Raw genomic sequence first — 115,343 nt, 5'->3', positions numbered from 1 at the left:
TTTCAACTACTGCCTCTTTATTCATAAACTCGGTTTGAAACTTGACCACTAAATACTCACCATTTGGCAGGCCGGGTAATGAGTTATATTCTGCTGTGCCAAAATAGGTGCGAGACATAACTCGGCCTAAAGGAACGCGTATTTGATCTAAGGCTGTTTGCCAGCGAGCTTTTGGCGTGGTGTTTTGAAAGACCTGATCAGTTTGCTGCCAGCTCTCGTGGTACTCTCCTGAATCGACCAAGGTTAACCATGCTCTCGCTGTTGAAATAGGGCTTGTTTCTTCAGCTGAGGTGAAAAAGCACACCAATAATGATGCCAGTAAAAACAGTTTTTGTAGCGTAAATCCATTTACAGAAAGTAATAAAATTTGACGCATAAGACGCCCTCACTTCGTTCATAGGGTGAATTCATAATACGAATGAGTTGGTTAATTTCTATACTGAAAAAGTACTAGGGAAGGCTTTTTAGTGGGATTTAAGTGTTGTCTTTTATTTGAGCGATCTTTGCAACTGAGTTCTTAAAGTGGCGATGTAGATTAGATTATTAAGTTTATACTGTTGATTTATTGAGCAAATTAACTCGTTCCAACAGCTGCTTAATGTAACGACAATGACCCTAAATAACTCTTATTTTTACTACTCAGGAAGTTTCGTATTTGCGTGCTCGATATTTCAGAGCCCGCATAGTTACTGGGTTTTTGACCCTTTTTTGGGTTTTTGAGAGAAGTTAGCGAGGGTAAAGTTGCAAGAGTAAAGTGAGCATGAGAGGGAGTTAGCGAGGGTAAAGTTGCAAGAGTAAAGTGAGCATGAGAGGGAGTTAGCGAGATGAAAGCGACAAGAGTAAAACTTGAGACTTAAAGCTTCTATCACACCAGCACGCTCATTAGCACTCCAGGGTCGCTAATGCCTGCTTCTTTTAGCGCATCGCTAATTGATTGGCTAAGAGTCATTATTTGCGTTTGAATTTCCATAACCATCTTGGTCTGTGTTTCAACTTGCACTTTTACAGCTTCGTCTTCTTGGTTTTTGAACGCTTGTAGTTTGGCTAATTGCTCTTTGGCAAGTTCGAGTTGTTCTTTGAGCTTTTCTAGTTGCTCAACCATTTTGCGAATATGCGCGGGGAGTTCGCTAGTTACTTCTTCTTTTTGAGCAGGCTCTACTTCACGACCAGAGAGTTTGTTCATCTCTTGACTGCTTAGTTTGTAGCCTACTTTTGAGTTGGTATTACTAACTGCTGTATCTGCATTTGAGATAGTTAACGCACTTGCTAATGAGTTAATAGCCATAATGAGAGCGATGAAAGTGAATGATATGTATGTATCGGCAAGGGGTACTAAAGCTTTAGAAAAAAGCCGGGTTTTCACCCGGCCTTTCCAGACAACAAATAGTTGAGGTGAGGCAGCTCACCTCACTTTGTTACTCTTGTGCAGCAGCTGCATCAAAGAGTGCTTTTATTTCTTCAGCGCTAATCGCACCGTTGAAAATTTTCAGTTCATCGATAGCACCGTTATAAGGTGTATCCCAGTAGTTAACACCGAGTGCAAACTCATTTGTTTCACCAGGAACCGTGAATACACGCGGGAAGCCATCGGTTTCTAGCTGTAATTCACCGTTAACATACATCTTCAACACATCACCGTTCGTACCATCAACAGTGAATGCAACATGTGTCCATTCTTTTGCTGGAATACGGCTATCTAGTTCTGCATTATCGAAGAAGGCACCGTTATTTGCCCATAAACGAGTTAGGCCTGTACCTGCCATAGATGGCACATAACTTAACCAAGAGCCTGCACTTGCACCTGCGAAGAACGCTGTAGTGTAATCAGTGAAGGTTTCAGGTTTTAACCACATAGATACTGAGTAATCATTGGTCGTGATTAAGTTATCCGGTAGACGAACACCTGAACCTTCAAGGAATACTGCTTGACCCATGATACCGTCAACAAAAGTTACGTTACCACCAGTGTTGTTGATGAAGCCACCCGTTGGTTTACCCGCTGCATACGCACCGTTTAATGCACTTAGGTCACCTTCGAAGCTGTATTCAGCAGGTGCAAGTGATTTTAAGGTTACATCGAATGACTTAGTATCAGTAAAGTCTTTGTACTTAATAGTTGCAGTTAATGTCACTACTTGGTCGCCAGCAGAGGCGCTAGGTTGAGTAACAACAGCTGTGCCATTAACTGGTTTTAAGTACTCTTCGTTGTTTGACGTCCAGCTAATACCAGATACAAATGGACCTACACGCGGTAACTCAAAGCTTTCACGTACTGCCGATACATCACCTAAATCAAGCGCATCAGTAATGAAGCTCTCAAATTCAGTCGGATCTGTCAGGTTATTGATAGCCGCACCATTAATATCTAGGCCGTTTAGCGCGTAGTCATAAACGATGAATTCATCAATTTGACCTTGGAAAGGTAAGTCCCAACCGTAGTTCACACCCAGCGCAAAGTTACCTGTTTGTTCGCTAAAGAAGTCAGGGCGAGGCATCGAACCTGCACGTACACCATCACGATAAAGTGTTGCAGTGCCATTAGCATAAGTGATTGCAATATGATTCCAATCCATTACCGCTGGAGAGTCAGAAATGATTTGGTTCCACATATCAGTGCCATCATCAGCTAAATAACGGCTCCATAGCATTGGTGTTGACGTAAAGTGTGTACTACCTGGGATCAAGCTCATCCAACGTGCATCAGACGTTGATGCGAAGAATGTAGGCGTAAAGTTAGTTAGTACTGTTGGCTTAAACCAATACGAAATAGTGTACTCATCGCCTGTTACTAACTCATCAGGTAAACGTACGCCCGTTGCACCGTCAAAGTTAAATGCTTTACCTGTTTGACCTTCTGTGTATGCAGCTGTACCAACACCCACATTTAATAGGTTGTTATCTGTTACACCCGCATCATCTAGGTTACCTAAACCATCACTGAGTGAATCTTCAAATGCATAGTGTGCAATCGCATTTTTAAACTCTGGGCGCGCTTCTAGATTTACATTAAATGTCTTGGTTGTGCTCTCGCCGTTTAAAGAGATATTAGCCGTTAAAGTAACCGCTTTATCACCGCGATCTGGCGTTGGAATGAATACTGAGCCTTCACTGGTGATGTAGTACTCATCACTACTTTCCCAGTTAATTGCAGCACCGTCTTTACCTTTCGTTGGTAATGAGTAGCCTTCGTCAGCAATTGATAATTCAGTTTTGATATCAAGTGCTTCTTGAACAGTGCCTAGCACGTTAGCCGTATCTGTGATTTCATCACGTTTACTTGCCCAAATGGTAGCGCCTTCGCTTGATGTAGCTGATACAGTTACAGCCATTGCTTTAGTTGCATCATCCCATTGCCATTTAGCCACGCCAAAGTAAGTACCAGAATCTAACTCAAGTTTAATATTTGAGTCATCAATCATGTACCAGATACCTGGATCATCACCGGTTACTGAGTGATCTTCGTTTAAAGCAATGTGCATTGAGCGAATAGCATCTGTATTTACATCATTGCCATGGTTGATAAATTTGTAATAACCATAAAGTTCATCTGCCACAACCATGTTGTCGCCTTCAAGCGGTACATAGCGCTGCGGTGAAGCCATAGGCCAACCTAATGAGTTTATAAACATTTCATGTACGCGAACTTGGTGCGCTTCTGAAATGGTTGGGAACTCAGTAGACGTTTGTGGGAAACGTGTATGCGTTACTAAGATATGACGACCTGTCGCTTCATCGTAGTAAGCAGAGTTATGACCTGGTGATTGGTAGCCCCATGCTGGTGCAGTTTCGCCAAGTTCTTGCGTGTACTCAAAGCCGCCCATTAGTTTTTCGCCGACCTCCAGGCCGCCGATAGCTGCAATGTCATTACCTGCATTATCTAGATAAGGGCCATCCGGTGTTTTTGAGCGAGCAACACGAATGTTGTAGCCACCATTAAGATCAAAACCAGCAACAGAGAAGAATAGGTAGTAGTATTCACTTTCTGGGCTGTACATTACAAATGCACCTTCCATTGCACGGAAGTCGCCGCCTACTAGCTTTTTACCATAGCCTTGACCAGCTTCTGGCATACCTGTTTCTTCGTCCATTGCTAGCACGAAAATACCGCCTGAGTATGAACCGTAAACCATCCAAAGTTTGCCATCAGCATCATAGAAGGCTGCAGGGTCAATGGCGTTAGGATCAACGGCACCATTCCATGTTGTTTGGCCATTATCAAGTGGGTAAGCTGCAAATTCAGCTTCTGAGCGATAACCGCTGCGTAAGAAAATACCTTTGTTTGTATAAGGACCTTCGATATTGTCAGCTTCAGCTAAACCAAGATAAGAGCGGTTCCAGCATACTTCATCAACAACATCTGGTGTATCTGGGTTATCTTGTGCACAGTGGTTATAGTAGAACCAAAATTTACCATTTGGCGCTTTGATTACATCGGCAGCCCAGTTTCCTGTAAAACCGTCTGTCCATTCAATACCTTCGGCAATTTCACCTGTGTAGTTGTAATCAAATAATGGGCTTTCATTAACGGCTGCGTTAGCTGAAAGGCTAGAAATCATTTCCCAGTTCAAGAGATCAGTTGATTTAGCGGCAGCAAGGTGTGAACCAAAAATATAATAAGTGTCGTCAACTTTAACGACAGAAGGATCGTGCACGCTTACATTGGTAACCATTACGCTACCTGATTCAGTGTATTCAACACTGCTGCTTACTGTCGGTTTCGCACTTTGCGGGTCGGCAACCGCTGGTGCTGTGTCAAGCTTAGTACCATCTTCTTTGCCACAACCTGTAACAGCCAAAGAGCAGGCTATGACCATGGCTAATTTATTTAATTTCATTTTATGTGTCCTCTTGAAACTGGGATTCATTTTTTTATTCGATTGTTGTCAATAAAAATGCCGCGCGCCTATATCAAACTAATAAGAACGTAGTATTGTAATTTTATAGTACGATTTAAAATGTGCAAATACTTTTGCAAAGGTAATTGATATGTAAACACGAAGTATCAGTGTTTACAATATGTGCAGCGTGATTTTAATTTTTTCAAGTTGCCAGTTTTGGCGTTTTTTTCGCTGTTTTTGCTCTATTAGGGAAGTTTTTTGATGATCTGCAAGTGAGGATTTTCCGGTAAATTTGTTTATTTGTATTACATTTGAGCACTAAAAAGGGCTCTTAAAGAGCCCTTTTTAATATTACTTGTCTTGTTTACTTAGACCTTCAGTGGTCATGATAATACGTTTAAGTGTGCCATCTTCGTTGTAATAAAGCGGCTCAATCGCCACTGAACGGCGAAAACGCCCGCCACTTGGTTTGCCATCAATTGGTGGTACGGCACCAGTATGGTAAATAAAGTAGTCTTTACCTTTGTATTCGATAATTGATTGGTGGTTGGTTTCGCTGTTACCTGCGATCTCATTCAAGATACCTTTATATTCCCACGGGCCATGAATGCTTTTGCTCATGGCATAACAGATCTTCTCAGGGAACTCACATGCGTACGATACATAGTAGTTGTCGTTTTTCTTATGAACCCATAACGCTTCGGTAAAGTTAGGTAAGTCTAGCGTTTTAATTTCACCATCAAGAGACAGCAAGTCGTCGCTTAGCTTTACGTATTTTGGCATTAAGTTACCAAAGAACATGTAAGTATCGCCGTTTTCTTCTGTATAAATAGCAGGGTCGATGTCGTCCCAATCATTTGGCGTATGCTTGGTCATGTCATCGGTAACCAGTGCGTGACCAATCGCATCTTTGAATGGACCTGTTGGTGACTTAGAAGTTGCAACACCAATTGCAAAACCTGGTTTTGTGTCGTTGTGACGAACGGTTGTAAAGAAGTAGAAAGTGCCATCACGCTCAATCATGTGTGAAGCCCATGCTTCACCTTTAGCCCATTTAAAGTCTGTTGCTTTCATGATTGGGCCGTGTTTTTTCCAGTTCACCATATCTGTTGATGAAAAGGCTAACCAGTCATGCATTTCAAAAAACACGTCATTATTAGGTGCTTCATCATGGCCTGTATAAAGGTATACGGTGTCATTGTGAACAAGTGCAGCAGGGTCTGCAGTAAATACATCGGTAAATAATGGGTTTTGTGCAACAGCTAAGCTGCTCGAAAAAAGTAATGGTAGCGCTAACGCTTTCAATTTCTTCATGAGTGTCCTTAGTAACTAATAATTGTTGTTTGAACTGCAGCTTTTTCGACCCAGAGCTCTCTCTAAGTGACCAGATAATACACAGTGTACGCCTGATTATACTGAGTAACTGATTGTTTACATCGAAACAAACCAGTAAAAGTGCAGCAAAAAATAACTCTATATTGTATTATTGTATTTTAATCATAGTAGCATCAAAATACGCTGGGTAAATAACTTGTTAGCCCTTTTTTGTTGCTCTGGATGAGTGAAAGACAAATTAAATAAGCAAACGAACAATCGCTAAGTGGCTGATAATAATGGGTCTTAATAAATTCCCAAATCAAAAACGCAGCATGCTTTGAGTTTGTAACATGCTATAATTGCAACGTTTTTTGTAAACATAATGGCAGTTATTTTAATTTGGCTTTTTGAGTTGACTGTTAAATAATCATACAATATGATTAAAGTTCAGGCAGCAATGTATTAACATAAAAATATAGACACACTCGCGCACCGTTTTGACAACACACGATGCACAATGCAGTGGTCACTCTTCGGTAACTGAATGGGGAAAGTTCAGCGGACCGATATAACTATAATTTGGAGAACACCGCTTATGTTTAAAAGAACACACATAGCCAGTGCTGTAGTTATGGCATTTACCTGTCAATTTGCTTTTGCACAGGAGGAAGCACCAAACACTCCTGAGAATAACGTCGATGAGATGGAAGTTATTCAAGTATCAGGTATTCGCGGCAGTTTAAACAAAGCGTTAGATGAAAAACGTGCAAGCGTTCAAATCGTGGATGCAATTGTTGCTGAAGATATTGGTAAATTCCCTGATAATAACGTAGTTGAAGCATTACAACGTGTAACGGGTGTACAAACAACTGGCCGTGGTGCTGGTGAAGTAAGCGCGGTTTCAATCCGTGGTCTTACTGATGTTAATACCACAGTTAATGGTCGCGCTATCTTTACAGGTGCGGGTCGTGATGTGGCGCTGCAAGACATTCCTGCAAGTTTACTTTCAGGCGTAACAGTTTATAAAACCCGTTCGGCGGACCAAATCGAACGCGGTATCGCAGGTGCGATTGATATTAAAACTCACCGCCCTTTCAACTTCGAAGGTGAAAAAGTTGTTTTAGCAGCACGTGCGATTTACTCAGATCAACCAGATGAAATTGATCCAAATATCAGTGCATTACTCTCTAACCGCTGGGAAATCGACGGCGCAGGTGAGTTTGGTGCATTAGTTAATCTTTCATACGCTGAAACACATTACCGCGATGACACCATCACAGCGGGTGCTGCATTCCCATTCTTTACTGATAAGCCACAATACAACTACTCACCGTATTCACGTGTTCCAAATGAATTCTGGACTCAAGGTACTGAGTTAGGTCTACCTACTGCGGCTGGTTCTACTTTAGACGTAAATGGCGAGCCAACAGAATACCTACTTGCACGTGATGCTATTTTTGGTACTTCATATACTGGTCTTCGTAAGCGCCCGGCTGCGTCTGTATCTTTACAGTGGGCACCAGATGAAACCCTAGAAATCACAGCTGAAGGTTTCTACACAGGTTACGAAAACGAATCGCAAAACGCGATGTGGTTCTCAAATACGTTTGAAAATGGTAACGGCTTTATTGAAACACCAACTGTGTTTGATGGCACTAATGTAATTAAAGAAAAGCAAGCGATTGGCGCTGGCGGTTTCCAAAGTGGTGACTTTTCATATGGTAAAACAGATAGCTACTTATATGCGCTAGGTGCAGAGTGGCTAGCAAGCGATTACCTAACTATCAACACTGAAGTTGTTTACCAAGACAGTGAGTACGAAACAGATTTCTTCGCAATGCGTTTTGATCGTGTAGCGACGGGTCTTGACGTTGATTTTAATGATAAAGACGGCGTACCAGGCATCGCGTTTTGGGATGATCCAAACACAGCGGTAAACGAAGCTGATATGGCTGCTATCGAAAACTGGAATGCTGGCACTATTTATGACAATGGCGGCGGTAACGCGGGTGATGCATTAACTTTCACATTTGATGCTGAATACCTAATTGGTGGTACTTATTTTGATAAAGTGAAATTCGGTGGCCGTTACGAAAAACGAACTGCGCAAGAGTACACTCGTGGTCAAGATACTGGCATTGCAAACACATCTGTAGCTAGCTTAATTGAGCAATTAGCTGCAGCTGGGGCATCTGGTGATGGTTCTGGTATTGTGTTCCAAGTTGATGATTATTTCGATGGCCGTGCTGACGTCTTCGACAGCTTTGTAACTGCTGACGGTGGTTACATGCTAGATAACGGTGATGCTGTTCGTAGCGTATACGGCCTTGAAGCTGAAGACGTATACAAAACATTTGATATCGAAGAAAACTCATACGCGCTGTATGCAACAACTAACTTCTTCTTAACGGAAGATATTAGCGGTGAGTTTGGTTTACGTTATGTAAGCTACGAGCAAGACATGGACTTTGTTGCTGAGTCTGGCGGCATGAACTCAAATGTATTTGAAGAAAGCTCAGCAAGTGCAGATAGCAGCGCATTACTACCAAGCTTAGTACTTAACTGGAACATCACTGATGATGTAGTGGGTCGTGTTGCGTACACAGAAACATTACGTATGCCTAACTTTGCTGACTTGAACGCGCTGCAATACTGGTACGATCCATTAACAGAAGGTGCTACATACGGTACAGGTAATGGTGGTAACCCAGAGCTTAAACCAACAGAGTCAAAGAACTACGACGTATCACTTGAATGGTACTTCGCAGATACAAGCTCACTTTACGCGGCTTACTTTTACCGTGAAATCGAAGGCTTAGTTGTTGCAGGTCGTAAGCAAGTTGTGCGCGAAGGCGATGATGGCGTAACACGTCCATACGTATTGAGTGCACCAGTGAATGCTTCAAACGGTGAACTGTCTGGTTTAGAAGTTGGTTTAGTTTACTTCCCAGAAAACTTACCAGAGTACTTAAACGGCTTTGGTGTGCAAGCAAGCTACACGATGCTTGATTCAGAACAAGATACACCAGAATTCAATGAGCTAGGTGAAATTTCTGGTTATGTAGATTCGCAAATGACAGGTGTTTCTGATGAATCTTACAGCATCGTAGGTATCTACGAGCGTGACTCATTCGATATGCGCTTATCTTATGTATGGCGTTCTGAGTTCTACACAGGTAATGAAGCGGCAATCTTTGCTAACCCGATTCAGTTTTGGAATCGTCCTGAGCAAAGCTTAGACTTCCAATTTAGCTACAATGTGAATGATGACTTTGTTGTAACCTTTGATGCAACGAACATCCTAGATGACGTATATCAGAGCTACTACGGTGAAGGTAACGACAACCTATTTAACTTTGGTAACGGTATCTACTCACGTACATTCGCACTAGGCGCACGTTATTCTTTCTAAATTTCTTTTATAGACCTAAAAACCCCGGCTTTGCTGGGGTTTTTTATTGGTTTTTATAAACCAAACCATCGGTCGAAAAGAGTTGCGATTTAATAAGTATGATAATACTATTAATTAGATTAGCATTAAATTTACAAAAATAACGAACGCAATGGCCAAGCTGTGTAATATCTAGGGCTATAAATTTATTTGATACGCAATGTTGAAAGCTTTTTAGCATTGCTTGAAATAGTGAGCGGCGGCTCATTATTGACCAATTAGGGTGTTGTTGTATGGAATCTCAAAAGTTATCCGTTGTAGAAAAGGTCGGCTTTGGCGCCGGCGACATGGCAGTAAATGTCATGGTTGCAGCGTTATTCTATTTTATGTCTTTCTTTTACACCGATATCTACGGACTTGATCCGGTTGATATGGGTGTGTTGTTCTTAGTGGCGCGTTTTGTTGATGCCTTTACCGATCCATTAATGGGGGTGATCACCGACAAAGTGAAAACCCGTTGGGGTCAGTTCCGTCACTGGTTCTTATTTTTATCTGTGCCTTATGGTTTATCGGTCGTACTGTTATTTACCACGCCTGATTTCGACTACAACATGAAGTTAGCGTGGGCTTATGCCACTTACTTGTTTGCGACCTTGATGTTTACCGGTGTTGCTATTCCTTATATCTCTTACATTGGTGTATTAACTGCCGATCCAAAAGAGCGTTTGTCGGCCAATGGCTACCGTATGTTCTTCGCTAAGATTGCTAATGTAGTGATCGTATTTTCAGTGCCGCTACTTGCCTCATATTGGGGAGATGGCAGCTTGTCGTATGGTTATAAACTGGCAATGGCATTGGTATCGGCATGTGCCGTAGCACTATTTTTGTTTTGCTTCTTTACTACTCGCGAACGTATTACCCATGAGCCACAAACCGAAGGTGTACTTACGCAATTAAAAGTACTTATTAAAAACGACCAATGGTTACTACTGTGTGCAGCATGTGTGCTTGGTACGCTTGGTTATGCGATTCGTGGCAGTGTTGCTATGTATTACGCAACCTATTACTTAGGTGTACCAGATTTAGCAGGTGCCTTTACCAGTGCGGGTATTGCAGCATCTATTGTCTCAATGGTGGCAAGTACGTGGATCACCCAGCGTTACTGTAAAATGAAGCTATTCCGTCAATCACAAATCGCCGTGCTATTCATCTCATTGCTAATGTATTTTGTAGTGCAACCGGGCGATGTAATGACGGCGTTTGTGCTTTATATCATCTTGTCATTTGTGGTTGATTTACATGCGCCAGTGTTCTGGTCTGCCATTGCTGAAGCCGTTGATTACGGTGAAATTAAAGACGGCGTTCGTGCATCGGGTCTATCGTTTGGTGGCATTTCATTCTGCCAAAAAGCCGGGGGCGGTTTAGCGGGCTTAGCAGGTGGTTTATTACTGGCATTTTTTGAGTACAAGCCTAACGTTGAGCAAACCGAATTTACCCTAATGGGCTTAGCACTGATGCTAACCATCATTCCTGGTGTATTCCACGCCTTGCTAGGTCTGATCTTGAAAAAATATAAAATTACCGATGAGTACTATACGGATATGGTTATTCATAAGCGCCTACCAAAATAACCACTCTTTAAACGCACACACTAAATAAGTGTGTGCGCTTTGCTCTTTAAAATAACAACTCGCTGGGAGACAACAGTATGAACACATTCAAGTTTAGCTATTTAGCAAGCGTTTGCGCTGCAATTTTAACTGTGACCGGTTGCAGTGAGCAGCCAACAGACAGTAAACAAACTGCTGCTGTGGAGCATGCTGAACATACCAGCGAACAACATTTATTTGCCCTAAACCAAGTAAGTTTAAGCGCCAGCCCGTTTTTGCATGCACAGCAAACGAATGTGCGTTATTTATTAGCACTTCATCCTGATCAGTTACTTGCTCCTTACCTGCGTGAAGCCGGCCTTGAGCCAAAAGCGCCTAACTATGGCAACTGGGAAAGCACTGGCCTTGATGGCCATATTGGCGGTCATTATCTTTCAGCTTTAAGCCTTGCGTGGGCAGCCACAGGTGACGAAGAATTAAAGCAGCGTTTAGATTATATGCTAAGCGAGCTGGATCGCGCTCAACAAGCCACTGGTGGTTACTTAGGCGGTATCCCAAATGGCGATGAAATGTGGCAGCAGATTGAAAAGGGTGAAATCAAAGCTGATTTATTCAGCTTGAATGACCGCTGGGTGCCGCTTTATAACATAGATAAAATTTTCCATGGTTTGCGTGATGCATACGACGTAGCAGGCAGTGATAAAGCCAAACAAATGCTATTTAAGTTAGGCGAATGGTTCTTAGCGACCACAGCTAAGCTAACTGATGAACAAATTCAACAAATGCTTTATTCAGAGCATGGTGGCTTAAATGATGTGTTTGCTGATATGTACTTTATCAGTGATGATGAGCGCTACTTAAAGCTAGCGCGTCAGTTCTCTCATAACATCATTATTGAACCCTTATTACACAAAGAAGATAAGTTAACTGGCCTGCATGCCAATACGCAAATTCCAAAAATTATTGGTATGTTGAAGGTCGCAAATGCCAGCGATGATAAAGCATGGCAGCAAGGTGCTGACTTTTTCTGGAAAACAGTCAGCCAAGAGCGCTCAGTATCAATTGGCGGTAACTCGGTACGTGAGCACTTTCATGATAAAAGTGACTTCACACCAATGGTTGAAGATGTTGAAGGTCCAGAAACCTGCAACACTTACAACATGATGAAACTGAGTAAGTTATTGTTCTTAAAAACCGGCGATACGCGCTATTTAGACTATTATGAGCGCGCCACATATAACCATATTTTATCGTCACAACACCCAGAGCATGGCGGTCTTGTTTACTTTACCTCAATGCGCCCTGGGCATTACCGCATGTATTCGTCAGTGCAAGATTCAATGTGGTGCTGCGTAGGCTCAGGTATTGAGAATCACAGCAAATATGGTGAGCTGATTTATAGCAATACCGGTAAAGAGCTATGGGTGAACTTGTTTATTCCAAGCACGTTAAATTGGCAACAGCAGGGTTTGCAGATCACGCAAGACAGCCAATTTCCAGATGATAACAAGGTTTCACTGACCGTGAATCGTTTGTCTGAGGGGCAAAGTGCTGAGTCGGTAATTCATATTCGTAAACCGTCTTGGCAGCAAGGTGAGCTGAGCTTTACTTTAAATGGAAAAGCTGTAAGCGCAACCGAAAAAGACGGTTATTACAGTATCAGCCATGCATGGCAAAGCGGTGATAAGCTTGCCTTTGAGCTTAGTCCTAAGCTTTATACTGAGCAGCTACCTGATGGCCAGCATTATTACTCTGTGATGTATGGGCCTGTTGTAATGGCTACCAAAGTACAAGCATTTGCAAATGAGCAGCTTAACTTTGTTGCCGATAATAGCCGCATGGGCCATATCGCCGCGGGGCCGACTTGTCCGCCAGAGGCTCTACCAATCATGCTGAGTGAGCCAGAAAAATTTATTGCCGATCTTACTCGTAAACCGGGCCAAGAGCTCGCATTTATCGCCGATAAAAATGTGGCGATTGCCAAGCAAGGTATCGATAACACTAAGAGCACAGAGCTAATTCCGTTCTTCCGCTTACACGATAGTCGCTATCAAGTGTATTGGCCGCAGCAAAGTGAAGCTGAGTTCACACAATTTGTTGCCGATGCAAAAGCGGCTGAGCAAGCGAAAGAGCAGCTTCGTTTATTAACCGTTGATCAAATTACGCCGGGTGAGCAACAACCTGAAGTCGAACACGACTTTAAAGGTGAAGGAACTCGTGCGGGTGTTAATAATGGTCATCATTGGCGCGATGCGACAGGTTGGTTTGAGTATCAGCTTAGCAACCCAGAACAAAAAGCGGTTGCTTTGCGTGTTCGCTATTTTATTGGCGATGTAGATCGTCATTTCTCAATTAATTTAAATGGTGAGCAATTAGCTGCGGTTAGTTTGCCTGTAGGCAAGCCGACTGATGAGTTCTACACCATTGATTACCCATTAACAGAGGCAATGAAAAAGTCGAAAACGCTTACCTTACGTTTTGCTGCCGACAAAGACTCTGTTGCCGGTGGTATCTATGGTATTCGTTTAATCAACGCACAATAAAGAGTTGGCTATGTTAAGCAACGATGTATTTGCGACGGCTAAAGAGCATGTTTTACCGTCGCTTTTAGATAACAGCGCTGAGCAACACAGTTTTTACCAAACGCCGACAGGGCTTGGTTATAGAGTGATTGAGCAAGGTCAGGGGGATAAACCTAGTTGGGATGCCACTGTGACTGTGCATCAACGCGTTACCCTTACAAATGGTCGGGTGTTGTTTGATACTCGAAAGCAAGGTGCTGCTGTAGAGTACGAAATTGCAGAGGCGATAGTGGGCTTGCAAGAAGCATTGCAACTAATGAATAAAGGCAGCCGCTTTGAGGTGCTAATACCTGCGCATTTGGCGCGTGATGTGTACAGCGCATTTATTGAAGAAAAGCATCAGCAAGACTGCCAAAGCCCCATGCTCGTTGATATTACTTTGATTGATTTTAGTTGATAACACCTACTTTCAACCTCAAACGAGGTCATTAAAGCAAATAAAAAACCTGCAATTTTGCAGGTTTTTTGTGTGTTGAATAATTACTTTTTAAGCTTGGTTTTAAGCTTATTTAGGTCGGCTGGGTTAACAACCGGCCAATCGTTTTTCCAGCTCATAGGTAAAATACGTAGCTTTTGCACGCCGTTATCGGCTGTTTCGTAGGCGTGTAATACTAAATAGTCTTTACCATCAAAGGTGTACGCAGCATTATGACCAAGAGCAGCCCAGTCTTTATTACCTTCAATAACTAAACTGCCACCGCCATCAACCATAGAGCGACCTTGTTGATCTAAATATGGGCCTTCGATGTTTTTGCTTCGACCTACGCGTACGTTGTAAGTACTCTCTACGCCACGGCAGCATTTATCAAACGAAACAAATAGGTAGTAATAGCCGTTCTTTTTAAAGATATAAGGTGCTTCAATCGGGCCATGTTCCGTGTTTGGACGACTCGCAATGTGATGCCATTTTTCAGGTTTTGCTAAGCGCACCATGTCATCATCAAGTTTTACTAGTTTAAGGCCGCCCCAGAACGAACCAAAGCTCATCCACGGTGTACCATTCTTATCTTCGATTATTGCAGGGTCGATAGCGTTCCAATCGTCACGCTCAGGTACTGATTCAACCACTATGCCGTAGTCAATCCACTTGTAATCAGGTGATGATGGGTCAAGGGTTTCGTTAACCGTTACACCAATTGCCGAAGTGTTTTTGCCAAATGCAGAGACTGAGTAATAAAGGTAAAACTTACCATTTTTCTCATACACATCGGGTGCCCATAAGTGGCCATCAAAGCTTGGTGAAATACGCTTTGCCCAACTTGGCTCGTCTTTAAAAACGCGGCCTGTGAGTTTCCAGTTGGTTAAATCTTTCGATTCATAATAGGTAATACCAGGGCCTGTGCTAAATACATAGTACGTGTCGCCTTCTTTGGTCATCACCGGATCGTGTACTTCAACTTGCTTTGCAGAAACGGCTGCGGCAGAAAAAAGTAGCCCTGTTGAAAGCCACTTCATTGCGTGTGTCACCTTACTTACGGGTCTCATGCTTGAATACCTTTTGTTGTTTTAACTCTTGTGTTCATTCAGCTACTATATAATATGTAATACAATATTAACAATAAAATCGAGACGAAATACAGGACACATTATGCTCAAAAAATTATCTCGGCTAACGCTTCTTAGTGCGTTAAGTGCCTCGCCATTGTCAGCCCTTGCTGATGCTAATAGTAGCAAGACTTTAGCGCCAATTGATAACCCCATTGTACTCAAACGTGCTGATCCTTGGTTAGTTCGTGATGATAAAAGTGGCTGTTACACGTTTATAGGTAGTTCGCCGAAATTTGATGAAATTGAGCTACGCCAAGCTTGTCGTTTAAACGATTTAAAATTAGCTGAGCCGAAGGTTATTTGGCAAAAGCGCGATAAAGGCCCAATGAGTGTCAATATTTGGGCCCCTGAGCTACATAAGATTGATGGCAGTTGGTATATCTACTTCGCCGCAGGTGATATCGAAAAACCGTTCAGTATTCGCATGTATGCACTTAAAAACGACAGTGCTAATCCGATGCAAGGTGAGTGGCAAGAAATGGGGCAAGTAACTAGCCACCTTGATAGTTTTTCGCTTGATGCCACAAGTTTTACGCACAAGGGTAAGCGCTACATGATTTGGGCGCAGCAGAACCAGCCTGCAACTTACAACTCAGCTTTATGGTTAGCTGAAATGGACTCACCAACATCAATTAAAGAACCCATTATCGCGATTACTGAGCCAACCCTTGATTGGGAAGTGCAAGGCTATAAGGTGAACGAAGGTGCTGCTGTTATCACTCATGGCGATAAAATATTTGTCACTTATTCAGCCAGTGCCACCGATCATCGATATGCGATGGGCTTGCTATGGGCAGATGTGAATGCTGACTTACTTGACCCTGCTAGCTGGCATAAAAAGGCTGAGCCGTTGTTCACCACCAATGCTGAGCTAGGTCGTTTTGGCCCTGGGCATAACAGTTTTGTAAAAGCTGAAGATGGTGTAACCGATTTAATGATTTATCACAGCCGTGACTATAAAGAGCTGAAAGGCTCACCGCTTACAGACCCAAATCGCCATGCGCGAGCACGCATTATTACGTGGGATAAAAACGGTTTTCCAGTGTTTTCACCAGAACTCGCTGATTAAAAAAGGGCGCCAATTGGCGCCCTACAACTTTGGGAACGAACGATTACCAGAAGCGGTAGTAAATAAAGGCAGTAATACCAATAATACCCGCGGTATGAATGTAATCCCACTTATCTAAGCCGGCAGCTACTTCTTTCATAGTTGCTTTATCTAGGCTTGAGAAAGTAAGACCCTTCAATTGTTCTTCGTCTGCTTGTTTGGTGAAAATACTTACCACAATCATAATCGCAACGACCACGACAAATAGCAGAATACAATAATATAACCAGTTCATTGTGGTGATCCACGCAAATGATGAACCTGTTAAATCATCTTTAAATGGCAGCAAGACTAAGCGGATCATACCAAGCACAAAACCTGATACTAAGCCCACAAAACCCGCTGTTGGAGTGATGCGTTTACTACATAAACCTAGTAAAAATACCGCAGCAATACCTGGTGCAATAAGAGACTGCACACTTTGCAGATATTCATAAAGCACATCGGCAATTAAGCTCATGACGGGTATCCACAGAAGACCTAATACAACAATCACGATAGTGGCAATACGGCCTACTTTCAGAAGGTGCTTCTCAGATGATTCTGGTTTAAATTTCTTATAGAAATCAATGGTAAATAAGGTTGCAGATGAATTAAATAATGATGCTAAAGAGCTCATAAGAGCCGCTACTAAACCACCGATTACAATCCCCTTTACGCCGGCTGGTAATAGCTCAGCAACTAAAGTTGGGAAAGCTTGGTCAGCACTTTCATAGCTAATAATACCTTTAACATTCAATGCGTATGCAATCATGCCTGGTACTAAGAAGATAAATACAGGAAGTAATTTTAGGTAACCAGCAAACATGGTGCCGCGACGCGCTTCTTTAATGCCTTTTGCAGATAAAACACGTTGTACGATGTATTGGTCGGTACACCAATACCAAAAACCAATAATGAATGAACCAAATACAATGCCAGGCCATGGGAACTCAGCATCTGAAGCACTGCGAATAAGGTGCATATTAGCATCGTTGATACGCTCAACTTCTGCCCAGCCACCTACTTTATCTAGACCAACAACTAATATGACTAAGGAGCCAATAATGAGTACAGGGGTCTGCAACACCGAGGTCCACATAATGGCTTTCATACCGCCAAGTACCGTATAAATACCGGTGATAACCACTAGGCCAATAGCTGAAATCCAGAAGAAGTCGATGCCCCAAATGCTCTCAATACCTAATATTGTTTTAAATGCGATACCGCCGGCATAAACCGTTACCGCAACCTTGGTTAGTACATAACTAATCAATGAGATAACAGATAAGAAGGTACGTGATTTAGAGTTAAAGCGGCGCTCTAAGAATTCAGGCATGGTGTAGACTTTACTACTCCAATAGAAAGGTACGAAAATCCAACCGAGCAGTAGAATGATCCACGATTGCATCTCCCAGTGAGCCAGTGCCATACCCGATTGTGCACCTGAACCTGAAAGGCCCACTAAATGTTCCGAGCCAATGTTCGATGCGAAAATAGAGGCACCAATCACTAACCAACTTGCATTACGACCCGCTAAAAAGTAATCAGCGGTGTCTTCTTCTTTTTGTCGCATAGACATCACGACAACGCCTAGTAACAGGACGAAGAATCCTGCTAGCACTGCCCAGTCTAAGGTACTTAGTTCGACCATCGTGTGTTCCACCTAATTTTGAAAGAGAATTTTGCTTTTTTAGTTGTTGAATAAAAATATTATATTATAAATAAGCTGAGTGAAAGAGATTTGTTAAAATAAGGTGACAGTCTGTAGGTGAAATGGTGACTATGCTGTTCGAAATATAGACACTTGTATTAGGTTGTTTTTTGCTTGTTATTGATTTTAATCAATTATTTCCAGGATGACGGAATAGCTTTATAGATGTATCATATTACTCAGATCTTTTGAGGAACACACATGGCGCGTTTAGAAAATTTAAACCTATCACAACAAGTTACCAATGAGCTTGGTAAAGCAATTATTGTTGGTGATTATAACACTGAAACGGGGCTACCAACCGAAGCACAACTTTGTGAAGTGTATGGTATTAGCCGCACAGCTGTTCGTGAAGCAGTGAAAATGCTTGCTGCAAAAGGACTGATTTCTTCTCGTCCACGACAAGGTATTCGTGTTGAGTCGGCGGAGAACTGGAACTTATACGACACAAGCGTATTAAAATGGTTGTTGGAAAGCAGCCCATCACTTTACGTACTTAAAGAATTTCTACAAGTGCGCTTGGCGATTGAGCCACAAGCAGCAGCACTTGCAGCAAGAAAAGGCGACCAAGCAGCCATTGCAGAAATTAAAATGGCACTAGATAAAATGCAAGCGGCAGCAGAAGAGCCAGAAGGCGTAATGCATGAGCCAGACCTTGCTTTCCATACAGCTATTTTGCATGCCAGTGGTAACCGTTTTTTCTATCAATTACGTGATTTTATTAGCACGGCTCTGCATGTAAGTATTCAGCATACTACACCTGCTAAGGGCAATAAAAAGGCAATCGCTGAAGAGCACTTTAAAGTGTATAACGCGATTGCGAGCGGCGACCCTGAGCGTGCTAAAAACATGATGACGTACATGATTGATGAAGCAATGGCGTTTATTGAAAAAGAAATCGCCGAAAAAGAAGCGGCTCAATAAGTATCACTTTTTGACGTTGTAATTACTTTAAAACAAAAGGTTATCATGCCAAATTCGAACGAGCTAAAAACAGTTTACCCAAGCCTTGCTGGTAAGAGTGTGTTTATTACTGGTGGTGCATCGGGAATTGGTGAAGTAATGGTAACGCGGTTCTGCGAGCAGGGCGCGAAAGTCACCTTTGTTGATATTGCAACTGAGCAAAGCGATGCGTTATGCGCAAAATTAGCTGGCAAATATGAGTTTGACCCGCAGTTTATCCATTGCGATATTCGTGATGTTGAAGCCTTAAAAGCGGCCATTGAGCAAACTCGTCAGCAACAGGGTGACATAGGTGTGTTAATTAATAACGCAGCCGATGACACCCGTCATGCCGCTGAAAATATGGATGTGAAATATTGGGAAGATAAGTTTGCCGTTAACTTGCGCCCGTGTTTCTTTTCATCGCAAGCTGTGGTTGAACACATGCAGCGTCTAGGCGGCGGTAGCATTATCAATATGGGGTCGGTAAGCTGGCGTATTAAGCAAACAGGTATGCCAGCCTATACAACTGCTAAAGCAGGAATTGAAGGTTTAACCCGTTCATTGGCTGCTTCATATGGTAAAGACAATATTCGTGTGAATTCACTGGTTCCGGGGTGGGTGATGACAGAGCGCCAAATTACTCATTGGCTAACCCCAGAAATGATTGAAGATGTTCGTTTAAGTCAGTGTATTAACGAAACAATTCAACCAGACCATGTGGTAAATGCGGCATTGTTTTTGGCCGCTGATGACAGCCGAATGATGACAGCACAATCATTGATAGTGGATGCAGGTTGGACATAATTTTGCGAAACAATCGCAAAACAACTAGCTTGCAATAAAAATTTTTACATAATTCAAATGATACTATAATAATAAAATATGGGTTATAGAATCAAAAGAGCTCATACTTAGGAAGGTGGTAAGAAAGTTTGACCGACTTTGTACTTGTTTATTTAATTCTGATTATTGGCGCTTGCCTGCAAAGTGTTATTGGCTTTGGTTTAGGCATGCTATGTGTGCCTGTACTTTACTGGTTGATGCCAGAGCTGGTGCCTGGGCCAATGATTCTGAATGCGCTGTTTTTAACGTCGGTGTTAATGATTAAACACCGCGGCGCGATAGACATGAAACAAACAGGCATTTCCATTATTGGTGGTGCAGTGGGAGTTATCCTTGCTGCTGTGGTGATGTGGTATGTCAATGCGAAGCAGTATCAACTCTTGCTAGGAGTGAGTATTTTGGTAGTGGTGGCATTGTCTATCATAGGTATGAAACCGAAAATTTCCACCATTACAAGCTTACTTGCGTCAATGTCGTCGGGCTTTTTAGGTACCACAACGTCAGCCGGTGGCGCGCCGATGGGGCTACTCTATCAAGCTGAAGATAAAGACAAAATTAAAGCAAACCTGAGTGCCTTTTTTGTATTTATAAACTTGTTTGGCATTATTGTATTGATGCTGACAGGCTCTGCCGATATGGCTGATGTGAAGCTGTTCTTTTTCTGCTTACCCGCTATTTTAATTGGCTGGGGCTTGTCGTTTGTGATCAACAATAACCTCAATGAAAAGGCCATTCGCGGCATAATCTTGCTGGTTGCTGGCTTATCTGGTCTAGCACTTATTTTCATACACAGATAGAATGAGAATAGTTCAGCAGTTTGTGTAATGAAGCCTATGCTCGATGACACCATTAAAGTAATCATTTCTAGCCAATGCCAATTGGGCGAAGGTGCCTATTTTGCTAAGGCACATAACTGTTTATTTTGGGTCGATATTTTAGGGCAGCGTTTGTTTCGTTTGCAGTGTCAATCGATGCGCGTTAGCCAGTTTACTATGCCAGAACCGATTTGTTGGGTGATGGAAACCGAGCAAGCTGAATTAATCGCAGGCTTTGCCAAAGGCGTTTATAAGCTAAATAGTGAAGACTTTAGCCGCGAACTTCTTTACTCAATCGATCACGAACCCTCACAAAACCGCTTAAACGATGGTAAAACGTCTCGCCAAGGCTTTGGTTTTTTTGGCTCAATGGACTCTCAAGAGCAAACCAATAGTGGCAAGTTATACCGTTTTGGTCATGGTCAGGCTCCGACAGCGGTTGATCATGACTACACCATTAGCAATGGGCCTGCGGTAAGTAAAAATGGTCAGTTTCTATATTCTACAGACTCAGATAAACAAACAATCTACCGCTTCACTCTGAATGAGCATGGCGAGCTTACAGATAAACAAGAGTTTATTCGCTTTACTGACAATATGGGTTTTCCTGATGGCATGACAGTTGATAGCGAAGATCATCTTTGGGTTGCTGCATGGAATGGTTATGGCGTGTATCGTTTTGCCCCAAACGGTGAGCAAGTACAGTTTATTCGCTTACCCGCACCGCGTGTTACGAGTGTCGCATTTGTCGGTGAAGAGCTCACGCACCTGGCGGTGACAACTGCGGCAGTAGGGCTAGAAGACTCAGTGCTCGCTGATTACCCTCACAGTGGTGGCGTGTTTATTCTCGAGCCGGGCGTTAAAGGTATTGCTGAAACGCCCTTGAAGCTATAGATTTTCCATTACTTGATAACGCAACTCGCCAATAAACGAGCGTGCTGCAGGACCCAGTTTGTCACCGTCTTTAAAGAGTAAATGTAACTTAGCGCTGCGACTGCTGTTATGGGTTAAATTAAGTGCTTTCATTTGCCCTGCCGCAAGTTGTTTTTCTATCGCGACTTTTGGTAACCACGCAAAGCCCAGTCCATTACTGATCATATCAATTGAAGTGCGTAAATGAGTAACAGTCCAGCGTTGATCGGCACCTAACCAGCCACCATCTTGTTTGTGCTTATTCGCTGAATCGCGAACTACAATTTGGCGGTGTGATTTTAAATCTTCGAGGGTGATTTCACGCTCTATCTCATGCAAGGGGTGATCTGGGTGTGCTACAGCAATAAACTCGATATCACATAACTCTTCGTGAAAGTTTGCTGCAATTGGAAAGCCGGTAATGGCAATATCAACCTGATCGTTTTCGAGCAGCTCATTGCCCCCCATTAGCACAGATTCATGCAGCTCAATACGCAGTTGCGGGTATTGCGATGACGTGTCGTTAAGTACTTTATAAAGCAGCTGCTGTGGGAAAATAGCATCAACAGCAATGCGTAACTTACTTTCGATACCTTCACCCAAGGTTTGCCCAATGGCCTCAACTTTAGCTGCCTCATCAAGTAAGTAATTAGCACGGCGCAGCATCATTTCGCCGGCTTCAGTGAGCACGGTTTTACGGCCTTGAATGCTGAATAACTTTACATCGAGTGCAGATTCAATTTTGCCAACTGCATTATGAATACTCGACTGGCTTTTATGAATACCTTGTGAGGCTTGGTTAAAGCCTCCAAATTCAACAACAGCACGAAACATGCGCCACTGTTCTAGCGTAATTCTTAGCATGATGTTCCTTTGCTTACTTAACTACCTAATAGTACCTGTAAATGCTGAAAAAGTTTACTTTTTAGGTGAGGGCAACTCAATATACTCAAGCTCATCACCGGGGATTTTAGCAAAGCGCTGTGCTTGCCAATCTTGTTTTGCTTGCTCGATGCGCTCTTTGCTGTAAGCGACAAAATTCCAATGTAAATACGGGACTTTATTAAATTTACTGCCACCAAGTAAAATAAAGCGGCTGTGCACCAGTGTCGTTATTTCGTGTTCGCTGTCATCAAGTAGCACAAAGTCGCCTTGGGTATAGCGAGTATCACCCACACTAATTTCACCATAAATAACATACACGGCGGTTTCATGATGAGGGTGCGGTTTAGTAATATGGCTACCTTGCTCTGCTACTGTATCGACATAAAACATCGGTGAGTAGTTTTTCACCGGTGAGCTTAAGCCATAGGCATCACCGACAATGAGTCGCATCAGCACGCCTTTTTCGACTCTCTCAGGCAGCTGCTGTTTTTTGATATGCTCAAAGCGTGGTGCTATTTCGGTCATGCTCTCAGGTAAAGCAACCCAGCATTGCAGACCATTAATGTCGTGCTCGCTCGCCCGCACTTCAAGGCTTTCTCTTTCTGAGTGCACTATACCGCGACCTGCGGTCATCCAGTTAACATCGCCGGGTTCTATTTGCAGGCTATTACCTAGCGAATCGCGATGGTAAATACTGCCAGTAAATAAATAAGTGAGCGTTGATAGGCCAATATGAGGGTGAGGCCTCACATTTATGCCTTCACCGCGAGGAAAGTGATTTGGCCCCATGTGGTCAAAAAAGATAAATGGGCCAACCATTTTTTTGTCAAAATGAGGCAAGATGCGTTTTACATCGAGCCCACCAATATCATGGCTGGTTGCTGTTAATAACGTTGCCATATTCGCGCCCTCTTAAAAACAAATTCAGCCAATAACCTAGGTTATTGGCTGGGATAAATATTATGCCTGACTACGTTTTAACACTAGTTGATCTAGGCTGATTTTGCCTGCACCAACACTGGCTAATGCTAAAAAGCCGCCTGCCATTGCAATGTTTTTGTAGAACATTAAAAATTGCATTTGATCATCAAGCTGAAAGTGGAATAACAAAGCACTAACTAGGCTGAAACCAGCAAAAGCGACAGCGGTTAGTTGTGTTAAAAAGCCCAGTAAAATAAATAATCCGCCAACAATTTCAAAGGCAATTACAAACGGCAGTAAGAACTCTGGTAAACCTACTGATGCCATGTACTGTGCTGTTGCATCAAAGAATTCTATTTTGCTAAAGCCGGTTAGTAAAAAGATGGCCGATAAACCAATACGAGCCAATAAAGTGCTAATATTTTGTAAGTGTGGTTGAGCTGAGATTAAAGTAAAAAGTTTCATAGTAGGTATCCTGTTTAGTTAAGCAGTGTGTCTGCGATGGAGTAACTATAAGTTCACTTTAAAAGAATTAAAAATTGTAAAATTAGCGTTTATCATTCTTTAAAAAAGAATTTAAAAGGAGGTTGAATATGAAGTTGTTGTTATTAATAGGGTTTTGTTTTTCGGTGGCTACAAGTAGCTTAGTGTTTGCCGAACAAAATTTACCAAATAGTCGTCATTATGAGTTGCTAGCTTCAGATATTGCGGTGCAGCAAAGCTGGCAAGTTAAAGACACAATTAAAGGTTATGAGATGCTGGAATATCAAATTAACCTTAATAAAGGCACTACTTTAAAGGTTGATTTTTCTCCATCAAATTTAAGCAACTACTTTAATATTTTACCAAAAGGCAACCCAACTGCTTTGTTTGTTGGCCCGGCAAAAGGTGATCATGCCGAGGTTAAAATTCCTAATAATGGCGATTATGTGATTCGAGTGTTTCTAATGCGCAATGCTGCGCGCCGTGATGAGCAAAGTGAATTTACAGCCGATATCACGGTATTAAAAAATACATTAAAAGGCATGCACCCAAGCTGGGATGTCGATGGTGATGGGGTAAATGATTGCGAGAAAGACGGTAGCTGCGATCACACGGTTGACTACAGCCTTCCTCGAAAGTCGAATTAGGCCTTTGCTAAGGCCTAATCAGCATATTATTCAGGCGCTACTTCAAGCGTTGTGAATAATGAGTAACGAACGTTATCGATATCTGCTTCTGCTGGTTTTTGATCAACAGATGCTTCAATCAAATACATATCGGCGTGAGCGAATGTCACAGTAAAGAAACCTTTTTTATCGGTTGTTACTTTAACTTCGTCACGCTCATTACGGTAGCGAGCACTACCACGAACAATAGCAAGCTCAACGTCAGCAGCTGGTTTGCCATCCATTAGTAATTGGAACTTAGCTTCTTCACCAGCAAATAGATCGTTCGGGTGAGTAGGGCCTGAAATTTCTAAGCCCTGACCAAGCAATGTTGGCTTAGAAGTACCATTACGGCTAACAAAAGTATCAACAGTTGCGATTGATTTTACAGTGCGCACGTCGGTTGCGCCTGCTGGTAGGTCTGCTTCTTTTTTACCTGCGAAAACACGGCCGCGATTGCCGTCTTTATCTTTATAGAAAGTCATTAGCATTGGCTTTTGCTGCATAGCAATATGGTAAGTACCGTCTTGCGTTAAGCTCACTGCCGCTGAGTTTTTGCGTTTTAAATAGTATGCACGAATCGTTTCTTCAACCGGCTTGCCATTTGGAGCAAGGGCAATTAATAAGTTGTCGTCATACTCTGCGCCTTTTTGTTTTGGACGGTATGCTTTATCTGGGCTAAATAACTCATTAGAAATACTGGCATCGATCATCACATAGTGAGTTTTCTCACCAGATAAAGAAGTGTGAGATGGCATTAACCAACGGGCATGTGCTTGTGCATAGCCAGATGCAATTGCTGTGAAGGTCACGGCGCCGATCAGCGCCGTTTTTAATAATTTTAATTTCATTGTTTGTCCTTAATTACTGGTAATGGTAACAAAGCTAGTCGCGAACTCTTTTTCGCCTTTAATTGTGACTTTGCCGTCTTTCGTTAAGTCGATTTCAACGCGGGTGTAATCTCGGCCACCTTCTTCACGTACAACTTCAACATTTAGTAGGTAGCTACCAGGTTTAACTGGGTTGCCCTTTAAATCTTTACCTTGCCACTCAATGGTGTAAGTGCCTGGGCGTTTTGTTGCACCTGTTACACCATCAAAGCTGTCGTTGCTACGACCTGCTTTTCGCCACCACTGACGTAAGTCTTTAAACCATTCAGCTTTTTCGACCCAAAGTGCAATAGTGGTAACGTGTTTACGTTCAGGTGTTTCTAGCCATAACGCCACGTAAGGGCGATGATATGGAGAAACATCTAGCTCAGGTAAGGTAAATTCAACGGTTAGGTTGGGATCTTTTGCAAAGCTCAGTGGGCTGAATAAACAGCCAATTAGTAGAGCAACGAGTAAGTGGGCTTTTTTCATTAAGATACTCCTTTAAGTTGAGGCACCCAAACTAGATAAATAACCAAAGGCGTGGCAACACCAAGCAGCGTTAACCAAAGGCCTGCGGCACGTTTTTTACGGTTTTGAAAGAGAATAAATAATCCGGTAATAGCAAACAGAATCATCAAAACAGCTGAGATATCAATCACCCAGCTCCATGCTTCGCCTGTATGGCGGCCCTTGTGTAAGTCACCAATCAGACTCATAAAGCCACCAGTTTGATAATCAATATTAAGTTCACCGGTTTGAAAATCGATTTCGGCATAGGCAAAGCCAGCCGGAAGCGGGTAGTCGAGCATTACCAAGGCATCTTCTTTTTCCCACTCAATACTCTTTACATTGCTGAGTGAAAACTGCTGTTGCATGTATTGCTCTATTTCAGGGTAAAGGCTTGGTAATGTGTCGAGGTTTGCTTGTGCTTTTTCGAATAGCTCTGCAGAAACAAGTAGTTGGTTCTGACCATTATGTTTATCATTTTCGAGCCAACTAACGTGGTTAAGAATGATGCCACTGACACAAAATAAAATAAGCAAAAAGAATAAGGCCGTTGAAAGGTATATGTGTAAGGCGCGGCTAACGCTATAAAAGCTGCGTTTGTTAAATGAGAACATAATGCGGTTTATTCGTTAAAGATACAAATATGATAATGATTTGTATTACTGATAACAAGCAGGTTTACGTTCTTTACATTTCTTTGTGCTAGAAATGAATAGCGAGGTAAGCCATAACTGCTAGTTGCGAACTGAGAAAACAAGCAAGCAACATCAAGCGCATCTGTGTGGTTATATTAACTTGAATTAGGGTTGGTTTATTTGGCTCAGATGGGCGGTTAATTAAATAGGCTAATACGCTCAATTCAATCACTGCTACTAAATACATCACCCAAATTGGCGCGGCACTTAGTAGTAAAAAAGCATATCCGATAGCCATACCAAAACCTGCTAATAACTTAGCACGGGTAGGGACAACCTTATGCTCTTGCCAAAACCTTAACGGTTGGCCGTATCTGGGGTGGTTTAGCAGCCAGGCAGAAAGCTTGGGTGATGAGCGGGTAAAGCACGCCAATGCTAGTATAAAAAAGATAGTCGTCGGCATCACAGGTAATGCAATACCTATGATACCTAAACCCACCATCAATAATCCGAGTAACTGATAGCAGCCATTTTTATAGGCGGTAAACGCCGCTCTCACATTCATCAATAAAGTTGGGCCTGATAAAACTTAAATCGTTGCAGTGCTTGCTCGGCACCCTCTATCAAGGTGGCTTGTTGCTGTTCACAGAGCTCAAGGTTATCAATAAGATGATTTAGTTGACAGTCTTTAGAGTATTCACTTGCTTTAGCAAGGTAGCGTGCACCACGTTGATTATTTAACTTTAGCTCAGCTTCTACCTGTTTGCCTAATGTAGCTGCAGAAAATTGCGCTCCTTCAATTACATACAGCCAACCAAGTACATAGGCAAAGTCGGCATTTTGAAAGCGGCAGGGGTACTGTTGATGATTTGGTAATGGGTGTTTTAAATCGTCTAAGTCCTGCTTGATTAAAGATAATCGCGTACGATCATGTAAGTTATCTATATATTGATGTAAACCAGCATGCTCGTAGAGGCCTTTTAATTCTAACTGGTAAGCATACTGTAAGGTTAAAAACTTTTTATAGTTATCTAAATCAGCACTAGGCGCTAGCGCTAATAAATGATGATCAATATCATCGGTTATGATGCTTATCGCTTGTTTTAGCTTTTCAGCTCGAGAAAGTAGCTCGAGTATTGGCATGAATATGTTCCTCAGCAACGTCTTTAGAGTAAATGCACGGGGTAGTTGATGTTGTCATAGGGTTATACCCATAATTTCTAAGTGATAATCAAGCAAAGCTGCTATACAGCTTTTAACAATAAATCGGGCTTAGAATGGTGCTATATAATAATGATTTTCATTTGTATAGCCAGAAAATGTTTTTACTAAAGGTACAGATCGGACCTTAGCCTTAAGCATAGTGGACTACTTGGGAGTGAAGTAAGAAGTTTGCTAGTAATGAATGAACGTTAAGGGTATCGTGAGGTTGTTGTGTGGTTTCGAGTAAATAAAAAAGCAAGGAGGCCAGCTCCTTGCTTTCACTTAATTAAGCGTATCTTAGAAGTAATAACCTATATTGATATTGAAGCGGGTTTCAGTCTCGTCGCTGTCGCCAGCAATTGAACCACCAACAAATGGTTGGTTTTTCGCTTGTACAAAATCAAAGTAAGTGAATAAGCCACCTGCGGCAACAGATACACCGGTTACATTCATCCATGTATCTTCGCTGTTATCTGACTTGTCATAAATGATGCCGTAGTCATTATAAAACTGCAGGTTAGTGACCGGGCCCCACTCTACAGGCAGGCTGTAAGCTATATTAGCATTAGTCATGGTCGCTTCTGCGGCAATACTATCGTAAAACGCATAAGCACCCACGGCCATACGGTCGACGTTGTCGATATCGTAGTTATATTCACCGTGCTGGAGCTGGAAATTCCATGGACCAATAGTACTGTTTAAGTGCACAGCCCAAGCGTAGTAATCGCCGGCTTTATCTTCACCGTCATGCAAGCCACCCGATAACGCAGAAACACCGAGCTCGGTGGTGCCGCCGTCATGCTCAAAGTGATAACCATAACGACCAGAGAAGGTGTTGTACTCACCAATCGCATTGGTTGGTTCGGCATAAACACCTTCATCAGCAGAGCGGAAACCAACAACATCATATGAGTAGCGGTCGCTTCTGTCGCTTACGTAACCATCAACACCACCTAGCTCATCATTTTTGAAAAAGCCCAGATCAATTTGCCAGTTGTCAGCAATTTTGCGCTTGAATAGCACACCCAGATCGTGGTCATCTTCAAGACCAATATAGTAAGTGGTGCCAAAGAAGTAGTTGTGTGAATTATAAGGCCAGTTACCAAAAGGCACTTTGGTAATACCTGCCTGCACTTGCCAGTCTTCGGCAAAGTCATAAGCTGCGTAGGCATACTTAACAGCAGTCATGTAATCGAAAAAACGGATCTCAGCGTTAAGCTGTACATCACCGACATCGCCTGCAAAATTTAGCCTGAAGATGTCAAAATCGAAGTCGCCACCGCGGTTTTTATTACCATCGTTATAAGATGTATGGCTGAAGTTGGTACGTACTGCACCCCCGACCTTAATGCCAGATTCTTTTTTAGGAGCTTCAACAGCTGCTGTTTGTTGCTCAAGTTGCTTTTGCTGTTTTGCTACTTGTGCATCAATTTGCGCTTGTTTTTCGGCTTGTTGCTGCGATTTTTCTTCGGCAGCATCAAGTTTGCTTTGCAGTTGCTGCATTTGCTGTTTCAGCAATTGCAGCTGCTTTTGAAGGTCATCAATTTCAGATGCCTGACTAAGACTTGAAGTTGTGCCCAAGGCTATTGCGAGGGCTAACTTTGATAGTTTAAGCATGAATTTTCGCTAGTGTTGGAATGGGTACTACCAAGCATAGTTGATAATCATGCTGAACCCAAGACTAGACACAGAAAATTAATATTAATCAATCAGTTTTAATTTTTACTGTGGTTCTAATGTCTTGGTGATTGCGCCAACTTCAAGCAGAGGTGAAGCATCAAGCTGATCTGCATCCATCATTGCGGCAATACGTTGCATTGATGAAAGTAGTAAGCTTTGCTCCCATTCATCGAGTGCTGAGAACTTTTCAATGAAGTGTTCTTGCAGAGGCTGAGGTGCTTGATCTAGTAGCTGTTTACCCGCTTCTGTGAGATGCAAACTAACTCGGCGTTTATCTAATTGGCTACGTACACGGGTGATCAGGTTACGGTTTTCTATACGGTCTAAGATATTGGTAACCGTCGCCGGGCTTAGGTTTACATTTTGTGCAATACGACTAGCGGTGATGCCATCGGTTTGTGCAACCTCGTTCATAATCAGTAATTGTGGGCCTGTTAAGCCAGAGGTTTTGTTGAGCTGTTTTGAATGAAGGTCGATGGCTCTGATCACTTTGCGCAGCGACACTAGTAGCTCGTCATACTTTTGCATGTTTCTGTCTCTTAAATAAGGCGGCGTGGAACAACCGCAATCGCAAAATATTACACATCTAATAAATTGAGTTCAAATAAATAATAACTATTTAGCTTATAAATTGCGGCCATAATGGTTGATATCGTGCTTGTTGATTAATTAGAGCAGAAATTAAAAAGCAAAAGTTAAAATTTAGATGGAGTAATTGTTGTTAACACTTAAAATGCAACTACGAGGTGACACCATCACTTTGTAGTAAAACAATTTATACAAATAACTAAATATTATTTACTAAAAGCCACTGCATTGGGTAAGGTGGATTTTTCTTTCATTAAATGGGACGAATTATGAAGTTATCGCCATCAGTTACGATTGAGCAAAGTGAAACCGGGCTTGAATTTATTAAAGTTGCTAGTGAGTTTTGTAGCGCAACTATTTTTCTGCAAGGTGCGCAGATCACTGAGTTCACGCCAACCGATAAAAAGCCACTATTATGGGTCTCAGAATTAGAAGATTACCGAGAAGGCAAAGGTGTGCGAGGCGGTATTCCGATTTGTTGGCCATGGTTCGGAGTAAGCCAACATGAAGGCTGGCCAGCTCATGGTGTTGCTCGCACAAGTTTATGGCGCGCAGAAGAAGTGAAAGAACAAGACGATTCTATTTATATCAGCTTGTCTTTGCCGATGACGCAAGTTGATGAAAAGTATTGGCCTTATAAAACTAAGTTATTGGCTGAGTTTATTTTAACCTCTAGCTTAGAGATGCGTTTAACAACCACGAACTTAGATAACCAAACTGTACAGTTTACTCAAGCACTGCACACGTACTTCCCAACACCAGCAATTGAAGAAACAAAAGTAGATGGTCTACAAGGCGCCAAATACATTGAATTTGCTGAAGGTCCATTTGAGCAAAAAGAGTTAGTGTCGTTTGCACGTGAAACAGACATGGTTTACACCGAAGCAAAAGACACTCAACGTATCATTACACCTGATGGCATTATTGAAGTAGGTCGCGAAAACTCAACATCCTGTGTACTTTGGAACCCATGGATTGATAAATCAAAACGTCTTTCTAATTTTGCTGATGACGAATACCACGTCATGCTGTGCTTAGAAGCGGCTAATGTCCTTGATGATAGTGTTGAACTTGCACCAGGAGCAAGCCACACACTTGCAACAAAACTACGCTGGGTATAATTTATAACATATAAAAACTCAGTGTTAGCACGTAAGGCCGGCACCGCTGGCCTTTACAAGGAATTACCGTGTTTAGTAATCAACAAATAGAAACCCTTCCAAAGCATCAAACGATTCAATTCCAACCACTTGCTGATAATGCGATATGGCATGTACAACTAAATTGGTTGTTATTTTACGTGCCTTTAATGGCCGTGATCATTGCAGTACGGCACTTTAATCCAGCCATTAGCGAAGCCATTACTACACCTTGGCTTTTGGTTTTGCCATTGTTGGTAATACTGTCGATGGTTTTCAACCTTTACAGCGTTCGCGCTAAAGGGGTGGCAGTAAGAGAGCATGATATTGCCTTTAAGCGAGGTTTAATTTGGCAACAAATCACTTTATTGCCTATTTCTCGCGTGCAACACACCGAAATTCATCGCGGCCCAATTGAGCGAAAGTTAGGACTCGCAACACTCAGGCTTTACAGTGCGGGTGGCATGAGTGCTGATTTACATATCAGTGGGTTAACTGACGAACAATGCAATGATGTTCGCCAGTTCGTGCAAAGTTATGGTGATAATGCAGCAACTCAAGAAAATGAGCTTGCCGATGAGTGATCAACAATGGCAACGCGTGTCGCCATGGGCGCTACTGTATTTTATTGTTCACTTTGCACTGCGTTTCATAAAAGATGGGCTACTTAATTTACTGCCAATTTTGGTGTTATTTGTTACGCAAGTTGAGCAAAAGCTGTTTTGGGGGCAAATAGCTGTTGCCGTAGCCTCTTTAGTTTTAGTGCTGTATGCCTTTGCTTATTATCGTAATTTTAAATACCGCATAACAGATGGTCACGAAATACTGCTCAATAAAGGGGTATTCAAAAAAGAGCGGCTAACCCTAAAATTTGCTCGAGTACAGAACGTAAACATTGCCGAGCCTTTTTATTTTCAGCCGGTTAATTTGGTTAATTGTATTTTCGATGCTGCCGGTAGTAGTGCTCAAGAAGCTGTTATCCCGGGAGTAAAGCTTAGCTATGCTGAGCAAGTTCGTGAACAAGTTATGGAATTTAAGGCTCAGTTACAACAGCAAGAGCAGCTACCTGTTGAGCAGAGCGAAGCAGCAGATACGCCGAAAACCTTAACGATCAGCAATGCTGAAATTGCTAAGTTTGGTTTGATGTCGAACATGGCAATATTGGCATTGGCCGCACTTGCTCCATTTATGAATGTGATTTTTGAGTACCTCGAAAAAACTATCATAAACCGCCTAGAGGCCATACTGAATGAGCAAGCTGCTTTTGTTGGCAGCGCAGCTGCAATCGCTGCGTTAATTATGGTTGTTGCCATTGTTTTATGTGCCATTTTACTTTCTGTTGTCATGGCCTTAGTGCGCTTTTTTAACTTTCAGCTGTATTTTCAGGACGATAAGTTTAAGCGTGTGGCAGGTTTATTTGAGCGCCAGCAACTCTCGATCAGCGTGTCGAAAATTCAAAGTGTGCAAATCAAACAAAATATTATTGCTAGGCTCCTTAATCGCTATACCTTAATTTGCCCACAAGTGAGTAGTGGTGGTATGGCTGCTGGGGTTGCGGCACATAAAAATAAACAAACGTTAGTGATGCCAGTAATCACTAAAGAGCAAGTGCAAGCCGTGTGTGGCTGGTTATTTCCATGGTTTGTTGATTTAACAGAGCTTAACTTTATTAAGCCTGAGCGAGCTTTACTTTATAAAAATACGTTTTTCTATGTGATCCTACCTACTGTATTCTCTGCTTTAATTTTCAACGCCTTATTTGATACTGCTACGATGCTGTGGAGCATTGTCGTGGGCTTAGTTTTGATGATCGGTGTGTTTTTGAATTATCAAAAAACGGGTTTGGCTATGTATCAACATGACGGCCGTTTTTTTGCCGTATTTAAAACCGGCATGCTAGGTGTGCAGTATCGTGTTTTTGAAATCTATAAAGCACAAAGCGTCACCACAATAAGCACTTATTTAATGCGCCGATCACAGCTTAAAAGCTTGTATATACAACTAGCTTCTGGTTATGTATCAATGCCTTACTTAAAAGCGGAACTGGCTGAGCAGTTTGCTGATTTCGCCCTACATGAAATAGAAGGCGTTGAGCGGAACTGGTTTTAAATGAAAATAATTCTCAATACCATTGATTCGTTTTAATATTGAGGTATACTAGCGCAACGTCAATAATCACGGGTGCGCAATGATTTATTTACTACCTATTTTAGCTATTTCAGGTGTTGTTGCCTTACTTTGTTATGCACGTTCGCAGCAGGAGTGTAAGGGCTTATGTGTGAGTGTTGCCGTTACAGCAATTGCTTTACTCGTAACCGCAGCTTTAGTCATTGCGGGACTCGGTGCATTAAGAAGTAGCCTGATGTTTGCCGTGACTATTTTTATTATTTATCAATTACTAGGTCTAGGGCGTGCTGACCCTTTATGATTAATTATGCAGCAGTGTGTTTGGTATTTAGGCAAGGCAGAGCCTATGTAGTGTGGTTGTTCCATTGTTCCACATAAATAGGCGATAACGCAGCATTAATGCCAAACACGCGCTGCCCTCCGGGTTCTTCCTAGGGGCGATTAACTCTTTGTTGCTCGATTTTTACTTAGCCCACTAGGTTACAAATCTCGCGCCGCGATTAAATCGCCCCTAGAGTGAACAAATTTCAATCAACAAGGGTCAACACGCCCTACAACCGCTAAAAATCGAGTAATTTCTTACACTTTTTAACTTCAGCCTTTTAAAAAAGCATCGCATACTAATTCTTAAATTAAGCAACTTGCTAATCAAGGATTGTGATGAAAAAAGCCCTGTTAACTGTGGCATTACTTGCTGCTAGCCACGCTTCAAGCCAAGAGACTTGGCAAACTATTCATACCGAGCACTTTAATGTGCATTTTAGTACTGAGAATCAGCAATGGGCCCGTTCAGCGGCAACAGAGCTTGAAATTGTTCGCGATAAGGTACTAAAACAGCAAAACCGTGCTCTTGATGAAGTGGTCGATGTTCTGGTTTTTGACCCATTTAACGCCTCCAATGGCTTTGCTTTGCCGGTGACTAACAAACCTCTAATGGCTTTGTTTACCACGCCTCCACAATCCGACACGGTGATTTCTAACACCGATGGTTGGCAGCAGTTATTAATTTTGCACGAATATATTCATTTGGTGCACCTTGCTCAGCCTACTCGAAGTGACGTGCGCCAAGCTATTCGTAATAGTTGGGATATTTACGACTTAGTTGAAGGCGAAATGCCGTGCTGGGCTGCTGAAGGGTATGCAACGCTGCTGGAGTCGAAAATGACAGGGCGGGGTCGTTTATACGATAACCTTTCAGAGGCAATACTGGTTGAATTTGCCCAGCAAGGTGCATTGCCACAATATAGCCAATTAAGTAGTACCGAAGGGGGCTATTTAGCTGGCTCAATGGCGTATTTAATGGGATCTCGCTTTCTTGCTTGGCTGGAAGAGAACTATTCAGCGCAAAACCTTGATGCAGTTTGGACGCGCATGCAAGCGGTTAAAGCGCGTGATTTTAATGAGGCCTTTAGCGGAGTATTTGGCCATTCACCTGAACGCCTCTACCGCCGCTTTATTGCAGAATATACTTATGAAGCAATGGCTAAAGAGGTAAGTGAGCAAACACTTACAAGTAAGCTTTGGTTGGATCTTGATCTATACGCCTCGAACCCTGTTTTAAGTTTAGATAACAGTAAGCTTGCCATTGTTGAGCGCAACAAAGATGACGAAACCCGCTTAGTCATTTATAGCACTGATGACAATCAACAGGCTGCTGATGATTTTGCGAAGCAGCAACAAGCGTTACTCGATGATGACCCTGCTGATATTGCAGATAAAGCCCCCGGTGTTTTTAAGCGTAAGCAAAAACATGTGCTTCACCAAATTAATAGGCAGGGTATAAAAAACCCGCAATGGTTAGACGAAAATACATTGTTTTTCACCGCCACAACAACTGTTGCTAAAGGCTCAATTCAAGGTATTTCTGATCTATACCGCTATGATATTGATACAGGTAAAGTAACTGCATTAAGCCATCATGCAGGGCTGCGCCGCTTTAGTATCAGTGATAACGGGCAAACGGTTTATGCTGAGCAAACGAAGCATGGTTTCTCGGAGCTAGTGCGTTTTGATCTCAATACGGGTGTCGCTACGCCTTTATTTGAGAAAAGCCTAGAAACGGTTTATGACTATCCATCACTAAGCCCTAATAAAACGCAACTTGCCTATTTAAAAGCGACATTGAATGCTAATTGGCAGTTGTATATACAAGATTTAAGATCCCAAAAATCACTTACTGTACCAATGCCAGAGGGCTATCAGTATGTGTCACAACCTAATTGGCAAGCCAATGGCAAAGGGCTTTATTTTGTTGCCGGTAAAAATGCCGCTCTCGATTTATATCATTATGATCTACAAAGCAATTCACTACGCCAATTAACGCAAGGTCAAGAAGCTGTTGCACATCCAATGGCAATGAATAATGGTGAACTTTTGTATTTATCGATCACTGCAGAAGGGCCGAATATCAAGCATTTTATTGAGCAACCACAAGGATTAGAGGTTGTTGAATTTGCTAAAAGTGCGGCGCCACCACGAGGTCAGGTAACGAGCGAAGTATTACCTGAGGCGAAAATCTACCCGCAAAGCCCAACTGAGCCAGCCGATTATGATATTTGGCAGCAAAAGCCGACTTTTTCGCTGGCATCTCAGTATTATTCGGCATCATCTTCACTGCTAACCCTAGGGGTCAAAAGTAACGACTTTTTAAAGCAGCTTGATTTACAAGCAGGCTACAGTGCTGATTTACATGACAAAGCATTAGAAGGGGTGTTCGCGGCCGCTAAGTACTCAGCGTTTGATTTAAAATTTAAAGCGCTGTTATTTGATTACGACCTTGAATCGGCAAAACAGTACCATTCACAAATACCGGTGAAGATAAGTAACACTGGGGCGCATTTAGCCATGAGTTACCCGTTGCAGTTTCAGCAGCTTAGAATTACACCGAGTTTGAGCTATAACTACAGTGATTTTAGTAAGGGGGATGATCAATGGTTAACCTTTGGACTTGAACAAAAATGGCAACATGATAGACAGCGATACGGTTTTGCTCAGTCTGTGAGTGCTCAGTGGTTATCCGGTGATGCTAACTCGAATAATTGGCAAGGCTATAACTTTGCCACCGAATTGAGCGGTTATGCTTTTGATATTCCTGTTTATGTTAATTTTGCACAGCAATATCGCGATGACAGTATTCTTGCACTTGGCGGTTATGAGTCAAACTTAATTAATAATGACACGCAAAGCGGCTTTGTTGTTGCCCCAGAGTTGCCGTTTATTAGTCAATCAGGTAACCGCTATAAAGGTTATGGCGGGGGCATTAGTTACAAAGATTCATTACCTTGGCTTTATTACCAACAGCATCAAGTTGATAACCGAGTTTATGCGCAAAGTTATGGTCTCAAGTGGCAAGGTGACTTTAGCTTTGGTATGGGGCCCGCTGGTTTGAACGATGTAAACCTTGATTTTGGCGTCGCCCGGGTAGAAGGCGACGACTTTGAAAATGATTTACGGGCTTGGCTAAGCTTCTATTACTCGTTATAGCCTAGTGTTGGTCTTTTAAGGCGAAAAGCTTGGCGTGATATAGCGCCAGTTTTTCGTCTTTATTTTCTATCTCAATGGCTTTTTCTAGCCATTCCTTACTGCTTTGTTCATTACCTTGCTGAAAACTAATAATCGCTAATTCGATATAGGGTTCAGATAAATAAGGGGCTAATGCAATAGCATCTTCAAGTTGTTGCTTTGCCTTGAGAAGCTTGCCATTGTTACGGGCGTTAATTGCCGTTGCCAGTAACTCGAATGGATCCTGCTCTAGCATCGCCAACTGTGAATTGAGCTGCTCTGCCAAAACTTGATCATTCAGTTGCTCGGCCAGCACTGCGTAATTATGTAGTAAATTTGTATCGCTAAAGCCATGCTGCATTGCTGTTTGATAAATATGTTTTGCTCCAGCTAAATCACCCGCTTGGCGATGTAAAACGGCAGCTAGATTATAAAGTGCTGCTGCATTTGGGGTGTATTCATTGGCTTTTAATATATAACTATAGCTTAAGTCGAATTGTTTCAAGGCCAGTGCTTTTGCAGCCAAATTACTGTAATAACGGCTAATTAAGTCTTTTAATTCAGCGCGACCAGAGTAAAAACTACCACGAGCAGGAAAGTAATCGATTACTGTGCCTGGCGGCACCAAGTAATTATCGTCCTCATTTAAAGGGGCGTAGACTTTGGTGCGAAAATGGCCCGATACATACACGATGTTATTTTGTTTGCTATAAACAGGCTCACTGGAGACCGCTTGAAAGCCTGTTTGAAGTCCTGCTAGTTGAGCATAAGCATGGGTTAAAATTGCTAAGCTAATACAGTTACCTTGATGACCTTGAAGAGTCTGCTGGGCATTGAGTGTGGCGCTAAAGTAATTAAAATTGGTGAGCTTATTTTCTAAATAGCGATATAGGATTTGGTCATCTCTTAAATCGCCACCTTGACGTTTGGTAAAATAATTAAGAAAACGTTTCTGCTCATCTGCAGGGAGCGTAAAGAGTTCAGGGTCGCTAAGTTCAACGTGTTTAAAATGTGCTGCATTGAGTAAGCTGGCCACACTCGGTGGGGGCGTTGCTTGTTGTTTTGTACTCTTGCATCCAACTAAAAAATTAATTAAAACAAGCGCATATAATATTGACTTCATGGCCTAACCCTCCTGAGCACTATTTAATCAATGTACCCAGATCACATTAATTATTCAAGTTAGTCGTTAGTGTCATCAGCTGTAAACAGCTTGTACGGATATCTTGCCAATAGACTGTTGTTTATTTTTTATTCTTTATTGCATTCTAAAGCGCTCTCATTACAATGCCGCGCTCTTTTAAATTGCTTTAAAAACAGGTGTTTACTGTAATTTTATGGGTGATTTATAAACTGCTAACTTATTAACTAAATTGTAACGAGAGAGGTCTGTTTTGGCGCACTTTTTGCCGATTATTTCATGCTTTATTTTAGCGTTTAGCTTTTATCCGCTTTTAAATAAGATCCGTAAAAATCACAGTGTGTCGGGCGTTTCGCTGTTAATGATGAGCTTTGGTGTCGCGCAAAGTTTATATTTCATCACCTTTAACCTGTTTTTTCAGCGTTTTTACATGGTTTTGCCGTTTGTTGTTACCGGCATGCTAAGTGGTGTGATTCTTTACTACTTTGTTCGTTACAACGCTGCGCGAAAGCAACGCATGCAGCTAGCTGGGTTATTAGCCATGTCGGTCGTGCCTTTTGGTTTGTTGCTTAACCCTCATTATGAAACAGCAACGGTGCTTAACTGGCTAACCTATGTAGGTTTAGTCATGAGCTCTATTCGTGTTATGCCGCAGACTTATAAAACCATTAAAAGTGGTGATATTAGTAATTTAAGTGCGCGCTACTTTAGCCTACAGTTTGTTGCTGGAAGCTGCGGCCTCGCTGCCGAACTTGCTATGGCGACACCGAGTGTGTCTCACATTCTGACCTTTGTAATGATTCTACTGACTAATGCAGCGCAACTAGGATGTATTCAGTATTATAAATCGCGCCCTGCAATGGCTTGATTGGGTAATAAACAAACTATTTATTAACTTTTTGCTTTATGGCACATTATCTTATCGCTATCGAAAGGATAAGATATGAATTGGAATCAATTAGGCTATTTATGTCGGTTATTATCGCCAATAAGTGGCCTAAGTAAAGCACAGCAAGAAGCGCTTAGTGCCCCGCTACACTTAGAAATTTATTATGATGGACAAAAGAATAGTCCATTAGCCACTAAGCTTGCAAAAGACCTTAAAGAAGCTGAAGGTGAGCAGCAGCAAAGGTTAGCGTTAAGTTATGCAGCGTTATCATCAACACTAAAAGAGCACTCTTTCGACTATAAAACCAAGTTGCTTTATCTGGGTGTACTTTTCTCCGTTTTCATCCTTGTTAACTTTATTTACCAGCAATTTGTTATTCCTTCGTTCTCAAATGTGTTTAGCCAATTTGATGTGCAAGTTACAGAGCACATGGCTAGTTTAGCTAGGTTCTGGCTGGTAGCAAGTATTGCGCTCGGCTTGTTCTTGATGGTTATTATATTGACTGTAAATGCGCTTCGACAGTTTGCAAATCTGACTTTACTGAGTGCTTCATCAGCCCAGTTAGGGCTAATAATCCCCAAACAAATTAGGCAAAATTATGATGCTTTAGTCGCGTTAATTGAGTTTCCATTGTATGGAAGAGTACAGAACAATAATCGTGAGTTATCTCATTTAAAAACATGTCAAAGTAATGGCTTGGATATTGCCGAAGAGCTAGAGCTCCTCGTCGCCAATAAACTTGAAAGCCTACGCGATGAAATCACAGCGTATATCAACAGACTCATTACTGTATTTAGTATTTTATTGGTGATATTAATTGCCCATTTCTTAATGGGAGCATATGAGCCTCTATTCTTAATGGGAGAGATAGTATGAAAAATAAAGGATTTACGCTGATTGAGTTGATGGTTGTAGTCGCCATCATCGGCATTTTAGCTTCTGTTGCATTACCACAATACAGTCAATATATTCAGCGCAGTGAACTAGCGGATCCCTTAGCTATGGCGTCAACTATTCGAGAAGACGTTACAACCTTTTATTTGGAGCACGGCCGCTTTCCAAAAAACAATGAGCAAGCAGGTGTCCCTGCAAGTAAGTTTTTAATTGGTAATCGGGTTACGGGGATCACTGTCGAAGACGGAGCGATTCATATTAGTTTGGGTAATAAAGTATCGATGCCTTTGCAAAATACAGTGTTAAGTTTTCGCCCTGCCGTTGTTGTCGGAAGCCCAACAAGCCCTATCGCTTGGCTTTGCGGTTTTGATAAACCTGTAACGGGCATGCAAGCGGTTGGTGAGAATAAAACGACTGTGCCAAAAGACATATTACCTTCGTCGTGTATTGATAGACGTTAACTTTAAAAACAAAAGGCTGCCAAGTGGCAGCCTTTTTTGTGTTGTTTTACTTATGCTTCGAGGGCTTTACTAATTAAGCGATCGATATATTGCTTATGGGCTTTAGCTGCGGTGTCTGCACCCCATGGTACGCTCATATCAGCAATTTGATTTAACTGATAAAGTGCAGCTGCTTTGGCTAGGTTATCGTGCTTGCTGGCTTTACCTAAACCAGCAATCGCGATTAGCTGATTCACATATTCAACTTGTAGATTGTGACTTAGGCTATTTGCTTTTTTGCTGTCTACAAAAATGCTTGCTGTTAAGTCATTCATAAATTGGTTAAGTGAATACTCGTTGCCATACATCGCACTATCTGAAATACGCAGCATGACAGCCGGATGTAACAACTGAGCAAGTACCAGCTTTTGCATACCTAAAATCATGCCATGTGGTTTAGGGTCTTCGTTCTTACCATAATGATTAAAACCACGACGCTGCTGTAGCAGGTAGTTATACAGTGGCTGCATGCTAGCAAGCACATTTGGCGAGAATACTTTGTCGGCTAACACTTGCATTGCATGTTGCTGGCGCTCAAGTGGCACTGGCGTAAATGGTGCACCATTTTTGTCATCGCCCACCACATTACGTTCTACATAAACACCACCAATTTGACGAGATACCACGCCTGCTTGTGTTTTGTAGCTTCTAAATAAAATGTTCGCTGAGGTAACTAGCTGCTGGTATGACTCACCATTAACCGTGGCATTGTCTTTAAGTTCAGTAAACAGCTTATTGATAAGTTCCATACGATCATCAGCATATGCGGCAGGGTTAGATGACATATCACCAATCATTACACGTGGGTCGATATGGCGGCCTGGGGCACGCATATCATCAGCATCATTACCAAAAGCTAAAGCATGCTCAGATGAGCGAGCGAGAATTTTTTCAAGGCGCTGCTGCTCAGCTGCTTTATCAGCCAATGCTTGGCTGTAGCCGTACTCAATCGCCCAATCATCGTAAGGGCCAGGTTTTGTTTGGAAGATATCACCTTGTTGCATGCCAATAGGGGCAATGTTTGCTGGTGCATAGTCCATAACTGAGCCCGTTACGATACCTTGCGTTTTACTCTTATCGTGAACTTCTTTTTCATCCCACAGGATAGATGATTTCATATTGTGGTTAAGACCAAGGGTATGGCCCACTTCGTGTAACACCAGCTGAGTTAAGCCTTGGCGTAAGATCTCTTTGCCTTCAATGCTCGCACCTGTACCTAAGCCTTTAGCAAGTAGCATGTTTTCTTGAATGCTGTGACCCAATGAGCAATGTAAGTCTGTGCTGTTTTGGCTAGTTTCAAGCGTGGCTGCACCTTGAGTGTATAAGGTGTCGTACATCCAACGGTTTTTCATGAAAACGTACTCTAACATGATGTCAGAGCCTAATATTTCACCGGTTAATGGGTTCGCAAGGGCAGGACCATAACCGCCAAATGGAGGGCGTGGTGATGCAGTCCAACGTAATACGTTGTAGTTAATATCGCCCGCATCCCAATCAGCGTCATCAGGTTGTACTTTTACCTCGATGGCGTTTTTAAAGCCCGCTTTTTCAAATGAGCTATTCCACGCGAGCACGGCATCACGAATAGTGTCTCGCCACTCAACCGGTGTGGTATTTTCAATCCACCAAGTAATCGGTTTAACTGGCTCTGAAAGTGCAGCTGATGGGTCTTTCTTTTGTAAGTCCCAGCGCTTGATGACATCTTCATAAGGTGCCCAATCCGCTGATGTCATATTGTCGAATTCGTTAGTAAAATAACCAATACGCGCGTCATCTTGGCGAGCTTGATAATCATTTTTCGGTAACGCTACAAATGAATGTTGTACTTTAATTGAAACGTTACGAGGATCGCTTACGGCTTTTGAACCTCGTACTGTTGGGTTAGCATTAGAAAATACATAATCCACCACAACATCTAGGTTATTTGGGTAAGGACGCTGTTTAACAATACGCGATTTTTTGTCGTTTAACTTACCAAGTTTAAAGCGTTTGCTGGCATTTTTATCTTTAGGATTCGCCCATGGTGACACTTTATGCAGTGCTTCACTTAAAAAGAGCTTATCAACATTAAAGGCAATTTTGCCGTCTTCTTCTTTTTCGATTTTAATACTCGCAAGCACAGCTTCGCTGATGTTGGCATCGGCAGAGCGTGCTAGGGCTGAGTTTTCATCAAATTTATAGCGTGGTGTTCTGCTTATAATATCAATGCGGTCAAAATATTTACGAAACTCAATTAGTTTTGTCTCACGGTATGCCCCTCTGAAGTGACCTGCATCAGTAACACCATCAACAGTGTGAGCAAAATACACAAATGGTGTATCAAGTTGAGATTGGTCGATCACCATTAAGTTATCGCCGGTTTTCGCATCTTGGTAAATGCTGAAAACACCGGCAAACTCGCTTTTATCTTTGATCATTTCAGCCAGTGTTTTTGGCTTCTTTTCTTCTTTTTTCGCTTCAGCGGCATGGCCATTCATGGCAAACGCTAAGCTTAGTGCCAGCGCAATGTTTGTTATTTTCATTGTTAACTCGTTCCTTTAATTATTTCTCAATCAAGTTTAATGAATTAACCTCTTGATAAAAGGCTGTTTGTTAACAAGCGTGAAGGTGATTTTGTAAGTTTTTGATATTAGGTAACTTTTGTTTGTAACAAATTGTTCTTAGATAAGTTTTGGTTTTTGTGTTGCCAATTTATCTGTTTTTGTAACAGTTCCTTACAAATGTCACATTAATGTTTCTGTCAGCTTTGGTATGATAGAGCCAGTGAAAATTTTATAGGTGTAAGTTATGCGCACAAGTTTATTAAAATGGATATTACCGTTTGTTGCATTAATCGTTGGTGTTGCTGGTTTTAAGGCAATCAACGCGATTGCTCAAGAGCCTAAAGACAAGGATGTAGTTGATGTGCGTCCTTTAGTACAGGTTGAGCCGGTAGAAAGTGATGATCATCAAGTGATTATTAACAGTTACGGTGAAGTGAAACCTCTTGAAAGTACTTTACTTGCCTCGCAAGTGGCTGGTGAAGTTACAAGCTGGCACCCAAACTTTGTTGCGGGTGGCATCGTAGCTCGCGGTGAAGTGTTATTTACCATCGAAAAAGACAACTACGAAGCAGCTGTACTACAAGCTGAAGCGTCACTTGCTAGTGCTCAAGCGGCACTGATCGAAGAGCAAGCACAAGCTAAAGTGGCAGAGGATGAAGCAAGACGTTACCCAGAACGTGAGCGCACCGACTTATTCCTACGTAAACCTCAAGTTTTAAGCGCGCAAGCTGCTGTTAAATCAGCGCAAGCGGCATTAAAACGTGCCGAACGTGACCTTGCTCGCTGTGAGGTAAAAGCACCTTACGATGCGCTGGTGATCAGCCGTGAAATTGGTGTCGGCCAATACATTAATGTAGGCAGCCAAGTTGCTGAAATTAATAATATTGAAAGTGCGGAAATCATTGTACCAATTGCTGGTTTCGATAGTGTATTTTTGCCAAAACGCTTAAAAGGCGTAAAGGCGACCATTATCAATAAAGGCTTAAACAGCTTTACTCGTGAAGCCGAAATTGACCGTGACCTAGGCGTTGTTGACAACGCGACGCGTATGAGCAATTTAGTTGTTCGTGTTGATGACCCATACGGCTTAAAGCACGACGTACAACCTATTAAATTTGGTGCTTACGTACAAGTGAGCTTTGCCGGTGCAACACTACAAAACATCTACCGTTTACCACAGTCTTTAGTGAATAACCAAACGGTGTGGATTGTGAACGACGAGAATAAACTTGAACCACGTAAAGTAACCGTAGTGCGTGAAGAAGGTGAGTACTTCTACATTAGTGATGGCCTTGAAGTGAATGACCAGTTGGTTCTGACGCTGCCTGAGTACCCGCAAGAGGGTATGGAAGTGAAGGTTGCTGGAATGAAAGAAATGACAAGCGATGCAGAAACTGCAGCGGTTGAAAAGCTTTAAGGTAGCACTATGACTGATACAAACACAGAAAAACAGTCTGGCCTTATAGCTTATTTTGCCAATAACTCGGTCGCTGCTAACTTAATGATGGTGTTTATCATCATAATGGGGATCATTAGTTATTTCACTATTCAGCGCCAGATGTTCCCGAATGTTGAAATTAACTATATTGAAGTACAAGCCAATTATCCGGGGGCCTCACCACAGGAAATTGAAGAAAGTATTCTGATCAAAATTGAAGAGTCACTAAAAGATGTAACCGAGATTAAACGTGGTGTATATCGCTCATTTCGAAATAGTGGCCGTGCAAGTTTAGAGATCAACACTGATGCAGAACTTACTGATGTACTCGATAAAGTGAAGCTACGGGTAGACAGTATTGCGACTTTCCCTGCGGGCATGGAGCCTGTGACGATTAGTCAGGTTGAATTTCGCCAAGATGTAATCGGTATGACGCTAGTAGGTGATATTCCACTTACTGAGTTAAAGCCAGTTGCAAATAAAATTGAAGATGAATTACTGCAATTATCCAATGTGTCACTGGTGCAAAACGATGTACCACTTGATGAAATTGCAATTGAAATTGACCCTGATTCACTACGTCAATACAACCTTACTTTAAGTGAGGTGGCAAGTGCAGTACGTCGTTACTCTGCGAATATCTCGGCAGGTCAACTACGTACTGACGCAGGTATTATCTCGGTACGTGTTGAAAATCAATACTACAGCGGTGATGAGTTCCGCCAGATCCCAGTAAAAATTGGTGCTAATGGCGCGAAAGTGCTGCTAAACGACATCGCTGTGATTAAAGACCAATTCACAGAAGGTGAGCGCTACTTTAAATTTAATGGTGAAAATGCCGTTTATTTATCAGTAAAAGCAACCAAAGAACAAAACATGATCCCGGTTGCTGATTCAGTTAAAGCGTTTATTGAGCAAAAGAATAAAGAGCTACCGGCGGGCCTGCGTCTTGAGCCATTAATGGACATGACTTACTACCTAAATGCCCGTTTAGACATGATGAAAAGCAACCTTTTCCAAGGGGCTATCTTGGTTGCCATTATGTTGTCTATCTTCTTGCGCTTTAAGTTGGCACTTTGGGTAATGATTGGTTTACCTGTGTGTTTCTTAGGTGCAATGATGATGATGCCATTATTTGGTATCAGTATTAATATCGTGTCGTTATTTGCCTTTATTATGGTACTCGGGATCGTGGTCGATGATGCCATCGTCATAGGGGAAAGTGCCTACACCGAAATTGAGAAAAAAGGCGGTGGTGTTGTAAATGTCGTAAATGGCGCAAAACGCGTTGCTACCCCAGCAACATTTGGTGTTTTAACAACGATTGCTGTATTTGCACCATTTACTCTATCAAGTGGCCCAGAGAGTGCATTTTTCTTCGGTATAGCCGTGGTGGTTATTCTGTGTCTGATATTCAGTTTGATTGAATCGAAACTTATTTTACCGGCACACATTGCCCATACTAAGTTCCCGCCAATTAATCAAAATAGTTGGCGAGCGCGTTTTAACAAACGTTTCTTTAACTTTGTAAATGGCCCGTATAAGCGTTTTATTGAGCTGTGTGTGGAGTGGCGTTGGTTTGTGCTATTTGCGTTTATCGGTTTATTGATTTTGACGTTTGGCTTAATTTCATCAAATCAAGTGCGTGTGGTACCAACACCAAAAGTACCTCATGACTTTCCGCAAATTCGTTTAGAAATGAATGAAAATGCCTCGGATATGCAAACGATTAATGCTATTCGTGAAATCGAAGCCATGGTTAATAAGGTAGATCAAGAGACAGAACGTGAATTTGGCCAAAAGCTAATTCGCGATATCTTAGTGTTTAACCAAGGTCGTACTGAAGCACAATTACTTGCTCCGCTTGTAGATGAAGAGCTTCGCCCGTATAACGCATTCGAACTATCTCGTCGTTGGCGTGAACAAATGCCAAGTATCCCAGGTGTGAAATCGCTGCAAATTTACGATGATGTAAATGGCGGTGGTATGGATGGTGAGTTTGGTTACTTACTTTACGGCCCAGATATCGATACCTTAAATGAGGCAGGTCGTCGTTTTATCCAACTACTACAACAGCAAAAAGGCTTATTTGATATTAGTTCGACTATCGATCCGGCGAGCAAAGAGGTGCAATTAAGCTTAAAACCTGTGGCATATGATCTAGGTTTAGACCTTGCCAACATTGCTAACCAAGTAGGCGCAAGCTTCTACGGTGGTGAAGCTCAGCGTGTTATTCGTCGCGGTGAAGAAGTGCGTGTTATGGTTCGTTACCCGAAACTAACACGTGAAGCGTTTGCATCATTAAAGCACGCTGTTATCACAACGCCTGCAGGCCAAGAGGTGATGCTGGGTGATGTTGTTGAACTGAACGAAAAACCAGGTATTAGCTATATTCGCCGTGAAGGTGGCTATCGTACAGTGTATATCTACGGCAGTATCGATGAAGAAGCGATTGAACCGGGTGAAGTGGTTAAGCAAGTGGACGAGAACTTATTACCTCAGTTAAAAGAGGAATACCCATCAGTTAAAACTGAGCTAGGTGGTTCTATTGAAGAACAACAAGCGCAAGCTAATGAGCAAATCATGTTCTTCATCGGCGGTATGATTTTAGTGTATATCTTGCTTGCAGTGCCGCTTAAGAGCTATTCGCAGCCTCTAATTGTTATGTCGGTTATTCCATTTAGCTTAACCGGTGCAATTTGGGGTCACTTCTGGTTTGGTCTAGATATTAGCTTGATGTCGGGCTTTGGCTTGATTGCTGCAGCGGGTGTTGTAATTAATGACTCGTTAGTTATGACCGACTTTGTAAACCAAGCACGCCGCGAAGGTATTTCAACTCGCGACGCAGTTATTGAAGCAGGTTGTGCGCGCTTTAGAGCAATCACCCTGACATCAATTACAACCTTTGCTGGTGTACTACCGATTATGTTCGAAACCAGCTTGCAAGCTAAATTTGTAATTCCAATGGCGGTTGCACTTGGTTTTGCGGTTATGTTTGCAACTCTAATCACTTTAGTACTAGTACCTTGTTTGTATATTGTAATGAGTGATGTGGGTAATGGCTTCTTGAATGTATTCCGTGCAGGGCACCGAGTCGCGACCAGAAGAAAGCTAGCAAGGGATTAACAGCCCATTTGCGAAAAAGCCAGCCAAGAGGTTGGCTTTTTTGTACCTAACGCATTTGCTAGTAACTATTTGCTATATAAGACGTTTGGTTACATTCTTTTGTTTGATTTGTGATTCGGTCACGATTATACTCAGTCTTGTTTTTGGCAAACTAACTGAAAGGTTAGGACGCAAAGTTTCCGGTCTAAGGTTTTAAACTATGATAGCGGGACCGCTGATAAGCACATAATCTAGTGCTTTGGTTCACTTGCCTCAAACTAAAAGTATTTATTTTGTTCGGTTGTTAGATAATGCCTATTAGTTGTTCTTAGGGTGATATTTTGTTTATGCATACGTCAATGGCCTCCGGGAAGTGGTTGCCGATTGGTTGCTTAAATCATCATACCCAACTGTTTGTTGGAGATAGGGTGATTGTAACCTTTTATGACATGCAAGGAGAGCTAGTCGATTTATCATTCGAATACCCGATCAGTAGTTCCGATCAGGGTGAGCCTCATAATTGGCCACGTTCTGTTGCCGAGCATATAAACGTGCATGTTCCGCTGGTAAAAGCGGGCAAAATGACTGAACAAGGTTTAGTGGTTGCGTACCGTTCAAACCAAATTTATGCCCTTGAAGGCTCGGGCATTACGCATGTAAAAGTGGCGTTTAATTGCATCGCAAAATGTAAAGAGCGAGTGCAAGATAGTCTGCAAGATTATGACTATGTCTACCCACAAGCATGCAGCGATTACAGTGCAGGTGTTAAAGTACTGCAGCCAAAAACGGGCCATATTTATATGTGCAAACCGTGGCCATTTAGCGAGTTTTGTCGTGTTAAAGATTCACACAACCCGCTGTTTGAGCCAGGTGTAGGAAAAAGCTGGGCTATGGCTTGGCAGCAAGTATCGCATTAACAGTTTCCCCCTAAATGCTATTTTAGCATTGCTTAGCCCACTCAATTTGAGTGGGCTTTTTTAATACCAACCCGCAATAATACTTAATCATTTTGAGGGATTAAACCTGTCGCTAACTGCGTTAAAAATTTCTCATTTAGAACAACTAAATAACGAAATTTTTGCCTTGTTATCAACGAGGTTTTATTGCCTCAAAATAGACTACTTAATTAAGCTGATTGGTATAATTCTGTGATAAACTGCTAGCAATTCGTTTTTATTTTGGTTTTTTCTTGTGTCGTCAAATTCGTATTCTTTGTCTTTATTAGCGCATCCTCCTGTTGCAAAAAAACAGCCTCAGCAATTAACTACTCACCAACAGACTCGCACCGATAACTATTATTGGATGCGTGATGATGAGCGCGAAAATGAGGATGTATTAGCGCACTTAAATGCCGAAAACGATTATTGCGATAAGCAACTTGCCGACATAAAACCACTGCGCGAACAGCTATTTAATGAGTTAAAAGACCGTATTGTAAAAGACGACAACACGGTACCAGTAAAAGATGGCCAATATTGGTATCACGCAGAAGTACGTGGCGACGATGAATATGCTCGCCATTATCGCAGCAGCTCAATAGAAGCGCGCGATAAGACCTTGTTGTTAGATGTAAACCAATTAGCTGGCGATTACGAATTTTATGAATTAGGTGAAGTGGCTATTAGCCCTGACGAGCAGCTCCTTGCTTACTCTGAAGACACCGAAGGTCGTCGTATTTATACCGTGCGTTTTAAAAATATTGCCAGCGGTGAGATGTTTAGTGATGTGCTGGAAAACACCGAAGGCCAAGTGGTGTGGGCTAATGATAACAAAACGGTGTTTTATGTGAAAAAAGACCTGCAAACCTTATTGGGTTTTCAGGTTTACCGCCATGTTTTAGGCACCCAGCAAGCTGATGACGTACTTGTTTATGAAGAGCAAGATAAAAGCTTCTTTATGGGGCTTGGCAAAAGCCGCGATGAAAGCCTTATCATTATTGACCTTGCGACCACAGAAACAAACGATACTTGGGTGCTTGATGCCAATAACCCAGATGGTGAATTTAGCGCTTTAATGCCACGCGAAGAAGGCCATGAATTCGATGTCGATAAGCTAGGTGATACCTTTTACATTGTGACCAACTGGCAAGCGAAAAACTTTCGCTTAATGACCGCGACGCAAAGCACCATTGCCGATAAAAGTCTTTGGCAGGAGCATACACCGCATCGCGAGAACGTGTTGCTAGAAGGGGTCGAAATTTTCAATGACTACCTTATCCTCACCGAACGAGAGCTTGGTCAAACACGTTTTGTGGTAGTGGATCAGCAAGCAGAGCGTCTTACTTTAGAGTTTGATGACCCTTGTTATTATGCTGCTATTGCAATGAATCCTGAGCCGAATGTGAGCTCTGCGCGTATTTACTATTCAAGCTTAACGACGCCAGGTTCTTTATATGATGTTGATTTAAAAACAGGTAACAAAACCTTATTAAAACAACAGCAAGTGCTCGGGAATTTTAATCCAGAGCATTATCGCTCAGAACGCTTAATGGTTACCGCAAGAGATGGTGAGCAAGTGCCGGTTTCTTTGGTTTATCGTATTGATAAATTTAATAAAGATGGTACTAACCCGCTGTTGCAATATGGCTATGGCGCGTACGGTATTACCATCGATCCTAGCTTTTCAAGTAGCTCACTAAGCTTGCTTGACCGCGGCTTTGTTTATGCGATTGCACATATTCGTGGTGGTGAAATGCTAGGTCGTCACTGGTATGAGCAAGGTAAAAAGCAATTTAAGCAAAATAGCTTTAGCGATTTTATTGATGTTACGCAAGCGCTTACCAAGCAAGGCTATGCACACCCAGAAAAAGTATTTGCGTCTGGTGGCAGTGCTGGTGGTTTATTAATGGGCGCTGTGGTTAACCAAGCACCTGAGCTTTATTTAGGTATCGGTTGTCATGTGCCGTTTTTAGATGTGCTAACCACCATGCTTGATGAGAGTATTCCACTGACGACCAATGAATACGACGAGTGGGGTAACCCAAATGATCCTGCGTTTTATGATGTGATTCAGGCGTACTCGCCGTACGATAATATCAAGTCGCAGGCTTACCCTAATATTCTTGTTACCACGGGGTTCCATGACTCTCAAGTGCAATACTGGGAGCCAATGAAATGGGTTGCTAAGCTGCGTGAACTTAAAACCGATGACAACATTTTGGTGTTTAAAACCGACATGGATGCAGGCCATGGCGGCGCATCGGGTCGCTTTAAAAGCCTTGAGGAAAAGGCATTAGAAATGGCGTTTTTTATTGCTTTATTACCGAATTAAGGCTTAGATAAATAAGTAAATAAATTTTATAAGCGTAAACTTAAGTTGTATTTCAAAGGGGTGAGCATGTTTAAAGCCCATGGTGATTGGCGTTATTTTGTTGAGCCGCCAGTGATTTATGTGGAAGTTAGTGGCAGCTTTAATAAAGAAGCCGTTGCTTCATTTAGTATTGAAGTCGGTCAAGAAATCATGAAGTACCCTGAAAATTCAATTCAGTATGCTGTGGTTAATTTGGAACAATTTGAATTAGCAACTGCAGATAGTATTGAGATTGCAAAGGCTTACTTTCAGGCTGTCAAAGCGCGGGGTTACAAACGCGTTGATTATATTAAAGCGAATATCATTGCTCGCAATTTATTAGAGACAGTTTGGTCTGGTGTAGAAATGGATATTAATTTTCACCCAGATGCTGAAAGCTTTTTTCAAGCAAGACCCGAGTACGATAATTTAAGAAAGTGGTTAAGGTAATACTTTCTGAATATAAAAAAGCCCTCATTTGAGGGCTTTTTCGTGTCAATTCTAAATATTAATCAAGGTAGGCTTTTAACATCCAAACAAGTTTCTCTTGTTCTTTAATGTAGTCGCCCATTAGCGATGCTGTACCTTCGTCATCTGCATCACCGGCTTGTGCAAGGATTTCACGCTGCATTTGAATAAGCGTGCTGTAACCTGCTAAAAGGTTTTCTACTGCAGCAGTACCTTCAGTGATATTTTTAGCTTCGCTGATCTTGCTATCTTCGATGTACTCAGAGAATGCATGTACCGGTGTACCGCCTAACGTTAAAATACGCTCTGCAATCTCATCTACTTTCTCAAGTAGTAAGTTATAAATTTCTTCAAATTTAAGGTGTAATTCAAAAAAGTTACGACCTTTGATATTCCAATGAAAGCCGCGTGCGTTCATATATTGAATTTGGTAGCAGCTTAGTAAAGAGTTTAGTGAATTTACGATGTCTTCACTTTTTGCGCTGTTTAAACCAATTGCATTTACCTGTGACATAGATTGCTCCTTAAAAAAACCGTTAAGTGTTTACTTGCTAGTGCTTGGTGTTAAGTATTAGCCATCGTGGTTAATCTGTAAAATGGTTTAATTCGAACACAGTGATAGGTTTTAGCTATCAAAGGCTGGTTTTATCCATTTGTGCACTATCAACATAACTTTGAATCACTTTTATATAGACTTGGGTCAACTGGGCAAAAAATCTACCTTATTTTGCAAATATTCAAAAATTAGGCAGAAAGTATGATCTAAAACAAGGTTTATACTCGCTGATAAATTGGCCGATTTAGAACTTGATTTAGGTCAAAAAAACAACGAACCAGAAGCGCATAATGACTTTACCGCATTTAACCAGGAGAAGAAAAATGGACGGTAAAACAGTTAAAGAAAGCAAAGCTGAAATAGTTGTTGTAGTGATTGCATTACTTGCATTTGTTATCGGTTTGGTAGGTCATCTAGCAGGTGCTAGCTTCGCAAACTTTGATACCTTTGGCTATATTGCTGCACCTGTACCATTGATCTTAGGGATCATTGTTTTAATCTCATATAAAGTGGCTGCAAGTGCTGAAGATTAAAGTATCACTCACTTTGATTTATAAGCTTAATAATGTAATCCATCACTTGGCGTGAGTAGATCATACTGGTGTGACTCAAATGAAACACCTTATGTTCTGCCATGCCATTGAGTTTGGTTTCATCTATCAAAACTGTACCATCAGAGACACTGCCTTTAGCAATCAGTGGCATTAGCCCTATTGGTAAGTCACCGGCAATACTATAAAGCTTGGCATTAAACGGCCAATCGCCATTCTCAGATAATAAAAACTCCACGCTATTTTTTAACAGCATTTCAAAGCCCTTTTGCTGCATTTGCTTAGCAATATGACTGCCTTTATGCGGGGTGCCTAAGGTGATCACCTTTTCGACATGGCGACTTTGAAGAGAATTGGCCTCTAAGTAAGCGCGAGCAACCAAGCCGCCCATCGAATGGCAAACTAAGGCGGTAGGTTTACCACCGATAAAGCGATCAATCTTATCGAAAATTGCCGCTCTATCGGGAGAGAGCGTGTTATAGGTCAAATTGAGTATTTTTAGACCTGACTTTTCAAGGCGCGCGCACAGTGGGCGCATCACAAAGCCTGACATATAAAGTCCGTGTAATACTACAACTTGCCTAATTGCCATCGCATTCCTTACATTAACTGTTGCGGTTTAATTTCGATATTTGCTGTATCTGAGCTAACCCATACTTCACCATCTTGAATGGTAATAGTGAGCTTAATATTGCGATCAGCTAAGTCGGCTAATGCCTGAGTCGCGGCATAATCGAGACTAAAAATACTTAAGTTTTTAAAATCATACAACTTAGGTTGATGTTTTTGCCACCAAATCGCTTGGTTATTTTCGCCGTAGGTATATAAAACAACTTGCTTCGACTTATTGCAGGCTTTTTTCAGGCGTTTTTCGTCTGGTAGCCCAAGCTCAACCCATAATTCAATTTCTTCGCTATAGTTAATGTGCCAAAGCTCAGGCTCATCATCGGCGCATAAACCTTTTGTAAACTCTAAGCCTTCACGGGCATTTAGCGCAAAAGCCAACAAGCGGATCATCAAGCGTTGTTCGGTTTCTGATGGGTGTTGTGCCAGTGTTAAATTGAAATCTTGATAAATGTGGCGATCCATATCGCTTAACGATAATTGCGCTTTAATAATGGTTGATTTAAGAGCCATAACTGCTTACTTGAAAAAATTTGCGTCATTATAGCGCAATTCGTTGCCGAGCCAGTTAAAATACCGTGAAATTATCTTGTAGGAGTTAAAAATGGCCATCCAGTGGTTCCCGGGTCACATGAACAAAGCCCGAAACGAAATTAAAGAAATCATGCCACAGATGGATGTGATCATTGAGGTACTTGATGCCCGTATTCCTTATAGTAGTGAAAACCCAATGGTTACTGCGCTGCGTGGCGACAAGCCGGTGATCAAAATCATGAACAAGGCGGACTTGGCTGATCCTAAGTTAACGCAAGCTTGGAAAGACTACTTTGAGCAGCAAAGTGGCGTAAAAGCGATTGATTTTGGTAATGATAAAGCGGGTGAAGTACATCGTATTAATGAGCTTTGTAAAAAATTAGTGCCGCATAAAGTAGGCGCTGATAAACAAATTAAAGCCATGATCATGGGTATTCCAAACGTTGGTAAATCAACTCTTATTAATACCTTAGCTGGCCGTATCGTGGCAAAAACAGGTAATGAACCTGCGGTAACCAAAGCGCAGCAACGTATTAAGCTTGACGATGGCATTATGCTTTACGACACACCGGGTATGTTATGGCCTAAAGTAGAGAACGAAAACTCAGGTTATCGTTTAGGGGCAACTGGCGCTATTCGTGATACCGCTATCGACTACGAAGAAGTGGCAAGTTACACCGCTGAATATTTATTGCAAGCATACCCAGAACTTTTAAAAAGCCGCTATAAAATTGATGAGCTACCGGAGTCTGACTGGGAGTTTGTTGAAATGGCAGGTAAAAAGCGTGGTTGTATCCGCGGTGGTAATCAAATCGATACTTACAAAATGTCTGAAATTCTTATCAACGAATTACGCGATGGCATTATTGGTCGTATTACCATGGAAACACCGGCTATGCGTGAAGAAGAAGAGCAAATGGTTGCTGAGCTTCGCGCTGCTGCAGAGGCGAAAAAAGCCGCTAAAGAAGAAGAGAAAAAGCAACGCCGTGCACGTGCACGTAAGAACCGTCGATAAAGTTAATGCATTAATTTTTAGACATAAAAAAAGCCCTGCAAGGGCTTTTTTAGTTTCATATCTACCGTCACCGATATGAGCAATGTAGCAAGTAAAATAAGTAGGGTCGCTCACATGTTGCCAACATCAAGGGGCGTTGCGATTAGTAACATATAAGCTAAAGCTTTAACGTGGCGACACGTGTTTCAGGGTAGAGAAACAAATTTAATCTGAACAAGTCATCATACTTCGCTTGGCTTGTTGAGATTAATTATCAATTAGGTTTGCAATACTGTCAACACCTTCTTGAAAATAATTCTCATTTAGTTTGGCTTGCAGGTTTGGTACGAATTTTAGACATAAAAAAAGCCCTGTAAGGGCTTTTTGAGTTTCATATCTACCGTCACCGATATGAGCAATGTAGCAAGTAAAATAGTAGGGCGATCACCTGTTGCCAATATCAAGGGGCGTTGCGATTAGCAACAGGCGATCTTAGCTTTATCGTGGGCCACACGTGTTTCAGGGTCGAGAAACAAATCAGTTTATTCCGAACAAGTACTTTATCGTCTTGTTGATAGTGATTATCAATTAGATTTACATATCTGTCAACACTCAATTGAAAATAATTCTCATTTCTTTGTGTTTGTTTTTTAAACTTCAGTTATACAATGCATTAGCACTAAAGTTAGGCTGTAAATTACGTGCAATAAAAACTATGCTGGGGCTATAACAATTAAAATAATCACATGCGATGTTCTCAATTTGGTCAATAAGCCTTCTTGCAATTGTATATCTGGCAATTTTATTTGCGGTTGCAGGCTGGGCTGATAAAAGAAAAGTATTGCCTTTTAAAGGCTTAACCTATGGTTTATCACTTGGGGTGTATTGCACCTCTTGGGCGTTTTTTGGTACCACAGCACAAGCTGCATACAACGGCTGGTGGTTGGCTCCGACCTATGCTGGCACTATTTTGCTATTCATTTTTGGCTGGCAAGTCTATTGCCGCATAGCGCATATTTGTCGGCAGCAAAAAATAACCTCAATGGCAGATTTTATTGCGACCCGATATGGTCAATCTTCGAGTTTGTCTGGGCTCATTTCATTGATATCAGTGATTGCCATTGTGCCCTATATCTCTTTGCAGCTAAGTGCAACTGCACAAAGTATCAACTTACTTACCGACCGCGCTGCCACACAAAGCCATGAAGTATGGGCCGATAGTACTTTTTACATCACGATTGTATTGGCACTGTTTGCTATTTTATTCGGCGCGAGGCGGTTAAAGCCCAGCGAACATAATCCAGGTCTGATTGCCAGTATTGCCTTTGAATCTGTGGTTAAATTATTGGCGTTTTTAGCGGTGGGTTTGTATGTGTGCTTTGCTTTATTCGACAGCCCAGTGGCTCTATTTGAAAAAGCGCATGACCTAAATATTGATCAGCAAGTGGCTGCAACGCAAAGTCCAACCTATGTGTATGTTGCTCATACTTTGCTTGGTATTTTGGCAACCTTATGTTTGCCAAGACAATTCCATATGAGCTTTATCGAAAAAAATAACGATAAAGAGCTGGCCTCGGCACGGTGGTTATTTCCGATTTACCTATTACTTATTAACCTGTTTATTCTACCGATTGCATACGCTGGATTAATTTACTTTCAAGGTCAAGAAGTCGGCTACGACACCTTTGTATTGGCTTTACCTATGGCAGCTGATGATGCCTTTGTGGCGCTATTAGCCTTTTTAGGTGGCTTTTCAGCGGCAACCAGTATGGTGATTGTGTCATCAATTGTGCTTTCAGTGATGATCACTAATGACTTTATTAACCAGTTTATTTTACGCCGCTCGCAACTTACATCGAGTAGTCGCGGGCTCGATAAAAACAACCTACTACATGCGCGTAAAATCGTTATCGTATTGATTTTATTGCTTAGTTACTTCACTCACCGAGTGCTAGGCGAAAGTACAACCCTTGCCAATGTGGGTTTGATGTCGTTCACCTTAGTCGCGCAATTTTCGCCGGCCATGATCATAGGCTTATGGTGGCGACAAGCATCGTGTCGCGGCGCACAATTGGGGATTTTAAGCGGCTTTATTATTTGGGGATACACACTTTTACTACCGAATATCGCCGGAGGTTTAGGAAGCGATAGTTTATGGCTTGTGAATGGACCGTGGGGAATAAGCTGGTTAGCGCCAACCGACTTATTCTCATTAGGCATGGAAAGCATTAGCCAAGCTCTATTGCTATCGTTAGGTGCGAACTGTTTAGTGTATTTCTTAGTGCCGTTATTTAGTCGTGCAACCTTGGCTGAACGCTTACAGAGTAATAAGTTTGTTTCGCAGCTGAATGATTCGAAGGTAAGCAATCATCTACAGCCTTTGAGCTACCATGACCTAGGTGCACTATTGCAACGATTTGCCGAAAAAGAAGCGGCACAGTCTTTGGTAAATCATTACTTTCCTGATGATAAAAGTAAGTGGAAGCGCCCTGCAAATGTTGAGTTAGAGCTATTAGTTGAGCGCGAGATGTCTGCGGTGATCGGCGGCGCATCGGCACGGCTTATTTTAGATGTAGCCAAAAATGAGCAGCGCCAGCCTCTAGAGCAGGTTGCCGAGTTTGTTGATGAAGCAAGCCAAGTACTTAAATTTAATCGTGACTTACTGCAATCAACAATCGAAAACATTCAACAAGGGATCAGTGTAGTTGATAGTGAGCTGCGCTTGGTAGCTTGGAACCAAGGCTACAAAAACATGTTCGCCTACCCAGATGATGCGCTTTACATAGGCCGCCCGGTTGCCGACATTATTCGTTTTAATGCCGAGCGTGGCTTATTTAGCGGCGAGAGCATGACCAGCGAAGTCGAAAAACGCTTAGCCTATTTACGCCAAGGCAGCGCTTATAAATACCAGCGCTCGCACAATGATGGTCGCGTGTTTGAAATGCAAGGTAACCCACTGCCCGGTGGTGGCTTTGTAACAACCTATACCGACATTACCGAGTTCGTAAAACAACAAAAAGCGTTAACCGAAGCAAATGTTAGCCTTGAAGAAAAAGTCGCAGCACGCACCTTGGCATTGACTCAAGCAAACCAAGAGTTGTCGATGGCAAAGCAAGTGGCGGAACAAGCAACGGTCAGTAAAACGCGCTTTTTTGCCGCTGCCAGCCATGATTTACTGCAACCTTTCAATGCTGCGAGTTTGTTTTGTTCTTTAATGAATGAAAAAGCCCAAGACACCGAACTTAAAGAGCTGGCGATGAATATTAAGAATTCATTAGGCAGCGCCGAAGAGTTGTTATCGAGTATTTTAGAGTTAACCAAGCTCGATTCAGGCTCGTTTAAAGTACAAATGAGCGAGTTTGCTGCCAGCTCCTTGGTTGAACCATTGCGTAATGACTACGAAGCCCTTGCCCGCGAAAAAGGCTTAAAGTTTATTATTGAAACCTGTGATGTGCGCTTGCATACCGACAAAGCGCTGCTGCGACGAGTGCTGCGTAACCTTTTGAGTAATGCGATTCGTTATACCGAGCAAGGTGAAGTGCGCTTAAAAATGCAGTACGACGACGATCATGTATCCTTTATTGTTGAAGACACAGGGATTGGTATTGCATCGAGCGATCAACAAACTATTTTCCAAGAGTTTAAACAGCTTGGTGCAAAACCAAGCGCCGAGGGGTTAGGCTTAGGGTTGGCAATCACTAAACGTATATGTGACTTACTTAAAATCCCCCTAGTGATGGGGTCTGAACTTGGTAAAGGCACGCAATTTACCCTAACTCTGCCTTGTAAAGTGAGTACTGCGCCAGCGCAAGCGAAAGGCGCTGAGGCATCACAAGAAACAGAGCTGGGGCAATTGCGTATTTGGTTGCTTGATAACGACCGCAACGTGTTAGAGGCATTAAAGCAGCTACTCGAGAATTGGGGCTGTGAAATTTCAACAGCCACTAACTTAGCGGAGCTTGAGCAGTTAAAGGCAAGCCAAGCCCTGCCGCAATTGTTGATCATTGATTATCAGCTTGATGATGGGGTAACAGGACTTGAAGTGATTGAACAAGCTGCACTAACACGCTTACCTGCCATCGTGAATACTGCGAATCATGATGAAGGCATACGCGAGTTAGTGCTCGATGCGGGCTATCCATTGCTTTATAAGCCTCTGAAAGCGCCCGCCTTAAAACGCATGATTAAGCGACTGACTTAATCTGCGTTTTGCTCAGTTGCTGGGGTATTGGCTTTAATTAAGCGCTCTACCTCAGCGACAAACTTCTTATCTAAGTCATCTTCATGGCTCAGAAATAACATCATTTCATCACCATTGTGGTCAATGACCGTGAGCGTGGTGGTGAGTAGGGCGCTTTTAGCATAATCAACGTTGAGCTCTTTAATGTCACTAAAGCGGCGCTGATCTTTTTCGAGCACACCTTGCTCATTTTTCCAGTAACTAAAAATAGTGTTTTCTGTGATGCCGTTGCCATCAGTTTTAAAATCGAAAAATGCGTCACTATAAAAATAGCGCACATTCTCGTTGGCAGGAATAATTTCTTTTCTTTTTAAAAAGTTAACTTGATAAGACCAAAGCTTGTCACCGGTTACTATGGTTGAACTTGGCAACAAATATAGCTCATAAATTAAGCCATAAAATAACCAAGGCAGCATGAATATCGAAATGATAATCTGCCTCGCTCGCCACTGAGAGTGGTACTCAAGAGCCTGTTCGGGTTGCTTGAGGTTTTGAATGTAATTAACCAGTGGCAACCATAGAATAGGTATAACTAAAAACAGCCAACTACCATATTCCCAGTTATAGCTTACGACTTCAGAAATGATAATCGCCAGCCATAACACGAACCCAACCGCGACGGGCATGATCTTATTTTTGCCAAAGGTTTGTTCGCTGTGCTTGCAAAGTTCAAGTAACAACGGAATAAAAAACAGTGGTGCGAATATCCCTCGAGCAATCGGCATAATATGGCTTTGTTGCTGCTCTTTTATCGCTTTCCAGTTGCGATAGCTCCAGTAGTGAATGAATATTCCTAAGCTTAATAAGCTGTAAATAACAAACTTACTGTTACTGACAGGGTAGAACTGTTGCTCAGCAAAAACTGGGCGGTTACTTGCTTCTATACGCCAAGCCGCGATGAAAAAGATGATTGCCGCCAAGTAACTTAAAATAAAAACGCTATACCAGTTGGTTTCATCATCCGCTGGTGTGGTTGTGGCGCTATTTGTGCCGTATTTAATGATGCCGTAATGGGTCGCGTTATTGAGTTTTTTACGCTCGCTTAGGTAAAGGTCTATTTGATCGGCTGGAATATGATCCTGCTTAGCGCTGTAATCAAAGTATAAGGTCAACACAGAATCTTTAAATGTCACACGTTTTTCGAGATGAAAAAATGGGTTGTCGATCGTGACCTGCTCATCATTAAACTGCCAATTAGTATCCGTAAACGTAACTTTTATGGTTGTTTCGATATTATTAGGGTAACGAAACCACATTGGTGCATTGTTACGCTCTCGCTGTTCTGGCTTATAAACTGAGTTTTGAATTTCACTGGCGTAAAAGTCGTTTTGAAAGTCATTACCCTTAGGTCGCCAAAAGTTATCAATAGTATAGTACTCATTGGTAATTAGCTGACCGGTGTCTTCTGGAGATTCAACCAGCATAGGTTTGACTGTTTTTAAGCCCTTGTAGGTATCTTGATAATATTCGCGGTAATCATCTTCTATGCTTTTTAAGCTGTTTTTAGCGATTGAACTGCGGCGGTTAATTGCTTCAAAGTCGCCGTATTTATATTGAGTTGAAAAACTAACTGGCTCATTAATACCTTCTGGGATCTGATAATTATCAAAAACCTGAACGCGTTTTAGGGCAGGCTCTGTAAACATATCTGTAAAGCCTGTCTCACCTTGCTTTATGATTAACGCTACATCGTAGTTCGGTTGAGCTAAATGTGCTAAATCGCCGCGCTGGTACGAAATGGTCGGATCAAGCCAATAGCGCTTACCTTGGTGCTCTAAGGTGACAATCACATGGTCAAACAAGCTAGGAGAGACCGGTAAGCTGGCAGTACGTTTTCTGTCTTCAGTGTTAACTAAAGCAGGGTGAGCCTCTACGCCGAGCGCTTTAAGTAAAGAAATGAGCAAGACGGTTTTGTCTTTACAGTCGCCATAGCGCAGTGCCAAAGTTTCTGATGCAGGAGTTGGCTGGTGCGAGTTGGTGCCCATTTCTAGACCCAAATAACGTACTTCGTCTTGGCTAAAGCGCAGGGCAGCCACAATTTGAGACTCTAAATCGGCATGTTGAAACTTAATTTGACGAGCAATTGTTTCAATAGCAGGGCTCACTTCTATGGCTGATTGGTACAAAGGTAACGACCAATTGATCACCTCTTGCCAATTATTTACTTCAGAGAAATACACTTCCTTGTAAGGTGAATACCAATGCGGTACTTCGCTTGCGGAGCGAATGGTCGGCTCATTGTGTTGGCTAATTTGGTAGTCAAAGCCCGTATCTAACTTGGTTTTAGTAACTGGTGACTCGCCATTCATAAAGTTGATATATAAGGGCGTAGGCTTTTGCCACTTTACCCGCATAAATTGCTGCACTATCGGCACCGACCAGTTTAGTGTGCGCATGGTGCTGAAGTGTTGATAAACCGGATTACTCCCCGAAACCGTATAGCTGTAATCTAAAATATCCATGACCCGCATATCATCAATAATGACATTTAGGCTTAAGGTGCCATTGTATATACGACTTGCTAAGTCGGTCTCGCGCTGTAACACCTGAAGCTCGGCACTATTTAGTTTATCTATATATTGGCCGTCACGAATAATGCCTAAACTATTGAGCGTAAGAGATTGATAATTTGGGTCAAAATCAATATTCAGCTGGCTAATATAATCAACCCCAGACTGATTGACCGCTTGCATTACAGTACGATTAAAGCGTTGCTGTGGGGCTTGCTCAGATACCTGAAGCTGAGTGTCGAGCATCAGGTAGAAAGTCCCGTCTCGTATTTGGTCTCGAGGAATCTCAGGGGTGAGTAACTTATGTTGTTTTACCCAGTTAGCTGCGGGCGCAACCTGATACTCTTCAGCGGCTGCAAAAGAGCTCACAAAGAATAAAAAAACAGCCAGTAGCTTAAGTTGTAAGTGCATCCATTTCATTGTTATTTTCTAATTACGTTTAGTTTTATATGACAAATTACTGAATTTCACGGCATGAGCCAAATAAAAATTAATTTTTATAAGGTAGGTCTCGTAAGGAAGTGGTGAGTCTAAGCGGCTCATGATGAGCCGCTTTAGGGTTATATTATTTATCTTCAGACTCTTTAGCTGGTAAGTCTTTTATTTCAACGCGAGTATTTACTTCATAGTATTTTTGCGTGATTTTTTGCAAAATTTCGCGACGTAACGGGCTTACATGGCCGACTTCTTTGGTTAAGTTTTCACCATAAGCAACAAAGTTAGTATCAAAGCCATCTGCTACTATACTCGGATCGGCGACAGTCGCGTTACCTCCACCATATTCAACATCGGTACCTAGAATGTCGGTAATATCGTAGTTATCGATACTAAAAGAGAGGTTTTGTACAACTTGGTCTTTATCTGGCTCTTGAATTACTAACGATTGAAGGTGGTCAGCTAAATCTTCTTCAAAGTTAGGAAAATAGTTTTTCTTTTCAAGATATAAAGAAGAAACACGAGTGCTATGGTTACCTATCACACTACCACGGTTTGAATTAACAAACTGCACTGCATTGGTGGTTAGGGCTGCAAACACATTTTTTGCTGTATATGGGTGGTCAAGCAAATTTGGGCTGCCAATGTAGCCACGGTAGTAGCCATATATTAATAGCGGGTCATTGTTAAATAGCGGTGCAACAATGTTGTACTCAATGTCGTTTAATGAATACTGGTTACCGTTAAAGTTAAAGCGTGGCTTATCAAAAAAACTTGGCTCTTCATTTAATAACTTGGTCAGGTTCTTAACAGGGTACTGCTGCACTAACTCATTGAGTACCGTCACGTTATAAAGATTGAGCCAGTAAGCGAGTAACTCTGATTTTGGTAAGTTACTTAAATTAATTTTGTTTGGCAGGTCGGCCATATTTTCTTGCACTATTTGCAAGTCTTGCTTCATCTGAGGATTCTTTTTGTACGAATCATAATAAAAGCGGTTTGCTTCTGTTGCAGTCGACGGTTTTGGATTCGACGACAACCGGGTGCCAATTTTGGTTGTGTTTTGTGAAATACGATAGCGGTCAGACATACCTAAATCAATCACCGAGGCATTTAATATTTGCCCGTAGTCAGTGTACTCAAGGGTGATATTTGATTTTTCATCGTACTGATGAAATTGGCTAAATTTTTCTTGGTTTATGGCTGTCGTTGCTGTTTTATTAATAGGGGCCGTTGAATTACAGGCCGTGACTAGAATAAGTGACGTTGCTAATACGATGGGTTTTATGGCGTTTTTCATTTTTATGACCTTCCGTAGTTTAAAAAATAAACATAGCGTGGTTTTTCTATAAGCGCAACAATCTGTTGTTCTTGCTAAAAATACTAACTTTTTGTTATTTAAATAGGTACGATGATGTTGGCTTGTGTGCCTTGCTGGGGTTTTGAATTTATCGATAACTCAAAGCCTTGGTTACGCACAAGTTCTCGGGTGATCACAAGTCCTATACCTGTGCCATTTGCTTTGGTTGAGTAAAATGGCACGAACAAGTTATCGGGGTTTTGAATGCCACAACCTTGGTCGCTAATTGCAATATTTAAGCTATCACCTTGCCTTGACCAAGTGAGGCTAGGGGCAGAATTGCTGCCTGCTTCAAAGGCATTTTTTATCAGGTTGATCAACGCTTGTTCTAGCTGGCCTAAGTCGGCATTAACATGTAATTCTTCGCTGCTATTTATTACTAGTTCAGGAAAAATAGCACTTAAACGTGTGTTTAATTGCTCGCTACTGATTGCCTGCTTTTGTGCGGGTGGTAGCTTTGCAAACGCACTGTAACTGGCTACAAAATCAAGCAAGTGTTGAGCGCGCTTTTCTATAACTTGCAACATATCTTGGGCGAGATCATCGTGACTGCTAATTTGCCCTTGGCGCTTAAGGGTTTGCAATGATTGACTCATTGAATAAATCGGCGTGAGTGAGTTACGTACTTCATGATTTAACACGCGAATTAACCGTTGCCAAACAAGTTGTTCATTATCGCGAAGCTGTTGCTCAATTGAAAAGAAGGTGAGTAATTCAAAGTTTCTGCCGGTCCGCCAAAAAGTCTGCGATGAGATTTGAAAGCGTTGTTTAAACAGTGAGTCACTGTTTTGTTGCCATTCGCCATCATGCAGAGCAATGCCTAAGTCGCTGGCCGACTTACCTTCAATTTGGCGATGACTAATACTGTTTATAAACGCCTTATTACTAAAGTAAATTAAGCCATGGGGGTCTAGTATAACGATGGGTAAGTCCAGCATGCTGGCAAACTCAAAAACAAACTCTTCTGTTTGCATATAATGGCGTTTGTTCTTGGCTATTTTATTGCTGAGCTTGGCAAAATCTTGTTTAAGCGCTGCGACTCGTCCACTTTGATAAGACGCTAAATGCCAACTATTACTTTCGTCATTTGCCAATGCATCTAGTTGCAGGCCAAAGCGTTCAACCACATCGGTGATCGCACGGTAGCTTTTAATTAAAGCAAAAGCGCTTATCCCGATAAACGGCAATAATAGGCTGATACTAGCAAACCAATCTAGTTTTAAGCTGAGCGAAAGGGCAATACCAAGCGTTAATAGCACCGCTATAAGCATATAAAAATAGCGTCGAATACGCTGCTCTAACGACAACTTACTACTCATTTAGCGTTCTACTTCTTTTAAATCGAGCTGATGTTTATCAATGCGACGATAAATCGCCGATTTGCTTAACCCTAAAAACTCTCCTGCGGCGATAACATTGCCATTAAATTGCAGCAGCGCTTTTTGAATCATCTGTTTTTCAAGCTCTTCAAGGGGCAATAGTGGCAAAGCTTGTTCGGCATTGCTATTTGTTTGCTCGCAACTTGGTTGATCTAAAATGAGGTCATTGGCTTGAATATTGTTGTTATCGCTCATGATCACCGCGCGTTCAATACAATGGCTTAGCTCACGAATATTACCAGGCCAACTGTATTTTTTTAGCGCCTTTAGAGCGTCATCACTGAGCGCCATATTCGCGCGTTGATATTTTTTACCATGCACCAATAATAAGTGTTCTGCTAAGGGGGCGATATCGTCTTTTCTGTCACGAAGCGGTGGAATGTGCAGTTCAATGGTATTGAGTCTAAATAATAAATCACGGCGGAACTCACCCTGCTCAATAGCTGTAGCTAATTCGCTATTGGTGGCAGAAATAATGCGAACATTGGCGGTTTTGGTTTGGCTTGAGCCTAGCACTTCAAATTCTTTGCTTTCTAGCACACGGAGCATTTTACTTTGTAGCTCAAGGCTTAAAGTCGCAATTTCATCTAAAAATAAGGTGCCGCCTTCGGCAATTTCAAAACGTCCTAGGCGGTCTTCTTTGGCATCAGTAAAAGAGCCTTTCTTATGGCCAAATAATTCACTTTCGAATAGCGTCGGGGCAATGGCGCCAACATTCACGCTTACATAGCGTTTATCAGCTCTGAGCGAGTGCTGGTGGATATAATGTGCCAATAAGCTTTTGCCAGTGCCATTTTCGCCGGTAATTAAAATGCTGGCATCGGTTTTAGCTGCGCGCTCAGCTTTGGCAAGCAACAGCTGCATGATTTCTGATTGAGCTATGTAATGTGCTTGTGTGTCACTGGTAAGCGCCTTTAAGCACGCGTTGTCGTGATTACTTTGCTTGAGCTTGAGTTGTTGTTGTACAACGGCGGTTAAGCGCAAGTTATTCCATGGCTTTTCAACAAAGTCGACTGCCCCTAATTGCATGGCTTTAACGGCAACATCAATGCTGGCCCATGCGGTCATCACAATGACAGGTATGGTCGAACCTAATTGATTTAGTTGCTTTAAAAAGCGTAACCCCTCTTCACCTGAGGTCGTGTCGAGCTTGTAGTTCATATCAAGCAAAATCAGGCTAATGTGCTCTGATTTTAATAATTCAAGGGCATGTTCAGGGCCTTCGGCCTCAAGGCAGTGTAAGCCTAATTGTTGTAATGCAACAGTAGCAGCCAGACGTACATCAGCTTGATCGTCTATGACTAATATTTTGTCCATGATGTTTTCTTATTATCCTGTTGAGGCAGCTTAAGCTAAAACTTAAGCCACCATTTTGTGCTGTTAATCGTTACGTAGTGCGGCCATAGGTTTTGCTTTAAGCAGTAAAACCAAAGGTCTAAAGCAAGCGAATAGCGCAATACATAAGGTTATACTCCAAGCGATTAATTGCAGTCTTACATCAAGTATCAGCCAAGACATTAGCTGTCCTTGTAACATGTAAAAAACCACCATTACCGCGGCGAGAGCAACCGCAAAACCAATGAGCACAGGGATAATAGCTTCAACACTCATCAGCTTGAATAAGCGTGCTTTTTTCGCACCTAATGCCATACGAATACCAAACTCATAACGGCGCAGACCCAGGTTGTAGCTTAGTACCCCAAAAATACCAATTGCTGCTAATAATAGAGTAAATAGCGCTAAGGTACTACATAGAGCCACGGTCAGTCGGCTCATATACAGTAAATTGTCGTACTCTTGTTGCAGGTCATTAAACTGCCACATGGTTAGGTCGCTGTTCTTTTCTTTTAGCGTATTAAGTATTTGTTTATTTGTTAGCTTAACGCCATCAGAAGCTTTGATAGTAAACATGTAGCTATACGGTGTTGCTGGCCACCAAATATGACGACCAAACGACTCATCGTAGTATTTAGGGTGATTAAAATCTTCGGTTACACCCACCACTTCATACATCTTTTCTTCTAAGCCTTGGTAGCTCTTGCCGATGATATTTCGATAGTCTTGGCTTGGTAATAAGTTCTCTGCAACGCTGACCGAGACAAGTATCTCGTTGGTTTCACCACGTATAGCTTGTTCGCTAAAGGTGCGGCCAGCGAGAATTTTGGTGTTAACTAACGCAAAGTAATCAGGCCCTACCCACTGACTAGGGAAGAAAATTGAGCTTTTACCGTTTACATCAGTCAGGGTGTTGGCGTTTTGTCTTTGCGAAACAGGGCTGTGACCCAGGGCAACATCATCAATGCCTTGGCTATCAAGCAAAACCTGCTTGTATTGCAGCATATGTTCGTAGCGCTCCGCCAATGACATCTGATTATTTGGCTGGAACAGGTTAGCAAAATACAGGTTTTCGGTATCACTGCCGAGTGGGCGGTTAATCGTGCCCATGGCTTTACTCACTACCATCACCGAAAAACTCACAAGCAGCGCGGCAACAAACATTTGTGAGCCAATTAAAATGCGCACTGTACGGCCAGATACCTGCGAAACCCCGCCTTTTCCACTGTTCTGCATTTGCGTATTTAGGGTTTTGTAATTCACCAAACGCGCTGTAATTACAGAGAAAATATAAGCAAGAGCAATACACAGTATGATGGCAACAATGACCAACGTGCTATCAACCGCCAAGCTGTTAACCAGTGGTAATCGTCCTTCTGCCAATACTTTAAATAAACGTATGCCCCATACCGATAAAAACAGCGCAATGCTTACCGATAAGGTCATTAAAATTAGTGACTGTAAAAAGATACTTTTAAATAACGTGCTGCGTTTTGCACCTAATACCGCCTGTAAGGCGAGAGTTTTATGTTGAGCAAGAGCGCGTGAGAAAAACAAAGTGCTTACATTAAGTACCGCAATAATCAGTAGCCCTACTGCACCGGCTAACATCATTAAGCTTAAGTCATCGTTATTACCCAGCTCAACGTCACGATACGGGGTTACTTCAGGTTTTACATCGGTGATACCACCATTGTTTAGCCACTCTGATTTAACCGTATCAATTTGCTGTTTTAAATCGACTTTAACTTGATCTATGGTGACCCCAGGCTTTAAAACTGCAATCAGTTTTAGGTTTTTAAAAGTGTTTGTCCATGGGCTTTGCCAATCATCATTGTGAAAGAAACGGCGGTCAGCACTTGATGGAAACCATACTTCAACATCGCTTGCTTTAAACATGTAAGGGGGGCTGAATGAGTCATCAACAACACCGACGATACGGTGAACATAATCGGTTTCACCCGCCATGACTGAAAGTGTTTTACCAATAATGTTCGGGTCGCTGTTGTAATGCTTGCGCCAAAAATTGGCAGATATAACAACGCGGTCATCAGGAGTTTCCAGCGTTTCTCCAAGGTCAAAACCCTGTCCCATTAAAAATGGTGTGTTTAATAAGTCAAAATAGTTGCCGCCAACATACAGCACTGGTTCTTTCGGTTCGCCATCTAGGTTTGCAAAGATTTGCTCACCTGCATTGATCATCATACTTTGTTCAAAGCTTTGATTATGCTTAAGCCAATGCACCATCGATTGATAGCTTTGAAAGCCAGTAGCATCGTAGTCATCATAAGTAAGTGATTGCTCAACCACCACCATGCGGCTTTCATCGTACACATCAAGGGGCTTTAAAAAGTAGCTGTTAACAAGGCTAAGCACCACAAACAAGGTGGCCAATGTTAAAGCAAGCGTTGCGATAACCGCAGTGACAAAGCCCGGAGCATTCATTAATGATGCCCACGCTAAGCTTAATTGGGCGCGTGTTTTGGTTAATTTCATTACATCACCTCGGCGCTTTCGAGTACTTGCTCAGCAGTGTCGCTGCTAGGTGCTTGGCGTGCTTCAGAGTAGGAAACAATTTCACCATCTAGCAATTTAAGTTGCGTCTTTGCACGTCCGGCATAACGTAAATCATGGGTTACCATACAAATCGTGGTGCCTTTTTTATTCAGCTCATCAAGCAAGTCCATGACGGCATCACCATTTTTTGAATCTAAGTTACCAGTTGGCTCATCCACCAATAAAATGCTTGGCTTGCCAGCCAGTGCGCGGGCAATAGCAATACGCTGTTGCTGACCACCAGATAATTGATTTGGTTTGTGCTGAGCGCGGTGGCCCATCTCAACTTCATCAAGGGCCTGTTTTACCGCAAGCTCAATTTCGCTCGGGCTCATGGCTGGCTCTCGATAAGTGAGCGGCAGTGCTACGTTGTCAAACACCGATAATTCATCAATTAGGTTAAACGACTGAAATATAAAACCAATGTGAAGGTTTCTAAGTTCAGCTTGCTGATCCATATCAAGGGTTTTTGTGTCGACTTCTTTAATGAAATAGTCGCCAGCAGTTGGGCTATCGAGTAAGCCTAATAATGACAGCAGCGTCGATTTACCACAGCCAGATGGGCCGCTAATGCAGATATAGTCACCTTGGTTAATATTCAGGCTGATGTCTTTTAATGCATAGGTTTCAACATTTTGGCCGCGATAAACTTTGGCGATTTTGTTTAATGAGATAAGCGTATTGGTTTTCATAAACTGTCCTGTTCGATTTTTATTGTTGCCAAATGCTGCCATTTAGAAAGGTCTGAAATGATCAGCTGTTCGCCCACGGTGGCACCGCTCAAAAGTTGAATTTGATTGTCACTGAGTGTACCAAATTCGATATTGGTTGGCGTTGCTAACTGGGTATTTGGATTAAGTTTAAATAGCGTGGCTTCGCTATTTGCTTGTGCTTTTTGCGGCACGTTAATGGTTAACGCATCGGGAATAATGTTGCTAACCACATAGCCTTCAATGCTTAAATCGGGTCGAGCATTAGCAGGCAGTGTGCCTTGTAAATCAAGTTCGATAATAACTCGACCATCGGTAACAATAGGGTCAATTCGGGTGACTTTGGCATCAACTTCACCGTGATCTGCTTGGCTAAAGGTGTTTACTTTCGCTGCCATATTGAGTGCCACTTTTTCGGCATCTGCTTGCTTAACGCTTAGCTCTGCTTTGAGTGCTTTGTTTGATCCAACCACCGCAAGGCGGGTACCCGGCACGAGATTTTGGCCAAGTTCAACATTCAACTCTTGCAGCATGCCATCGATACCTGCCGTTATTTGCAGCTGATCAAAAGCCTGTTGCTCAACTTGATAATTAAGCTCAAATTGGCTTAATAGTTCTTGCTGTATTTTGCTACGTTGTAAGTGCATTTCTTTAAGCTGTGCAAGGCGTTGCTGCTCGATACTTACGCGCTCTGTAAGCTGTGCAACGTTTAGCATGCTTCGTTTGTAATCGAGACTTGAAACAATCCCTTGCTCGATCAGTTTGCTTTCAGCATCGACTCTAAGCTCTGCACTTTGCAGCTCACTTTTTAATATGGCGAGATTTGCTTGGCGCTCAAGTAGTTCACTTTGCTGGTTAATTCTTTGCTCATTAACACTGGCTTTTTGGCGAGCAAGTTCTAGCCGAGCGACCGATAAACGCTGCGCTTGCTGTGGGTTGACGAGGCTTAAAATCACTGTGTCTTTTTTAACGATAGTGCCAGGGTAAACATGGATAGCTTCGACTATTGCGGTGTCGGTATTGGTTAAATAACGTTGATACTTTGGCTTTAAACGACCAAAGCCACGAATTTTTACCACAAAATCGGCTTGTTCTACGGTTGCTATTTGCAGTTGGCTTGCAGCAACCACAGTGGGTGTCGCCCATTGATATACCATTAAAGCGCCAAGAGCCGATACGCCAATAGCTGCACCAGCCAGCCATTTTTTAGCTTTTGATTGCTGAGGTTTGCGTTTTAGTGTGCTGTCTAAATCCATGATACTGAGAAATATAAATAATCATGGAGTAGCTAAGGCGAGTTTTGTGCCAAAAATTAAGGTGTTGAAAAGTAATAACTTTTTGTTTTTTGGAACGTGAGCTTTTCCCACTACTGGGAAAGCGAGTTTTAAAACTGGGAGTGAATGCTTAAATTAGCTTTCTTCGATTTTGCCAACCTGCGAAAGCTGATTAAACAAAATGCCCGCTTGAGTACGGTTATAAACATTGAGTTTGCGTAAAATCGCTGACACATGTTGTTTGATTGTGGTTTCTTGAATCGACATTTCAAAGGCGATTTGTTTATTCAATAAACCGTCGGCAATCATCGCTAGTACGCGGTATTGCTGGGGGGTTAGTTTTTCGAGGTTACAAGCAAATTCGCTTTGTTCGTCGTTGATCACCACATCAGTTAAATCTACTTCAGGTGGTAACCAAGTGTCGCCATTGAGTACATGACTAATTGCTTCACTGATAACATCTAAAGAAGATGACTTAGGAATATAGCCTGCAGCGCCAAGGCTCATAGCTTGTTTGATTATGGCGGGTGTCTCATTGGCAGAGACCATGATCACTAAGATATCAGGGTAGTGGTTACGCAGTTGCGAAAGGGCTTGTAGGCCATTTGCACCTGGGATCGTAAGGTCTAAAAATATTAGTTCAATCTCAGGGTGAGCGCTTAACAGTGTAAACAAACCATCAATGTCACTGGTCTCTTTAATATGTTCTTCAGGCACTGATGTCGCGGCAGCTTGACGCAGCGCACTTCTAAATAACGGGTGATCATCGGCGATTATGGTGTTCACAGCTAAAGACATTCCCTCGATTCTCCAATGCGTTATGTTATAAGTGATTTTGCGCTTTGAAACAAGGTTTGCCTGAGGGGAAGTTTCAGACAAGCCTTTCTCACACAAGGATTTAGATTCTATTTTAGAAACGGTAACCAACAGTGAAGGCTACAGTGCGAGGGTCGCCGTAGTAACCAATCAGGGTATTATCACCACCTAAACCTGGAGTGTATTTGCTGATATCTGTTGGGTCTGTTGGATCAGGTGCCACGAATTGGTAACCACCAATCATGTACTCTTCATCCGTTAAGTTTTTACCGTAAAGACCTGCAGTCCAGTGACCATCTGTGCTGTACCAAGTGATACCCATATTAAAGATACCGTAAGCATCTTGCGTTAATAGGCTATCTTCTTCGAATAGCGCGTAGTCGCCTCTGTGGTAGTAGTTACCATTGATGACGAAGTCACCCATTTCTGTGTACATACGGTACGTTGCACCCAGATTAAAGGTTAAATCAGGTGTGTTTGATACCGTAAAGCGATCTGATTTATCGAATGCTTCACCGGTTTCTGGGTCGTAATCAATTACGTTATCGAAATTACTATCGATGTAACCTACTGATGCATCAAAGCTGAGTGATTCTGTTGCAACATAGTTAAGCTCAAGCTCAATACCATCTGATGTTGACTCACCAATGTTACCTAAACGCTGGTTTAGATCTGCATCTGTTTCACCAGGTAAGACGGAAATATATTGGCGATCTTTATGGTCAAGTGAGAATAAGGTAACGTTTGCACGTAAGTTGTTATTCCACTCACTCTTCATGCCGATTTCGAATGAATCAACGATTTCTGGTTTTGCAGCAGGCTCAGCCGTGCTTGCTCGTGGGTTGAAAGTACCTGATTTAAAGCCTTGCGCATAACTTGCAAAGAACATGATGTCGTTTGAATACTGATATTCAACACCTGCGCGCGGTGTGAAGCGTGACCATTCTTCCTCATCATCGAGTACCGTTGGTACAAGTTGACCTTCTGGGCGAGTGTAACCAGGGATCCAATCTGATTCAGGGTAGACTGTATCAAAAATTAAACCGTTATAAACATTCGCCTCTTTTTTGTCCTTAGTGTAACGTGCGCCGAGTGTCATTGACCATTTATCGGTTAAGTCAATCGAGCTTTGGATATACGCTGCTTTACTGTTTGAGTTACTACAGCCACCTGTTTCACGAGTTAAGCTTGGACCACCTAGTGCCTGACCTAATACTTTTAAGATAGCTTGGAATTGACCGCAAGATTCACCATCATAGTAGTAAAGGCCCGAAACCAGTTTATAGTTATCGCCTTGATGATTTAGCTGTAACTCATGAGTGGTTTGCTCATCATCGTAAATAGCAGGTACATCGAAAATTTGAATTGACGTGTTATCAAAGTCGATATTAGTCGGTGAGTAGCTCTCACGGCTTGAACCAATATATTTAATGCTAGTGCTGTCAGTCATATCCCAACGAGCAGTTAGGCTATAGCCTTCTAGTTCAACCTTGTTCCATGTTGGTAAGCTGGTGTAAGAGTCATACACGCTGTCTGGAACTGGCGCATCAGTAAGAATACTTGGTAGTAAACGGTAACCACCTTTTGCGTTTGATTTGTCTTCTGTTTTATCCCACGCGAAACGGAAGAATAAGTCGTCAGTCGGAGTGTATTCGAGTGTAACGCGCGCTGCGGTTACGTCTTTGTTGTAGTTTTCGCGGTCTTGGTTATCAAGAGAAGACGTTAAAAACTCGCCAAAGCCATCACGGTTAAGCGTTGCAAAACCAAAGCCCACGTAAAGCTTTTCGTCAACAATTGGTAATTGGCCAGTAATTTTTAAATCTTTTTGGTTATAGCTACCTACAGTGCCTTGAATATTTAAGGTTGCATCACCGCTCATTTCTTTGGTGACGTATTTAATCGCACCACCGATGGTATTTTTACCGTAAAGCGTCCCTTGTGGACCACGTAATACTTCGATTTGTTGCACATCAAGAAGGTCAAGCACGGCACCCTGTGGACGAGCAAGGTAGACATCATCGATATAAATACCTACGCCTGGCTCATACCCCCAAAGAGGATCTTGCTGACCTACACCACGAATAAACGCGGTAATTGTAGAGTTAGTACCACGGCTTGCTTGCAGGGTGGTATTTGGCGAGAACTGTTGAACTTCGGTCATAACGACGATGCCATTTTCTGCCAGTTCCTCAGCACCCACTGAGGTTACAGCAACAGGAACTTCTTGCAGGTTTTCAACAGTTTTACGTGCTGTTACCTGAATACGTTCAAGTTCACCTTTTTTTGCTGCAGGTTCGGCTTGTTCTGCCGCTTGAGCACTGACACCTGCCAAAGCAAGTGATACAGCCAGAGTAAGTGGCGCGACTTTTGGGTTAAGCTTTATCATGTTGTATTCCTTGTTATTGTTGTCATTAGTCTTATGGCCACTCACATTGATGTTGCCGAAGACTTAATAAGATTTGCCCGTGTCACCTGTCAATTAATGTAGAAGATAGTTGCAGAAATTGAATTAGTACCATAGTGCTATACCCGCCACAGCCCTTTATTTATCAAGCAATTAAGCTATTTTTAAAGCAGATAGTACCTTAGTGTTATGTATTTTTTGAACGCTTAGGGTAAGACTGAAAGCATTATTCCGATGTCACCTCATCTGTGTAATAACAATAATTATAGGAATGTCTATGCTGAGCATGATAGGACTGTTAGGCGGTTTAATACTGCTGATCATTTTAACGCTGCGTGGGGTAAATTTATTTATCGCTGCGCCAATCTGTGCACTGTTAGTTGCACTTAGTAGTGGCATGGCCATTTTCCCTGTATCGGCAGATACAAACTTTATTAACGCCTATATGGATGGCTTTGCAGGCTTCTTAAGTGCGTGGTTCTTTATGTTCTTACTGGGGTCGTTATTTGGTAAGTTCATGGAAGACACCGGTGCTGCAGACAGTGTTGCAAGCTACATTGTGGGTAAACTTGGTATGAAACACGCCGTTCTTGCGGTTGTGATTGCCTGTGCAGTTTTAACCTATGGTGGCGTGAGCGTCTTTATCGTTGCGTTTTCTGTTTACCCAATGGCATTGAGTCTGTTTAAAGATGCAAATTTACCGCGCCGCTTTATTCCAGCAACGCTGGCATTTGGTTCGGTGACCTTTACCATGACCTCAGCAGGCTCGCCAGAAATTCAAAACTGGATCCCGGTTAAACACCTTGGTACGTCACCTTATGCAGCATGGGAAGTGAGCTTAGTGGTGGCTATTTTCATGGCGACAGCAGGTTACTTTTGGTTAAACAAGATGATCAAAAAGGCCGTTGCTAACGGCGAAACCTTTGAAGCGCGCGATGATGATCCTGTCATTATTGAGCGTCGTCGTCCGCATCCAATTACGGGTGTGATCCCGCTGATCGTGGTGCTACTTTTATCATTTACGCTACATGATGTACTACAGCAAACAGCGCTTATTGTTGCCTTACTTGGTGGTGTACTGAGTATTGTGATTATTAACTTCAAGCATTTTCACGATATGGGTAACGCCATTAATGTTGGTACAACTGGCGCTTTAGTGGCAATCGGTAATACCGCTGCTGTGGTTGGCTTTGGCGCTGTGGCGAAAGTATCACCAGCATTTACCGCCGCTGTCGATGTGATGACCCATATGCCGGGGAATGAGTTGGTTGGTGCTGCGGTTGCGGTCAGTGTGATTGCTGGTTTAACTGGCTCTGCTTCTGGCGGACAAGCCATCGCATTACCACTTGTCGCACCAGGTTATTTAGATATGGGCGTAAACCCTGAACAACTGCACCGAGTAGTGGCGATTAGCTCTGGAGCCCTAGATACCTTGCCGCATAATGGTTATGTGGTCACAACAATACGCGCTATCTGTAAAGAAACGCATCAACGAGCGTATTGGTCAATGGCAGCACTCACTGCGGTTATTCCGCTTATCGGTGTCGCATTGGCACTTGGACTCTTTATTATCTTTTAAGGAACAGCAATGAAAACCAAATTAATAATTTTGCTATGGCTGGTTGTATTTAGTAGCACTGCGTTTGGCGCTGCAAATAAAGCCGACACCATGCTGGTGGAAAAACAGCATTTTACGACAAAAGATTTTACCACCGTGTCTGGTGTGACGTTAGAGCAAGTGGATATTGGCTGGGAAAGCTACGGAAAACTAAACGCCAATAAAGATAACGTGATTTTAATCACTCATTATTTCTCTGGTACTTCTCATGCTGCAGGTAAATATAAAGCGGATGATGCCCTACCGGGTTATTGGGATGCGATTATCGGCCCAGGTAAAGCTATCGATACGAATAAATATTATGTGATTAGCTCAGATACTTTAGTGAATGCCAACTGGCATGATGAAAATGTAATCACCACAGGCCCTGCATCAACTAATCCAAAAACAGGCAAACCTTATGGCTTAGATTTTCCTGTGGTTACGATTACTGACTTTGTGAATGTGCAAAAGCGTTTACTCGACAGCCTAGGTATCACTAAATTACATGCTGTGATGGGCGCATCAATGGGCTCGTTTCAAGCACTTGAGTGGGCAACACGTTACCCAGATAAAGTAGAGCGTTTAATTCATGTGATTGGCGCTGCAACGATGGATGCATGGACAGTCGCTGCACTTGAAAAATGGGCGTTACCAATTCGTTTAGATAAAAATTGGCAGCAAGGTAATTACTACGGCAAAGAGCGCCCGTTAGATGGCTTAGCGGCAACCATGCTTAATATTACGCAAGATGCGATGCATCCTATTATTTATAACGCGAGCTTCCCTGACTTTAATGTATTGGATGAAGGTGCATTAAAAGATATTCGTACCTTGCCTAAGTTAAACCAAGTACTCGCTCAGCGCGCAATGGCACGAGCGAAAACGCAAGATGCCAACCATGTACTTTATTTGGTCCGGGCATCACAGTTATTTACCGCTGGCATGCAAAGTGATTTAACAACGGCACTTAAAAATGTCTCTGCCAAAACATTATTACTACCCGCAACGAATGACTTACTGCTTCGCCCTGAAAACATGCGTACAGTGTTTGACACCATGAAAGCGGCAGGTAAAGACGTTGAGATTTCAGAAATTGAAGGGGGCTGGGGACACCTTGATGGTATTTTCTCAATCACCCCTAAAGCGCAGCTTATCAGTGAGTTTTTAGAGGAGTAGCCCGATGAGCAAAACAGTTTTAATTACCGGTGCAGCCAGTGGTATTGGTCTCTATGTTGCCCAGCAACTGGCGATGCAGGGTCACACTATTATTGTGACTGATTTAAATCAGCAAGCAGCACAACAAGCGGCAGCAGGCATTGTTGAACAAGGCGGCAGCGCCGAAGGGTATGCACTTAATGTGGCTGATAGTGATGCAATAGAGCAATTTTTTACTGAGCTTAATCAGCCAATTGATGTACTTATTAATAATGCAGGTATTCAGCACGTTGCGAAGCTTGAAGATTTTCCGGCTGATAAATGGCAGTTCTTACAGCAAGTTATGCTCGTTGGTCCGGCGATGATGACCAAGGCGGTACTCCCTCGCATGCGTGAGCAAGATTTTGGTCGCATCATTAATATTGGCTCAATTCATGCCATGGTGGCTTCTAAATATAAGTCGGCTTATATCGCTGCAAAACATGGCTTAATCGGTTTTGCTAAAACCATGGCACTCGAAACGGGTGATGCCAACATCACGATTAATACCGTGTGCCCAGCGTATGTAAAAACACCGCTTGTGGAGCAACAAATTGCCTCGCAAGCTAAAGAACATGGCATTTCGGAGCAACAAGTGATCGACACAATTATGCTAGCACCGATGCCGAAAAAAGCATTTATCGGCTTAGATGAGATCCTGCATACCGTTAGCTTTTTAATGGCCGATGCAGCACGCAATATTACCGCCCAAGCAATCGCCATTGATGGCGGTTGGACTGCACAGTAGGAGGAGCCAATGGCAGGTTTTGATAAAGTAGTTACAAGTTACAGCGAAGCGATGGCTGGTCTTGAAGATGGCATGACAGTGATAGCCGGTGGTTTTGGCTTATGTGGTATTCCTGAAGGACTGATTGCGCAAATTAAACGTCAAGGCACCCGAGATTTAACAGTGGTATCGAATAACTGTGGCGTTGATGGTTTTGGTTTAGGAGTGCTACTTGAAGACAAGCAAATCAGTAAGATGGTTGCCTCTTACGTTGGTGAAAACGCGCTATTTGAGCAGCAACTATTAAATGGTGAACTTGAAGTTGAGCTCACACCGCAAGGCACTTTAGCTGAAAAAATGCGTGCTGGTGGTGCGGGTATTCCTGCATTTTATACCGCAACGGGTGTCGGTACTCCGGTGGCTGACGGTAAAGAAACTCGCAATATTAATGGTCGCGATTATTTATTAGAGCCAAGCATTACTGGCGACTTTGCGATAGTTAAAGCGTGGAAAGCAGATCGCTACGGTAACTGTATTTATCGTCATACGGCGATGAACTTTAATCCGATGGCAGCAACCGCAGGCAAAATTACGGTTCTTGAAGTTGAAGAAATTGTTGAGCCAGGGGAGCTAGAGCCAAGCCAAATTCATACGCCGGGTATCTATATTGACCGAGTGATTAAAGGTGAATTTGAAAAACGCATCGAGAAAGTTACCACTAAGCAAGAGAATCAATAAGGAGCACGCTGATGGCATTATCACGAGAACAAATCGCTAAACGCGTGGCGATGGAACTACAGGATGGTTACTACGTTAACTTAGGCATAGGTATTCCAACCTTGGTCGCTAATTATGTCCCTGATGGCATCGAAGTGATGCTGCAATCTGAAAATGGTTTACTCGGTATGGGGCCATACCCAAGTGCAGACCAAGTTGATGCCGATATGATCAACGCAGGTAAAGAAACGGTCACCGCTGCAACGGGGGCGGCTATATTTAGCTCCGCAGAAAGCTTTGCCATGATCCGCGGCGGCCACGTTGATTTAACCGTGCTGGGTGCCTTTGAAGTGGACCAAAACGGCAACATTGCCAGTTGGATGATCCCGAAAAAGTTGGTTAAAGGGATGGGCGGTGCGATGGATTTAGTAGCCGGTGCTAAAAACATTATTTGTACCATGACCCATGCCAACAAGCATGGTGAATCAAAACTGCTGACCGAATGTAGTTTGCCGTTAACGGGTGTTGGTTGTATCAATAAAGTGATCACCGATTTGGCTCTTTTAGAAATAAAAGACGGTGCATTTCATTTATTAGAGCGTGCCCCGGGTGTCTCGGTTGATGAGATTATTGCTAAAACACAGGGCAAACTTATTGTCTCTGGTGACGTTCCTGAGATGACTTTTAGCTAGTTTTGCGACTTTTAAGCAGCTAATTTGCCTAGATTTTATACTAACCCCCCAGTAATGTGCTTTTTGTTCATGAGTTTTATGAACAAAAAGCCATTTATCACCATCAATGCAACTTACCCCCTAAACATTTCGTTAATCTATCGTTAACACTATGCTCCAAACCAGATCGCCGTTTGCAGTAGGCCGATCAACGACAACAAATAATTATAATCTGGTGTGGAGTAATTCATGAAAGCAAGTAACACACAGCTCGCTTTAGCCGTTGCAGCGGCGTTAGCAAGTACATCAGCATTCGCACAAAGCGACACTGAACAACTACAGCAACAACTCGATGCACTTCAAAAAGAAGTGGATTCATTAAAAACATCTAGCGGCTTCAACCTAGAATTTGGTGGTCGCGTGCAACTTGATTACAACTATTTCGACGGTGCTTACAATGCCGACAATGATGGCGCTGGAGGCAGCGACTTCTTCCCACGTCGTATCCGTACTTATGTTGAAAGTGAACATGGCAACTGGGATCACAAATTACTACTCGAATTTTCTGAAGGCACGGCTGAAATCGTGTTAGCGCGGGTACGTTATGCATTCGACAACGGCTTAAAAGTAAAAGCCGGTAAAATCCGTGAAGACATGTCGCTCAATGCGCTAACCAGTTCTAAACACATTAATACTATTGAGCGTAGCACCCTTGCTAACACCTTCTCGCCTTTCTTCCGCTGGGGTATCTCGGCTTATCAATACTTTAAAGATTCAGGCTTACGTTACGCCGTGGGTGTTTACAAAAACGATGCGTTTGGTGCATCGGGCCATGACGAAGATGACAAACTAACATTGGCTGTAACAGGTCGCTTAACCTGGTCAAGTGCAGCGCCGGGTGATGTGATTCATTTAGGTGCTTGGCACTCTTATCGTGATATGGGCGACAATGATTTGAGCGCTCGTTTTGCCCGTGGTGAAGTGCGTGAAACCAATGTTCGCTTAGTGGATTACGCAGTCGGTGGTGAAGCCGCAGCGCTAAATAGCATGTCGCAAAGCGGTCTTGAGTTTGCCTACCAAGCTAATGCATTCACTCTAGAGGCTGAATATGCCAGCCGCTACCTCGATACGGTTGATAGTAGCAACGAACTTGATGGTGAACGTTTTGATGGCTTTCATGTATCGGCAAGTTACTTCTTAGGTGGTGAGCAGCGCCGTTACAAAGCAGGCTCAGCATTATTTGTACAACCGAAAGGGATTAAAGATGCATGGGAGCTTGTTGCCCGTGTGTCACAAATGAACGCTAGCAGCAAACAGCAAGGTACCGACGTAACCACTTATACATTAGGCACATCATATTACCTAAGCAGCGATATCAAATTTATGGGCAACCTGATTTACAGCGATGTTGATGGTGCCGGTGCTTCTACGCTGGTAGGTGATGAAGATTCAGGTATGGGCATCAGTGCTCGTATGCAGTACTTATTTTAGGAGTCGTGCATTATGACTATGTTTAAATCATTAAAAAGATCTGTTTTAGCAGCTTCATTATTAGTAGCCAGCCCACTGGCTTTAGCAAACTTACACTTTTTGGTACCGGGTGGCCCAGGCGGCGGTTGGGATACCACCGCGCGTGGTGTCGGTGAAGCAATGGTAAAAGCGGGCATTGAAGACAATGCATCGTTTCAGAATATGTCGGGCGGCGGCGGTGGCCGTGCAATTGCTTACTTGATTGAATCGGGCACTAAAAAAGGCGATATGTTGATGGTTAACTCAACGCCTATCGTACTGCGCGCATTATCAGGCAAAATTCCTTACAGCTATCGCGATTTAACACCCGTTGCCAGCATGATTGCTGATTATGGTGCGTTTGTTGTGCGTAATGACTCGCCATTTAAAACATGGCAAGACGTTATTGATGCAATGAAAAAAGACCCAGGCTCTGTAAAAGTAGCAGGTGGCTCTGCGCGCGGCAGCATGGATCACTTAGTGGCTGCACAAGCGGTTAAAGCGGCGGGTCTTGATGGTCGTCGATTACGTTACATTCCTTACGATGCCGGTGGTAAAGCGAAAGCTGGTTTATTGTCGGGTGAGGTCAACTTACTTTCAACAGGCTTAAGTGAAGCACTCGAAGTCGCTAATGGTGGTCAGGCACGTATTTTAGCGGTGACTTCTGCAGATAAATTGCCAGATTACCCAGCAATTCCAACCTTAAAGTCGCTAGGTTACGACATGGAGTTCGTAAACTGGCGCGGCTTTTTTGCAACCCCAGATTTACCAGCAGACAAACTTGCCGAGTACACAGAAAAGCTACGTAAGTTGCAACAAACCCCTGAATGGGAAGCGGTTCGTGCCCGCAATGGTTGGCTAAATCTATTTCAAGAAAAAGAAGCGTTTATTAAATCGCTTGAGCAGCAAGAAGCGCAATTACGCGTTGTAATGAAAGAACTTGGTTTTATCCGAGGCTAAGGTTAGACGATGTTAAACCGTGAACTAATTGGACCGAGTTTATTCTTGGTCCTCTTTACCCTCTACGCCCTTGTGGCTTGGAAAATTCCACTTATGCCATTTGAAGAGTACGAAAGCGTTACTTCTGCAACCTTACCAAAAGTGTATGCAGTATTTGGTATCGTGGTGTGTGTACTTTCGATTGGTGCCAACTTATTAAAGCAAGCGCCAGCAGAAAAAGCAGAGCTACTCAGTAAGGGCAACTTACTACGTACCTTTGCACTGCTGGTTTTAATGGTTGCTTATAGCGCCATGCTTGAACCGTTCGGCTTTTTAATTGCCACCAGTGCATTTTTAATTACGGGCTTTTTTATCATGGGCGAACGCCGTAAGGCAGTGTTGTTGTTTGCTTCTGTGCCTGTGGCCGTGGTTTTTTGGTTTTTAATGACACAAGTACTGGGCATTTACTTAGTACCTGGCAATCTGTGGAGTTAAGTTATGCTTGATGGAATTATGTTAGGTTTGTCGACCGTACTCGACTGGAACAACTTGTTATATGTGATCGTAGGCTGCTTTGTTGGCACGTTCATCGGTATGCTACCTGGCCTTGGCCCAATTACCGCGATTGCGTTGATGATCCCGATCACTTACAGCATCGGTGCTGATTCGGGCATGATTTTAATGGCCGGTGTTTACTACGGGGCTATATTCGGTGGCTCTACTTCTTCTATTTTGATTAATGCGCCGGGTGTGGCGGGTACGGTAGCGTCATCGTTTGATGGCTACCCGCTAGCAAAGCAGGGTAAGGCAGGTAAAGCCCTTGCGATTGCAGCTTATTCATCCTTTATAGGCGGGACGATTGGCGCCATTTTATTGATGGTGGCTGCGCCATTATTAGCGAAAGTGTCATTAAGTTTCCAATCGCCTGATTATGTTGTACTGATGTTTTTAGGCTTAACGGCCATTGCCGCGTTCTCTAATAAAGGGCAATTTTTAAAAGCTATGATGATGACGGTATTTGGTTTAATGCTGGCAACGGTAGGTATTGATCCCTCTTCAGGTACCGAGCGCTTTACTTTTGGCCAAGCTGATTTATTAGATGGTATTAGCTTTTTATTAGTAGCAATGGCAACGTTTGCGTTGGCTGAGGCGCTGATTAATGTGGCACGCCCTGAAGCTGAACCAGATAAAAAAATTGATGATCCTGATACGCCAAAAATTGGTTCAACAAAACTGACTAAAGAAGAAGTAAAAGACATGGCTCCTGTAGTTGGGCGCTCATCTTTACTTGGCTTTATTGTCGGTGTTTTACCGGGCGCAGGGGCAACCATTGCCAGCTTTATGGCCTATGCCACTGAGCGTAACCTTGCTCCAAAGGCGCTGAAAGATAAATTTGGTAAGGGCTCAATGCGTGGCTTAGCGGCACCTGAGTCAGCTAATAATGCAGCCTGTACTGGCTCATTTGTACCATTACTGACTTTAGGTATTCCGGGCTCTGGTACAACAGCGATCATGCTAGGTGCATTAATTGCCTACGGTATTCAGCCGGGCCCTATGTTAATGCAAGAAAACCCAAGCGTGTTTTGGGCAGTTATTGTTAGTATGTACTTTGGCAATATTGTACTGCTGATTTTGAATCTGCCGTTGATCCCATATTTCGCTAAAGTGTTGGCAATGCCTAAATCTGTGCTGACAGTAATGATTTTATTCTTCAGCCTGATTGGTGTGTACTTAGTGTCATTTAACACCTTTGATTTATTTATGATGGTGGGCTTTGCGCTGGTGGCTTTGGTGCTTCGATTATTAGCTTTCCCGATGGCGCCTTTATTACTGGGCTTTATACTCGGTGATATGATTGAGCGAAACTTCCGTCGTGCCATGATGATTTCAGATGGTTCACTAAGCTTTTTATGGGACCGCCCATTAACACTGAGTATTTTTGTGATTTCGATCTTAGTGTTGTTGTTCCCGCTGAAAGACTATATTGTCCAACGTCGTAAAGAAAAAGCAGCTACGCAAGCAGAGCAACATGCGTAGAACAAGGCACTGATATGAGATACACCAATAAGCTAAACCCATTTCAGCATGTGGTTAAAAAACCTAAGCGCTTAGAAACGCGGCTCATCATTTGGGTTACCGGTCTATGTGTTTTACAGGCTGTATTGTTTGGCGCTTTGGTGTATCAGATCACTGCAGAAAGCTTACATAACCACATGGGTGATAAAGCGCTTGCGCTCGCAACCAGTATTGCCTCACGGGATGACGTGCAAAACGCATTGCAAACCAAGCAAGGGCTTGATGAGTTAAATACGCAAATAGAGCATATTCGTGAACTAACCGCAGCTAGCTTTATCGTGATTGGCGATAACAATACCCGCCGCATTGTTCACCCAGACCCCGACAAGCTAGGTAAGCCGATGGTGGGTGGTGATAGTAAAGCGGCGCTACGTGGTGAGCGTTATGTGTCGATCGCAAAAGGAAGTTTGGGCGAGTCTATTCGTGGCAAAGTCCCCGTGCTTTCAGAGCAGGGCGAAGTTATTGGCTTAGTTTCGGTTGGCTTTTTAGTGCAATCAATTGAACCGCTTATTCGTGCTCGCAGTGCTGAAATTATGCTTTGGGGTTTGTTGTTAGTCGGTTTAAGTATTTTGGCCGCGGTGTATATTGGTCAACGGGTTCGTAATGCTATTTTTGGGTTACAGCCTGACGAAATAGCACGGTTGTTCTCTGAGCAAGATGCTATTTTGAATACTGTTCGTAGCGGCATTATCGCCCTCGATCCTGAGGGTAATGTACGTAACTTAAACCAGCGTGCCTGCGAAATCCTCGGTAAACCGACCAGCTGTATTCATCAGCCACTTAAGCTTGCAGACTTACTTCCAGAACATAGCGAGTTTTTAATGCATAACCAACAGCGTCCGATTGTTGGTTTTGAATTATTTGCCGCCGATAAACGCATTGTGTTGTCGCGATATGCATTGCAAGTGCAAGGTCAGGCTGATGGCATTTTGCTGAGTATGCGCCCTGCGGATGAGCTTGAATATTTATCGCAGCAATTAACCAAAGTGCAAGCCTTTGCTGAGTTATTACGAGTGCAAACGCATGATTACTCGAACAAGCTAAACTTAATTGGTGCGTTAATTCAGATGGGGCAAACGGATCAGGCGATTGAGCTAATTGGTCAAGAAAGTAAAGGCTCGCAAGCGCAGATCCATCATCTGCTCGAAAGGATCCAAGATCCGGTACTAGCAGGTTTATTGGTTGGTAAATACCATAAAGCCCGTGAATTAAACGTGATACTTGAGCTTAATCCAGATAGCTTATTAGGATCGATCACCCGTAAAGATATGCTTGAACGGGTTGTCTCGATACTTGGCAATTTGATTGATAACGCAATTGAAGCTGCTATTCGAGCTAGTGATACACGTACCCCTAAGGTTCGTGTTACGGTTGACGAAACCAGTAAAACATTATTGTTTGATGTTGAAGACAGCGGCTTTGGTTTAGGCGATGACAAGGATGTGATATTTACACCACAATACAGTTCTAAGTCAGGGGCAGAGCATGGTATTGGTCTTTATTTAGTTAAAACCAACTTAGATTCGTGTCGTGGTAGTTTAGAAATAGGTGAGTCTGATCTGATGGGGGCACGCTTAAGTGTCTACATTCCAAAATAATAAAAAATGATCAGCCTATAAATAAAAGGTAAAGAACATGACTTACTCAGTTGTCATTGTTGAAGACGAAGTAGAAGTAGCCCAATTATTGGCGCAATACTTATTACTTCCTCATGGCGTTGCTGGCCAACAAGGGGCACGGCAAACTCTACGTCAGGGGCAATATCAGGTTGTTGGTATTGCAGGCAATCTTGCCACTGCGAAAGCGCTATTATCGGCGATTAATGCCGATTTAATTTTGCTCGATATTCATTTACCCGATGGCAATGGTCTTGATTTACTTAATGAATTACGCCGCGAAGAAATGAAAAGCGAAGTAATGCTATTAACCGCAGCAAAAGAAGTAGAAACACTGGAAAAAGCCATGCAACTTGGTGCCTGTGACTTCTTAGTAAAACCATTAATGCTAAATCGTTTAGATCAAGCGCTGGCGCGATTCGAAGCAAGGCAACAATGTTTGTCAGATGCTGATGAAGTAACCCAATCTATGGTCGATACTTTATTTGGATCGCAAGAACAGTTAAAAGCCCCGGTCAGGTTGCCAAAAGGGGTGGATCAGCTTACTTTGCAAAAGATCTTAAAAGCTTTTAAAGCGAATATTGGCACGGCTTTTACTGCTCAGCAAATGGGTGATTTAGTCGGCGTAAGCCGCTCAACAGCCCGTCGTTACCTTGAATACTTGCTTGAAGCTGAGCAAGTCAGTGCTGATCAGAGCTACGGAAGTATCGGGCGACCCGAGCGTTGTTATAAAATGACAAGTAGCTAATCACATCATTTAATTGCCAAATCAGCGCTAAATTAGCGATTTTAGTAGCATAAACTCACTGTTTGGCACGTTAAAAAGTGCCGCTTATCCTGAGCATAGAAAAATTTTATAAAATTGATTGCATTTTAAGCGACTTCGATGGTGATGTTCGCTTTAAGTAATGCTATACTCCCGCCGAATAATTTTTCGACTTTATTAAGAGTAAAATAATGGCAGATTTATCGAAGTACAGAAATATTGGTATTTTCGCCCACGTTGACGCGGGTAAAACTACCACCACTGAGCGTATCCTTAAGCTTACGGGTAAAATTCATAAGACTGGTGAGGTACACGACGGTGAGTCTACTACTGACTTCATGGAACAAGAAGCTGAGCGCGGTATTACAATCCAATCAGCAGCTGTAACTTGTGAGTGGAAAGGCCACCGCTTAAACGTTATCGATACTCCGGGACACGTTGACTTCACAGTAGAAGTATACCGTTCACTTAAAGTACTAGACGGTGGTATCGGTGTATTCTGTGGTTCTGGTGGTGTTGAGCCGCAGTCAGAAACTAACTGGCGTTATGCGAACGAATCAGAAGTTGCACGTGTAATCTTCGTTAACAAATTAGACCGTATGGGTGCTGATTTCTACCGCGTTGTAGGTCAAGTTGAGAAAGTACTAGGTGCTAACCCACTAGTTATGACTTTACCAATCGGTATCGAAGACCAATTCATTGGTGTTGTAGACGTACTTGAGAAAAAAGCATACGTTTGGGATGACACTGGTCTTCCTGAAAACTACGAAGTACAAGACGTTCCAGCTGACATGGTAGACAAAGTTGACGAATACCATGAGATGCTTGTTGAGTCTGCTGTTGAGCAAGACGAAGACCTAATGATGGCTTACATGGAAGGTGAAGAGCCTTCTCTAGAAGACATCAAACGTTGTATCCGTAAAGGTACTCGTGATCTTGCGTTCTTCCCAACATACTGTGGTTCTGCATTCAAAAACAAAGGTATGCAGTTAGTACTAGACGCGGTTGTAGATTACCTACCTTCGCCTACAGAAGTTGACCCACAACCTCTAACTGATCCTGAAACAGGTGAGCCTACTGGTGAAGTAGCAACTGTTTCTGCAGATGAGCCACTTAAAGCGTTAGCGTTCAAAATCATGGACGACCGTTTCGGTGCACTTACGTTCATCCGTATCTACGCTGGTCGCATGAAGAAAGGTGACACAATCCTTAACTCAGCAACTGGTAAAACAGAGCGTATCGGCCGTATGGTTGAGATGCAAGCTGACGAGCGTAACGAACTTACTGAAGCACAAGCGGGTGACATCATCGCTGTTGTTGGTATGAAGAACGTTCAAACTGGTCACACTCTTTGTGATCCTAAGCACGAATGTACACTTGAAGCGATGATCTTCCCTGATCCAGTTATCTCAATCGCTGTTGCTCCTAAAGACAAAGGCGGTAACGAGAAGATGGGTATCGCGATCGGTAAGATGGTTGCAGAAGATCCTTCATTCCAAGTTGAAACTGATGAAGATTCAGGCGAAACCATCCTTAAAGGTATGGGTGAGCTTCACTTAGATATCAAAGTAGATATCCTTAAGCGTACTTACGGCGTAGACCTAGTTGTTGGTCAACCTCAGGTTGCTTACCGTGAAACTATCACGAAAGAAATCGAAGATAGCTACACGCATAAGAAACAATCTGGTGGTTCTGGTCAATTCGGTAAGATCGATTACCGCATCAAGCCAGGCGAGCAAAACTCAGGCTTCACGTTCTCTTCATCAGTTGTTGGTGGTAACGTACCTAAAGAATTCTGGCCTGCAGTTGAGAAAGGCTTCGCATCAATGATGCAAGAAGGTGTTCTAGCTGGCTTCCCAGTATTAGACGTTGAAGTTGAGCTTTTCGACGGTGCTTTCCACGCAGTTGACTCATCAGCAATCGCGTTCGAAATCGCTGCTAAAGGCGCTTTCCGTCAGTCTATCCCTAAAGCGGGTGCACAACTTCTTGAGCCAATCATGAAAGTTGACGTATTCACTCCGGAAGACAACGTAGGTGACGTAATCGGTGACCTTAACCGTCGTCGTGGTATGATCAAAGACCAAGAAGCTGGCGCAATGGGCGTTCGCATCAAGGGTGATGTACCACTTTCTGAAATGTTCGGTTACATCGGCCACTTACGTACTATCACTTCTGGTCGTGGTCAGTTCTCTATGGAGTTCTCACACTACGCACCATGTCCTGCAAACGTTGCTGAAACAGTAATCGCTGCAGAAAAAGAGAAAAAAGCTGCTAAGTAATTAGCCTTTTAACTTCTTTTAAAAAACCCGCACTTGTTGCGGGTTTTTTATTGCCTAAAAATCGTAAATGTATTGTCGTAATCTTTTCGATTACAAAGTAATCATTTCTTTCCTTTGTATGTTAATTAACCATTCAGCTTTGAGTTATTAATGTACCGGTACAGGTATCGCACTTTTAAAGTATTTTCTAAATAGTGAATACGATTTAAGTGCTGCTGCTCTTAAATTGTACGATTTTAATACAAATTTCATTTTCAAGAAATATATAAGGTTATTAGTAAGTTGTAAGCTAATCACTTTGTTCTAGTAAAAAAGTGCTTTTTTGTACCTTGTGTACCTTTTTTAGTCTATGTAAAATGGCGCCCGAATGATTTTTTAATCATTTTGTATTAAACGTCTGCTTATTAAATATTACAACTATAGAAATATACTCATGAAAACGATTAAGTTAAGTCCTAATTGGACTCTACAGGGAAGCAAGATAGCACTGGCTATTCTTGTTGCATTAAGCGTTACTTTGCTAGGAGCATCAATTTTGATGCTATTGTTGCCTGTTCTGCTATTTATTACTCTATTAAATTTTTTAGAACTGCGCTTCTTACACTGTTACAAGGCGGGGATTTGTTATTCGCGAGGATTAGGTAAGCGTTACATCAACGCTGAAGATATTGTCACTGTTGAATTTAACCCAATGGCATTCATCACAGTATTTAAAATTACCTTAGCGAATGGTAAAACACACCAGTTTATGAACTGGCAGATTGATGAGCAGCAACAGATTGACATTGCTAAGCTCTATAAGTCAAAAGCAGGTTGTGCCATAAAGCCTAATCTGCAATGTAAAGCCTAATACTAGCAAGTCTCAATAATGCTAAATTAAGTGAACTGAAATAAAAAAGGCCGCGAAATGCGGCCTTATTCATATGCAGTGTCGTTTATTTTTTCATACGACGACGAAGTGCAAATGGTAAAGCAAGTAAGCTTAACCAAGCAAATGAACCAGAATCATCGTCTTTTGACTCTTCTTCTGTTTCTTCTTCAACTTCTTCAGCTACATCTTCTGCTTCATCATCAGCTTCATCGTTTGTGATGTTGATGTATAGCAGTTGTGCTTCTGATAGGTTACCAGCGCTATCTTCTGCACGGATCATCAGCGTAAGCTTGTCTTCTTCTTCGAAGTCTAGCTCTTTAGCCACTGTGATTTCACCTGCAGCACTGATTGCAATCGCATCAGCATGCTCACCTTCAATGCTAAAGCTTACTACTGGGGTGTAATCAGCATCACCATCAGAGAAAACCAGTTGGCCAATCACAGCGCCAATTTCACTATTTTCTACGATTTCGAATGATTGACTCGCTTCGATTACTGGTGCCTGCTCTGCAGGAATAGGCTCTGCAGATTGAATATCAACAATTACTGGGTCGTGATCAGATGCGCGGTATGCATTGTCAGCGTATAGGCTAGCTTGTTGTGTCGATGACTTATACTCAAGGTTGTAGTCTAGGCTAATTGGCTCATCGGCATTGATATGCCAATCCGTAGCAGCAACAACTTTAGCAAGCATAGATTCAGAGACTAGTGCGTGGTCAAGGCTACCAATGCGGCCAGAGAAGCTATAAGAGTAACCTAATGTGTCGCCGTCTAGTTCAGCAACCGCACTCTTCAGACCTTTATCTGCAAATGCACGGATAGGATCTTCCATCGCATAAGAGTTCATATCACCGACTAGGATGATATCTTCATCTTCAACTTCAGTTGGGTAAGTTGCTAACCAATCAGCATATGCATTTGCACCCGCAACACGGATTTCATTCCAACATGCTTGACCATCGCCTAAGTCAGCATTATTACCTTCAGCGCTACCACAGCCGCCTTTAGATTTTAGGTGGGCAACGGCAACAGTGAAGATTTCTTCGCTTTCAAGAGATTGGAAGCTTTGTGCAATTGGCGGGCGATTACTGTAATCGAAAGGTTCTACTGTAGTATGAGCAGCCTTACCAACTTCAGATACTTTATTTGAGCGATAAATCAGTGCTGTAGTGATTGCATCAGTACCAATTTGGTCAACACCGAAATCAACAAATGCGTAGGTATTTTCTGCATCTTCATCATTAAGTGCAGATACTAGGCTAGCAATAGCGCTATTTTCACCGAAACCGTCATTCTCGATTTCCATTAAGCCAATAACATCAGCGTTAATAGCTGTAATTGCGCTAACTAATTTAGCTTCTTGGCGAATCAGCTCTTCTTCGCTATCAGCACCACGGCTAGTAGGGAAGCCTGCGCCTTGGCCATCACCATTGAAATAGTTTAATACGTTGAAGCTTGCAACACGTAGGTCTGCATCTTCGTTAAGCTCTGGTGCATCTGTACGAGGGTTAGTCGCAGTGAACTCAGGTTGTACTGTAGGGTGAATTCGGTAACGGTCGAAGCTGTAACCCATTACACCAGTAATTGTATTAACAGTATCGCCTAAACGTAACGTGTTATAGGCATCAAGGCCGGTACCTGGGTAGGCAATAGGATCAAGGTTTTGCTTTGTTGAACCATCGTCGATTAAGATTTGTTTTTTCAGGTTTTCAGCTTCAACAGCATTTGCAGCATCACCTGGTAGCGCAATTTGAGTCCCTTGGTATAAACGCTCAGTACCTAAGTCAACTTCACCATAGCGACCAAGACCGTAGTTGTTATTAACGACTAAAGGTTGATCTATGGTTACTAACATGCCTTCATAAGCTTCAAGGTTTGCTACGTCAGTAACTGGTAAAGAAATAGCGGTTGCGTCAGTAGATAAACCTGTCGCACAGATCTCAACTTGGCTAACATCGCCTAGTTGTGTTGCGCTGTAGTATTCAGCCACGCTACCTTTAACACGCACATGGTCACCAACAGCAACGTCGGTATCTGCGAAATAAACGAATACACCTTCAGAAGTAAGTGGGTTTTCATCAATATCAGCAGCAAGTGAGCTAATGAAGAAACCTTTTAGTTGGTCATCACCTTGGAAGTCAGCTGTAACAACACCTTCAACTTCTACTTCAGTGTCTATAAGCGGGCTGTCGCCGCCTTCACCTTGAATTGCGCTGATTAAGGTTTTTTCTGCACCACACTCAAGAGGAGTAACTGGCTCTGGTTCAGGCGTTGGCTCTGTGCTCTCACCATATTGACCTATATTGCTGAAATCGTCTTGGTCGAATTGCTCCCACTCATCGCTTGGGTTAAACGCTGAGGTTGCATCAGTACGGCCTGAAGTGATTGTAGCTTTACGGCGAAGTGTTTTATTTTGTGTTGAAACGCCACCTTCATCCCATGCTGAACCTGGATCTACGCCCAGTTGACCAAAGCTATCAACAATTGCACCGTCTTTAGTTAGCACTAATGCGTCATCACCGTTGAAATAAGTGATTGTTGATTCAGTGTCCGCGTTGGCTTTTAACTCATCTGCAGAGCTTGCATTAACAATAACGTAAGTTGCGTTTGCTGCAAGAGTACCGGTTAAAGCTAAGCTGTTATTAGGGTCTGCTAGATCGCCGTTACCATTTGAGTATAAAGAGATGGTGTAACCGTCAAGCGATAGCTCAGCACCAGAAGTGTTGTAAAGCTCTACCGCTTTATTGTTAGAGCTTCCTTCAACGTATTCAGAGATGATTAGGTTGGCAGAAGCAGGTGCGCTCAGGCTTGCAATTACAAGCGCGAGCGGCGTTAATTTTGTATTTATCATTATTTTTCCCGTGTATGTATTATAAAAGTCCCAATATGGGACACAGTACTTTAAGAAAAATCTATGACAAATTAAATACAAAATGTTAATAAAATAGGAATAATTACCAATTTTTAGAACATTTACTTTAGATTAGTTATTTTTTAACCAAATAGCTGCTTGTTTTGCAAAATAAGTCAGGATGCCATCGGCGCCAGCACGTTTAAATGCTAATAAAGATTCCATGATTATTGCTTCTTCTGCAAGCCAGCCGTTATCAATGGCTGCTTTATGCATGGCATATTCACCACTTACTTGGTAAGCAAAAGTGGGTACACCAAACTCATCTTTTACGCGGCGTACTACATCTAAATAAGGCATACCTGGTTTTACCATCACCATGTCTGCACCTTCTTGCAGATCGAGGGCTACTTCACGAATTGCTTCATCAGAGTTGGCAGGGTCCATTTGATAGGTCTTTTTGTCGGCACCTTTTAAGTTGCCTGCAGAACCTACCGCATCACGGAATGGGCCATAATAGCTAGAGGCGTATTTAGCAGAGTAAGCCATTATACGCGTGTGGATATGGCCTTCGGCTTCGAGTGCTTCACGAATTGCACCAATACGTCCATCCATCATGTCTGATGGTGCAACTACATCCGCACCTGCTTCGGCATGCGATAGCGCTTGTTTAACTAAGATTTCAGTTGTTACATCGTTAATCACATAACCGTCTTCATCGATAATGCCGTCTTGACCATGAGCGGTGAATGGGTCAAGTGCAACATCGGTGATCACACCTAGTGTAGGAAAAGCTTCTTTAAGCGCGCGGACAGTGCGTTGTGCTAATGCATCTGGGTTATAGGCTTCTTCAGCAAGTAGAGATTTTTTATCGCTCGGTGTTACTGGGAAAATCGCCACTGCTGGCACACCTAATTCAACGAGTTCTTTTGCTTCTTCAAGTAGTAAATCGATAGAAAGACGCTCAATGCCTGGCATAGACTCAATGGCTTCGCGGCGGTTTTTACCTTCTAACACAAATACAGGAAAAATAAGGTCATTAACGGTTAGTTGGTTTTCAGCCATTAGGCGACGAGAGAAGTCATCACGACGCATGCGGCGCATACGTGTATAAGGGAAAAGGTCGAGTCCTGATTGGGCCATGCTTTGTATACTCCTAGTCTGGTAGAGGATAACTCACTACGCGATTTCGACCCGTTTGCTTGGCATGATATAAGGCTTTGTCGGCATAGTCAGTGAATAAACTTGGGTTATTAATGTCTTCAGCAATTGCGCTGTAAACACCTGCACTCAAAGTAAATTTAATCGTTGTTCCGGCAACTATTATATCAGTATTTTCTGCGGCTTTGCGTATTTGTTCGGCAATTTCTAATGCACCTGTCAGTGGCGTATTAGGCAACAGCACGACAAATTCTTCGCCGCCATAGCGCGCCACTTCATCAAGAGGTCGTTTCAGGTGCTGTTTAATGACATCGGCAGCTGATTGAATGGTTTGATCACCGGTTAAATGACCGTAGGTGTCATTAATTACTTTGAAATGGTCAATATCTAACATGATGATGGCTAAAGGTGTTTGTTCACGTCGCGAGCGACGAATATCCATCAGGAGTTTTTTATCGAAGTAACGGCGGTTCTTGGTTTTTGTCAGCGCGTCTTCCATATTGAGTTGTTCAAGCTCTCGGTTTTTCTCTTCAAGCTCGCGTAATGTCACTTGTAACTCAAAGGTACGCTCCTCGATATTCGCTTCAAGGTCTTGGCGAGCTTGTTCTTGCAGTTCAAGGCGCTCGCGCATTAAAGTATCTTTAGCTTTGCTCTCAGCTAAGGCATTTTGTTGTGCTGCAACTTCAGCATCGCGCTGCATCAAAAACAGTTTTATAACTGCATAGCTTAAACTTAAGCTACAAACCAAAAAGCAAATAAAGGTAAGTGACAGCACTCCGATATTTAAATTAAACGGGTTAAATACCCCAAGTGCGCTGTAAATAATGGCGCAGAAGAAAGCGAATAGGGCGATTAGAAAAGCGCTACAAGGCTGTTTATACTCACGGTTAAACTGCTTTAGAGCAATACTTGCAAAGATGATTAGCACCACAGGTAAACTTAATAAGCAAAGTGTAATAGCAATATGAATAGGTAAGAACCACATTGTTACAGTAGTAAGTACGACCGCCCACGCTAGCCAATACTGAAAACGATTTAAGCGAGATTTGGTAAAGCCGAATATATAGCCTTGCAAGGGCACAAATAACGCACCACAAATGAAAAATAGGCTCGGTATGGCGAGTTGTTGAAACGATGAACCGCTCGGTTGTAAGTAACGATAACCATAGCCATAAAGGTAGGCTAGCGACAACCAAAGTAAGGTAAGTAATAACCCAGTGTAGGCGAAATAGCGGCGTCTAGAAAAGCCATAAAGTACTAAATTAGTGAGTGCCAGCGATAAAATAAAACCGACTAATAAACCGTACAATAAATTGAACTTACTTTTATGTTTTAGGTATTCAGAGGGGCTCCAAAGGCTTAGAGGTACTCTTAGGCCACCGTTGTTTTTAATTTTTAGGTAGATTTCGGAATGACTGGCTTTTGGAATAGTTAATGAGGCTAGCAGCGATTCATTTTTAATTTGCCGATTGGCTAAAGGAACGGCATCACCTATTTTGGTGTTAAATAACACATGCCCACCTTGCAGATGAAAGACGCTCACTTCATCGAGTAAAGGGTTATCTATCGATAATATCAGCGGTACATCATCTAATGAGGTGTTTTTTATCGATAGCTTTAGCCACAGAGGCTTTAAAGTCATGCCTAGATTTAAGGTTTCACCTCGGTTTTTCAGCCATTTTACATTAGCATCGCTAAACGCTTGTTGTTGAGTAATAGGATCAAGGGTGTACTCAACATTTAGCGTATGTTGAGACTTAAATTGTGAGCTAACAATAAGTGGGTTAGCCAATAAATAAGGAGTAAATAAAAAAACGAAGAGTACGCCACAAAGTGACCATAGGCGCTTCATCTTAACCCTTTATGGAAAATAATTGCTGAAAGTTTAGTGTAGTTTGTTTTGCCACTTCAGTAAATTCACAGCCTTTTAAATCAGCAATTTGCTGACACACATAAGGAAGGTTCTGAGGTTCATTGCGACGAGACTTCGGTCTTGGTCTAATATTTCTTGGCATTAAAAAAGGCGCATCAGTCTCGATTAACAAGCGATCTAAAGGGATTGATGGCACTAAGGCTTGTAGTTGCTCACCACGGCGTTCATCGCAGACCCAACCCGTAACACCGATATAAAGCCCCATTGCTAGGTAACTTTGTAGCGCTTTTTCATCCCCTGTAAAACAGTGCAATACGCCTCGTACTTTGAAGTCACTTAAAATTGCGAGCATATCTTCACTAGCATCTCGCTCATGCAAGTACACTGGCATATTCAGCTGCTCAGCTAGCTGCAGTTGGCGTCTAAAAACGCTGCGCTGAACGTCCCGAGGAGAAAAGTCACGATTGTAATCGAGGCCACATTCACCAATAGCAACTACTTCATGGTTTTGGCTAAGCGTTGTTAAGTGTTCTTCAAGGTGTTCGTCGGCGGTTTTTGCATCATGAGGGTGAATTCCTGCAGTGCAAAATTGCTTAAATTGTTTGGCGAGGTTAAGAGAGGCTTGGCTAGTTTGCAGATCGCAGCCAATAAGAAGCAGCTGCGTTACATTTGCCTCAGCGGCACGTTGTAACACAGCTTCATGAATATCATCAAATTGATGATTGCTTAAGTTGACGCCAGCATCAACCAGCGAAATGCTCATTAGTTAGTGCGCTTTACACGAATCGAACGGTTTTGGCCTTCAACTTTTAAAAGGAAAGAATTGAAAACGCCACGTTCAATAACCACAACATCTTGTTTTTTTAGACGTAAGCTATCAGAGCCAACTTGACGCCATTGTTGACCATTATCAAGTTCGATGATGAGTTCACCGTAAGGGGCTTTTTTCACGCTTTTTACACTAGCGCTAATTTGGTCATCGTTTACTTTAGCAACTTCTTTATGCTCTAAACCAAAGTCTTCATTTTTTGTTCTTACGATTTGTTCATTTGTTGCTCCTGCTGCGGCAACAGGTGCTGGGGAAGCAGCTACAGCTGAGCTTGCAACAGGTTGTTCAATTTGTTTTTTTGTCGCAGGCTTTGATAGTGATTTACCTGCCATCACGTTGTCGTAACAAAGTAAGCGGTTAAAATCATTTTCAACAAAAGTACAGGCTTGCAATGCTTGTAAGTTAACTTCGTTTGCTTGTGCAGTGCCAGTAATCGTTAACAGTGCAACTAATGGAATGAGTTGTTTTTTCATTTATTCCTCTGATTCCTGTTGAGGTTTGGCGGTATAAAATGCAGCCAAAATTAAACCTAATTCAAATAATAACAGCATGGGTAATGCTAGTAATGTTTGTGACAGTACATCAGGAGGTGTTAAGAACATGGCAACCACAAATACACCTACCACGATATAAGGTCGTTTTTCTTTTAAACTTTTTGTTGTTGTTGCGCCACTCCAGCATAACAGCATGATGGCAACTGGTATTTCAAAGGCAATACCAAAAGCAAAAAATAGTTTTAAAGCAAAACTTAAGTAGCTACTAATATCAGGCGCTAATGTCATCATATCAGGGCCAGTGTTAGTGAAAAACCCTAAAATAATAGGTAACACCACAAAGTAGCAAAATGCGATACCACTATAAAATAGCAAAATGCTAGAGGCCAAAATTGGCATTAGCATACGCTTTTCATGTTGATACAAGCCAGGTGCTATAAAGCTCCAAACTTGGTGCAGTATCATAGGAATAGCAGCAAATAACGCCACAAATAAGGTGAGTTTAAACGGTGCAAAAAAAGGTGCCGTTACATCCGTTGCGATCATGGTGGCAGTGCTAGGCAAGTTTGCAATAAGTGGTGCTGCAACAAAGCTATATATATCGTTGGCAAAGTACACCAAGGCGATAAATATTAGCAAAATGCTTAACAAAGCTTTCATGAGTCGATTTCGTAACTCAATTAAGTGGCCAACAAAGCCTGTGTGAGCTTGCTCGGTCATAGTTTACTATTCATCATCATTGTTATTGACCACAAAAGCAGAGATTAAATTCACTTTTTTTCGTCATTATTGTTACTTTCTGCTTTTTCAGGCGTGTCTTTTTTGTAACTGTGGGTGACTGACTGAGCAGCCTTTTGAAGTTCGTTTACAGAGTCTTGCAGATCTGGAGATAGTTCTTGCAAGTTTTGTTGCTCTGCTTTTTTTAAGTTTTCGTGAAGCTCATGGATACGGAGTTCTTCGTTCACTTCTGCTTTCACTGAGTTGGCGACTGACTTTAAGGTTTTTACCCAGCGGCTAACCGTGCGAATTGCCACAGGCAAGCGCTCTGGGCCTAATACAATTAGACCCACGATCAGTACGACAACAAGTTCCCACATCCCCATGTTGATTAAGCCTTATGGTCGTCTTTGCTTTTCTCTACGGTTTCTTTGTTTTGCGTGTTAGAAGCTTGTTCTATTTGCTCGCTTTTAGCGCTAGCTTGGTCATCATCAGATACGGCTTTTTTAAAGCCTTTTACTGCGCTACCTAAATCACCGCCGATGCCACGAAGTTTTTTTGTGCCAAATAACAATACGATGATTGCCAAAATAATGATTAATTGCCAAATACTGATACCACCAAAACCCATGGGTTACTCCGTTTTTTCAAATTTATCGAATAGACTTGTCTCGATTATACTCACCAAAACATAAATAGCACTTAGTTTATGCGCTACGCCATGCTGCAATAAAGCCTGCTAAAGCAAAGCCTGCGGTAATTGCACTGGCAACTAAGTCATGCTGCAAATAACATAAGCCTGAAACAATCAAGCAGCTGCCAGCAAAGATGCTGAGTAACAAAGGTTTAGCAGATTGCGGCGCTGGCAATTGTACAGGTTGTTGTTGACGCTTTAAGTTTTGATAAATTAAATCAGGTAATTCAGGCATTTTTTCTGCCCAAAATGGCAAGTTCGCATACATTTTTTTCATTACTGCAAGCGGACCAACTTGTTCTTTGACCCAATCTTCTAGAAAAGGTTTAGCGGTTTTCCATAAATCAAGCTGCGGATACAGTTGTCTGCCAAGGCCTTCAACATACAACAGCGTCTTTTGCAGTAACACTAATTGCGGTTGAACTTGCATATTAAAGCGACGAGCCGTATTAAACAGGTTGACTAACACATGGCCAAACGAGATTTCGGCCAGTGGTTTATTGAAAATTGGCTCACACACAGTACGAATGGCAAATTCAAACTCTTCAATGCTGGTATCGGCGGGTACCCAGCCAGAATCAACGTGTAGCTGCGCTACTTGGCGGTAATCACGATTGAAAAAGGCAATAAAGTTTTCTGCTAAATAGCGCTTATCTTCACGATTAAGGGTGCCTACAATACCGCAATCAATACCAATATATTTTGGGTTATGAGGGTTTTCGCGAGAAACGAAAATATTACCTGGGTGCATATCAGCGTGGAAGAAACTATCACGAAATACTTGTGTGAAAAACACTTCGACACCACGCTCAGCTAGTAGCTGCATATTGGTATTTTGTGCCAGCAATGCTTCGGTATCAGATACTGGAATACCGTAAATGCGCTCCATTACTAATACGTTACTGCGGCTGTAGTCACTGTAAACAAAAGGAATGTAGAGTGAATCTGAGTCTTCAAAGTTACGGCGTAGCTGAATCGCATTCGCCCCTTCACGCATTAAGTCGAGCTCATCGAGCAAGGTTTTTTTGTACTCGTTTACTACCTCAATAGGGCGTAAACGCTTGGCTTCTTTTAATAACTTAGCCACTAAGCGTGCGACTTTTTGCATTAGCATTAAGTCGGCATCAATTTGCTCTTTAATGTTAGGGCGAATGACCTTAATCACTACATCTTGTGGTGCGCCATGCTCATCAATTAAGGTTGCCGTGTGAACTTGTGCAATCGAGGCTGATGCTAAAGGTGTTTGCGAAAAATCACTAAACAATTCACTAATATCATTAATACCCAGCGCCTTTTCAATAAGCTGCTGGGCAAGTTCACCTTCAAAAGGTTCAACCTGATCTTGTAGTAGTGCAAGCTCTAATGCGACATCATGAGGGAGTAAATCACGGCGTGTTGAAAGCATTTGGCCAAACTTGATCCATACAGGGCCAAGCTCTTGCAGAGCAAGTCGTAAGCGCATACCTGCAGGTTTATCTTTATGTTGGTTACGTAACCAAAATAAGCTGCCACGGGCGAGTTTGGCAAACCAAGGCACTCGTTTACGTGGAATTAATTCGTCTAAGCCATAGCTCAGTAGGGTTTTAGTGATGTAATAAAGACGAGCAGACGACACACAAGTTCCTTAGCGCATTAGCGAGACTGTAACAGCGCGTTAATTCGCATCTCTAATTGAGATACTTGGCTTTTTAATTGGCGGTTTTGCTGTTTAAATTCAGCAAGCTCAAGAGGGTGTATAGTCACTGCTAACTCATCTTGGCAAAGCGTTGTTAAGGTGTTTTCTAACTTGCTTTTCGTTTGTGAGCCACGACGTTTTAAAGCTTGAATAGAGAGCCACAACTGTTGCGCTGGGGCATCGCCAATGTACCGAGAAAAATGTTCTGGCCAATCAATATCAAGCTCAGCAAACGCATTGCTAAAACCTTGTGCAAGATTTAAGTCGCCTTGTAAGTCGAGCTTATCTTGGCGAATGAGTTGCGTGAGCATTGATGGATCTTTAAGCGCCAACAAGGTGTCGATATCGGCGCTGATCATGCAATCAAAACAACGCTCTTGCGTACTGTATAAGTGAATTTGCTCGTCGCTGTAAACACACAAAATTGACTGTTGCCAATCACGTATCTCAATCAACAGCTGTTTATCAGCAATTGCTGCAAGCTTGCCCTGTAACTGGGGGTCTAACTGCAGCAGTTGATTAATGATTCGTTCGACTAGTGATAACAGAGCGTTTGCTAACATCGCGTTACCTACTTAATTTACAGAATTTTTAGTATTTAAAACCACGGTGAAGGGCAACAATACCGCCAGTAAGGTTTTGATAACTGGTTTGTTCAAAACCAGCATCTTCCATCATGCCTTTTAATGTTTCTTGATCTGGATGCATACGGATTGATTCAGCAAGATATTGATAAGACTCGCCATCATTCGCAACCAGCTCACCCATCTTAGGTAAGATATTAAATGAGTAGAAATCGTAGGCTTTACTTAATATTTCTTGTTCTGGTTTTGAGAACTCAAGCACGAGTAAACGGCCACCTGGCTTAAGAATACGATACATTGAACGCAGAGCTTTATCTTTATCGGTCACGTTACGAAGACCAAAGGCAATCGTAATTAAGTCAAAGCTGTTATCAGGAAATGGTAATGCTTCTGCATTCATTTGAACATATTCGATATTGCCAACACGACCAAGGTTACGCAGTTTCTCACGGCCAACTTTCAGCATTGAAGAGTTAATATCGCCTAAGATAACCTGACCGGTCTCACCTACTAGCTGACTAAATTTAGCGGTTAAATCACCTGTACCGCCGGCAAGATCTAATACATAGTGACCTTTGCGAACACCTGAACTTGCAATAGTTTGGCGTTTCCATAAACGATGAATACCGAACGACATAAGATCATTCATTACGTCATACTTTGCAGCGACTGAGTGGAATACATCTGCAACCATTGATGCTTTGTCGTTTTCAGCAACGGTTTTATAGCCAAAATGCGTGGTCTTTTCTTGATTCTCGTTCATGATTAATCTCTATCGTGGCAATAAAGACTAGTGTACTTGATTGTAGCTGTGGGGTGCAATTTGATTATAACTAAATCATCAGATTAGCGTGGCTTTTCATGACTTAGCGCAGTTTTAAACTTTATTGGCCGGCAATAAAACTACTTTGTCCAAGTGACTTGGCTTTAGCGGCTGCTAAAGAGGCTTTACGGGCTAAACTGTTAAAGTCGCCATCGCCTTCATGTTTAGCGATCCCTAAAGCAAGAGTGATAGCAGGAAGTTTGGTGCCACTTTTTGAGCTGACAAAGCGCAGCTTTTCTACGCCATTTCGTACTTTTTCGGCAATTAAGTTTGCAGTTTCAGGCTCTATATCAGCAAGTAAGATGGTAAATTCATCTTTACTTGTGCGCCCAGGTAAACCGCTTTCTTGTACGTACTTTTGCACTTGCTTGGCGACTTTACTCAAAATGACTTCACCAATGACATCGCCATAGTTTTCAATAAAATGATTTAAGTTCTCAATGTGAATAGAGATAGCACAAACCGCTTTATTTTGGCCGACCCAGAGTTGGGTTTGTTGATTCAAGTAGTGGCGCTTGTATAAGCCAGTTTGTTGGTCGGTAATGTGTTGTTTGCGTAATTGAGTGAGTTGTTTTTGAGTTTTTTCTTGCAGTGATTTGGCTTTTGCTATTTCTTGCTTAAATTGACGATGCTGGTTGAGCAGTACTTCTGATTGTTTACTGAGCATTTTTAATGCGTGACGCGTTTGCTCAATATTGTTTTCATCGATTGAATGCACACAGTCACTAACTTGATCAGCAAAGCGGACAATATTTTGTTCGTTATTGCTAGCATTACGTGAAAGGGTGTTAATTACTGAGTCAACGTTGCGAACAATGGCGGTTTTCATTTTATGGCCTTGCTCTATAAAATCGAAATAAAGCTGTTCTACATAGACACAATCGATGGTTTTTCTTTGTGCGATGGCACGGTCAATAGCGGCGTTAAGTTTTGGGTTAGACTGGCTGACGTAGGTGTAAACAACTTGGTAGTTAAGTGGTGACGGCGGTAATGCATGATGTTCTAAAAAGATACATACCTTTGTCATTTTTTCTTGAGCAATAGCCATGGGATCATGGAACATCATTTTTCAATACCACTAAATACGCATATCAACCAATTAATCATCTCTTCCGTAAAGTTTATTTGCTTCCAAGCATAAATACTGAGTCTACAGTAATCTGTAATCAGTCTATTTAAAAGCAAAATCGCTAATTTTGGAACTTAAATTTGTTTCGTTTGCGTCTATTAGCTGATTTTCTCAACAACTTTAACAAGTGTAATTAAAAATTGCTTAAACCTTGCTCATTCTTATCTACACTGCGCTGTTAATTTGAGCGTATTTAACCTGAGCTTGGTCGCATTTGCTTGGGTTTTAGCCAGTGCTGCGCTACTTTAGCGATACTGATTAAAACTAAAAAGAATGCTATGAAACAAACACTGTCGCGAACTTTAAACCGTTCTGTTATTGCGGTTGCTTTAGCTTGTACTTTAAGCGCTTGCCAAGTAACAAATATTGATGCTGATCAGCAATTTACTCAAGTAGCCGAAAATATTGTTAATTACCGCCAAAGCATCAGCCCATATGGTAAAGAAAATGGCGTTGATGGTTATTTATTAGAAAATCTATCGGCTGAATTTTTAGAACAAAAATACAAGAAGAATACTGAGCTACTTGCCGAGCTAGACGCTATCGACCGTGATAAGTTATCGGAAGAAAACCGCATTAACCTGACTATTTTGCGTGGCCAAGTGCAAAATAGTGTCGATGAATATGTGTTTAATGCGCACTATATGCCGCTGACATCTGAGTATGGTTTCCACTCTAGTCTATCATTTATGATATCAAGCTCAGATTACACAAAACCACAAGATTACCAGCTATATCTTGCTAAATTACAGCAAATTCCCCGCTATTTTTCGCAAAATATCGGCTGGATGCGTAAAGGTCTTGAAGTAGGTTTAACCCAACCAAAGGCTGTTTTAGAAGGGTATCAAGACTCAATCACGGCTTATATTGTTGATGATGCGACACAGTCTGAATTTTACAAACCATTTTTAAATAACACGGCAGGTGTAAGTGATAGCGAGTTTGCAGCGCTACAAAAGCAAGCGCAAACCATTATCACAGAACAAGTTATTCCGGCATATCAAGGTTACTTAACCTTCTTTAACAATGAGTATCAACCGGGTGCACGTACAGATATTGGTATTTCAAGTACGCCGAATGGCAAAGCGTTTTATGAAAACCGTGCTAAGTACTACACCACCACAGATATGACGCCAAAAGAAATCCATGAGCTAGGTTTACAAGAAGTCGCGCGTATTCGCGCAGAAATGGAAAAAATTATTGAGAAAGTAGGCTTTGAAGGCTCGTTTGCTGATTTTGTGCACTTTTTACGTACTGATCCGCAATTTTACGCAAAAACACCAAAAGATTTGCTAAAAGAAGCGTCTTACATCGCCAAGAAAATGGATGCGCAGTTACCTAAGTTATTCCACACCTTGCCAAGAATGCCGTATGGTGTTGCGCCAGTGCCAGAGAGTATTGCCCCTAAATATACAACCGGCCGTTACTCAGGTTCTCGCCGTGATGACCAAGCAGGTTATTACTGGGTTAATACCTATGCGCTAGATAAGCGCCCGTTGTATGTTCTTGAAGCATTAACTTTGCACGAAGCTGTACCAGGGCATCATTTACAAATTTCACTTAATGCAGAACTTGAGTCATTACCAAGTTATCGCCGTAATGCATATTTGTCGGCATTTGGTGAAGGTTGGGGCTTATATTCGGAGTTTTTAGGTATCGAAGCGGGCTTTTATCAAGACCCATACAGTGATTTTGGTCGTTTAACCTATGAAATGTGGCGTGCAGCACGTTTAGTAGTTGATACAGGTATGCATATGTATGGCTGGAGCCGCGAACGCGCAATGAAATTTATGAGCGAAAACACCGCGCTATCATTACATAACGTGAAGACCGAAACTGACCGTTATATTTCATGGCCTGCACAAGCGTTGTCATACAAAATTGGTGAGCTAACAATTAAACGTTTACGCCACGAAGCTGAGCAAGCACTTGGTCAAGATTTCGATATTCGCGAATTCCACCATCAAATATTACGTCATGGCTCAGTGCCAATGTCAGTGCTTGAAGAGCAAATTCAACTTTATATTAAAGCTGAATTAGCCAAACGAGCAGCATAGCGGCATAAAAGAAACGAAAAGGCGTGACTTACATCACGCCTTTTTTGTTTATTGCACGTAATATAAACACCTTATATGCTTTGAAGGATGTCATTTCACAAAGGGGCCTTGGATGAGTGATTTTATAATTTTTAGTATCGATGTTTTTGCCAGCTTGTTTATTTTTGCACTCGGCATAGGTTTGCTGGTGATTGTGTGCTTTTACATTAGTGATGTGACGCAATCTAAGCAGGCGATTCGCCGTAATTACCCGGTGATCGGCCGCTTTCGTTATTTTTTTGAACGCCAAGGTGAATTCTTCAGACAATACTTTTTTGCCATGGATAGGGAAGAGCTACCATTTAATCGTGCTGAGCGAAGCTGGGTTTACCGCGCTGCGAAAAATGTTGACCGTACTACGGCCTTTGGTTCAACCCAAAGTCTTGAAGCAACGGGAACGGTGATGTTTATGAACTGTGCGTTCCCAACTTTAGATGAAGATGCACTCGATCCGAGCGAAGTTACGTTAGGGCCTTATTGCCAAGCTCCTTATACAACAAACTCGTTATTTAATATTTCTGGCATGAGCTTTGGTGCCTTATCTAAGCCCGCTGTTCGCGCACTATCGCGAGGTGCAAAGTTAGCGGGTTGTTGGATGAATACCGGTGAAGGAGGGCTCAGCCCTTACCATCTTGAAGGTGGCGCTGATATTGTGTTTCAGATTGGCACGGCAAAATATGGTGTACGAGATGAGCACGGTAAATTAAGCACCGAAAAACTCAAAGCGATTGCTGAGCACGAACAAGTTAAAATGTTCGAAATTAAAATGAGTCAAGGTGCTAAACCCGGTAAAGGAGGTATGTTACCAGGGCGCAAAGTGACTGCTGAAATTGCAAAAATTCGGGGTATTCCTGAAGGGCATGACTCTATTAGTCCAAATGGTCATCCAGAGATTAAATGCCCAGCAGATTTACTCGATATGATTGAAACGGTACGCAGTACCACAGGTAAACCAACCGGTTTTAAAGCGGTGATTGGTGAATACACTTGGCTCGAAACCTTGTTCAGTGAAATCAATAACCGAGGCATTGAATCTGCCCCTGACTTTATCACTATAGATAGTGCCGACGGTGGAACGGGCGCTGCCCCTCAACCCTTGATGGATTCAGTTGGTTTACCGCTACGAGAGAGCCTGCCTTTGGTTGTTGATCTGCTAAAAAAACATGGTCTCAGAGAACGAGTGAAAGTGATTGCATCGGGTAAGCTAATCGTACCGTCAAAAGTGGCTTGGGCACTTGCATTGGGTGCTGATTTTATTGTATCGGCGCGTGGTCATATGTTTTCGCTTGGTTGTATTCAGGCTCTACAATGTAATAAAGATACCTGCCCGACCGGTATTACGACTCATAATGAACGCTTACAGCGAGGCCTCGATGTGACCGATAAGGCACAACGTGTCGCCAATTATAATAAGTTTATTCATTATGGTGCAGGGCTGATTGCTCATTCATGTGGTGTATCAAGTGCCCGCGAGTTAGCTCGCCAGCATGTGCGAGTGGTACAAGAAAATGGTTTATCAGAGCCGCTCGATAAAATGTATGAGCACTACAATAAATAATCTAGTTGAATAATTAAAAGGCGCGTTGAGCGCCTTTTTACTTTTTGCTAGTTAATTTAATAAACTGATTAACAACGAAAAGAACTCGTCTTTATTGTTACAGCTTGTGGCATTAAGCATCAGTTGCTCGCCAAGTACGAGTGTTTGCTGTTGTACTGCTAAACGAGCTTGTGCATCTTCAATACCGTCTATATCTGCAACATGGGCTAAACCAATAGTACGGCGAATAAGTTCAGCGCCACAGTAGCCAATCGCATCACGCAATACGTGTTGTAAGTAATCTTCGCTAAAGGTGCGGTTTGCAAAGCTAATATCAGTTGCTTCGCTGCTTGCTAGGTTTAACCAATGTTGCTCAAATTGGCTATAACAGTCTTGTAAGCAGGTTAATAAATGAGTTTGATACTGACGGCGCTTTGCTTGCTCTGTAATACGGGCGTTTTGGGCACAGTAATTTAGAAGCAAGTTACCCATAAATGAGCCGATATCAAAGCCAACAGGGCCAAAAAAACCAAACTCTGGGTCGATCATTTTAGTTGTTTTGCTATCAACAAAAATGCTGCCACTGTGCATATCGCCATGCAATAAAGTTTGCGGGCAAGATAAAAATTTAGCTTTTAATTTCGCTGCGGCCAGTTTTAAAGCATCATTATTTCGAATACTTTCGACGTGCTCATTAAGCTCAGTTGGGAAGTTATTGCGCTCATGCTCAATGTACGGATCAGTGAAAAATAAGTCTTCTGTGATCTTACATAAATCAGGATTAATAAATTGACTGACTTTGGCTTTTTTATCTTCAGCAGATAAGTAAAAGTCTGAGTTATAAAAGCCTGTTCGGCTTAAGTAGAGCGCAACATGGCTGGCCAATAATGGAAATTGCTCTGCGTTGATTTGTGCGCCACGTAAAATTTGTAACTCACCTAAATCTTCTAACACGGTTAATGCTAGCTCTACATTGTGATGCAATATCGCCACGGTATGCTCTGGGCATAACTTACCATGATTAATCAATACTTCGGCTTCGATTCTGGCGCGGTCTAATGATAATGGCCATGACTCACCTACGCAGCGGGCATAAGGGAGTGCTTGCTTTAGAATTACACTGTTGTTGTGCTGATCAGCAACCCGAAAAACTAAGTTTAAGTTTCCGTCTCCAAACTCGTATGCAGTCAGTGCTGCATCAGCAGGGAAGACTGAAATTAGTTCACTTTTAACAAGTTCTTTAATGTAATCAACAGCATGAACTGCATTAAAGGCAGTGTATTTAGCCATGGCTCTATCTCGTAATACAATTAACTTTGAGCATTCTATACCTGTAACCGTTTAGATGTCCATACATCTAGCTTGTTAGTTATCAAAACTGATGTAAAATAACTATTCACTTAAATTAGTTATTCATTAGTTATTCGGATTCAGTATGCAAGATCTCATCGCCAGCAGTATTAAATATCAGCAAGGTACGCTAACCGTGCTTGATCAGTATTTGTTGCCACATCAACAGCATTGGCATGTATGTAACGATGTTGAAACGATGAAAGATTTGATTTTGACTTTGAAAATCCGGGGAGCACCTTTAATCGGCTTAGGTGCGAGCTTATTGGTTGCACACTTAGCTGAGCAAGGCATGAGTCAATCAGCACTTGCGGTTGCTATAGATGAGCTTGAAGCAACACGCCCAACAGCGGTAAACCTTATGCACTGCATGGCCAAGTTACGCGTAGCGCTTGCAGAGACTGACTTTGTAACTGCTGTTGTCGCGACTGCTGAGCAGTTATTTAAAGAAGATATTGCCCTTTGCGATAGCATGGCAGAACGTGGTGCTGCTTTGGTTGATAAAGGCGATAACATTTTAACCCACTGTAATACCGGTGCTTTAGCGACTGCGGGTGTCGGCACTGCATTAGGGGTTATTTATAAAGCTCAGCAACGCCATGGTGACATTCATGTTTGGGTTGATGAAACAAGGCCGTTACTGCAAGGCGGCCGCTTAACGGCTTTTGAGCTTGAGCGCTGGCAAATTCCTTATACCTTGATTTGCGATAACATGGCGGCGAGTTTAATGGCTGCGGGCAAAGTAGATAAAATCTTTGTAGGGGCAGACCGTATTGCTGCAAACGGTGATTTTGCCAATAAAGTCGGCACTTATAATCTCGCTGTGTTAGCGCATTTCCATAACATTCCATTTTATGTCGTTGCGCCACTTACGACACTTGATACACAAACGTTGTGTGGTGCAGATATCGAAATTGAGCAACGCAGTCCTAATGAAGTGCGCGGTGTTAGTGGTAGTTTTGGTGAAGCGATGTGGGCACCGACTAACGCGAAGGTTTATAATCCGGCATTTGATGTGACACCGGCGAGCCTAGTCACAGGCTGGGTGCTCGATAGCGGCGTTTATAACCAGTCCGATATCGAGCAAGGTATTCTAAAACAGTTAAAGTCGTAAATTACTCTGCGCTTTTTTTAGTGTAGAGCTCAATGCTATTTTGATTGTTGGCAGTTAAGAAGGTTACTGCCAGCTTGTCGTTTTTAGCATTAAGGCGCGATATATAGTGAGAAGGCTTCATTTGAAGTACTGACTCAACGCCCTGCATTGTGGCTAAATTAATGCTGAAAACTTCAGTATCAGTGGCGATATACAAACTATGTAGGTTACTTGCCATCGACACAATAGAAGGCTTTAACTCAGTTAGTTTGTCTGGTGTAGTCAGCTCACTATAGGTGTTGTTATCGCTGTCTAAAAGCAGGTATTTATCGTATTTAGAATGCACAATCAGCTGTGTATCGTCATACCATGCAATAGCTAGGGGTGTATCTATAGTGCTTTTAATCACTTCATCGCTGTTGGTGTGAAGAATCATTATTTGATTTAGCTGATTGCTAAGATCGGTATATAGCACGGCAATCTTGTTACCCCTTATAGCTGCCAGCTTGGTACTACCAGGAAGTGTCCAGTGCTTAATTTCTGAGAAATCAGCAGCATTTAATAATGTTAATTGCTGATCGGCTTTATTAAAGCTAACAAGTTGGCTACTGTCACTATTTGCTGCTATTACTGAACTATCTTCACCAATTTTGCCAGTGATATTGATGTATTGGTTTGCTTTTCTGAGCCAGTGTTGTCGTTCTGAAAACTCAAAGTCAGAGAAGTAAACATCATTATTGGCTAATGCGACTAAGTCGTCTTCATGCTTATTCGCTGTGGCGATGTAACTCATTGTTTTTGAATTAAGGTCAAAGACTGCGGCATCTTTATCGTGAAGGTCAGTACTGATCAACACACTTTCTTTGCTTAAAGGGTAAGCATAATTTGCTCGTTTTACTGGCGCTGTTATAGCGGGTTGTCGACTCATACTATCAAAAGAGAATGATTCAATAGTTGAGGTGCCGCGGCTATACCAAATTAGTGAGTTGGTCTGCTCATCATATGTGGCTACCCATGCACGGTAATCGTTGGTAGTTAAAAGCTTTAACGAGCTGCCATCTAAATTGGCCATGTATATCTCTACTTGGCCAACATTATGGCGCTCAAAGATGATGCGGCTCGGGTTTTTTATAGTTGTTAAAATAAAGTCCCCAGTGCCAGTGATATTGGGTGTGCTAATGCGAATTTCTTCACCGGTTTTTAAATCTTGTGCATATAAAGCATATAAATGAGTTAAGCCACGGTAATTATTACGCCTTGAAATTGCGACATCACCCACTTCAATGTACTGACTTGGCTGAGAATTAAGTAAAGATTGGTTGATACGTGGCTTTATTAACGCTTCACTTGATAACAGGTTGCTTGCTTGCCAAGTGATGCAATCGCTGTAGTTTTTGTTTTCACAAGAGCCGTAAAATAATCGCTCTCCATCCTCAGACCAACCCTGTAAAAAGATATTGCCAGAGGCAATCACGTATTCTTTTTTAGTGGTTAGGTCGACGACAAAAAGACGTTGACCATCATTTTCTAGAATATAAGCAAGCTTAGTTTTGTCATGGCTTAGCATTAAACGATAGTGAGAGCCTTTATGCCATGAAATGGTTTCAGCTTGCAGGTCTAAAAATGGCGCTTCGTTTTGTACTTCATCATTTGCTTTAGGCTGTTGTGAAAATAACCAAATAGCAGTAATCAATAAACCAAGCACTAACGCTGCAAAAGGCCATGGCCAGCGTGAAGAATGCGCTTTTTGTTCATTAATGGCCGTAGGTTTAACTTGAGTATCAGCGTCTTTATCTACTGTTATTATATTTTCTGTTTTTAGCGGCTCTGTACTCACAGTGTGATCAAGAGGCTTAACTTCAATAAATAGGCTATAACCTTTACGATAATGGGTTTTAATGGTTTGCCCGGGCTGTTTTTCTGATTTAAGAGTTTTTCTTAGTTCAGAGATAGCACGGTTAATGGCATTGTCATCAACAAAGCTTTGTTGCCAAATATTCTCAACCAGCTCTTGGCGAGTGATAATGCGATCATTATGCTCAATAAAGAAACACAGTAATTTAAATAATAAAGGTTCTAGTTCACGCTTATGAGTGCCATCGCTGATGGTTTGCTGCTGAGTGCTAAGTTGCCACTCACCCACATAAATAACGGTATCGCGTAAGGGTGAAAATGCCGACCCCATGTTTAGTCCTTTAGCAAATAATTAGTACTTATTAATGGGGAGGATAATAGCAGCTTTTGTTCTTAATTTGGGTCTTTTTGTTTTATATTTGTAAATTAAAGGCTGTTTTTTGCAACATATAGCCAAGCTTGCTTGTTACATTGGAATGTTTCTGCAATTCGCTGATAATCATCTACTTCGTAAGCATCTGCCTGAGCAAGCTCTTGTTCGGTGATTAAATAAATAGTGCCATTAACAATATCACTTGGTTTACTTGTTTTGATTAAAGCCGGGTGAAAACGTTGACCACTACTTTTAAGTACGGCTTCGTCGGTGATCTCGACTTCACCAATGACATACCCAGTTAGCGTAGCAGGTTGACCTTCGAGCAAACGCCCGAAGGTATCAAGCTGAACCTGCGGGTACTGTAAGGTACCGTACGAGAATAGCTTTTCCATGTTAGTCCAGCAGTGGGAAGTTGGTAGCAATAGTTGACTCAGTACTTTTAGCGACCCAACCTTCGGTATTATTGAATAAGCGAATTGCTGTGAATTCAGGGTCGCTGCCCATATCAAACCAATGTGGTGTGAGTTCTGGTACTGAAATTAGGTCGCCCTGTTGGCAAAGCACTTGATACACTTTGTCGCCTAAGTGTAAGCAGAATAAGCCTTGGCCTTTCACAAAAAAACGAACTTCATCTTCGCTATGTGTATGTTCAAACAAGAACTTGCTGCGTAATTCGCTGGCATTTGGATTACCCTTAGCAAGCGAAATAACATCCACTGTTTGATAGCCCCCTTCAGCTTTTAAGCGCTCTATATCGTTAGCGTAGGCAGTTAAAATTGCGTCATGACTGGTCTCTTGGTCAATCTGCGCTGTTGCTTGCCATTGCTCAAAGCGAACGCCAACTGTTTTTAGTTCATTGGCAATCGCACTTAAGTCTTCACTATGAAACAGTATGTCGTTTGCGTTGTTATCGTTATAAATAGTTAATTGGCTCATGCTAAAAGCTCCGCGCTAAATTCCGAAAAGTCGTTGATATATGGGTGAGCATCACTTACCGCTTGGCCATCGCGAACAAGGTGCAAAGTTCCAAGACCAGCAGCTTTGGCAGCATCAAGCTCTGCCACCACATCGCTTAAAAACAATACTTCGGCAGCGTCAAATGGCAGCTCGGCGATAATATTCTCATAAGAGCTTTGCTGTTGTTTTGCACCGACTTTAGTGTCGAAGTAATCACTAAATAAAGGTCTAACATCACCGTAGTCAGAAAATTCAAAAATCAGGTGTTGGGCTTTTACTGAGCCTGATGAGTAGACATATAAACTTTTACCAGCTTGTTTTTGGGCTTGTAAAAAGTCATAAGCATCAGGGTAAAGGTGGCCAGTAAAGTCACCATTTTCGTAGCCTGTTTGCCAAATTAACCCTTGTAACTGCTTAAGTGGGGTAATTTTTTGATCCGTTTCAATCCAATGAATTAAATGGCTAATAACCGTGTCGATATCGGCTTCTGGTTGTTCAATATGTGCTTTCACGGCCTCAATTTGGGCTGCTACTTCTGGGTCACTTTGATGTGACTTTACAAACTCAGGTAATTGCCCTGCCGCGTAAGGAAATAATACGTCTTTAACAAAAGAAATGCGGGTAATTGTGCCTTCAATATCGGTTAAAATCGCTTTGATCATGGCTGAACTCCAGCTTGAATACCTTCTAGTTTTAGGCGCTCAAGCTCACAGCTAAATAGGAACTCTAAGCCTTCTAAATGGCGAAGTACTTCTTTGATATCTCGGCCAACGACATATAAACCATGGCCACGAATTAATACGGCATGCTCAATAGGAGTGTGAAGGTGATGATCACTGACCAGTAAGCTTAAGCGGTCAATGTCTTGGTCATTATCAAAAATTGGAATACTTAGCGTATCTAAATGCGATTTAACACCACTTAAAGATTTTTGCATTTCGTAGCCATGTAAATTGATAGCGTGGCCTTTGATCACACGCGATAACACGGTTGCTGCAACAGAATGGGTATGCAAAACAAATTTAGCTGATGGGATCAGCTTATACATATTCAAATGTAGCTCAGTTTCAGCTGATGGATTGCCAGAGCCTTTAGTACGATTGCCTTCATGATCAAATTCAATAAATGCATGAGTGCCGAGTTGACCTTTATCGAAGCCACTTGCTGTGACGACATAACCGCTTGCAGTGCGGGCTGAAAAGTTACCACCAGTAGCAGGGACCCAGCCACGTTGGCTTACCCATTTACCAGCTTCAATTAGTTCTGAAATAGCGGTATTGTTATGCATATATTCCTCGACATTCTAAAAGTTATTTAGACGGCTATACATCTGTTTTAAGCAATGATAGCATCGCTTCGGGCGCAAAACCATCTTTAAGGAACCTCTGTGTTTGAAAGTAAATTGCCGAATTTAGGCACCAGTATTTTTAGTCAAATGACCGCTCTAGCAAATAAGCACCAAGCGCTTAATTTATCTCAGGGTTTTCCTGAATTTGATGCACCAGAATTACTAAAAAAACAGCTCAATCATTATGTACTTGAGGGGGTAAATCAATATGCGCCTTCAAGTGGGGTTACAAAGCTACAACAGCAAATAGCGGCTTTGATTGCTAGAAAATACCATAACAACATAAATTACGAGCAACAAGTTACCGTCACCTCAGGGGCAACAGAGGCATTATTCGTAGCAATTCAAGCGCTTGTTAAAGAGGGTGATGAAGTTGTGGTATTTGACCCCGCGTATGACTCGTATCAACCGGCAATTGAGCTTGCTGGCGGTCGCTCAGTTCATGTTGCTTTGCATGCGCCAGACTACAAAATCGATTGGCAAGCTGTAGCTGATGTTATAACAGACAAAACACGTGTCATCATCATCAACATGCCACATAACCCAAGCGGTAAAATCTTTAAAACAGAAGATATTAATGCCCTTAAAGCGCTTGTTACTAAGCATGATTTATATGTAATTAGCGATGAAGTGTATGAGCACATTACCTTTGATGGCGCTTTGCATTTAAGTGCGCTGACCGACCCTGAGTTATTTGCACGCAGTTTTGTGATCTCAAGCTTTGGCAAAACTTTTCATAGCACCGGCTGGAAGATGGGTTATTGTGCTGCACCCGCTCAGCTCATGGTGGAGTTTCGTAAAATTCACCAATATGTGACTTTTTCAAGCTTTACGCCTGCCCAGCATGCACTAGCCGATATGCTCGAGTTAGAGCCAGAACATGTTGATGAACTTAGTTGTTTTTATCAACAAAAACGCGACTTGCTCAGCGAAGCATTAGCACAAAGCCGCTTTAAAATATTACCAAGTGAAGGCACCTACTTTTTATTACTCGATTACAGTGATGTGTCTGATCTTGATGATGTTGAGTTTTGCCAATGGTTGGTTGAGCAAGCGGGTGTTGCAGCTGTACCACTCAGTGTGTTTTATAACAGTGCAAGCAGCGACAAAGTGATTCGTTTATGTTTTGCTAAAAATGATGACACATTAAAATGTGCCGCGGAGATTTTATGCCAACTTTAACCTTAGCTTTAGTGCAGTCATCACTGCATTGGCTTGATAAAAGCGCCAACCTTGCGCACTTTACAGAGCAGCTTAACAGTTTAAACGAGCAAGTTGATATAATAGTCTTGCCAGAAACATTTGCCACGGGTTTTGCGATTAATCTAGATTGCAGCGAACCAGAGCAAGGCGAGGTACTTAGCTGGTTAAAAGCCACAGCTAAGCAAAAAAATGCTGTGGTTGCAGGCTCTGTTTTAGTTGCAAAAGGCGACAAAAAGGCTAATCGCTTTTATTGGGTTTGGCCAAGTGGCGAAGTGAGGTATTACGACAAACGCCATTTATTCTGTTTAGGTAACGAAGGCAATTTCGTCGCAGCAGGCGAGCAGCGCGAGATATTCGCTATCAATGATTTTCGCATTTTGCCGCAAGTGTGTTACGACTTACGCTTTCCTGTATTTCAGCGTAATTGCAACGACTACGATGTGATGATCAACGTAGCTAATTGGCCAGCTGCTCGTCGCCATGTCTGGGATACCCTTCTAAAAGCACGCGCAATGGAAAACCTGTGTTATGTCGTGGGTGTGAATCGCATTGGTGCTGATGGTAATAATGTTGCCCACAGTGGTGGTACTGCCGTTTATGATTTTAAAGGCGACACCTTGGCGAAGCTTGAAGATGACCAATCGGGCATCATTATTCAGCGCTTAGAAAAATCACCGCTTGATGACTTTCGAAGAATGTTTCCTGCTCACTTAGATGCTGATCAATTTCAGTTACTGTAATTGCTCGAAGCCGCATACTCAAAAATTTGTTAAACTCATGGTTGGATTATTTACTTTAAGCAATCATGAGTCGCAAAATCACCCCCGTTATTCTTGCTGGTGGCATAGGTTCTCGTTTATGGCCTTTGTCGCGTAAAGCGATGCCTAAGCAGTTTTTATCTTTACTTAGCGAAAAATCACTCTTACAGAACACGTTGTTACGAGTGGCTGACTCACGATTTAATGCGCCAATTTTAGTGTGTAATGAAGAGCATCGTTTTATTGCTAAAACGCAAATTGCAGAAATCACAGATAACTATACTTTATTGCTTGAGCCTGAAGGTAAAAATACCGCGCCAGCGATTGCCTTGGCCGCTGAATTTGCATTGCAAAATGGTCTAACCGATCCCTTACTAGTGATGCCTGCAGATCACCATATCAGTGATTTTGATAAGCTTATTGCCTGCTTAGATAATGCGATAGCGCTTTGTCAGCAACAACAATTAGTAACCTTTGCCATTACTCCCACTGAGCCACATACCGGTTATGGTTATATTCGCCAAGGTGAGCCGTTAGCCCATGAAGATTGTTTTAAGGTGGCTGAGTTCAAAGAAAAACCAGCTCTGCAATTAGCAGAAAAATACCTTGCCAGTGGTGAGTATGGCTGGAATAGCGGCATGTTTTTATTTTTGCCAGATGTGTATTTAAGCGAACTTAATCGTTTTGCCCCAAAGATTGCTGACAGTGTCGCAAAGGCTGCTAGTTTCACCGCAGATTTAGGTTTTCAAAGACCCGTTGCGGATGCGCTCACAGCATGCCCAAGTGATTCTATTGATTATGCTATTTTGGAGCGTAGCGCTAACGTTGCTGTTATTCCTGTTGATTTAAATTGGAGCGATGTTGGCAGCTTTTCAGCATTGTCGAAAATCGCAGAAAAAGACCAGCATGGCAATTATTTAGCTTCACAAGGGGTGAGTTTAGATAGTGAAAATAATCTACTTATCAGCGAAGCTGACCACACTATTGCGGCGCTCGGCGTGAGTAATAAAGCAATTATACATACTCATGATGCCACCTTAGTTGCAGACAAAAGTGCGCTCGATAAGCTCCCAGGTTTACTTAAACAGCTTGCTGTTGTCGATAGCGATAAACTAACCCATCATCAAGCTGTATTCAGACCTTGGGGCAACTATCGAACTTTAATTGAAAGCACTGGCTTTAAAGTAAAGAAAATCATCGTAAACAGCGGTGCAAAGCTCTCAACTCAACGCCATCAGCACCGTGCAGAGCACTGGGTCGTCGTATCTGGCGTGGCAAGCGTGCGAGTAGGTGATGACGAATTTGAATTAACAGCTGATCAATCTTGTTATATTGCGGCTAAACAATTGCACAGTCTTGCTAATCAACAAAACACGCCACTGATCGTTATCGAAGTACAAACCGGAGCGATACTTGATGAAACTGACATCGAGCGATTTGATGATAGGTATGGGAGGGAGTAGGTTGGTTTGAGCGGAGCGAAACCCAACGTAAGCGGAGCTATCAGCTATCAGCTTTCAGACGTCAGATTAGATTGGTGGAGTTGTTGATCTGACCCCGATAAAGTAGACACGGGGTTTAATTAATTTGTTCGTACTGCATGGGACTTTTATACCCTAGGGTG

The 115,343-nt window shown here is 42.3% G+C and carries 92 protein-coding genes, 1 pseudogene and 1 riboswitch (1 of these 94 running past the window's edge); of the genes and pseudogenes, 45 read left to right on the top strand and 48 right to left on the bottom strand.

Annotation, left to right across the window (positions count from 1 at the left end):
* The 4 genes from HUS61_RS13105 to HUS61_RS13090 all read right to left on the bottom strand — a co-directional run.
* A protein-coding gene (locus HUS61_RS13105; RefSeq protein WP_175082642.1) for a DUF4019 domain-containing protein crosses the window boundary here: on the bottom strand, positions 1 to 376 show its 5' portion. The gene continues 59 nt to the left of window position 1, outside the view; 376 of the gene's 435 nt are visible here — the first part of the coding sequence; its start codon is at positions 374 to 376; its stop codon lies off the left edge, out of view.
* 489 nt (positions 377 to 865) lie between these two features.
* The gene (locus tag HUS61_RS13100) at positions 866 to 1,363 is read right to left on the bottom strand and encodes a hypothetical protein (RefSeq protein ID WP_282658473.1); all 498 of its coding nucleotides are present in this window, start codon (positions 1,361 to 1,363) and stop codon (positions 866 to 868) included.
* Positions 1,364 to 1,415: 52 nt separating this feature from the next.
* On the bottom strand, positions 1,416 to 4,835 hold the full coding sequence (locus HUS61_RS13095) for a LamG-like jellyroll fold domain-containing protein (RefSeq protein WP_175082641.1): 3,420 nt from the start codon (positions 4,833 to 4,835) through the stop codon (positions 1,416 to 1,418).
* 354 nt (positions 4,836 to 5,189) lie between these two features.
* A complete protein-coding gene (locus tag HUS61_RS13090; RefSeq protein WP_054562986.1) occupies positions 5,190 to 6,152 on the bottom strand; it encodes a glycoside hydrolase family 43 protein in 963 nt (320 codons plus the stop codon).
* A gap of 598 nt (positions 6,153 to 6,750) precedes the next feature.
* Here HUS61_RS13090 and HUS61_RS13085 point away from each other — a divergent pair.
* From HUS61_RS13085 to HUS61_RS13070, 4 genes are all read left to right on the top strand, one after another.
* Positions 6,751 to 9,567, top strand: coding sequence for a TonB-dependent receptor (locus HUS61_RS13085; protein ID WP_175082640.1), 2,817 nt, complete (start codon positions 6,751 to 6,753; stop codon positions 9,565 to 9,567).
* Positions 9,568 to 9,839: 272 nt separating this feature from the next.
* On the top strand, positions 9,840 to 11,177 hold the full coding sequence (locus tag HUS61_RS13080; protein ID WP_054562984.1) for an MFS transporter: 1,338 nt from the start codon (positions 9,840 to 9,842) through the stop codon (positions 11,175 to 11,177).
* Positions 11,178 to 11,254: 77 nt separating this feature from the next.
* Entirely contained in the window at positions 11,255 to 13,699 is a 2,445-nt protein-coding gene (locus HUS61_RS13075) for a glycoside hydrolase family 127 protein (protein ID WP_175082639.1), read from the top strand.
* A gap of 10 nt (positions 13,700 to 13,709) precedes the next feature.
* Positions 13,710 to 14,135: an FKBP-type peptidyl-prolyl cis-trans isomerase gene (locus HUS61_RS13070; protein ID WP_175082638.1), complete on the top strand. Its 426-nt coding sequence runs from the start codon at positions 13,710 to 13,712 to the stop codon at positions 14,133 to 14,135.
* Between the two features lie 83 nt (positions 14,136 to 14,218).
* Here HUS61_RS13070 and HUS61_RS13065 read toward each other — a convergent pair whose 3' ends face one another.
* On the bottom strand, positions 14,219 to 15,193 hold the full coding sequence (locus tag HUS61_RS13065) for an arabinan endo-1,5-alpha-L-arabinosidase (RefSeq protein ID WP_258536003.1): 975 nt from the start codon (positions 15,191 to 15,193) through the stop codon (positions 14,219 to 14,221).
* A gap of 133 nt (positions 15,194 to 15,326) precedes the next feature.
* Here HUS61_RS13065 and HUS61_RS13060 point away from each other — a divergent pair, with 133 nt between their 5' ends.
* Positions 15,327 to 16,355, top strand: coding sequence for a family 43 glycosylhydrolase (locus tag HUS61_RS13060; protein ID WP_175082636.1), 1,029 nt, complete (start codon positions 15,327 to 15,329; stop codon positions 16,353 to 16,355).
* Positions 16,356 to 16,398: 43 nt separating this feature from the next.
* Here the strand turns inward: HUS61_RS13060 and HUS61_RS13055 are convergent, their stop codons facing one another.
* The gene (locus HUS61_RS13055) at positions 16,399 to 18,027 is read right to left on the bottom strand and encodes a sodium:solute symporter (RefSeq protein WP_055020596.1); all 1,629 of its coding nucleotides are present in this window, start codon (positions 18,025 to 18,027) and stop codon (positions 16,399 to 16,401) included.
* 261 nt (positions 18,028 to 18,288) lie between these two features.
* On the opposite strand from HUS61_RS13055, the gene HUS61_RS13050 reads away from it, so the two are divergent.
* From HUS61_RS13050 to HUS61_RS13035, 4 genes are all read left to right on the top strand, one after another.
* Positions 18,289 to 19,011, top strand: a complete 723-nt coding sequence (locus HUS61_RS13050; protein ID WP_063527568.1) for a FadR/GntR family transcriptional regulator — start codon at positions 18,289 to 18,291, stop codon at positions 19,009 to 19,011.
* A gap of 45 nt (positions 19,012 to 19,056) precedes the next feature.
* The gene (locus HUS61_RS13045; RefSeq protein ID WP_175082635.1) at positions 19,057 to 19,836 is read left to right on the top strand and encodes an SDR family NAD(P)-dependent oxidoreductase; all 780 of its coding nucleotides are present in this window, start codon (positions 19,057 to 19,059) and stop codon (positions 19,834 to 19,836) included.
* A 128-nt stretch (positions 19,837 to 19,964) separates the two neighbouring features.
* Positions 19,965 to 20,672, top strand: coding sequence for a sulfite exporter TauE/SafE family protein (locus tag HUS61_RS13040; RefSeq protein ID WP_055020595.1), 708 nt, complete (start codon positions 19,965 to 19,967; stop codon positions 20,670 to 20,672).
* A gap of 27 nt (positions 20,673 to 20,699) precedes the next feature.
* The gene (locus HUS61_RS13035; RefSeq protein ID WP_258536002.1) at positions 20,700 to 21,584 is read left to right on the top strand and encodes an SMP-30/gluconolactonase/LRE family protein; all 885 of its coding nucleotides are present in this window, start codon (positions 20,700 to 20,702) and stop codon (positions 21,582 to 21,584) included.
* On the opposite strand, the gene HUS61_RS13030 is transcribed toward HUS61_RS13035, so the two are convergent.
* The 3 genes from HUS61_RS13030 to HUS61_RS13020 are packed head-to-tail and all read right to left on the bottom strand — an operon-like array spanning position 21,579 to position 23,873.
* On the bottom strand, positions 21,579 to 22,466 hold the full coding sequence (locus HUS61_RS13030; RefSeq protein ID WP_054562975.1) for a LysR family transcriptional regulator: 888 nt from the start codon (positions 22,464 to 22,466) through the stop codon (positions 21,579 to 21,581). The genes HUS61_RS13035 and HUS61_RS13030 overlap by 6 nt on opposite strands.
* A 54-nt stretch (positions 22,467 to 22,520) precedes the next feature.
* The gene (locus HUS61_RS13025; RefSeq protein WP_175082634.1) at positions 22,521 to 23,387 is read right to left on the bottom strand and encodes a pirin family protein; all 867 of its coding nucleotides are present in this window, start codon (positions 23,385 to 23,387) and stop codon (positions 22,521 to 22,523) included.
* Positions 23,388 to 23,447: 60 nt separating this feature from the next.
* Positions 23,448 to 23,873 carry a DoxX family protein gene (locus HUS61_RS13020; protein ID WP_054562973.1) on the bottom strand — a complete coding sequence of 142 codons (426 nt, stop codon included), beginning with the start codon at positions 23,871 to 23,873 and terminating at the stop codon, positions 23,448 to 23,450.
* A 128-nt stretch (positions 23,874 to 24,001) separates the two neighbouring features.
* Between HUS61_RS13020 and HUS61_RS13015 the strand changes: the two genes are divergently transcribed.
* Positions 24,002 to 24,538 (top strand): hypothetical protein, encoded by a 537-nt coding sequence (locus HUS61_RS13015; protein ID WP_175082633.1) that lies wholly within the window; start codon positions 24,002 to 24,004, stop codon positions 24,536 to 24,538.
* Between the two features lie 26 nt (positions 24,539 to 24,564).
* Here HUS61_RS13015 and HUS61_RS13010 read toward each other — a convergent pair whose 3' ends face one another.
* The 7 genes and pseudogenes from HUS61_RS13010 to HUS61_RS12980 form a co-directional block, all read right to left on the bottom strand.
* Positions 24,565 to 25,407: a DUF4198 domain-containing protein gene (locus HUS61_RS13010; protein WP_175079643.1), complete on the bottom strand. Its 843-nt coding sequence runs from the start codon at positions 25,405 to 25,407 to the stop codon at positions 24,565 to 24,567.
* Positions 25,408 to 25,416: 9 nt separating this feature from the next.
* Positions 25,417 to 25,917: a DUF2271 domain-containing protein gene (locus HUS61_RS13005; protein WP_055198551.1), complete on the bottom strand. Its 501-nt coding sequence runs from the start codon at positions 25,915 to 25,917 to the stop codon at positions 25,417 to 25,419.
* On the bottom strand, positions 25,917 to 26,549 hold the full coding sequence (locus HUS61_RS13000; RefSeq protein WP_058586042.1) for a PepSY-associated TM helix domain-containing protein: 633 nt from the start codon (positions 26,547 to 26,549) through the stop codon (positions 25,917 to 25,919). Before HUS61_RS13000 ends, HUS61_RS13005 begins: the two co-directional genes overlap by 1 nt.
* A 196-nt stretch (positions 26,550 to 26,745) precedes the next feature.
* A pseudogene (locus HUS61_RS12995) lies at positions 26,746 to 27,135 on the bottom strand (YbaN family protein); the annotation flags it as partial.
* Positions 27,135 to 27,713 carry a biliverdin-producing heme oxygenase gene (locus tag HUS61_RS12990; RefSeq protein WP_063529003.1) on the bottom strand — a complete coding sequence of 193 codons (579 nt, stop codon included), beginning with the start codon at positions 27,711 to 27,713 and terminating at the stop codon, positions 27,135 to 27,137. The pseudogene HUS61_RS12995 and the gene HUS61_RS12990, both read right to left, overlap by 1 nt.
* 357 nt (positions 27,714 to 28,070) lie before the next feature.
* Complete coding sequence (locus tag HUS61_RS12985) at positions 28,071 to 29,390, bottom strand: porin (protein ID WP_062566332.1); 1,320 nt, start codon at positions 29,388 to 29,390, stop codon at positions 28,071 to 28,073.
* Between the two features lie 105 nt (positions 29,391 to 29,495).
* A complete protein-coding gene (locus HUS61_RS12980) occupies positions 29,496 to 29,981 on the bottom strand; it encodes a MarR family winged helix-turn-helix transcriptional regulator (protein ID WP_054562966.1) in 486 nt (161 codons plus the stop codon).
* 329 nt (positions 29,982 to 30,310) lie between these two features.
* On the opposite strand from HUS61_RS12980, the gene HUS61_RS12975 reads away from it, so the two are divergent.
* From HUS61_RS12975 to HUS61_RS12955, 5 genes are all read left to right on the top strand, one after another.
* The gene (locus HUS61_RS12975) at positions 30,311 to 31,162 is read left to right on the top strand and encodes a D-hexose-6-phosphate mutarotase (protein ID WP_175082632.1); all 852 of its coding nucleotides are present in this window, start codon (positions 30,311 to 30,313) and stop codon (positions 31,160 to 31,162) included.
* A 68-nt stretch (positions 31,163 to 31,230) separates the two neighbouring features.
* Positions 31,231 to 31,764 (top strand): PH domain-containing protein, encoded by a 534-nt coding sequence (locus HUS61_RS12970; protein ID WP_175079641.1) that lies wholly within the window; start codon positions 31,231 to 31,233, stop codon positions 31,762 to 31,764.
* Positions 31,727 to 33,289: a PH domain-containing protein gene (locus HUS61_RS12965; protein WP_258537481.1), complete on the top strand. Its 1,563-nt coding sequence runs from the start codon at positions 31,727 to 31,729 to the stop codon at positions 33,287 to 33,289. The genes HUS61_RS12970 and HUS61_RS12965 overlap by 38 nt, the downstream gene beginning before the upstream one ends.
* A gap of 79 nt (positions 33,290 to 33,368) precedes the next feature.
* On the top strand, positions 33,369 to 33,608 hold the full coding sequence (locus HUS61_RS12960; protein ID WP_158685563.1) for a hypothetical protein: 240 nt from the start codon (positions 33,369 to 33,371) through the stop codon (positions 33,606 to 33,608).
* 359 nt (positions 33,609 to 33,967) lie between these two features.
* A complete protein-coding gene (locus HUS61_RS12955) occupies positions 33,968 to 36,790 on the top strand; it encodes a hypothetical protein (RefSeq protein ID WP_175082631.1) in 2,823 nt (940 codons plus the stop codon).
* A gap of 1 nt (position 36,791) precedes the next feature.
* Here HUS61_RS12955 and HUS61_RS12950 read toward each other — a convergent pair whose 3' ends face one another.
* Positions 36,792 to 37,931, bottom strand: coding sequence for a lipopolysaccharide assembly protein LapB (locus tag HUS61_RS12950; RefSeq protein WP_175082630.1), 1,140 nt, complete (start codon positions 37,929 to 37,931; stop codon positions 36,792 to 36,794).
* 271 nt (positions 37,932 to 38,202) lie between these two features.
* On the opposite strand from HUS61_RS12950, the gene HUS61_RS12945 reads away from it, so the two are divergent.
* The 3 genes from HUS61_RS12945 (at position 38,203) to HUS61_RS12935 (ending at position 40,193) form a co-directional block, all read left to right on the top strand.
* Complete coding sequence (locus tag HUS61_RS12945) at positions 38,203 to 38,817, top strand: PQ-loop domain-containing transporter (RefSeq protein ID WP_175082629.1); 615 nt, start codon at positions 38,203 to 38,205, stop codon at positions 38,815 to 38,817.
* Between the two features lie 75 nt (positions 38,818 to 38,892).
* The gene (locus tag HUS61_RS12940) at positions 38,893 to 39,714 is read left to right on the top strand and encodes a hypothetical protein (RefSeq protein ID WP_175082628.1); all 822 of its coding nucleotides are present in this window, start codon (positions 38,893 to 38,895) and stop codon (positions 39,712 to 39,714) included.
* Positions 39,711 to 40,193 carry a pilin gene (locus tag HUS61_RS12935; protein WP_175082627.1) on the top strand — a complete coding sequence of 161 codons (483 nt, stop codon included), beginning with the start codon at positions 39,711 to 39,713 and terminating at the stop codon, positions 40,191 to 40,193. Before HUS61_RS12940 ends, HUS61_RS12935 begins: the two co-directional genes overlap by 4 nt.
* Before the next feature lie 50 nt (positions 40,194 to 40,243).
* Here HUS61_RS12935 and HUS61_RS12930 read toward each other — a convergent pair whose 3' ends face one another.
* On the bottom strand, positions 40,244 to 42,754 hold the full coding sequence (locus tag HUS61_RS12930; protein WP_175082626.1) for a zinc-dependent metalloprotease: 2,511 nt from the start codon (positions 42,752 to 42,754) through the stop codon (positions 40,244 to 40,246).
* Between the two features lie 265 nt (positions 42,755 to 43,019).
* On the opposite strand from HUS61_RS12930, the gene HUS61_RS12925 reads away from it, so the two are divergent.
* The 5 genes from HUS61_RS12925 (at position 43,020) to HUS61_RS12905 (ending at position 51,056) form a co-directional block, all read left to right on the top strand.
* Positions 43,020 to 44,192 carry an efflux RND transporter periplasmic adaptor subunit gene (locus HUS61_RS12925; RefSeq protein WP_175082625.1) on the top strand — a complete coding sequence of 391 codons (1,173 nt, stop codon included), beginning with the start codon at positions 43,020 to 43,022 and terminating at the stop codon, positions 44,190 to 44,192.
* 9 nt (positions 44,193 to 44,201) lie between these two features.
* Positions 44,202 to 47,339: an efflux RND transporter permease subunit gene (locus HUS61_RS12920; RefSeq protein ID WP_175080684.1), complete on the top strand. Its 3,138-nt coding sequence runs from the start codon at positions 44,202 to 44,204 to the stop codon at positions 47,337 to 47,339.
* Positions 47,340 to 47,474: 135 nt separating this feature from the next.
* Positions 47,475 to 47,558: riboswitch (cyclic di-GMP riboswitch) on the top strand.
* A 107-nt stretch (positions 47,559 to 47,665) separates the two neighbouring features.
* Positions 47,666 to 48,235, top strand: a complete 570-nt coding sequence (locus HUS61_RS12915; RefSeq protein WP_055020585.1) for a hypothetical protein — start codon at positions 47,666 to 47,668, stop codon at positions 48,233 to 48,235.
* Positions 48,236 to 48,509: 274 nt separating this feature from the next.
* Positions 48,510 to 50,588 (top strand): S9 family peptidase, encoded by a 2,079-nt coding sequence (locus HUS61_RS12910; RefSeq protein ID WP_175082624.1) that lies wholly within the window; start codon positions 48,510 to 48,512, stop codon positions 50,586 to 50,588.
* Positions 50,589 to 50,654: 66 nt separating this feature from the next.
* The gene (locus tag HUS61_RS12905) at positions 50,655 to 51,056 is read left to right on the top strand and encodes a hypothetical protein (RefSeq protein WP_175082623.1); all 402 of its coding nucleotides are present in this window, start codon (positions 50,655 to 50,657) and stop codon (positions 51,054 to 51,056) included.
* A gap of 58 nt (positions 51,057 to 51,114) precedes the next feature.
* On the opposite strand, the gene HUS61_RS12900 is transcribed toward HUS61_RS12905, so the two are convergent.
* Complete coding sequence (locus tag HUS61_RS12900) at positions 51,115 to 51,588, bottom strand: Dps family protein (RefSeq protein WP_167658259.1); 474 nt, start codon at positions 51,586 to 51,588, stop codon at positions 51,115 to 51,117.
* Positions 51,589 to 51,953: 365 nt separating this feature from the next.
* Between HUS61_RS12900 and HUS61_RS12895 the strand changes: the two genes are divergently transcribed.
* Positions 51,954 to 52,163 carry a hypothetical protein gene (locus tag HUS61_RS12895; RefSeq protein ID WP_054562952.1) on the top strand — a complete coding sequence of 70 codons (210 nt, stop codon included), beginning with the start codon at positions 51,954 to 51,956 and terminating at the stop codon, positions 52,161 to 52,163.
* 4 nt (positions 52,164 to 52,167) lie between these two features.
* On the opposite strand, the gene HUS61_RS12890 is transcribed toward HUS61_RS12895, so the two are convergent.
* Both HUS61_RS12890 and HUS61_RS12885 read right to left on the bottom strand, forming a co-directional pair.
* Positions 52,168 to 52,773 (bottom strand): lipase/acyltransferase domain-containing protein, encoded by a 606-nt coding sequence (locus tag HUS61_RS12890; protein ID WP_062566321.1) that lies wholly within the window; start codon positions 52,771 to 52,773, stop codon positions 52,168 to 52,170.
* An 8-nt stretch (positions 52,774 to 52,781) separates the two neighbouring features.
* Positions 52,782 to 53,318, bottom strand: coding sequence for a YaeQ family protein (locus tag HUS61_RS12885; protein WP_054552313.1), 537 nt, complete (start codon positions 53,316 to 53,318; stop codon positions 52,782 to 52,784).
* Positions 53,319 to 53,409: 91 nt separating this feature from the next.
* On the opposite strand from HUS61_RS12885, the gene ylqF reads away from it, so the two are divergent.
* Both ylqF and HUS61_RS12875 read left to right on the top strand, forming a co-directional pair.
* Entirely contained in the window at positions 53,410 to 54,354 is a 945-nt protein-coding gene (gene ylqF / locus HUS61_RS12880; RefSeq protein WP_054562949.1) for a ribosome biogenesis GTPase YlqF, read from the top strand.
* A 730-nt stretch (positions 54,355 to 55,084) separates the two neighbouring features.
* The gene (locus HUS61_RS12875; RefSeq protein ID WP_175082622.1) at positions 55,085 to 58,534 is read left to right on the top strand and encodes a PAS-domain containing protein; all 3,450 of its coding nucleotides are present in this window, start codon (positions 55,085 to 55,087) and stop codon (positions 58,532 to 58,534) included.
* Here the strand turns inward: HUS61_RS12875 and HUS61_RS12870 are convergent.
* The 9 genes from HUS61_RS12870 to HUS61_RS12830 all read right to left on the bottom strand — a co-directional run bounded on the left by HUS61_RS12870 (position 58,531) and on the right by HUS61_RS12830 (position 73,334).
* Entirely contained in the window at positions 58,531 to 61,503 is a 2,973-nt protein-coding gene (locus HUS61_RS12870) for a DUF3857 domain-containing transglutaminase family protein (RefSeq protein ID WP_175082621.1), read from the bottom strand. The two genes, HUS61_RS12875 and HUS61_RS12870, sit on opposite strands and share 4 nt — an antisense overlap.
* Positions 61,504 to 61,648: 145 nt before the next feature.
* Positions 61,649 to 62,818, bottom strand: a complete 1,170-nt coding sequence (locus HUS61_RS12865; protein WP_175082620.1) for a DUF547 domain-containing protein — start codon at positions 62,816 to 62,818, stop codon at positions 61,649 to 61,651.
* A gap of 98 nt (positions 62,819 to 62,916) precedes the next feature.
* Complete coding sequence (locus HUS61_RS12860) at positions 62,917 to 64,197, bottom strand: PAS domain-containing sensor histidine kinase (RefSeq protein WP_175082619.1); 1,281 nt, start codon at positions 64,195 to 64,197, stop codon at positions 62,917 to 62,919.
* Entirely contained in the window at positions 64,198 to 65,574 is a 1,377-nt protein-coding gene (locus HUS61_RS12855; protein WP_175082618.1) for a sigma-54 dependent transcriptional regulator, read from the bottom strand.
* 63 nt (positions 65,575 to 65,637) lie between these two features.
* Positions 65,638 to 68,088 (bottom strand): ABC transporter permease, encoded by a 2,451-nt coding sequence (locus HUS61_RS12850; RefSeq protein WP_175082617.1) that lies wholly within the window; start codon positions 68,086 to 68,088, stop codon positions 65,638 to 65,640.
* The gene (locus HUS61_RS12845; protein WP_130050224.1) at positions 68,088 to 68,840 is read right to left on the bottom strand and encodes an ABC transporter ATP-binding protein; all 753 of its coding nucleotides are present in this window, start codon (positions 68,838 to 68,840) and stop codon (positions 68,088 to 68,090) included. Before HUS61_RS12845 ends, HUS61_RS12850 begins: the two co-directional genes overlap by 1 nt.
* Positions 68,837 to 70,114, bottom strand: coding sequence for an efflux RND transporter periplasmic adaptor subunit (locus HUS61_RS12840; protein WP_175082616.1), 1,278 nt, complete (start codon positions 70,112 to 70,114; stop codon positions 68,837 to 68,839). The genes HUS61_RS12845 and HUS61_RS12840 overlap by 4 nt, the downstream gene beginning before the upstream one ends.
* A 153-nt stretch (positions 70,115 to 70,267) precedes the next feature.
* The gene (locus HUS61_RS12835) at positions 70,268 to 70,930 is read right to left on the bottom strand and encodes a response regulator transcription factor (RefSeq protein WP_175082615.1); all 663 of its coding nucleotides are present in this window, start codon (positions 70,928 to 70,930) and stop codon (positions 70,268 to 70,270) included.
* Positions 70,931 to 71,042: 112 nt separating this feature from the next.
* A complete protein-coding gene (locus HUS61_RS12830) occupies positions 71,043 to 73,334 on the bottom strand; it encodes a TonB-dependent receptor (RefSeq protein ID WP_175082614.1) in 2,292 nt (763 codons plus the stop codon).
* A 295-nt stretch (positions 73,335 to 73,629) separates the two neighbouring features.
* Here HUS61_RS12830 and HUS61_RS12825 point away from each other — a divergent pair, with 295 nt between their 5' ends.
* The 13 genes from HUS61_RS12825 to HUS61_RS12765 all read left to right on the top strand — a co-directional run bounded on the left by HUS61_RS12825 (position 73,630) and on the right by HUS61_RS12765 (position 88,296).
* Positions 73,630 to 74,931, top strand: coding sequence for a GntP family permease (locus HUS61_RS12825; protein ID WP_054562937.1), 1,302 nt, complete (start codon positions 73,630 to 73,632; stop codon positions 74,929 to 74,931).
* Positions 74,932 to 74,940: 9 nt separating this feature from the next.
* Positions 74,941 to 76,128, top strand: a complete 1,188-nt coding sequence (locus HUS61_RS12820) for a homoserine O-acetyltransferase (RefSeq protein WP_058586092.1) — start codon at positions 74,941 to 74,943, stop codon at positions 76,126 to 76,128.
* A 4-nt stretch (positions 76,129 to 76,132) separates the two neighbouring features.
* The gene (locus HUS61_RS12815; protein ID WP_054552326.1) at positions 76,133 to 76,894 is read left to right on the top strand and encodes a 3-hydroxybutyrate dehydrogenase; all 762 of its coding nucleotides are present in this window, start codon (positions 76,133 to 76,135) and stop codon (positions 76,892 to 76,894) included.
* A gap of 9 nt (positions 76,895 to 76,903) precedes the next feature.
* Positions 76,904 to 77,611: a CoA transferase subunit A gene (locus tag HUS61_RS12810; protein WP_063527828.1), complete on the top strand. Its 708-nt coding sequence runs from the start codon at positions 76,904 to 76,906 to the stop codon at positions 77,609 to 77,611.
* Positions 77,612 to 77,622: 11 nt separating this feature from the next.
* Positions 77,623 to 78,282, top strand: coding sequence for a 3-oxoacid CoA-transferase subunit B (locus tag HUS61_RS12805; protein WP_054562936.1), 660 nt, complete (start codon positions 77,623 to 77,625; stop codon positions 78,280 to 78,282).
* 228 nt (positions 78,283 to 78,510) lie between these two features.
* Entirely contained in the window at positions 78,511 to 79,752 is a 1,242-nt protein-coding gene (locus HUS61_RS12800; protein ID WP_175079423.1) for an OprO/OprP family phosphate-selective porin, read from the top strand.
* A 12-nt stretch (positions 79,753 to 79,764) separates the two neighbouring features.
* Positions 79,765 to 80,730: a tripartite tricarboxylate transporter substrate binding protein gene (locus HUS61_RS12795; RefSeq protein ID WP_370316435.1), complete on the top strand. Its 966-nt coding sequence runs from the start codon at positions 79,765 to 79,767 to the stop codon at positions 80,728 to 80,730.
* Between the two features lie 9 nt (positions 80,731 to 80,739).
* The gene (locus HUS61_RS12790; RefSeq protein ID WP_175082613.1) at positions 80,740 to 81,204 is read left to right on the top strand and encodes a tripartite tricarboxylate transporter TctB family protein; all 465 of its coding nucleotides are present in this window, start codon (positions 80,740 to 80,742) and stop codon (positions 81,202 to 81,204) included.
* A 3-nt stretch (positions 81,205 to 81,207) separates the two neighbouring features.
* Positions 81,208 to 82,746 (top strand): tripartite tricarboxylate transporter permease, encoded by a 1,539-nt coding sequence (locus HUS61_RS12785; RefSeq protein ID WP_054552331.1) that lies wholly within the window; start codon positions 81,208 to 81,210, stop codon positions 82,744 to 82,746.
* A gap of 14 nt (positions 82,747 to 82,760) precedes the next feature.
* Positions 82,761 to 84,383, top strand: coding sequence for a sensor histidine kinase (locus HUS61_RS12780; protein ID WP_175082612.1), 1,623 nt, complete (start codon positions 82,761 to 82,763; stop codon positions 84,381 to 84,383).
* A 37-nt stretch (positions 84,384 to 84,420) separates the two neighbouring features.
* The gene (locus HUS61_RS12775) at positions 84,421 to 85,149 is read left to right on the top strand and encodes a response regulator (protein WP_054552333.1); all 729 of its coding nucleotides are present in this window, start codon (positions 84,421 to 84,423) and stop codon (positions 85,147 to 85,149) included.
* Between the two features lie 209 nt (positions 85,150 to 85,358).
* Positions 85,359 to 87,446 (top strand): elongation factor G, encoded by a 2,088-nt coding sequence (gene fusA, locus HUS61_RS12770; RefSeq protein WP_054552334.1) that lies wholly within the window; start codon positions 85,359 to 85,361, stop codon positions 87,444 to 87,446.
* Positions 87,447 to 87,879: 433 nt separating this feature from the next.
* Positions 87,880 to 88,296 (top strand): hypothetical protein, encoded by a 417-nt coding sequence (locus HUS61_RS12765; RefSeq protein ID WP_130167370.1) that lies wholly within the window; start codon positions 87,880 to 87,882, stop codon positions 88,294 to 88,296.
* Between the two features lie 85 nt (positions 88,297 to 88,381).
* On the opposite strand, the gene HUS61_RS12760 is transcribed toward HUS61_RS12765, so the two are convergent.
* The 12 genes from HUS61_RS12760 to HUS61_RS12705 all read right to left on the bottom strand — a co-directional run bounded on the left by HUS61_RS12760 (position 88,382) and on the right by HUS61_RS12705 (position 101,066).
* Complete coding sequence (locus HUS61_RS12760; protein WP_175082611.1) at positions 88,382 to 91,168, bottom strand: ExeM/NucH family extracellular endonuclease; 2,787 nt, start codon at positions 91,166 to 91,168, stop codon at positions 88,382 to 88,384.
* A 132-nt stretch (positions 91,169 to 91,300) separates the two neighbouring features.
* Positions 91,301 to 92,311: a porphobilinogen synthase gene (gene hemB / locus HUS61_RS12755; RefSeq protein ID WP_175082610.1), complete on the bottom strand. Its 1,011-nt coding sequence runs from the start codon at positions 92,309 to 92,311 to the stop codon at positions 91,301 to 91,303.
* A 13-nt stretch (positions 92,312 to 92,324) separates the two neighbouring features.
* Complete coding sequence (locus tag HUS61_RS12750; RefSeq protein WP_175082609.1) at positions 92,325 to 94,181, bottom strand: diguanylate cyclase; 1,857 nt, start codon at positions 94,179 to 94,181, stop codon at positions 92,325 to 92,327.
* Position 94,182: 1 nt separating this feature from the next.
* Positions 94,183 to 94,965, bottom strand: a complete 783-nt coding sequence (locus tag HUS61_RS12745) for a TatD family hydrolase (RefSeq protein ID WP_175082608.1) — start codon at positions 94,963 to 94,965, stop codon at positions 94,183 to 94,185.
* Positions 94,965 to 95,504, bottom strand: a complete 540-nt coding sequence (locus HUS61_RS12740) for a hypothetical protein (RefSeq protein WP_175082607.1) — start codon at positions 95,502 to 95,504, stop codon at positions 94,965 to 94,967. Before HUS61_RS12740 ends, HUS61_RS12745 begins: the two co-directional genes overlap by 1 nt.
* On the bottom strand, positions 95,505 to 96,245 hold the full coding sequence (gene tatC, locus HUS61_RS12735) for a twin-arginine translocase subunit TatC (protein WP_054552341.1): 741 nt from the start codon (positions 96,243 to 96,245) through the stop codon (positions 95,505 to 95,507).
* A gap of 50 nt (positions 96,246 to 96,295) precedes the next feature.
* A complete protein-coding gene (gene tatB, locus HUS61_RS12730; RefSeq protein WP_054562925.1) occupies positions 96,296 to 96,628 on the bottom strand; it encodes a Sec-independent protein translocase protein TatB in 333 nt (110 codons plus the stop codon).
* A 5-nt stretch (positions 96,629 to 96,633) separates the two neighbouring features.
* Positions 96,634 to 96,873: a Sec-independent protein translocase subunit TatA gene (tatA, locus tag HUS61_RS12725; RefSeq protein WP_054562924.1), complete on the bottom strand. Its 240-nt coding sequence runs from the start codon at positions 96,871 to 96,873 to the stop codon at positions 96,634 to 96,636.
* A 76-nt stretch (positions 96,874 to 96,949) separates the two neighbouring features.
* Positions 96,950 to 98,551: a ubiquinone biosynthesis regulatory protein kinase UbiB gene (gene ubiB / locus HUS61_RS12720; RefSeq protein ID WP_175082606.1), complete on the bottom strand. Its 1,602-nt coding sequence runs from the start codon at positions 98,549 to 98,551 to the stop codon at positions 96,950 to 96,952.
* 17 nt (positions 98,552 to 98,568) lie between these two features.
* Positions 98,569 to 99,174: an SCP2 domain-containing protein gene (locus HUS61_RS12715; protein ID WP_175082605.1), complete on the bottom strand. Its 606-nt coding sequence runs from the start codon at positions 99,172 to 99,174 to the stop codon at positions 98,569 to 98,571.
* Between the two features lie 28 nt (positions 99,175 to 99,202).
* A complete protein-coding gene (gene ubiE / locus HUS61_RS12710) occupies positions 99,203 to 99,958 on the bottom strand; it encodes a bifunctional demethylmenaquinone methyltransferase/2-methoxy-6-polyprenyl-1,4-benzoquinol methylase UbiE (protein WP_055020565.1) in 756 nt (251 codons plus the stop codon).
* A 121-nt stretch (positions 99,959 to 100,079) separates the two neighbouring features.
* The gene (locus HUS61_RS12705) at positions 100,080 to 101,066 is read right to left on the bottom strand and encodes a GGDEF domain-containing protein (RefSeq protein ID WP_175082677.1); all 987 of its coding nucleotides are present in this window, start codon (positions 101,064 to 101,066) and stop codon (positions 100,080 to 100,082) included.
* A gap of 359 nt (positions 101,067 to 101,425) precedes the next feature.
* Between HUS61_RS12705 and HUS61_RS12700 the strand changes: the two genes are divergently transcribed.
* Complete coding sequence (locus HUS61_RS12700) at positions 101,426 to 103,204, top strand: DUF885 family protein (protein WP_130167377.1); 1,779 nt, start codon at positions 101,426 to 101,428, stop codon at positions 103,202 to 103,204.
* 112 nt (positions 103,205 to 103,316) lie between these two features.
* Positions 103,317 to 104,801, top strand: coding sequence for an FMN-binding glutamate synthase family protein (locus tag HUS61_RS12695; RefSeq protein ID WP_055020563.1), 1,485 nt, complete (start codon positions 103,317 to 103,319; stop codon positions 104,799 to 104,801).
* A 51-nt stretch (positions 104,802 to 104,852) separates the two neighbouring features.
* Here the strand turns inward: HUS61_RS12695 and mtnK are convergent, their stop codons facing one another.
* A complete protein-coding gene (mtnK, locus tag HUS61_RS12690; protein WP_175082604.1) occupies positions 104,853 to 106,070 on the bottom strand; it encodes an S-methyl-5-thioribose kinase in 1,218 nt (405 codons plus the stop codon).
* Between the two features lie 145 nt (positions 106,071 to 106,215).
* On the opposite strand from mtnK, the gene mtnA reads away from it, so the two are divergent.
* Positions 106,216 to 107,244: an S-methyl-5-thioribose-1-phosphate isomerase gene (gene mtnA, locus HUS61_RS12685; RefSeq protein WP_175079411.1), complete on the top strand. Its 1,029-nt coding sequence runs from the start codon at positions 106,216 to 106,218 to the stop codon at positions 107,242 to 107,244.
* Between the two features lies 1 nt (position 107,245).
* On the opposite strand, the gene HUS61_RS12680 is transcribed toward mtnA, so the two are convergent.
* The 5 genes from HUS61_RS12680 to HUS61_RS12660 form a co-directional block, all read right to left on the bottom strand.
* Positions 107,246 to 109,408, bottom strand: coding sequence for a winged helix-turn-helix domain-containing protein (locus tag HUS61_RS12680; RefSeq protein ID WP_175082603.1), 2,163 nt, complete (start codon positions 109,406 to 109,408; stop codon positions 107,246 to 107,248).
* Positions 109,409 to 109,503: 95 nt separating this feature from the next.
* A complete protein-coding gene (locus HUS61_RS12675) occupies positions 109,504 to 109,845 on the bottom strand; it encodes a gamma-glutamylcyclotransferase family protein (RefSeq protein ID WP_175082602.1) in 342 nt (113 codons plus the stop codon).
* A 1-nt stretch (position 109,846) separates the two neighbouring features.
* Positions 109,847 to 110,389, bottom strand: coding sequence for an acireductone dioxygenase (locus HUS61_RS12670; protein ID WP_175082601.1), 543 nt, complete (start codon positions 110,387 to 110,389; stop codon positions 109,847 to 109,849).
* On the bottom strand, positions 110,386 to 111,072 hold the full coding sequence (gene mtnC, locus HUS61_RS12665; RefSeq protein ID WP_175082600.1) for an acireductone synthase: 687 nt from the start codon (positions 111,070 to 111,072) through the stop codon (positions 110,386 to 110,388). The genes HUS61_RS12670 and mtnC overlap by 4 nt, the downstream gene beginning before the upstream one ends.
* A complete protein-coding gene (locus tag HUS61_RS12660; protein ID WP_175082599.1) occupies positions 111,069 to 111,698 on the bottom strand; it encodes a methylthioribulose 1-phosphate dehydratase in 630 nt (209 codons plus the stop codon). The genes mtnC and HUS61_RS12660 overlap by 4 nt, the downstream gene beginning before the upstream one ends.
* Positions 111,699 to 111,797: 99 nt before the next feature.
* Here HUS61_RS12660 and HUS61_RS12655 point away from each other — a divergent pair, with 99 nt between their 5' ends.
* From HUS61_RS12655 to HUS61_RS12645, 3 genes are all read left to right on the top strand, one after another.
* Positions 111,798 to 112,940: a methionine aminotransferase gene (locus HUS61_RS12655; RefSeq protein WP_175082598.1), complete on the top strand. Its 1,143-nt coding sequence runs from the start codon at positions 111,798 to 111,800 to the stop codon at positions 112,938 to 112,940.
* Positions 112,928 to 113,701, top strand: coding sequence for an amidohydrolase (locus HUS61_RS12650; RefSeq protein WP_175082597.1), 774 nt, complete (start codon positions 112,928 to 112,930; stop codon positions 113,699 to 113,701). Before HUS61_RS12655 ends, HUS61_RS12650 begins: the two co-directional genes overlap by 13 nt.
* Positions 113,702 to 113,766: 65 nt before the next feature.
* On the top strand, positions 113,767 to 115,182 hold the full coding sequence (locus tag HUS61_RS12645; protein WP_175082596.1) for a mannose-1-phosphate guanylyltransferase/mannose-6-phosphate isomerase: 1,416 nt from the start codon (positions 113,767 to 113,769) through the stop codon (positions 115,180 to 115,182).
* The last annotated feature ends 161 nt before the right edge of the window (positions 115,183 to 115,343 follow it).

This window comes from Pseudoalteromonas sp. 0802 (assembly GCF_013350085.1).
Lineage (GTDB): Bacteria > Pseudomonadota > Gammaproteobacteria > Enterobacterales > Alteromonadaceae > Pseudoalteromonas.
This window is presented reverse-complemented; position numbering and strand designations above follow the sequence as displayed.

Coding starts and splice junctions, on each gene's coding strand:
- HUS61_RS12705 (WP_175082677.1), bottom strand. CDS start 101,066: ATGGCTATTGCTCAAGAAAAAATGACAAAGGTATGTATCTTTTTAGAA.
- tatC (WP_054552341.1), bottom strand. CDS start 96,245: ATGACCGAGCAAGCTCACACAGGCTTTGTTGGCCACTTAATTGAGTTA.
- HUS61_RS12890 (WP_062566321.1), bottom strand. CDS start 52,773: ATGGCAATTAGGCAAGTTGTAGTATTACACGGACTTTATATGTCAGGC.
- HUS61_RS12950 (WP_175082630.1), bottom strand. CDS start 37,931: ATGAAGTCAATATTATATGCGCTTGTTTTAATTAATTTTTTAGTTGGA.
- HUS61_RS12700 (WP_130167377.1), top strand. CDS start 101,426: ATGAAACAAACACTGTCGCGAACTTTAAACCGTTCTGTTATTGCGGTT.
- HUS61_RS13075 (WP_175082639.1), top strand. CDS start 11,255: ATGAACACATTCAAGTTTAGCTATTTAGCAAGCGTTTGCGCTGCAATT.
- HUS61_RS12925 (WP_175082625.1), top strand. CDS start 43,020: ATGCGCACAAGTTTATTAAAATGGATATTACCGTTTGTTGCATTAATC.
- HUS61_RS12830 (WP_175082614.1), bottom strand. CDS start 73,334: ATGATAAAGCTTAACCCAAAAGTCGCGCCACTTACTCTGGCTGTATCA.
- mtnC (WP_175082600.1), bottom strand. CDS start 111,072: ATGATCAAAGCGATTTTAACCGATATTGAAGGCACAATTACCCGCATT.
- HUS61_RS13000 (WP_058586042.1), bottom strand. CDS start 26,549: ATGTTCTCATTTAACAAACGCAGCTTTTATAGCGTTAGCCGCGCCTTA.
- HUS61_RS13080 (WP_054562984.1), top strand. CDS start 9,840: ATGGAATCTCAAAAGTTATCCGTTGTAGAAAAGGTCGGCTTTGGCGCC.
- HUS61_RS13070 (WP_175082638.1), top strand. CDS start 13,710: ATGTTAAGCAACGATGTATTTGCGACGGCTAAAGAGCATGTTTTACCG.
- HUS61_RS12865 (WP_175082620.1), bottom strand. CDS start 62,818: ATGAAAAACGCCATAAAACCCATCGTATTAGCAACGTCACTTATTCTA.
- fusA (WP_054552334.1), top strand. CDS start 85,359: ATGGCAGATTTATCGAAGTACAGAAATATTGGTATTTTCGCCCACGTT.
- HUS61_RS12660 (WP_175082599.1), bottom strand. CDS start 111,698: ATGCATAACAATACCGCTATTTCAGAACTAATTGAAGCTGGTAAATGG.
- HUS61_RS12920 (WP_175080684.1), top strand. CDS start 44,202: ATGACTGATACAAACACAGAAAAACAGTCTGGCCTTATAGCTTATTTT.
- HUS61_RS12845 (WP_130050224.1), bottom strand. CDS start 68,840: ATGAAAACCAATACGCTTATCTCATTAAACAAAATCGCCAAAGTTTAT.
- HUS61_RS12745 (WP_175082608.1), bottom strand. CDS start 94,965: ATGAGCATTTCGCTGGTTGATGCTGGCGTCAACTTAAGCAATCATCAA.
- HUS61_RS12805 (WP_054562936.1), top strand. CDS start 77,623: ATGGCATTATCACGAGAACAAATCGCTAAACGCGTGGCGATGGAACTA.
- HUS61_RS12940 (WP_175082628.1), top strand. CDS start 38,893: ATGAATTGGAATCAATTAGGCTATTTATGTCGGTTATTATCGCCAATA.
- HUS61_RS12775 (WP_054552333.1), top strand. CDS start 84,421: ATGACTTACTCAGTTGTCATTGTTGAAGACGAAGTAGAAGTAGCCCAA.
- HUS61_RS12850 (WP_175082617.1), bottom strand. CDS start 68,088: ATGAAATTAACCAAAACACGCGCCCAATTAAGCTTAGCGTGGGCATCA.
- HUS61_RS13090 (WP_054562986.1), bottom strand. CDS start 6,152: ATGAAGAAATTGAAAGCGTTAGCGCTACCATTACTTTTTTCGAGCAGC.
- HUS61_RS12695 (WP_055020563.1), top strand. CDS start 103,317: ATGAGTGATTTTATAATTTTTAGTATCGATGTTTTTGCCAGCTTGTTT.
- HUS61_RS12930 (WP_175082626.1), bottom strand. CDS start 42,754: ATGAAAATAACAAACATTGCGCTGGCACTAAGCTTAGCGTTTGCCATG.
- HUS61_RS12785 (WP_054552331.1), top strand. CDS start 81,208: ATGCTTGATGGAATTATGTTAGGTTTGTCGACCGTACTCGACTGGAAC.
- HUS61_RS13045 (WP_175082635.1), top strand. CDS start 19,057: ATGCCAAATTCGAACGAGCTAAAAACAGTTTACCCAAGCCTTGCTGGT.
- HUS61_RS13025 (WP_175082634.1), bottom strand. CDS start 23,387: ATGGCAACGTTATTAACAGCAACCAGCCATGATATTGGTGGGCTCGAT.
- HUS61_RS12790 (WP_175082613.1), top strand. CDS start 80,740: ATGTTAAACCGTGAACTAATTGGACCGAGTTTATTCTTGGTCCTCTTT.
- HUS61_RS13020 (WP_054562973.1), bottom strand. CDS start 23,873: ATGAAACTTTTTACTTTAATCTCAGCTCAACCACACTTACAAAATATT.
- HUS61_RS12980 (WP_054562966.1), bottom strand. CDS start 29,981: ATGCAAAAGTATGACGAGCTACTAGTGTCGCTGCGCAAAGTGATCAGA.
- HUS61_RS12815 (WP_054552326.1), top strand. CDS start 76,133: ATGAGCAAAACAGTTTTAATTACCGGTGCAGCCAGTGGTATTGGTCTC.
- HUS61_RS13085 (WP_175082640.1), top strand. CDS start 6,751: ATGTTTAAAAGAACACACATAGCCAGTGCTGTAGTTATGGCATTTACC.
- HUS61_RS12860 (WP_175082619.1), bottom strand. CDS start 64,197: ATGAGTAGTAAGTTGTCGTTAGAGCAGCGTATTCGACGCTATTTTTAT.
- HUS61_RS12825 (WP_054562937.1), top strand. CDS start 73,630: ATGCTGAGCATGATAGGACTGTTAGGCGGTTTAATACTGCTGATCATT.
- HUS61_RS12645 (WP_175082596.1), top strand. CDS start 113,767: ATGAGTCGCAAAATCACCCCCGTTATTCTTGCTGGTGGCATAGGTTCT.
- HUS61_RS13050 (WP_063527568.1), top strand. CDS start 18,289: ATGGCGCGTTTAGAAAATTTAAACCTATCACAACAAGTTACCAATGAG.
- ylqF (WP_054562949.1), top strand. CDS start 53,410: ATGGCCATCCAGTGGTTCCCGGGTCACATGAACAAAGCCCGAAACGAA.
- HUS61_RS13055 (WP_055020596.1), bottom strand. CDS start 18,027: ATGGTCGAACTAAGTACCTTAGACTGGGCAGTGCTAGCAGGATTCTTC.
- HUS61_RS13005 (WP_055198551.1), bottom strand. CDS start 25,917: ATGAAAAAAGCCCACTTACTCGTTGCTCTACTAATTGGCTGTTTATTC.
- HUS61_RS12820 (WP_058586092.1), top strand. CDS start 74,941: ATGAAAACCAAATTAATAATTTTGCTATGGCTGGTTGTATTTAGTAGC.
- HUS61_RS13095 (WP_175082641.1), bottom strand. CDS start 4,835: ATGAAATTAAATAAATTAGCCATGGTCATAGCCTGCTCTTTGGCTGTT.
- HUS61_RS12675 (WP_175082602.1), bottom strand. CDS start 109,845: ATGGAAAAGCTATTCTCGTACGGTACCTTACAGTACCCGCAGGTTCAG.
- HUS61_RS13035 (WP_258536002.1), top strand. CDS start 20,700: ATGAAGCCTATGCTCGATGACACCATTAAAGTAATCATTTCTAGCCAA.
- HUS61_RS13010 (WP_175079643.1), bottom strand. CDS start 25,407: ATGAAATTAAAATTATTAAAAACGGCGCTGATCGGCGCCGTGACCTTC.
- HUS61_RS12795 (WP_370316435.1), top strand. CDS start 79,765: ATGACTATGTTTAAATCATTAAAAAGATCTGTTTTAGCAGCTTCATTA.
- HUS61_RS12870 (WP_175082621.1), bottom strand. CDS start 61,503: ATGAAATGGATGCACTTACAACTTAAGCTACTGGCTGTTTTTTTATTC.
- HUS61_RS12765 (WP_130167370.1), top strand. CDS start 87,880: ATGAAAACGATTAAGTTAAGTCCTAATTGGACTCTACAGGGAAGCAAG.
- tatA (WP_054562924.1), bottom strand. CDS start 96,873: ATGGGTTTTGGTGGTATCAGTATTTGGCAATTAATCATTATTTTGGCA.
- HUS61_RS12965 (WP_258537481.1), top strand. CDS start 31,727: ATGCAGCAACTCAAGAAAATGAGCTTGCCGATGAGTGATCAACAATGG.
- HUS61_RS12895 (WP_054562952.1), top strand. CDS start 51,954: ATGGACGGTAAAACAGTTAAAGAAAGCAAAGCTGAAATAGTTGTTGTA.
- HUS61_RS12915 (WP_055020585.1), top strand. CDS start 47,666: ATGCATACGTCAATGGCCTCCGGGAAGTGGTTGCCGATTGGTTGCTTA.
- HUS61_RS12990 (WP_063529003.1), bottom strand. CDS start 27,713: ATGCCAATACTCGAGCTACTTTCTCGAGCTGAAAAGCTAAAACAAGCG.
- HUS61_RS12780 (WP_175082612.1), top strand. CDS start 82,761: ATGAGATACACCAATAAGCTAAACCCATTTCAGCATGTGGTTAAAAAA.
- mtnA (WP_175079411.1), top strand. CDS start 106,216: ATGCAAGATCTCATCGCCAGCAGTATTAAATATCAGCAAGGTACGCTA.
- HUS61_RS12650 (WP_175082597.1), top strand. CDS start 112,928: ATGCCAACTTTAACCTTAGCTTTAGTGCAGTCATCACTGCATTGGCTT.
- HUS61_RS12760 (WP_175082611.1), bottom strand. CDS start 91,168: ATGATAAATACAAAATTAACGCCGCTCGCGCTTGTAATTGCAAGCCTG.
- HUS61_RS12855 (WP_175082618.1), bottom strand. CDS start 65,574: ATGGACAAAATATTAGTCATAGACGATCAAGCTGATGTACGTCTGGCT.
- HUS61_RS12875 (WP_175082622.1), top strand. CDS start 55,085: ATGTTCTCAATTTGGTCAATAAGCCTTCTTGCAATTGTATATCTGGCA.
- HUS61_RS12715 (WP_175082605.1), bottom strand. CDS start 99,174: ATGTTAGCAAACGCTCTGTTATCACTAGTCGAACGAATCATTAATCAA.
- ubiE (WP_055020565.1), bottom strand. CDS start 99,958: ATGAACGAGAATCAAGAAAAGACCACGCATTTTGGCTATAAAACCGTT.
- HUS61_RS12960 (WP_158685563.1), top strand. CDS start 33,369: ATGATTTATTTACTACCTATTTTAGCTATTTCAGGTGTTGTTGCCTTA.
- HUS61_RS13060 (WP_175082636.1), top strand. CDS start 15,327: ATGCTCAAAAAATTATCTCGGCTAACGCTTCTTAGTGCGTTAAGTGCC.
- HUS61_RS12835 (WP_175082615.1), bottom strand. CDS start 70,930: ATGTCTTTAGCTGTGAACACCATAATCGCCGATGATCACCCGTTATTT.
- mtnK (WP_175082604.1), bottom strand. CDS start 106,070: ATGGCTAAATACACTGCCTTTAATGCAGTTCATGCTGTTGATTACATT.
- HUS61_RS12750 (WP_175082609.1), bottom strand. CDS start 94,181: ATGAAGCGCCTATGGTCACTTTGTGGCGTACTCTTCGTTTTTTTATTT.
- tatB (WP_054562925.1), bottom strand. CDS start 96,628: ATGGGGATGTGGGAACTTGTTGTCGTACTGATCGTGGGTCTAATTGTA.
- HUS61_RS12955 (WP_175082631.1), top strand. CDS start 33,968: ATGAAAAAAGCCCTGTTAACTGTGGCATTACTTGCTGCTAGCCACGCT.
- HUS61_RS12840 (WP_175082616.1), bottom strand. CDS start 70,114: ATGGATTTAGACAGCACACTAAAACGCAAACCTCAGCAATCAAAAGCT.
- HUS61_RS12885 (WP_054552313.1), bottom strand. CDS start 53,318: ATGGCTCTTAAATCAACCATTATTAAAGCGCAATTATCGTTAAGCGAT.
- HUS61_RS12905 (WP_175082623.1), top strand. CDS start 50,655: ATGTTTAAAGCCCATGGTGATTGGCGTTATTTTGTTGAGCCGCCAGTG.
- HUS61_RS13065 (WP_258536003.1), bottom strand. CDS start 15,193: ATGAAGTGGCTTTCAACAGGGCTACTTTTTTCTGCCGCAGCCGTTTCT.
- HUS61_RS12985 (WP_062566332.1), bottom strand. CDS start 29,390: ATGCTTAAACTATCAAAGTTAGCCCTCGCAATAGCCTTGGGCACAACT.
- HUS61_RS12810 (WP_063527828.1), top strand. CDS start 76,904: ATGGCAGGTTTTGATAAAGTAGTTACAAGTTACAGCGAAGCGATGGCT.
- HUS61_RS12680 (WP_175082603.1), bottom strand. CDS start 109,408: ATGGGGTCGGCATTTTCACCCTTACGCGATACCGTTATTTATGTGGGT.
- hemB (WP_175082610.1), bottom strand. CDS start 92,311: ATGGCCCAATCAGGACTCGACCTTTTCCCTTATACACGTATGCGCCGC.
- HUS61_RS12800 (WP_175079423.1), top strand. CDS start 78,511: ATGAAAGCAAGTAACACACAGCTCGCTTTAGCCGTTGCAGCGGCGTTA.
- HUS61_RS13015 (WP_175082633.1), top strand. CDS start 24,002: ATGAAGTTGTTGTTATTAATAGGGTTTTGTTTTTCGGTGGCTACAAGT.
- HUS61_RS12900 (WP_167658259.1), bottom strand. CDS start 51,588: ATGTCACAGGTAAATGCAATTGGTTTAAACAGCGCAAAAAGTGAAGAC.
- HUS61_RS13030 (WP_054562975.1), bottom strand. CDS start 22,466: ATGCTAAGAATTACGCTAGAACAGTGGCGCATGTTTCGTGCTGTTGTT.
- HUS61_RS12935 (WP_175082627.1), top strand. CDS start 39,711: ATGAAAAATAAAGGATTTACGCTGATTGAGTTGATGGTTGTAGTCGCC.
- HUS61_RS12740 (WP_175082607.1), bottom strand. CDS start 95,504: ATGAAAAAACAACTCATTCCATTAGTTGCACTGTTAACGATTACTGGC.
- HUS61_RS12670 (WP_175082601.1), bottom strand. CDS start 110,389: ATGAGCCAATTAACTATTTATAACGATAACAACGCAAACGACATACTG.
- HUS61_RS12975 (WP_175082632.1), top strand. CDS start 30,311: ATGAAGTTATCGCCATCAGTTACGATTGAGCAAAGTGAAACCGGGCTT.